92 protein-coding genes and 1 pseudogene are annotated in these 94,673 nt (G+C 72.7%); 44 read left to right on the top strand and 49 right to left on the bottom strand.

From position 1 onward, the window contains the following. Nucleotides 1–50 precede the first annotated feature (50 nt). Both K4S16_RS43445 and K4S16_RS43440 read right to left on the bottom strand, forming a co-directional pair. Complete coding sequence (locus tag K4S16_RS43445) at nt 51–944, bottom strand: alpha/beta fold hydrolase (RefSeq protein ID WP_235037448.1); 894 nt, start codon at nt 942–944, stop codon at nt 51–53. Between the two features lie 9 nt (nt 945–953). Further along, complete coding sequence (locus K4S16_RS43440) at nt 954–1,934, bottom strand: hypothetical protein (RefSeq protein ID WP_149264973.1); 981 nt, start codon at nt 1,932–1,934, stop codon at nt 954–956. 93 nt (nt 1,935–2,027) lie between these two features. On the opposite strand from K4S16_RS43440, the gene K4S16_RS43435 reads away from it, so the two are divergent. The 8 genes from K4S16_RS43435 to K4S16_RS43400 all read left to right on the top strand — a co-directional run bounded on the left by K4S16_RS43435 (nt 2,028) and on the right by K4S16_RS43400 (nt 13,448). Further along, nucleotides 2,028–4,064, top strand: a complete 2,037-nt coding sequence (locus K4S16_RS43435; RefSeq protein ID WP_235037447.1) for an AAA family ATPase — start codon at nt 2,028–2,030, stop codon at nt 4,062–4,064. 66 nt (nt 4,065–4,130) lie between these two features. Continuing rightward, nucleotides 4,131–5,447 carry an NAD(P)/FAD-dependent oxidoreductase gene (locus tag K4S16_RS43430; protein ID WP_149264971.1) on the top strand — a complete coding sequence of 439 codons (1,317 nt, stop codon included), beginning with the start codon at nt 4,131–4,133 and terminating at the stop codon, nt 5,445–5,447. Between the two features lie 9 nt (nt 5,448–5,456). Next, on the top strand, nt 5,457–5,825 hold the full coding sequence (locus tag K4S16_RS43425) for a DUF3054 domain-containing protein (protein WP_149264970.1): 369 nt from the start codon (nt 5,457–5,459) through the stop codon (nt 5,823–5,825). 134 nt (nt 5,826–5,959) lie between these two features. Continuing rightward, a complete protein-coding gene (locus K4S16_RS43420; protein WP_149264969.1) occupies nt 5,960–7,609 on the top strand; it encodes an AMP-binding protein in 1,650 nt (549 codons plus the stop codon). A gap of 105 nt (nt 7,610–7,714) precedes the next feature. After that, nucleotides 7,715–8,077: a hypothetical protein gene (locus K4S16_RS43415; protein WP_149264968.1), complete on the top strand. Its 363-nt coding sequence runs from the start codon at nt 7,715–7,717 to the stop codon at nt 8,075–8,077. A 140-nt stretch (nt 8,078–8,217) separates the two neighbouring features. Next, nucleotides 8,218–11,184: an AMP-binding protein gene (locus tag K4S16_RS43410; RefSeq protein ID WP_235037446.1), complete on the top strand. Its 2,967-nt coding sequence runs from the start codon at nt 8,218–8,220 to the stop codon at nt 11,182–11,184. Between the two features lie 99 nt (nt 11,185–11,283). Continuing rightward, nucleotides 11,284–12,636, top strand: a complete 1,353-nt coding sequence (locus tag K4S16_RS43405) for a cytochrome P450 (RefSeq protein WP_149264966.1) — start codon at nt 11,284–11,286, stop codon at nt 12,634–12,636. Nucleotides 12,637–12,638: 2 nt separating this feature from the next. Then, nucleotides 12,639–13,448 carry an SDR family oxidoreductase gene (locus K4S16_RS43400; RefSeq protein WP_149264965.1) on the top strand — a complete coding sequence of 270 codons (810 nt, stop codon included), beginning with the start codon at nt 12,639–12,641 and terminating at the stop codon, nt 13,446–13,448. Nucleotides 13,449–13,509: 61 nt separating this feature from the next. Here K4S16_RS43400 and K4S16_RS43395 read toward each other — a convergent pair whose 3' ends face one another. Beyond that, nucleotides 13,510–14,364 (bottom strand): oxygenase MpaB family protein, encoded by an 855-nt coding sequence (locus tag K4S16_RS43395; RefSeq protein ID WP_149264964.1) that lies wholly within the window; start codon nt 14,362–14,364, stop codon nt 13,510–13,512. A 104-nt stretch (nt 14,365–14,468) separates the two neighbouring features. Between K4S16_RS43395 and K4S16_RS43390 the strand changes: the two genes are divergently transcribed. Next, nucleotides 14,469–15,101 (top strand): TetR/AcrR family transcriptional regulator, encoded by a 633-nt coding sequence (locus K4S16_RS43390; protein WP_149264963.1) that lies wholly within the window; start codon nt 14,469–14,471, stop codon nt 15,099–15,101. Between the two features lie 70 nt (nt 15,102–15,171). Continuing rightward, nucleotides 15,172–16,656, top strand: coding sequence for a carboxylesterase/lipase family protein (locus tag K4S16_RS43385; RefSeq protein ID WP_149264962.1), 1,485 nt, complete (start codon nt 15,172–15,174; stop codon nt 16,654–16,656). On the opposite strand, the gene lhgO is transcribed toward K4S16_RS43385, so the two are convergent. The 3 genes from lhgO to hisN form a co-directional block, all read right to left on the bottom strand. After that, complete coding sequence (gene lhgO / locus K4S16_RS43380) at nt 16,653–17,843, bottom strand: L-2-hydroxyglutarate oxidase (protein ID WP_149264961.1); 1,191 nt, start codon at nt 17,841–17,843, stop codon at nt 16,653–16,655. The genes K4S16_RS43385 and lhgO overlap by 4 nt on opposite strands. Before the next feature lie 43 nt (nt 17,844–17,886). Further along, nucleotides 17,887–18,078, bottom strand: a complete 192-nt coding sequence (locus tag K4S16_RS43375; protein WP_141577897.1) for a hypothetical protein — start codon at nt 18,076–18,078, stop codon at nt 17,887–17,889. A gap of 147 nt (nt 18,079–18,225) precedes the next feature. After that, nucleotides 18,226–19,029, bottom strand: a complete 804-nt coding sequence (gene hisN, locus K4S16_RS43370) for a histidinol-phosphatase (RefSeq protein ID WP_149264960.1) — start codon at nt 19,027–19,029, stop codon at nt 18,226–18,228. Between the two features lie 135 nt (nt 19,030–19,164). On the opposite strand from hisN, the gene K4S16_RS43365 reads away from it, so the two are divergent. Then, complete coding sequence (locus K4S16_RS43365) at nt 19,165–19,998, top strand: hypothetical protein (RefSeq protein ID WP_149264959.1); 834 nt, start codon at nt 19,165–19,167, stop codon at nt 19,996–19,998. Nucleotides 19,999–20,003: 5 nt separating this feature from the next. Here the strand turns inward: K4S16_RS43365 and K4S16_RS43360 are convergent, their stop codons facing one another. The 6 genes from K4S16_RS43360 to K4S16_RS45375 form a co-directional block, all read right to left on the bottom strand. Beyond that, nucleotides 20,004–21,524 (bottom strand): FAD-binding oxidoreductase, encoded by a 1,521-nt coding sequence (locus K4S16_RS43360; RefSeq protein WP_149264958.1) that lies wholly within the window; start codon nt 21,522–21,524, stop codon nt 20,004–20,006. A gap of 57 nt (nt 21,525–21,581) precedes the next feature. Continuing rightward, nucleotides 21,582–22,589, bottom strand: a complete 1,008-nt coding sequence (gene rsgA, locus K4S16_RS43355) for a ribosome small subunit-dependent GTPase A (protein WP_149264979.1) — start codon at nt 22,587–22,589, stop codon at nt 21,582–21,584. A 17-nt stretch (nt 22,590–22,606) separates the two neighbouring features. After that, a complete protein-coding gene (gene aroA / locus K4S16_RS43350) occupies nt 22,607–23,878 on the bottom strand; it encodes a 3-phosphoshikimate 1-carboxyvinyltransferase (RefSeq protein ID WP_149264957.1) in 1,272 nt (423 codons plus the stop codon). Between the two features lie 95 nt (nt 23,879–23,973). Continuing rightward, complete coding sequence (locus K4S16_RS43345) at nt 23,974–24,696, bottom strand: zf-HC2 domain-containing protein (RefSeq protein WP_149264956.1); 723 nt, start codon at nt 24,694–24,696, stop codon at nt 23,974–23,976. After that, on the bottom strand, nt 24,693–25,181 hold the full coding sequence (locus tag K4S16_RS43340) for a sigma-70 family RNA polymerase sigma factor (RefSeq protein WP_235037449.1): 489 nt from the start codon (nt 25,179–25,181) through the stop codon (nt 24,693–24,695). Before K4S16_RS43340 ends, K4S16_RS43345 begins: the two co-directional genes overlap by 4 nt. 213 nt (nt 25,182–25,394) lie before the next feature. Next, on the bottom strand, nt 25,395–26,444 hold the full coding sequence (locus K4S16_RS45375; RefSeq protein WP_200842464.1) for a DoxX family membrane protein: 1,050 nt from the start codon (nt 26,442–26,444) through the stop codon (nt 25,395–25,397). A gap of 52 nt (nt 26,445–26,496) precedes the next feature. On the opposite strand from K4S16_RS45375, the gene K4S16_RS43330 reads away from it, so the two are divergent. Further along, a complete protein-coding gene (locus K4S16_RS43330) occupies nt 26,497–27,291 on the top strand; it encodes an SOS response-associated peptidase (RefSeq protein WP_200842463.1) in 795 nt (264 codons plus the stop codon). Between the two features lie 24 nt (nt 27,292–27,315). Here the strand turns inward: K4S16_RS43330 and K4S16_RS43325 are convergent, their stop codons facing one another. Further along, nucleotides 27,316–28,134 carry a methyltransferase domain-containing protein gene (locus K4S16_RS43325; RefSeq protein ID WP_308801028.1) on the bottom strand — a complete coding sequence of 273 codons (819 nt, stop codon included), beginning with the start codon at nt 28,132–28,134 and terminating at the stop codon, nt 27,316–27,318. A 362-nt stretch (nt 28,135–28,496) separates the two neighbouring features. Here K4S16_RS43325 and K4S16_RS43320 point away from each other — a divergent pair, with 362 nt between their 5' ends. From K4S16_RS43320 to K4S16_RS46280, 5 genes are all read left to right on the top strand, one after another. Beyond that, nucleotides 28,497–29,102 (top strand): sigma-70 family RNA polymerase sigma factor, encoded by a 606-nt coding sequence (locus K4S16_RS43320; RefSeq protein ID WP_141577890.1) that lies wholly within the window; start codon nt 28,497–28,499, stop codon nt 29,100–29,102. After that, the gene (gene rsrA, locus K4S16_RS43315; protein ID WP_149264954.1) at nt 29,099–29,395 is read left to right on the top strand and encodes a mycothiol system anti-sigma-R factor; all 297 of its coding nucleotides are present in this window, start codon (nt 29,099–29,101) and stop codon (nt 29,393–29,395) included. The genes K4S16_RS43320 and rsrA overlap by 4 nt, the downstream gene beginning before the upstream one ends. Before the next feature lie 19 nt (nt 29,396–29,414). Next, nucleotides 29,415–30,341: an NAD-dependent epimerase/dehydratase family protein gene (locus K4S16_RS43310; protein ID WP_149264953.1), complete on the top strand. Its 927-nt coding sequence runs from the start codon at nt 29,415–29,417 to the stop codon at nt 30,339–30,341. Between the two features lie 518 nt (nt 30,342–30,859). Beyond that, nucleotides 30,860–32,209 (top strand): HD-GYP domain-containing protein, encoded by a 1,350-nt coding sequence (locus K4S16_RS43305; protein WP_149264952.1) that lies wholly within the window; start codon nt 30,860–30,862, stop codon nt 32,207–32,209. A gap of 10 nt (nt 32,210–32,219) precedes the next feature. After that, on the top strand, nt 32,220–33,548 hold the full coding sequence (locus K4S16_RS46280) for an HD-GYP domain-containing protein (protein WP_149264951.1): 1,329 nt from the start codon (nt 32,220–32,222) through the stop codon (nt 33,546–33,548). Between the two features lie 32 nt (nt 33,549–33,580). Here K4S16_RS46280 and K4S16_RS46275 read toward each other — a convergent pair. Next, nucleotides 33,581–34,810: pseudogene (locus tag K4S16_RS46275) on the bottom strand (cytochrome c oxidase assembly protein); the annotation flags it as partial. Between the two features lie 652 nt (nt 34,811–35,462). Here K4S16_RS46275 and K4S16_RS43290 point away from each other — a divergent pair. Beyond that, complete coding sequence (locus tag K4S16_RS43290; RefSeq protein ID WP_149264949.1) at nt 35,463–36,866, top strand: SPFH domain-containing protein; 1,404 nt, start codon at nt 35,463–35,465, stop codon at nt 36,864–36,866. Here K4S16_RS43290 and K4S16_RS43285 read toward each other — a convergent pair. The 5 genes from K4S16_RS43285 to K4S16_RS43265 are packed head-to-tail and all read right to left on the bottom strand — an operon-like array spanning nt 36,835 to nt 40,741. Beyond that, nucleotides 36,835–38,052, bottom strand: coding sequence for a cytochrome P450 (locus tag K4S16_RS43285; protein ID WP_149264948.1), 1,218 nt, complete (start codon nt 38,050–38,052; stop codon nt 36,835–36,837). The genes K4S16_RS43290 and K4S16_RS43285 overlap by 32 nt on opposite strands. Next, complete coding sequence (locus K4S16_RS43280) at nt 38,049–38,645, bottom strand: ATP/GTP-binding protein (protein ID WP_149264947.1); 597 nt, start codon at nt 38,643–38,645, stop codon at nt 38,049–38,051. Before K4S16_RS43280 ends, K4S16_RS43285 begins: the two co-directional genes overlap by 4 nt. Beyond that, entirely contained in the window at nt 38,623–38,979 is a 357-nt protein-coding gene (locus K4S16_RS43275; RefSeq protein ID WP_149264946.1) for a DUF742 domain-containing protein, read from the bottom strand. Before K4S16_RS43275 ends, K4S16_RS43280 begins: the two co-directional genes overlap by 23 nt. After that, nucleotides 38,976–39,410, bottom strand: a complete 435-nt coding sequence (locus K4S16_RS43270; protein ID WP_235037444.1) for a roadblock/LC7 domain-containing protein — start codon at nt 39,408–39,410, stop codon at nt 38,976–38,978. Before K4S16_RS43270 ends, K4S16_RS43275 begins: the two co-directional genes overlap by 4 nt. Beyond that, the gene (locus K4S16_RS43265; RefSeq protein WP_149264945.1) at nt 39,407–40,741 is read right to left on the bottom strand and encodes an ATP-binding protein; all 1,335 of its coding nucleotides are present in this window, start codon (nt 40,739–40,741) and stop codon (nt 39,407–39,409) included. The genes K4S16_RS43270 and K4S16_RS43265 overlap by 4 nt, the downstream gene beginning before the upstream one ends. A gap of 290 nt (nt 40,742–41,031) precedes the next feature. Here K4S16_RS43265 and K4S16_RS43260 point away from each other — a divergent pair, with 290 nt between their 5' ends. Beyond that, the gene (locus K4S16_RS43260) at nt 41,032–41,886 is read left to right on the top strand and encodes a helix-turn-helix domain-containing protein (RefSeq protein WP_235037443.1); all 855 of its coding nucleotides are present in this window, start codon (nt 41,032–41,034) and stop codon (nt 41,884–41,886) included. Between the two features lie 13 nt (nt 41,887–41,899). Here the strand turns inward: K4S16_RS43260 and K4S16_RS43255 are convergent, their stop codons facing one another. After that, nucleotides 41,900–43,201, bottom strand: a complete 1,302-nt coding sequence (locus K4S16_RS43255; RefSeq protein WP_149264943.1) for a cell wall metabolism sensor histidine kinase WalK — start codon at nt 43,199–43,201, stop codon at nt 41,900–41,902. After that, a complete protein-coding gene (locus K4S16_RS43250; protein WP_149264942.1) occupies nt 43,198–43,854 on the bottom strand; it encodes a response regulator transcription factor in 657 nt (218 codons plus the stop codon). Before K4S16_RS43250 ends, K4S16_RS43255 begins: the two co-directional genes overlap by 4 nt. 148 nt (nt 43,855–44,002) lie before the next feature. Between K4S16_RS43250 and K4S16_RS43245 the strand changes: the two genes are divergently transcribed. From K4S16_RS43245 to K4S16_RS43225, 5 genes are all read left to right on the top strand, one after another. Beyond that, entirely contained in the window at nt 44,003–44,518 is a 516-nt protein-coding gene (locus K4S16_RS43245; RefSeq protein WP_149264941.1) for a hypothetical protein, read from the top strand. After that, entirely contained in the window at nt 44,518–45,645 is a 1,128-nt protein-coding gene (locus K4S16_RS43240) for a peptidoglycan-binding protein (RefSeq protein WP_149264940.1), read from the top strand. The genes K4S16_RS43245 and K4S16_RS43240 overlap by 1 nt, the downstream gene beginning before the upstream one ends. Next, nucleotides 45,642–46,352, top strand: coding sequence for an ABC transporter ATP-binding protein (locus K4S16_RS43235; protein WP_149264939.1), 711 nt, complete (start codon nt 45,642–45,644; stop codon nt 46,350–46,352). Before K4S16_RS43240 ends, K4S16_RS43235 begins: the two co-directional genes overlap by 4 nt. Further along, the gene (locus K4S16_RS43230; RefSeq protein WP_149264938.1) at nt 46,349–47,554 is read left to right on the top strand and encodes an ABC transporter permease; all 1,206 of its coding nucleotides are present in this window, start codon (nt 46,349–46,351) and stop codon (nt 47,552–47,554) included. Before K4S16_RS43235 ends, K4S16_RS43230 begins: the two co-directional genes overlap by 4 nt. A 62-nt stretch (nt 47,555–47,616) precedes the next feature. Next, nucleotides 47,617–48,192: an antibiotic biosynthesis monooxygenase gene (locus tag K4S16_RS43225; protein WP_149264937.1), complete on the top strand. Its 576-nt coding sequence runs from the start codon at nt 47,617–47,619 to the stop codon at nt 48,190–48,192. On the opposite strand, the gene K4S16_RS43220 is transcribed toward K4S16_RS43225, so the two are convergent. The 3 genes from K4S16_RS43220 to K4S16_RS43210 all read right to left on the bottom strand — a co-directional run bounded on the left by K4S16_RS43220 (nt 48,193) and on the right by K4S16_RS43210 (nt 51,759). After that, entirely contained in the window at nt 48,193–49,986 is a 1,794-nt protein-coding gene (locus tag K4S16_RS43220) for a choline/carnitine O-acyltransferase (RefSeq protein ID WP_149264936.1), read from the bottom strand. 86 nt (nt 49,987–50,072) lie between these two features. Then, the gene (locus tag K4S16_RS43215) at nt 50,073–50,882 is read right to left on the bottom strand and encodes a class I SAM-dependent methyltransferase (protein WP_149264935.1); all 810 of its coding nucleotides are present in this window, start codon (nt 50,880–50,882) and stop codon (nt 50,073–50,075) included. Between the two features lie 13 nt (nt 50,883–50,895). Next, entirely contained in the window at nt 50,896–51,759 is an 864-nt protein-coding gene (locus K4S16_RS43210; protein WP_149264934.1) for an arpA protein, read from the bottom strand. A gap of 296 nt (nt 51,760–52,055) precedes the next feature. Here K4S16_RS43210 and K4S16_RS43205 point away from each other — a divergent pair, with 296 nt between their 5' ends. Further along, the gene (locus K4S16_RS43205; protein ID WP_149264933.1) at nt 52,056–53,888 is read left to right on the top strand and encodes a serine/threonine-protein kinase; all 1,833 of its coding nucleotides are present in this window, start codon (nt 52,056–52,058) and stop codon (nt 53,886–53,888) included. Between the two features lie 150 nt (nt 53,889–54,038). Then, nucleotides 54,039–55,256, top strand: a complete 1,218-nt coding sequence (locus tag K4S16_RS43200) for a PP2C family protein-serine/threonine phosphatase (RefSeq protein WP_149264932.1) — start codon at nt 54,039–54,041, stop codon at nt 55,254–55,256. Here the strand turns inward: K4S16_RS43200 and K4S16_RS43195 are convergent. From K4S16_RS43195 to K4S16_RS43160, 8 genes are all read right to left on the bottom strand, one after another. Continuing rightward, on the bottom strand, nt 55,243–56,172 hold the full coding sequence (locus K4S16_RS43195; protein ID WP_149264931.1) for an alpha/beta hydrolase family protein: 930 nt from the start codon (nt 56,170–56,172) through the stop codon (nt 55,243–55,245). The two genes, K4S16_RS43200 and K4S16_RS43195, sit on opposite strands and share 14 nt — an antisense overlap. Before the next feature lie 283 nt (nt 56,173–56,455). Then, entirely contained in the window at nt 56,456–57,826 is a 1,371-nt protein-coding gene (locus K4S16_RS43190) for a hypothetical protein (protein WP_149264930.1), read from the bottom strand. Then, on the bottom strand, nt 57,823–58,062 hold the full coding sequence (locus tag K4S16_RS43185; RefSeq protein ID WP_149264929.1) for a hypothetical protein: 240 nt from the start codon (nt 58,060–58,062) through the stop codon (nt 57,823–57,825). Before K4S16_RS43185 ends, K4S16_RS43190 begins: the two co-directional genes overlap by 4 nt. A gap of 99 nt (nt 58,063–58,161) precedes the next feature. Continuing rightward, on the bottom strand, nt 58,162–58,434 hold the full coding sequence (locus K4S16_RS43180; RefSeq protein ID WP_149264928.1) for a hypothetical protein: 273 nt from the start codon (nt 58,432–58,434) through the stop codon (nt 58,162–58,164). Nucleotides 58,435–58,700: 266 nt separating this feature from the next. Next, a complete protein-coding gene (locus K4S16_RS43175; protein ID WP_149264927.1) occupies nt 58,701–58,988 on the bottom strand; it encodes a hypothetical protein in 288 nt (95 codons plus the stop codon). A 300-nt stretch (nt 58,989–59,288) separates the two neighbouring features. After that, the gene (locus tag K4S16_RS43170) at nt 59,289–59,567 is read right to left on the bottom strand and encodes a hypothetical protein (RefSeq protein WP_149264926.1); all 279 of its coding nucleotides are present in this window, start codon (nt 59,565–59,567) and stop codon (nt 59,289–59,291) included. 303 nt (nt 59,568–59,870) lie between these two features. Continuing rightward, nucleotides 59,871–60,149: a hypothetical protein gene (locus tag K4S16_RS43165; RefSeq protein ID WP_149264925.1), complete on the bottom strand. Its 279-nt coding sequence runs from the start codon at nt 60,147–60,149 to the stop codon at nt 59,871–59,873. A gap of 304 nt (nt 60,150–60,453) precedes the next feature. Then, on the bottom strand, nt 60,454–60,702 hold the full coding sequence (locus K4S16_RS43160) for a hypothetical protein (RefSeq protein ID WP_149264924.1): 249 nt from the start codon (nt 60,700–60,702) through the stop codon (nt 60,454–60,456). Between the two features lie 215 nt (nt 60,703–60,917). Between K4S16_RS43160 and K4S16_RS43155 the strand changes: the two genes are divergently transcribed. After that, the gene (locus K4S16_RS43155) at nt 60,918–61,454 is read left to right on the top strand and encodes a bacterioferritin (RefSeq protein WP_149264923.1); all 537 of its coding nucleotides are present in this window, start codon (nt 60,918–60,920) and stop codon (nt 61,452–61,454) included. Between the two features lies 1 nt (nt 61,455). After that, nucleotides 61,456–62,424: a TIGR03557 family F420-dependent LLM class oxidoreductase gene (locus tag K4S16_RS43150; RefSeq protein ID WP_149264922.1), complete on the top strand. Its 969-nt coding sequence runs from the start codon at nt 61,456–61,458 to the stop codon at nt 62,422–62,424. Between the two features lie 46 nt (nt 62,425–62,470). Here K4S16_RS43150 and K4S16_RS43145 read toward each other — a convergent pair whose 3' ends face one another. Beyond that, nucleotides 62,471–63,751, bottom strand: coding sequence for a M14 family metallopeptidase (locus K4S16_RS43145; protein WP_149264921.1), 1,281 nt, complete (start codon nt 63,749–63,751; stop codon nt 62,471–62,473). A 703-nt stretch (nt 63,752–64,454) separates the two neighbouring features. On the opposite strand from K4S16_RS43145, the gene K4S16_RS43140 reads away from it, so the two are divergent. After that, nucleotides 64,455–64,940 (top strand): hypothetical protein, encoded by a 486-nt coding sequence (locus K4S16_RS43140; RefSeq protein WP_149264920.1) that lies wholly within the window; start codon nt 64,455–64,457, stop codon nt 64,938–64,940. A gap of 100 nt (nt 64,941–65,040) precedes the next feature. Here K4S16_RS43140 and K4S16_RS43135 read toward each other — a convergent pair whose 3' ends face one another. Continuing rightward, on the bottom strand, nt 65,041–67,317 hold the full coding sequence (locus K4S16_RS43135) for a PA domain-containing protein (RefSeq protein ID WP_160161237.1): 2,277 nt from the start codon (nt 67,315–67,317) through the stop codon (nt 65,041–65,043). Nucleotides 67,318–67,445: 128 nt separating this feature from the next. On the opposite strand from K4S16_RS43135, the gene K4S16_RS43130 reads away from it, so the two are divergent. Beyond that, on the top strand, nt 67,446–68,384 hold the full coding sequence (locus K4S16_RS43130; RefSeq protein WP_149264918.1) for a helix-turn-helix domain-containing protein: 939 nt from the start codon (nt 67,446–67,448) through the stop codon (nt 68,382–68,384). A gap of 93 nt (nt 68,385–68,477) precedes the next feature. Here the strand turns inward: K4S16_RS43130 and K4S16_RS43125 are convergent, their stop codons facing one another. The 3 genes from K4S16_RS43125 to K4S16_RS43115 form a co-directional block, all read right to left on the bottom strand. Then, nucleotides 68,478–69,029 (bottom strand): hypothetical protein, encoded by a 552-nt coding sequence (locus tag K4S16_RS43125; protein WP_149264917.1) that lies wholly within the window; start codon nt 69,027–69,029, stop codon nt 68,478–68,480. Nucleotides 69,030–69,392: 363 nt separating this feature from the next. Next, complete coding sequence (locus K4S16_RS43120; RefSeq protein ID WP_149264916.1) at nt 69,393–69,716, bottom strand: DUF397 domain-containing protein; 324 nt, start codon at nt 69,714–69,716, stop codon at nt 69,393–69,395. Beyond that, complete coding sequence (locus K4S16_RS43115; RefSeq protein ID WP_268843313.1) at nt 69,713–70,510, bottom strand: helix-turn-helix transcriptional regulator; 798 nt, start codon at nt 70,508–70,510, stop codon at nt 69,713–69,715. The genes K4S16_RS43120 and K4S16_RS43115 overlap by 4 nt, the downstream gene beginning before the upstream one ends. Before the next feature lie 500 nt (nt 70,511–71,010). On the opposite strand from K4S16_RS43115, the gene K4S16_RS43110 reads away from it, so the two are divergent. The 6 genes from K4S16_RS43110 to K4S16_RS43085 all read left to right on the top strand — a co-directional run bounded on the left by K4S16_RS43110 (nt 71,011) and on the right by K4S16_RS43085 (nt 75,348). Then, a complete protein-coding gene (locus K4S16_RS43110; RefSeq protein WP_149264914.1) occupies nt 71,011–71,226 on the top strand; it encodes a hypothetical protein in 216 nt (71 codons plus the stop codon). Beyond that, a complete protein-coding gene (locus K4S16_RS43105; protein WP_149264913.1) occupies nt 71,223–71,423 on the top strand; it encodes a hypothetical protein in 201 nt (66 codons plus the stop codon). The genes K4S16_RS43110 and K4S16_RS43105 overlap by 4 nt, the downstream gene beginning before the upstream one ends. Before the next feature lie 338 nt (nt 71,424–71,761). Continuing rightward, nucleotides 71,762–73,018, top strand: coding sequence for an alpha/beta hydrolase family protein (locus tag K4S16_RS43100; protein ID WP_149264912.1), 1,257 nt, complete (start codon nt 71,762–71,764; stop codon nt 73,016–73,018). Nucleotides 73,019–73,049: 31 nt separating this feature from the next. Beyond that, nucleotides 73,050–73,607: a hypothetical protein gene (locus tag K4S16_RS43095; protein ID WP_200842462.1), complete on the top strand. Its 558-nt coding sequence runs from the start codon at nt 73,050–73,052 to the stop codon at nt 73,605–73,607. A 125-nt stretch (nt 73,608–73,732) separates the two neighbouring features. Further along, entirely contained in the window at nt 73,733–74,545 is an 813-nt protein-coding gene (locus K4S16_RS43090; protein ID WP_160161236.1) for a VOC family protein, read from the top strand. Further along, nucleotides 74,545–75,348 (top strand): VOC family protein, encoded by an 804-nt coding sequence (locus K4S16_RS43085; protein ID WP_149264910.1) that lies wholly within the window; start codon nt 74,545–74,547, stop codon nt 75,346–75,348. The genes K4S16_RS43090 and K4S16_RS43085 overlap by 1 nt, the downstream gene beginning before the upstream one ends. A gap of 27 nt (nt 75,349–75,375) precedes the next feature. Here the strand turns inward: K4S16_RS43085 and K4S16_RS43080 are convergent, their stop codons facing one another. After that, a complete protein-coding gene (locus K4S16_RS43080) occupies nt 75,376–76,065 on the bottom strand; it encodes a TetR/AcrR family transcriptional regulator (RefSeq protein ID WP_149264909.1) in 690 nt (229 codons plus the stop codon). Between the two features lie 197 nt (nt 76,066–76,262). Between K4S16_RS43080 and K4S16_RS43075 the strand changes: the two genes are divergently transcribed. Then, the gene (locus tag K4S16_RS43075; protein WP_160161235.1) at nt 76,263–77,324 is read left to right on the top strand and encodes an aromatic acid exporter family protein; all 1,062 of its coding nucleotides are present in this window, start codon (nt 76,263–76,265) and stop codon (nt 77,322–77,324) included. A gap of 96 nt (nt 77,325–77,420) precedes the next feature. Here K4S16_RS43075 and K4S16_RS43070 read toward each other — a convergent pair whose 3' ends face one another. Continuing rightward, nucleotides 77,421–78,179, bottom strand: coding sequence for a DUF1932 domain-containing protein (locus K4S16_RS43070; protein WP_149264907.1), 759 nt, complete (start codon nt 78,177–78,179; stop codon nt 77,421–77,423). Between the two features lie 224 nt (nt 78,180–78,403). Between K4S16_RS43070 and fusA the strand changes: the two genes are divergently transcribed. After that, nucleotides 78,404–80,455 carry an elongation factor G gene (gene fusA, locus K4S16_RS43065; protein WP_149264906.1) on the top strand — a complete coding sequence of 684 codons (2,052 nt, stop codon included), beginning with the start codon at nt 78,404–78,406 and terminating at the stop codon, nt 80,453–80,455. A gap of 46 nt (nt 80,456–80,501) precedes the next feature. On the opposite strand, the gene K4S16_RS43060 is transcribed toward fusA, so the two are convergent. Both K4S16_RS43060 and K4S16_RS43055 read right to left on the bottom strand, forming a co-directional pair. After that, the gene (locus K4S16_RS43060) at nt 80,502–80,936 is read right to left on the bottom strand and encodes a DoxX family protein (protein ID WP_200842461.1); all 435 of its coding nucleotides are present in this window, start codon (nt 80,934–80,936) and stop codon (nt 80,502–80,504) included. Beyond that, entirely contained in the window at nt 80,933–81,886 is a 954-nt protein-coding gene (locus K4S16_RS43055) for a hypothetical protein (RefSeq protein ID WP_149264905.1), read from the bottom strand. The genes K4S16_RS43060 and K4S16_RS43055 overlap by 4 nt, the downstream gene beginning before the upstream one ends. A 392-nt stretch (nt 81,887–82,278) precedes the next feature. Here K4S16_RS43055 and K4S16_RS43050 point away from each other — a divergent pair, with 392 nt between their 5' ends. Together K4S16_RS43050 and K4S16_RS43045 are read left to right on the top strand one after the other, a co-directional pair. Beyond that, entirely contained in the window at nt 82,279–83,640 is a 1,362-nt protein-coding gene (locus K4S16_RS43050) for an acetyl/propionyl/methylcrotonyl-CoA carboxylase subunit alpha (protein WP_149264904.1), read from the top strand. Nucleotides 83,641–83,673: 33 nt separating this feature from the next. Then, entirely contained in the window at nt 83,674–83,853 is a 180-nt protein-coding gene (locus K4S16_RS43045; protein WP_149264903.1) for a hypothetical protein, read from the top strand. Here K4S16_RS43045 and K4S16_RS43040 read toward each other — a convergent pair. Next, nucleotides 83,850–84,332 carry a GNAT family N-acetyltransferase gene (locus K4S16_RS43040; protein WP_149264902.1) on the bottom strand — a complete coding sequence of 161 codons (483 nt, stop codon included), beginning with the start codon at nt 84,330–84,332 and terminating at the stop codon, nt 83,850–83,852. The genes K4S16_RS43045 and K4S16_RS43040 overlap by 4 nt on opposite strands. Continuing rightward, nucleotides 84,329–85,081, bottom strand: a complete 753-nt coding sequence (locus tag K4S16_RS43035) for a hypothetical protein (RefSeq protein ID WP_149264901.1) — start codon at nt 85,079–85,081, stop codon at nt 84,329–84,331. Before K4S16_RS43035 ends, K4S16_RS43040 begins: the two co-directional genes overlap by 4 nt. Nucleotides 85,082–85,225: 144 nt before the next feature. On the opposite strand from K4S16_RS43035, the gene bioD reads away from it, so the two are divergent. Beyond that, nucleotides 85,226–85,957 (top strand): dethiobiotin synthase, encoded by a 732-nt coding sequence (gene bioD, locus K4S16_RS43030; protein ID WP_149264900.1) that lies wholly within the window; start codon nt 85,226–85,228, stop codon nt 85,955–85,957. Beyond that, the gene (bioB, locus tag K4S16_RS43025) at nt 85,954–86,949 is read left to right on the top strand and encodes a biotin synthase BioB (RefSeq protein WP_149264899.1); all 996 of its coding nucleotides are present in this window, start codon (nt 85,954–85,956) and stop codon (nt 86,947–86,949) included. Before bioD ends, bioB begins: the two co-directional genes overlap by 4 nt. A 16-nt stretch (nt 86,950–86,965) precedes the next feature. On the opposite strand, the gene K4S16_RS43020 is transcribed toward bioB, so the two are convergent. Continuing rightward, nucleotides 86,966–87,694: a GntR family transcriptional regulator gene (locus tag K4S16_RS43020; RefSeq protein WP_089314517.1), complete on the bottom strand. Its 729-nt coding sequence runs from the start codon at nt 87,692–87,694 to the stop codon at nt 86,966–86,968. A 111-nt stretch (nt 87,695–87,805) separates the two neighbouring features. Beyond that, nucleotides 87,806–88,978, bottom strand: a complete 1,173-nt coding sequence (locus K4S16_RS43015; protein WP_375708369.1) for an 8-amino-7-oxononanoate synthase — start codon at nt 88,976–88,978, stop codon at nt 87,806–87,808. 68 nt (nt 88,979–89,046) lie between these two features. Here K4S16_RS43015 and K4S16_RS43010 point away from each other — a divergent pair, with 68 nt between their 5' ends. After that, nucleotides 89,047–90,711, top strand: a complete 1,665-nt coding sequence (locus K4S16_RS43010) for a PAS domain-containing sensor histidine kinase (protein WP_149264897.1) — start codon at nt 89,047–89,049, stop codon at nt 90,709–90,711. Nucleotides 90,712–90,896: 185 nt separating this feature from the next. Here K4S16_RS43010 and K4S16_RS43005 read toward each other — a convergent pair whose 3' ends face one another. Together K4S16_RS43005 and K4S16_RS43000 are read right to left on the bottom strand one after the other, a co-directional pair. Further along, nucleotides 90,897–91,157, bottom strand: a complete 261-nt coding sequence (locus tag K4S16_RS43005; protein WP_149264896.1) for a WhiB family transcriptional regulator — start codon at nt 91,155–91,157, stop codon at nt 90,897–90,899. A gap of 289 nt (nt 91,158–91,446) precedes the next feature. Continuing rightward, nucleotides 91,447–92,388, bottom strand: a complete 942-nt coding sequence (locus K4S16_RS43000) for a diacylglycerol kinase family protein (RefSeq protein ID WP_149264895.1) — start codon at nt 92,386–92,388, stop codon at nt 91,447–91,449. Nucleotides 92,389–92,477: 89 nt separating this feature from the next. Between K4S16_RS43000 and K4S16_RS42995 the strand changes: the two genes are divergently transcribed. Further along, nucleotides 92,478–93,008, top strand: a complete 531-nt coding sequence (locus K4S16_RS42995) for a hypothetical protein (protein ID WP_200842460.1) — start codon at nt 92,478–92,480, stop codon at nt 93,006–93,008. A gap of 58 nt (nt 93,009–93,066) precedes the next feature. Here the strand turns inward: K4S16_RS42995 and K4S16_RS42990 are convergent, their stop codons facing one another. Both K4S16_RS42990 and K4S16_RS42985 read right to left on the bottom strand, forming a co-directional pair. Then, nucleotides 93,067–93,894, bottom strand: a complete 828-nt coding sequence (locus tag K4S16_RS42990; protein ID WP_200842459.1) for an RNA polymerase sigma factor SigF — start codon at nt 93,892–93,894, stop codon at nt 93,067–93,069. Beyond that, nucleotides 93,891–94,319 (bottom strand): anti-sigma factor, encoded by a 429-nt coding sequence (locus K4S16_RS42985; protein WP_149264894.1) that lies wholly within the window; start codon nt 94,317–94,319, stop codon nt 93,891–93,893. The genes K4S16_RS42990 and K4S16_RS42985 overlap by 4 nt, the downstream gene beginning before the upstream one ends. Nucleotides 94,320–94,673: the final 354 nt, after the last annotated feature.

The raw sequence follows: 94,673 nt of genomic DNA, 5'->3' as shown, positions 1-94,673 counted from the left end.
TCTTCGCTTCTCTTTGGGGGGTCGGCGGCTCCGCCCCTATCCCCCTCGGGTCAGTTCGGGGTGGACAGGACCTCGCGCAGCTTCTGCGCGAAGGCTTCCGGTTGGCCTGCCTGGCCGTACTCGCCGCCCAGGAAGCCGCCGTGGTGGCTTGGGAAGACGGTGGGCTTCTGGCCGAGCAGGTCGGCGGCCGCCACTGAGGTGCGGCCGGTGAAGGTGTCCCCTGTCTCCTCGCCCACCGCTATCACGATGCGTGTACGGGACGCGGTGAGCGCGGCGGCGTCGGGGCGGTAGCTGCTGACCGCCCATGACCGGTCGCTCAGGAGCGGGTCCTCCCGGGTGCCGTCGTCGTCGGTCGGCATCCCGAACGCGGCGGGGTCCGGTGCCGGTTGGGCGAAGTAGTCGTCGGTGTACTCGCCCCGCCACGAGGTCATCATGATGAAGGCCGCCATACCCGCGCCCGAGCCCTTGGCCTGGTAGACGTCCCGGACGTCGGCCCGGGCGCGTTCCGCGGCCTCGGCGTCGGGGAGCAGCGCCATGAGCGGCGGCTCGTGCGCCACCAGGGTGGCCACGTCGTCGGGGTACGCGGCCACCAGGGCCAGCGCGGTCACCGCGCCGCCGCTGCTGGCGAACAGCTCCACGGGACCGGCCCCGAGCGCCTCGATGAGCGCGTGGACGTCGCCGGCCTGGACCTCCGGTGACTGGTCCACCCGGCCGTCCTTGCGGGTGCTGCGGCCCAGGCCGCGCGGGTCGTAGGTGACCACGGTGCGGTCGGGGAAGTGCGACGCCAGCGTGCCGAAGCCCGCGGCGCCCATCGGCTGGCCGATCATGAGCAGCGGCGGGCGGCCGTCCGCGGGCGGCAGCGGTCCGCGGACGTCGTAGACGAGGTCGGTCTCGGGCGTCTCGAGCGTGTGGGCAGTAGCCATGCCCATGTCGACCTCCGCCACGTCGAGAACTCATCGGTCCAGCGACGGGTGCATCCACTCTGCGGTGGTGAGGGTCAGACGGTCCTCGTAAGGGAAGCGCTCGTCCTCGTCCTGGGGGAGTGCGCTTCGGACGAAGCAGCGGTGCAGGAGCAGTTCCCGGCGCTGGTCCAGCGGGTGCGCGGCGTCCGGGTGGTGCGGCGGGTCCTGCGGAGGGTCCTCGCCGATGTCGACCGTGCCGTCCCAGTTGAAGTGCAGGCCGTCCCCGTCGGCGTAGAAGCGGGGGAAGGCCGTGCGCCATTGCGAGTTCGAACCCCAGCCGTGCGACAGGTCATCGGTCGGGCGCGGCTCTCGGCGGAAGGTGAAGTACAGGGTCGAGGTCGTGGCCACCTCGGCGTCGATCAGGTGGCGTGGGGCGCGCACGCGGACGCCGGCGCGGCTGAACAGCAGGTCGCCGAACCAGAAGCCCGGCCACAGCACCTCCTCGACGGTCACCTGAGACGCGGTCCGGTCCTGCACCACGGCGAAGATCTCGTGGTGGAAGGGCGAGAACGCCCGGGCCTGGTCGAAGGGGGTCAGGCCGATCTCGGTGAAGAACTCCGTGTGCATGGTCAGGGCCGCCCGGTCCAGCCTGCGGGGGCCGTGCCGGCCGGGAGTGGCGGTCGTCCGCCACCCGCGCAGCTCCATCCTGTGGGCGGTGCTGCCCTCGATGACGGGGCGCCCCCCGGTGACGCCGAAACCCGGGGGCGGGTCCCCTTCTGGGCAGGAGAGCTCGATCAGGTAGTCGCTGATCCTGCTCAGCGCGTAGAGCTTCGTGAGCCGCCACAACTGCTCGTCCTCCACGGTGTACCCGCCGGCGGGGACCGGTTCCCGCCGGCGGAGCGGAGCCAGCTCGGCCAGATGGGCGGCCGCCGTGCGGCGCCGGTCCGCCAGGTGGCGGCGGGCCCCTTCGGTGTCGTCGTGGTCCAGCAGTTCCTCGTAGAGCCGGCGGAAGTAGCGCCAGTCGAGTTCCATCGCGCGATCATGGCAGGGCGTCCGGGGGGACCTCGGCCGGTGGGGTGCGGGTCTACCGTGGGGATGCGGTGGTCTTGGTTCCTGGAGGCTTCGGTGGCCGAGGGTGGGACGGTCGGGGACCGGTTGCGGCGGGCCCGGCGGCGGCGGTTCGTCGGGCGGAGCGGGGAGATCGAGCTGTTCCGCGGGGCGCTCGCGGACGGGGACTTCTCCGTGCTGTTCCTGCACGGGCCCGGAGGGGTCGGCAAGAGCGCGCTGCTCGGGGAGATGGCGGAGGCGGCGCGCCAGGCGGGGGTCGCGCCCGTGCTGGTCGACGCGCGGACGATCACACCTGAGGCCGGGGCCTTCCTGCGGGCCGTCGAGGCGCCGCGCGGGCGGTACGCGGTCCTGGTCGACACCTACGAGCTGCTCGCGCCCCTCGACGACTGGGTCCGGGAGCGGTTCGTGCCCGGGCTGGCCGCCGACACCGTCGTCGTCATCGCGGGCCGGGACGCGCCGTCGGCCCGGTGGATCGCCGACGCGGGATGGCACGAACTGCTCCGGGTCGTGTCGCTGCGCAACCTCAGCCCCGACGACGCGCGCGCCTACCTGGACGTCGAGGGCGTCCCCGCCGAGCTGCACGAGCGGATCCTGCGGTTGGCCCACGGGCATCCGCTGACCCTCTCGCTGCTCGTCGACATGATCCGGCGGCGGCGGGAGGTGCCGGGGGCGCTGAGCGGCGTGCCGGACGTCGTGCGCGCGCTGCTCGGGCGGCTGGTCGACGAGGTGCCCGGGCCCCGGCACCGGGAGGCGCTGCAGATCTGCGCGCACGCGCGGTTCACCACCGAGGAGCTGCTGCGCGCCATGGTGGGCGACGGCGCCGGGCCCCTGTTCGGATGGCTGCGGACCCTGTCGTTCGTCGAGGAGCGCGAGTTCGGGGTGTTCCCGCACGACGTCGTCCGCGACATCCTCGACGCCGACCTGCGCTGGCGCGACCCGGACGGGTACGCGGCGCTGCACCGGGCGCTGCGCGCCCACCTCGTCGAGCGGGCCCGCGCGGCGCGGGAGGACGAGCTCGTCCGGCACCGGGCCGTCGCGGACATCATGTTCCTCAGCCGCGACCACCCCGTCGTCAAGGGCTACTGGCGGCTCGGCGGGCTCGGGCGGCTGTCGGTCTCGGAACTCGGCCCCGGCGGCGCCGAGACCGTCCTCGCCATGACCCGCGAGCACCAGGGGCACGAGCAGGCCCGGTTCGCGGCGCGATGGATCGAGCGGCAGCCGGGCGCGTTCGGGATTTTTCGGGACGACGCGGGCGAGCCGTTCGGGTACGCGGCCTACCTGGCCTTGCACGAGGCCGACGAGGAGGACCTCCAGGCCGATCCGGGGACGAGGGCGATGTGGAGCCATGCGACGCGGCACGGCCCGCCGCGGCCCGGGGAGAGCGTGCTCGCCTGGCGGTTCTTCGTGGACACCGAGCGGGGACGGCGCCCCTCCCGGTCGGAGACCATGATCCGGCTCTGGCACGGCCAGGAGGTCATCACCCGCGGCGGCAAGGCCTGGGACCTCGTCACCGTGCCGTCGGACCGGGAGTACTGGGACCCGCTCCTGTCCTTCTTCGACTTCCACCACGCGCCGGACGCGTCCTACCGCGTGGGCGGGATGCTCTACGAGGTGTACGCGCACGACTGGCGGGTTCTCGGCGTCGACGACTGGCTGTCCCTCACCGCCGAGCGCGAGCTCGGCGCACCCGTCGCCGCGGCCACGGCCGCCGCGCCCGAGCTCGTCCTGTCGCAGCCCGAGTTCGCCGACGCCGTGCGCGCCGCGCTGCGCGACCTGCGCCGCCCCGACCGGCTCGCCGGGAACCCGCTCCTGCGGTCGCGGCTGGTCCGGTCGGCCGACGACCCCGGCGCGGCACTGCGGAGCCTGCTTGAAGAGACCGCCGAGGCGCTGCGGAACGATCCGCGCGAAGAGTCGCTGTACCGGGTCGTCGACCGCACGTTCCTGCGCCCGGCGGCCACCCAGGAGCGGGCCGCCGAGATGCTCGGGCTGCCGTTCAGCACCTACCGGCGATACCGCAACCGGGCCGTCGAACGGATCGCCGCGTCGCTGTGGGAGAAGGAGCTCTACGGAACCGGACACCACATGGACAGCTAGTGGCCTGGCAGGTGGACAGCGGGCCGCCGCATCGTCGCCTCATCGACCGACAACGGGAGGCACGAGATGCGAGGCATCGGAGAACACGCGGTGGTGCTCGGCGCCGGCATGGCGGGGCTGCTCGCAGCCCGGGCCCTGGCCGGGGCCTATGAGCGGGTCACCGTCGTCGAACGCGACCAGGGCCTGAACGGGCGATCCCGCAAAGGCGTCCCGCAGGGCCGGCACGCCCACATCCTGCTGCCGCGCGGGCAGCGGATCCTGGAGGAGCTCCTGCCCGGCGCCGAGGCGGCACTGATCGGCGGCGGCGCCGTCGTCGCCGACCCCGGCGTCGACCACCACTTCGCCCTCGGCGGCCACACGCTCGCCCGGCGGCCCGGCTCGGAACGGGCGATCCAGGCGAGCCGGCCGCTGCTGGAGGACGTCGTCCGCGAATGTGTCGGAGCCCTGCCCGGCGTCCGGTTCGCCGAAGGACGCGACGTCGTCGGGCTGCTCACGGCCGGGCCCGGCCGGATCACCGGCGTCCAGGTGGTGCCGCGGACGCCCGGCGCCGCTGCCGAGGAGGTCCGCGCCGACCTGGTCGTGGACGCGATGGGACGCGCCGGACGCACCCGGTACTGGCTGGAGCGGCTCGGGCACGGCCCGGTCCCGCAGGAGGAGGTCAGGATCGGGGTCGCCTACGCCACCCGGCCCGTCCGGCTGCCTTTGGACTCCGGTGTCGGCAAGGCCGTCGTCGTCGGCCCCCGGCCGGGCAGCCCGCGCGGCATGGCGATGGTCGCCGTCGAGGGCGACCGGTACCTGCTCACCGTCGCGGGCCTGGACGGTGCGAACCGTCCGCCCGCGGACGAGGAGGGCTTCCTCGCCTTCGTCCGGACGCTCGCGCCGCCGGAGGTGTTCGAGGCGATCCTCGCCGGTGAGGCGCTGGACGGGATCGCCTCGCACCGGTACCCGTCCGACCTGCGCAACCGCTACGAGCGGGCGCGGGGGCTGCCCGACGGCCTGCTCGTCACCGGGGACGCGCTGTGCAGCTTCAACCCGATCTACGCGCAGGGCATGACCGTGGCCTGCCTGGAGGCGCAGGTGCTGCGCCGCTGCCTGGCGGCGGGGCCGCGCGGGCTGACCAGGCGGTACTTCCGCGCCGTGGCCAAGGCGCTGAACGACCCGTGGCGGATGGCCGTCGCCGCCGACCTGTCCATGCCGGAGGTCGAAGGCCGGCGCGGCCCCGCGATCCGGGTCATGAACGCCTACGTGGACCGCGTCCAGGCCGCCGCCGCCCGCGACGCCGACGTCGCCGAGCAGTTCTTCCGCGTCGTCGGCCTGCTCGACCCGCCCCCGGCCCTGATGCGTCCCTCCATCGTGGCGCGGGTGCTGGGCGCGGGCGCCTAGCCTGGGGGCATGCGGAATTCCTTGGCCGGGCTGGTGGACGTCTGCTGCGTGCTCGTCTTCGTCGCGATCGGGCGGGCGTCGCACGACGAGGCCGCCGGTCTGGCCGGGTTCGCGTCCACCGCCTGGCCGTTCCTCGCGGGGCTCGGCGCCGGGTGGGGCGCCATGCGGGCGTGGCGCCGGCCCGAACGGGTCTGGCCGGTCGGTGCCGGGGTCTGGGTCTCGACCGTGGCCGTGGGGATGGCGCTCCGGGCGGTGGCGGGGCAGGGGACGGCCGTCGCGTTCGTGATCGTGGCCTCGGTGTTCCTCGGAGCGGCCCTGCTCGGGTGGCGGGCGGGCGCCCGGCTCGTCGCGGCCCGGAAGGTCTCCGCCGGCGTCTGAGGCGGCTTGTGGGACACAGCCAAATGACCGGTTGGTCTCTTTGCTGATCGAACCGGTTGACGGGGTCGCGCCGCCCTGGTGAAGTTACCCGCGAGTTATGTACGGGCGCGAGCCTTTCCTGTGAAGGGGACACGATGCCATCTGCGCTGCGCGACTGGCTGGACAAGCCGAACACCGGACGCGGCGTTCACCTGGCTGCCGACGACGGGGGCTGGGAGTTCCGCGACTACGGTGAGCTGGCGTCGGCCGCGCGACGCACCGCGGGAGCGATGATCGAGGAGGGCGTCCGGCCGGGCGACGTCGTGTGCCTCATCCTGCCGACGGACTTCACCTGCGTCGAGACGTACTTCGCGGTCTGGGCCGCGGGGGCCACGGTGTGCCTGATCACTCCGCCGCTGTTCCAGGACGGGGACGACTACGTCGCGCACGTGGCGGCGATCCTGCGGCAGGCGTCGCCGGCGCTGGTCGTCGCCTCCGACGGGCTGGCCGACTACGCGCGGCGGGCCATGGCCGAGGCCGGGGTGGACGGGGAGCCCTGGAAGCCGCGGCAGGCGGAGGAGGAGGCCGAGGTCCGGCCCGCGGGCGAGCTCGCCCTGCTCCAGTTCACCTCCGGGTCCAGCGGGTCGCCGCGCGGGGTCATGGTCACCTGGGACAACCTGGAGGCCAACGTCGACCTGATCACGCGGATGGCCGGGTACGAGGACGGCGACGTGACGGCCTCCTGGCTGCCGCTGTACCACGACATGGGGCTCATCGGCTGCTTCATCACGCCCATCGCGCGGCAGGGGATGCTGAAGCTGATGCGGCCCGACCACTTCATCCGCGACCCCGCACGGTGGCTCCGGTGCTTCGGGGAGGCGGCCCACACCGCGGCGCCGCCGTTCGCCTACGCCTACTGCGCGCGGCGGGTCAAGCCCGAGCAGCTGGAGGGGCTCGACGTGTCCGGGTGGAAGATGGCGCTGATCGGCGCCGAGCCCATCGACCCGCACACGCTCGAGGTGTTCGCACAGCTCATGGAGCCGTTCGGGTTCTCCCGGACGATGTTCAAGCCCGCCTACGGGATGGCCGAGACCACGCTGCTCGTCACCATGGACGACGCCCCGCGCAGCCCCCTGGCGGTCCGGCCCGACCCCGAGGCGCTGGCGTTCGGGGAGCCCGTCCGGATCCTGGACCAGCACGCGCTCGGGGCCGGGTCGCTCGGCGCCAAGGCCGGCTGGGTCGTCGGCTGCGGGACGCCCGAGGACGACGTGCCCGTCGCCATCGTCGACGACGAGGGGCGCGAGCTGGGGAGCGGGCTCCTGGGCGAGATCGTCGTGGGCGGCCCCTCGGCCTGCCCGGGGTACTACGCGGGGGCCGAGGCCAAGTCGACCCGGTTCATGGACGGCAAGGTCTACACCGGGGACGCCGGGTTCTTCCACGAGGGGCAGCTGTTCGTCCTCGGGCGGATGGGCGACAGCATCAAGGTGCGCGGGCGCTCGGTCTACGTCGAGGACCTCGAGTCCAAGGTCGCCGAGGTGAGCGGGCTCGGGAAGGGCCGCATCGTCGTGGTCGGCGTCCCCGGCGCCGGGCGCAAGGGGCTCGCGCTGTTCGCCGAGACGCAGGACGAGGCCTGGATCGGGGGGGTGCGCGAGATGCTGCGGCGGCGCATCGGGGACGACGTGGAGCTGACGATCGTCGTCGGCGCCGGGCTGATCCAGCGCACCTCCAGCGGCAAGCCCCGCCGCCGGTACATGTGGGAGAGGCTCCAGGGCGGCCACATGGAGGGCGCGCGGATCATCACCTGAGTACGCCCCCGGGCGTAGCGGCGAAGCCTCCCCCTGGACGACGACGCTGTGCACGGCCCTCTCTCACGATGGTGTCGCCCTTGACCCCGTGAGAGAGGAACCCTCATGTACGTCGCCTCGTCCGGCGCGAGAAGGTCGGCGGCCGTCGGCCTCGCGGTCGCGGCCGCCGCGATCCCCGTGCAGATCGCCGGCGGGATGGACTACCCGGCGGTCCCGCCCGGACTGATCATCCTGACCGTCGCCGCCGCGATCGCGCTGTTCGCCCGGCCGAGGTGGGCGCTCGCCGTCCCGGCCGTCGCCGCCGCCTTCCTCACCGTGGGCGCCACCGCCGCGCCGAACGCGCGCGACGCGCTGAGCGCGCCCGGGGAGACCGTGGCGTTCGCGGCGACCCTGCTCCAGGCCGCCGGGCTCGTGGTCGGCCTGGTGTGCTGCGTCGTGGCGCTCGCGCGGCGCGCCTCCGCCGCCTGATTGCTTAAGGTGGCGATAACAGGACAACATGTCGTTGACGCTCTGAAAGGTCGACGATGCCGGCTGTTGCCAAGACGCTCCTCCGTGCTATTCGAGGGGGGACTACCCCCCTCACCCCCCGCGTCGCTCCGCTCCTGAAGGTGGGATCTCGCCTGGGATCCACCGCCCAAAATGCCCTGGAAGTCGCGCGTTTCGGGGGTTTCGATACCGACGAGGACGCCTCGCCCTGCGAGGTGGTGACCGAGCAGCGCGTCTACCGGCTGCGGCACTACTTCCCCGAAGCGGGCGGCGGGCCGGTGATGCTGCTCGTCCCGCCCCTCATGATCACCGCGGAGGTGTACGACATCTCCTCGCGGGTCAGCGCCGTGCGGGTGCTGCGCGACCTCGGCGTCGACCCGTGGGTGGTGGACTTCGGGGCTCCCGAGCGGGAGCCGGGAGGGCTGGAGCGGACGGTCAGCGACCACGTCCTCGCGGTCAGCGACGCGGTGGACCGGATCCGCGAGATGACCGGGCGGGACGTCCACCTCGCCGGGTACTCGCAGGGCGGCATGTTCGTCTACCAGGCGGCCGCGTACCGGCGCAGCGAGGGCATCGAGTCCGTGGTGACGTTCGGGAGCCCCGCAGACACCAGCGTCGGGCTCCCGTTCGGGCTGCCGAGCTGGCTCGCGTCCGAAGGGGTCGAGCGGATACCGGACGCCCTGCTCGGCGGGTTCGCGGTGCCGGGGTGGGTCACGCGCATGGGGTTCCAGCTCCTCAGCCCGGTGAAGTCGGTGCGCTCGCGGGTCGACTTCATCATGCAGCTGCACGACCGGGAGCGGCTCGCGCCCCGGGAGCGGCAGCGCCGGTTCCTGGAGCGGGAGGGCTGGGTGTCGTGGCCCGGCCCCGCGCTGGCGGAGTTCATCCGCCAGTTCATCCAGCACAACCGCATGCTGACCGGCGGGTTCCTCATCGGCGACCGGCTCGTCACGCTCGCCGACATCACCTGCCCCGTCCTGACGTTCGTCGGGGAGGTCGACGAGATCGCCGCCCCGCCGATGGTGCGCGGGATCCGGCGGGCCGCGCCCCGCGCCCAGGTGTACGAGGCGTCCCTGCGCGCCGGGCACTTCGGGCTCGTCGTCGGCAGCCTCGCGATCGCGCGGACGTGGCCGGCCGTCGCCGCGTGGGCGCGGTGGCGGGAGGGCGAGGCGGAGCTGCCGGAGATCGTCGCGCCCGTCGCCGGGGACGAGGAGGCCGAGTCCGCCGGGCTGCCGGGAGGCCCCGCCGGGTACGGGCTCCAGCTCGCCATGGGCATCGGGGCGAGCGCCGCGCGGTCGGCGTACCGGACCGCGTCGCGGGCCGTGCACGGGACGCGGCAGATCGGCGGCGAGGCCGCGCAGAACCTGCCCCGGCTGGCGCGGCTGGAGCGCATCCAGTCCGACACCCGCATGTCCATGGGGCTGCTGCTGGACGAGCAGGCCCGCCGGATGCCCGGCGAGGTCTTCTTCCTGTACCAGGGGCGCGGGCACACCCACGACGCCGCCAAGCGCCGCATCGACGCCGTCGTCCGCGGCCTGATCCACATCGGGGTGCGGCGCGGCGACGCGGTCGGGGTCCTGATGGGCACCCGGCCGACGGCGCTCGCGCTCGTCGCCGCGCTCAACCGGCTCGGCGCCGTCGCGGTGCTGCTGCGGCCCGACGGCGACCCGGCCGCCGAGGCGCGGCTGGGCCAGGTCACGCGGGTCATCGCCGACCCCGAGCACGCCGCGGCCGCCGCGAAGCTGGACGTGCCCGGCTTCCTGCTGGGCGGCGCGGGACGCGGCGAGCGCGGCCCGCTCATGGACATGGAGGCGATCGACCCGGACGCGGTCGAGCCGCCCGGGTGGTACCGGCCCAACCCGGGCCGCGCCGGCGACCTCGCGTTCGTCGTCTTCCGCGGCGACGGCGACCGGTTGCGCGCCAGCCGCATCACCAACCGGCGCTGGGCCCTGTCGGCGTTCGGGACGGCGTCCTCCGCCTCGCTGTCCTCGTCCGACACCGTCTACAGCCTCACGCCGCTCCAGCACCCGTCCGCGCTGCTGATGAGCCTCGGGGGCGCCGTCGCCGGCGGGGCCCGGCTCGCGCTCGCGAGCGCCCGCACGGACGCCGGGTTCGACCCGAAGGCGTTCTGGGACGAGGCGCGCCGCTACGGCGTGACCGTCGCCTCCTACACCTGGATGTCGCTGCGCGACCTGGTGAACGCGCCGCCGGACCCGGCCGAGCGGCACCACGCCATCCGGCTGTTCATCGGGTCGGGCATGCCGCGCGGCCTGTGGCGGCGGATCGAGGAGCGGTTCGCACCCGCGCGGGTCCTGGAGTTCTACGCCTCCATCGAGGGCGAGTCGGTGCTGGTCAACCTGAGCGGCAAGAAGCCCGGGTCGCTCGGCCGGCCGCTGCCGGGCAGCGCCGAGGTGCGGCTCGCCCGCTACGACCTGGAGAGCGGGCGCCTCGCCGAGGGGCCGGACGGGTTCGCGATCGAGTGCGGGCCCGGCGAGATCGGCATGCTCCTCGCCCGGGTGCGGCTGTCGGCGATCGGGTCGGCGGCCCGCCCCGTCCGGGGCGTGTTCCGGCCCGAGGACGCCTGGACGATCACCGGGGACCTGTTCCGGCGGGACGCGGGCGGCGACTTCTGGCTCGTCGGGCGGGAGGCCGAGCTGATCCGCACCGTCGACGGCATCGTCCCGCCCGGCCCGATCCGGGACGCGCTCGGAGACCTGCCCTACGTCGACGCCGTGGCCGTCTACGGGATCCCGGTGGGGGAGACGGAGCTCGCCGCGGCGGCCGTGAGCCTGCGGTCCGCGCCGGCGGCCGCCCGGGGCGGCTCCGCGGAGAACGCCGTCAAGCCGGTGGACCTGTCGGAGGCGCTGCTGCGCGTGGAGCCGGGGCTGCGGCCCGCGATCGTGCGGATCGTGGACGAGATGCCGGTCACGGCGGGAAACCGGCTGTGGACGGTGCCGCTGCGCGACGAGGGCGTCCCGGCGGCGGGCGACGGGCGCGCCTTCTACCGGGACAAGGCGGGCGCGTACCGGCCGCTGACGGACGCGGCGCGGCGCCGGCTGCTCAAGGCGCCGCCCGCCCGCGAGGCCCGCTGACGCCCAAGTCACCGCGGATAAGTCTGGACTTACACCCGGCCGTTGCGTTAGAACAAAGCGACAGATTTCGCGTATTTGTTGCACGCGTCCGGAGGGGTCATGACGAGCGTTCTCGCGCCGCCGCCGCAGGGCAGCGACCTGAAACCGGTGCCCGGCGTCCCCGGCGTCCCCTACATCGGCAGCACGCTCGCGGTGATGCGCGACCCGATCGGGATGGCCCGCAAACGGTACGCCGAGTACGGCGCGGTCTCGTGGGGTTGGCTGCTCGGCCAGCGGATGGTCACCGTGCACGGCCCCGAGGCCGCCGAGGTCGTCCTCGTCAACCGGGACAAGGCGTTCGCGAACGGGCCCGCGTGGAGCTACTTCATCGGCCCGTTCTTCAACCGCGGCATCATGCTCCTGGACTTCGAGGAGCACCTGCACCACCGCCGCATCATGCAGCAGGCGTTCACCCGCCCCCGGCTGCACTCCTACATGGACGCGATGGCGCCCGGCATCGTCAAGGGCGTCGAGTCGTGGGAGCCGGGGCAGGGCTTCAAGGTCTACGACCACATCAAGAAGCTCACGCTCGACCTCGCGGTGGACGTCTTCATGGGCGTCGAACTGGACGACGCCGAGCGCGCGCGGGTCAACGGCGCGTTCATCGACGCCGTCCGGGCGGGGACGGCCTACGTCCGGTTCCCGGTCCCCGGGCTGCGCTGGCACAAGGGCCTGCGGGCCCGCAAGGTGCTGGAGGAGTTCTTCTACCGGCACCTGCCGGCCAAGCGGGAGGGCGGCGGCGGCGACCTGTTCGCGGCGCTCTGCCAGGCCGAGACCGACGACGGCGAGCGGTTCACCGACGAGGACGTCGTCAACCACATGATCTTCGCGCTGATGGCGGCGCACGACACCACCACCATCACGCTGACGACGATGGCCTACTACCTGGCCAAGCACCCCGAGTGGCAGGAGCGGCTGCGCGAGCAGTCGTTCGAGCTCGGCAAGGCGCAGCCCGGCTTCGACGACCTGGACGCCTTCACCGGCATCGACATGGTGATGAAGGAGTCGATGCGGCTGGTCACGCCCGTCCCGGCGCTGCCGCGCAAGGTCGTCAAGGACACCTCCGTCCTCGGCTTCCACGTCCCCGAGGGGACGACCGTCGTGGTGCCGATGCTCAGCAACCACCACATGGCCGAATGGTGGAGCGACCCCGACCGGTTCGACCCCGAGCGGTTCTCCCCGGAGCGCCGCGAGGACAAGGCCCACAAGTACGCGTGGGCGCCGTTCGGAGGCGGCGCGCACAAGTGCATCGGGCTCCACTTCGCGGGCATGCAGGTCAAGACGATCCTGCACCAGGTCCTCCAGCGGTACCGCTGGAGCGTACCCGCGCGGTACGAATGGCCCCTGGACACCACGTCCCTTCCCTCGCCCAAGGACGGCCTGCCCGTCCGCCTCGAACCACTGGAGCAGTGAACATGAGCAAGGTCGTCGCCATCACCGGGGCCGCGCGGGGGATCGGCCTCGCCACCGCCCGCGCCCTCAAGGCCAAGGGCGCCACCGTCGTCATCGGCGACATCGACGAGACCGCCGTCAAGGAGGCCGCCGAGTCGCTCGGCGTCACCGGACTCGTCGTGGACGTCACGTCCCGCGAGTCGTTCACCGCCTTCCTCGACAAGGCCGAGGAGGCCGCCGGGCCGCTCGACGTCGTCGTCAACAACGCGGGGATCATGCCGATCGGGCCCGTCACCGACGAGAGCGACGCCGACGCCCGCCGCTGCATCGACATCAACGTGCACGGCGTGATGCTCGGCACCAAGCTCGCCCTCGGCCGGATGCTGCCGCGCGGCGAGGGCCACATCATCAACATCGCCTCGCTCGCCGGCGTCATGTTCACCCCCGGCCTCGCGCTCTACAACGCCAGCAAGGCCGCCGTCGTCGGGTTCACCGAGGCGACCCGCCTGGAGGTGCGGGACCGCGGCGTGCACGTCAGCGCCGTCCTGCCCACCTTCACCAACACCGAGCTGACCGCCGGGACGCGCAGCCCGAAGGGGCAGAAGAACTGCGAGCCCGAGGACATCGCCGCGGCCGTCGTCGAGCTGATCGGCAAGCCGCGCCCGCAGGTCGCCGTGCCGAAGAAGCTCGGCACGCAGGTCCGGCTCGGCGCGCTGCTGCCCGAGCGGGTCCGGCAGGCGACCTCCCGGCGCCTCGGCCTGGACAAGATCTTCCTGGAGTACGACCCCGACGCCCGCAAGGCCTACGACTCGCGCATCCGCTCGAGCTCCTAGCTCCGTCGACTTGCGGCGTGTTGCCCTTATGCGAGCGCTGATAAGGGCAACTCGCCGCAAGTCAGCGCGCCTGGCGCGCCCTGCGGAACGCGCGGCGGGCCTGCGGCAGGTAGCGGACGGACTCGGGCAGCAGCGGCCACACCCGCCCCGCCGCGCGGACGGCCGCCGCGAACCGCCGGTGGCGGCGCTCGTCGGCGGTGCTCCACGGCAGGTCCAGCAGTTCGCGCATCCGCGGGTGCAGGCCGCCGACCGTGATGAACCGGGCGACCGCGTTCAGCGGCGGCGACACCGCCCGCCACACCGGCGCCGGCACCTTCGGCGGCCGGGGGAGCCCCTTCTTCACGTAGCCGACGCCGTACCGGGCCGTCTTGTGCGCGACGACCTCCTCGTCCAGCATCCGCTTCCAGTACGCCTGGAACGCCTCCCAGTCCTCCGGCATGGCCCGGTCGCTGACCCCGTACATCCGGAACCAGGTCTTGGACTCCTCGTAGATCCGGCGCTTCTCGTCCTCGCCGAGCGGCCGGATGAAGGTCTCGATGCCGTACAGCATGTTGTCGAGGAAGGTCGCGTGCGCCCAGTAGTAGGTCTCGGGATCGAGCGCGTGGTAGCGGGAGCCGTCCGGCATCGTGCCCTTGATGCCGCGGTGGTAGTCGCGGACCTTGCGGCCCGTCTCGGCCGACCGCTCCCCGCCGTACACGGTGTCGAGGATGGGGCCGGCGGACCGCTTCAGCCGCGCGAACGTCTCGGAGAAGAACACCGAGTGGTCGAGGACGCCCTGGCCGAGCGCGGGGAGCATGTTCTGCAGCACGGCCGCCCGCGGGCCGACGAGGAGCATCCGGGTGTCGCCGAAGTACCGCCAGGTCAGTGAGCCGGGCCCGAGGGGGGCCGGGGTCCGCGCGTCGGCCTCGTCCGTCATGTGCACCGCCGGGGGTCAGGACAGAAGTACAGATCGACGATTATTGTAACTGTGTTTCATCCCAGTGGCGGGGCCCGGGTGCCCCCGGCGGTTAGGGTGCGGGCATGACCACGGACGCGAGCATCAGGGAAGGGCTGCGGGCCCGGCTGGCGGCGCCGGACACCGGCGCCGACGATCTCGACACCCGCATCCTGGACGCCGCGCTCGCGGAGTTCGAGACCTACGGGCTGCGCCGGGTCAGCGTCGAGGACGTCGCCAAGCGGGCCGGGGTCGCGCGCACCACCATCTACCGGCGGTTCACCAACAAGGAGCAGCTGCTCCAGGCCGTGATCCTGCGCGAGTGCCGCCGCTTCCTCACCGCGATCTCGGAGGCCACCGAGGACCTCGCCTCCCCGGAGGACGCCGTCGTCGAGGGCTTCGTGGTCGGCCTGCGCAGCGCCCGCACGCACCCGCTGCTGGCGCGCGTCCTGCAGAGCGAGCCCGAGGCGTTCCTGCCGCAGCTCAGCATGAACGGCGGCGCGGTGATGCTCGCTGCCCGCGACATCCTCGCCGACCGGCTGCGCCGCGCCCGCCCCGGCGACGCCGAGGACCACGACACCGTGGCCGAGGTCCTGCTCAGGCTCGCGGTGTCGCTCCTCCTCGTACCGGGCGGCGGCCTCGCCCTCGACAGCGAAGACGCAATGCGCACGTTCGCCCGCGATTACCTAACGCGGATGCTTCACCCCGGTAGGGCCTGAGCGTTTCCCGACCGCGCCGTGTCCCGTACGCTCTGGCTGTCGAATTGCGTTCTAGAACCGGAGGCGCGGCATGGCGGATGTCGTACAGACGACCTACGGGAAGGTGCGGGGCACGGCACGGGACGGCGTCACCGCCTTCCTCGGCATCCCCTACGCGGCGCCGCCGTTCGGGCCGAACCGCTTCCAGGCGCCCCGCCCTCCGGAGCCGTGGGACGGCGTCCGCGACGCCTTCGAGTACGGGCCGACCGCGCCCAAGCCCGGCTACCCGAAGGTGTTCGCCTCGCTCCTGCCCGACCCCGAGATCCCGGGCGACGACTGCCTCAACCTGAACGTGTGGACTCCCCGCGTCCCGGACGGCTCCGGACCGGACGACGCGGGCCTCCCGGTGATGGTGTGGATCCACGGCGGCGCGTTCCGGAACGGGTCGGGCGCCGTGCCCGTCTACAGCGGCCACACCTTCGCCCGCGACGGCGTCGTCTGCGTGACGATCAACTACCGGCTCGGCGTCGAGGGCTTCGCGCACCTGCCAGGCGCCCCGCTCAACCGGGGGCTGCTCGACCAGATCGCCGCGCTGGAGTGGGTCCGCGACAACATCGCCGCGTTCGGCGGCGACCCGGCCCGGGTCACCGTGTTCGGCGAGTCGGCGGGCGCGATGAGCGTCACCACCCTGCTCTCCCTCGACCTCGGCCTCTTCCACCGCGCCATCGCGCAGAGCGGCGCGGGCAGCATCGCCCAGGACCCCGACGACGCCCTGCTCGTCGTCAAGGAGATGGCCGCCCGCCTCGGCGTCGAGCCCACCGCCGAGGGGTTCGCCGCCCTCGACCCGGTCGCGATCATCCCGGTGCAGAACGCCGTCGCCACCGAGGTCGCCGCGCTCCCCGACCCCGGGCGCTGGGGCGCCACCACCGCCGCGGGCGGCATGGCGCTGACGCCCGTCCTGGACGGCGAGCTGATCGCCCGGCGCCCCGAGGACGCCATCGCCGCCGGCGCCGGGCGGGACGTGGACCTGCTCATCGGCTACACCACCGAGGAGTTCCGGCTCTTCCTGATGCCGACGGGGATCGCCGCCGCCCTCACCGACGAGCTGGTCGGGGCCGTCACCGCGGGCATGGGCGTCCCGCCGGACCTGCCGGCCGCCTACCGCGCACACCACCCCGACATGGCGCCCGGCGAGCTGATGGCGGCGATCATCACCGACAGCCTGTTCCGCATCCCCGCGCACCGCGCCGCAGCCGGGCACACGGCGTCCGGCGGGCGCACCTGGATGTACGAGTTCGCGTGGCGGTCGCCCAACCAGGACCTCGGCGCCTGCCACGCCCTGGAGCTCGGCTTCGTGTTCGACAACCTCACCGCCGAGGGCCAGGGCCTGACCGGCCCGAACCCGCCGCAGGGGCTCGCCGACCGCATGCACCGCGCCTGGACCCGCTTCGCCGCCGAAGGCGACCCCGGCTGGCAGCCGTACGACCCGGAGGCCCGCCCCGTGATGGTCTTCGACGCCCCCGGCGACGAGATCGTCCCCGACCCCCACAGCCTTGATCGCAAGCTCTGGGACTAGAGCAGGTCTTTGACGACTTGTTCGGCTATGGCCAGGGAGGACGTCGCGGCGGGGGACGGGGCGTTGCGGATCGTCGTGATCGGGCCTAGGCGGCCGATGCGGAAGTCGTCGACGAGCGAGCCGTCGGGGTCCACCGCCTGCGCGCGGACCCCGGCGGGCGCCGGCACGACGTCCGCGGCCGTCAGCTCGGGGACGAAGCCGCGCGCCTCGGCGACGAACGCCCGCTTGACCGCCGACCCGTACAGCTCACGCGCGCCCGTCCGCCAGTGCCGCCGCGCCAGGCGGCGGAAGCCGGGCCAGCGGACGGTCTCCCACAGGTCCGCGGGGCGGACGTCGCGGCGCCGGTAGCCCTCCCTGGCGAGGGCCAGGACGGCGTTCGGGCCGATGTCCACGCCGCCGTCCACGCGCCGGGTGAAGTGCACGCCGAGGAACGGGTAGCGCGGGTCGGGCACGGGATAGATGAGGCCGCGGACCAGGTCCGTCCGGGACGGGACGAGCCGGTAGTACTCGCCGCGGAACGGGATGATCGCCGGAGCGGGGGCGTCGCCCGCCAGGCGCGCCACCCGGTCGGACTGGAGGCCCGCGCACACCACGAGCCGGTCGAAGGCCAGTTCCTCGTGCGGGGACGCGACCGTGACGCGGTCGCCCGACCGGCCGATCCGCACGGCCTCGAAGCCGAGCCTGACCTCGCCGCCGCCCTCCGCCACGTCCGCGGCGAACGCGCGGGCCACCGCCGGGAAGTCGACGATCGCCGTGGTAGGGGAGTGCAGCGCCGCCGTGCCCGCCGCGTGCGGCTCGACCTCCGCGATCTCGCCGCCCGCCAGCCGCCGCAGCCGGGGGACGCCGTTGGCCTTGGCCCGACGCTCGATCTCCTCCAGCGCGGCCAGTTCTGAGGCGTCGCGCGCGACCACGAGCTTGCCGCACTCCTCGTAGGGAAGGCCGCGGTCCGCGCAGTACTCCTTGAGCAGGCCGATGCCGCGCCTGCACAGGGTCGCCTTCAGCGATCCCGGCGCGTAGTAGAGGCCCGCGTGGGCGACGCCGCTGTTGTGGCCCGTCTGGTGGGCCGCGACACGGTCCTCCTTGTCCAGGACCGTCACCTCCAGCCCCGGACGCTCCAGCGTCAGCCGGCGCGCGATCGCCAGCCCGAGAATGCCCGCGCCGACGACGCCGACCCGTGTCTCCGCCACACCCGCACCCTAGTGGGAGCGGGTCCCGCCGCCTCCGGGCGCGTCAGCTCCCGAGGCGCTTGCGCCCCTGCGCCCGCACCCGCTTGCGCTGGGACGGGTCGAGCATCATGTACCCGACGAGCGGCGCGCCGAGGACGCCGAGGATGATCAGCGCGCTCAGCCACCACGGGAAGACGAACAGGGTCAGGAAGCCGACGACGACGCCGCCGATCACTAGCTTGGTCTGGGTCGACATCTGGTACCTCCGTTGACGGGCCGCCCTCATAGTTATGAACGGCCGTACGGCGACCGCTGTTCCACGATATGTCGCGAGTCCGGCGAAACGCCATGGTCAAGCGGCCCCGGTCCGGAGGCGCGGTCCGAAAAGGTGCCGGATGCCGCCTCAGATGCGCAGGGAGAGCTGGCCGCCGCCGAGGGTCCGCAGGACCTCGGCGTGCAGCTTGCCGTTCGTGCAGACGACGCTGCCGCCGTCGGGGCCCGGCACGCCGGACAGGTCGGTGAACATGCCGCCGGCCTCCTCCACGATGACCTGGAGCGCGGCGAGGTCCCAGAGCGACACCTCGGGCTCGGTGGAGATGTCGACGGCGCCCTCGGCGACCATCATGTGCGACCAGAAGTCGCCGAACGCCCGCGTCCGCCACACCGAGCGGGTCAGTTCGAGGAACCGGGGGAGCCGGTCCTGCTCCTCCCAGCCGCTGAGGCTGGAGAACGACAGCGAGGCGTCCGACAGCTCGCTCACCGACGAGACGCTCATGCGGGTGGCGCGGGTCAGGCTCCGGCCCGTCCAGGCGCCGCCGCCCCGGGCCGCCCACCAGCGGCGGTTCAGCGCGGGCGCCGACACCACCCCGACGACGATCTCGTCGTTCTCCATCAGCGCGATCAGGGTGGCCCACACCGGGACGCCGCGCACGAAGTTCTTCGTCGCGTCGATCGGGTCGATGATCCAGCAGCGGTTGCCGTATCCGGTCCTGCCGTACTCCTCGCCGAGGACCGCGTCCCGCGGGCGGGCCCGCTTCAGCGTGCCGCGGATCTGCTCCTCCACGCTGCGGTCGGCGTCGCTGACCGGCGTCAGGTCCGGCTTGGTCTCGATGTCGAGATCGAGCGCGCGGAAACGCCTGGTCGTGATGTCGTCGGCCCCGTCCGCCAGCACATGCGCGAGACGCAGGTCATCGGAATAGCCCGCCACGGCGTGCAACGCTACCCTGATCAACGCCTGTCCAGACACACCCACCCGGGCCCTTCCGGCGTTTCGGTCGGCCAGGTGCGGCGCGCCGGACGCGATACCCCGCATACCGGGACGGGTGGTGGCAGCATGGGGGCCATGGCGCACGATCTCCCCGAGTGGGTGGCCGAGCTGACCGACCCCCGCCGGGCGGAGACGCTCGACGAGCTCGCCGACCGCCTCGTCCCCCTGGCCGAGCACGTCATCGACGTCTCCCGCCGGCTGAACGCGCAGCTCGGCGAGCTGAACGATCCGTTCAAACGCGAGGCGCTGTACGAGCGGGTGGAAAGCCTCAAGGGCCGCGTGGGCGAATCCCTGGAGGAGGTCAACGCGGAGATCGCCGCGTCCGTCCGGCAGCGCGTCGAACGGATCCTGGCCGACTGGACGGACCGCGCGGGCGGCGGCGGCCCGGGGGAGCGGGAACTGCGGCGCCGGCTCGACCGCGAGATAGTCCCGGCGCTGACCCGGCAGCAGCAGGACGTCGCCGAGCGGGTCGCCGCGCGCACCTCCAAGGCCCTGGAGGAGGCGACGCAGCTGCTGCTCACGCGGATCGAGCAGCTCGCCGAGCCGGTCACCGACCTGGTCCACCACGTCCTCCCGCTGGCCCACGACGGGCTGGCGCTCGCCGGCCGGATCTCGACGCTGTCGGGCCGCGCCCGCACCGCGGGGCCGGGCCCGATCCCGGACGACCTGCGGGACGCCGGGACCGAGACGTCCCGGGCGTTCGACGAGGCCGTCGCGCGGCTGGAGCTGGAGTGGTCGGCGCTCGGCGCCCGGTCCGCGACCGTCCGGGCGGCGCTGCGGGGCGCGGAGGAGAGCGCGTTCAGCCAGGTGGTCGAGGCGATGAACCGGTGCGTGGAGGAGCTCGCGCTCTCGCACGTCCAGGCGTTGGACGCGGCCGAGGCCAAGGCGCGCACCCTCGTCGAGGGGTAGCGGGGTTAGACGGCCTGCGGGAAGCGGAACAGCCGCCCGGGATCGTGGGCGGCCTTCACCTTCCTGAGCCGGTCGAGGTTGGGGCCGTAGTAGGCGTGCGCCCAGTCCTTGAGGCCGGCGTCGATGTAGTTCACGTAGGCGGCGCCGCCCAGGTAGGGCTCCATCGCGCCGTGCGTGGCCGACAGCCAGGCGTCGTCGGGTGCGAGGTACTGGACGCAGAACAGGCCCTTCCGGTGCGGGAAGGCGGTGTCGCCCGGCCCTGTCCGCGCTATCGCGGCGCCCATCGCGTCCATGAGCACCGACCGGTTCTGCACGTCGTTGCCCTTGTCGAACCGGCTCAGCAGAGCGCGGATCGCCTCGTCCGGGAGCGGCCTGTAGGCGATGTGCGACTTCCCCGAGTACTCGGTGCGGGGAAAGGCGCCGCCGGGGCGCTGCCCGGGAAGTGCGCCCTCCCCGTGGCACTGCTCCACCGACTGCCCGGCGCAGCCGCCCATGAACTTCATCGCGTCCATGTAGGGACGGCTCTGGGCGGTGGACGAGGCGGGGTCCGCCCCGATCGCGGCCGTGAGCCGCTCCATGTGGCCGCTCGCGCCGTCGAGCGCGAGGCCGGCCACCTCGATGCTCGGCGTGCCCTCGTCGGGGCCGGTGTCGAGATGCAGGCTCGTCCAGACCTCGCCGGGCGCCGCCGGCGCCCAGCGCTGCCAGCCGCGGACCACGTCGGCCGCCTTGCGCCACGGCCAGCGCATGCTGAACGGCGCCACGTCGCCCACCTCGTGCGTCCGGAACGTGAACGACACCGCCACGCCGAAGTTGCCGCCGCCTCCGCCCCGGCACGCCCAGAAAAGGTCGGGGCTCTGCTGCGCGTCGCATGTCAGGACCCGTCCGTCCGCCGTGACGAGCTGGACCGCCTCCAGGACGTCGCACGACAGCCCGTACGCGCGGGACGTCACGCCCAACCCGCCGCCTAGCGTCAGCCCCGCCACCCCGACCGTGGGACACGTCCCGGACGGGACGCCCACGCCGTCGTCGGCGAGCTTGTCGTAGAGGTCGATCAGCCTGGTCCCGGCCCCGACCGTCGCGCGGTCGCCGTCGCGCTTCACGGCGTCCATGGGGGAGACGTCGATGACAAGGCCCGTGCCCGTCGACCAGCCCGCGTAGCTGTGCCCGCCGCATCGCACCGCGACCGGCATCCGCTTCACCGTGGCGAACGCCACGCACTCCGAGACGTCCTGCGGGGTCTCGCAGTAAGCGATGCCCGCCGGGCGGACGCGGTCGTAGCGCGGGATGTAGAGGCGCCTCGCCTCCTTGTAGGAGGAGTCGGACGGGCGGACCAGCCTGCCGTCCAGGCCGCGCTCCAGGGCGTTCCAGTCGGCGGGCCCGGTCGGCTTCGGCGACGTGGCCGGCTTAGGTGACGTGGGCGGACGCCTCGGCGGGGACGGCCGCTCCTCGGAACACCCGGCGAGGCCGAGCCCGCCGAGCCCGAGTCCGCCGAGGGCCGCCGCCTTGAGCATCGCTCGCCGCTCCATGCGCCCATTGTGGCGCTTCGCCCCGCCCGCGCGGGCCGGGATCCGCGGCGCCGCGGGCTATTCGGGCTCGCCCTCGCGGCTGGCGAGGAGGCGGCGCAGGGAGTCGAGGCGGGCCCGGCTGGCGTGGCCCTCCTCGACCCAGCCGTCGAGGCCGCAGTCGTCCTGGAGGTGGTCGCAGCGAGGCGGGCAGCGTTCGGCCGCGCCCTCGGCGAGGTCCTCGAACGCGCCGAGGACGTTCTCCGGGTCGACGTGCGCGAGGCCGAAGCTGCGCACGCCCGGGGTGTCGATGATCCAGCCGTCGCCGCCGGGCAGCTCCAGCGCGATCGCGGAGGAGGAGGTGTGGCGGCCCCGGCCGGTGACGGCGTTGACGTGGCTCACAGCGCGTTCGGCGTCCGGGACCAGCGCGTTCACCAGCGTCGACTTGCCGACGCCCGAGTGGCCGACGAGGACGCTGGTGCGGCCGGCGAGGTGGGCGCGCAGCTCGCCGATGTCGGCGCCGCGCCGGGTCACCACGTACGGGACGCCGAGCGGCGCGTACTCGGCGACCAGGCCCTCCGGGGAGGCGAGGTCGGCCTTGGTGAGGCAGAGCAGGGGGGCCATGCCGGCGTCGTAGGCGGCGACGAGCTGCCGGTCGATCATCCGGGGGCGCGGCTCGGGGTCGGCCAGCGCCGTCACGATGACGAGGCGGTCGGCGTTCGCGACGATGATCCGCTCGAACGGGTCGGTGTCGTCGGCGGTGCGGCGCAGCGCGGAGGTGCGCGGCTCCACCCGCACGATCCGGGCCAGCGTGTCCTGCGCGCCGGACACGTCGCCGACCAGCGCGACGCGGTCGCCCACCACGACGCCCTTGCGGCCGAGCTCGCGGGCCCGCATCGCGATGACGGGGCGCTCGTCGTCGGTGCCCGGGTCGACCAGGACCCGGTACCGGCCGCGGTCCACCGCGGTCACGAACCCGGGCGCGGCGTCCTCGTGCGCGGGACGGCGGCGGGTGCGCGGCCGCGACCCCCGGCGCCCGGGCCGCACCCGGACGTCGTCCTCGTCGTAGTCGCTCGTTCGTCGTGCCAGTGGTCCGGTCCCTGCTGTCAGGCGGGCGCCAGCATCGACGCCCACTGCCGAGTGAAGTTCGGAAGAGTCTTGCCCACGGTGTCTGGATTCTCCACTTCGATGCCGGGAACGGCCAATCCGAGCAGCGCCGCCGCCATCACCATCCGGTGGTCGTCGTAGGTGCGGAAGACGCCGCCGCGCAGCGGGCGCGGGCGGATCTCCAGCCCGTCGGGCAGCTCCCGGACGTCGCCGCCCAGCCCGTTGATCTCGGCGACCAGGGCGGCGAGCCGGTCGGTCTCGTGGCCGCGCAGGTGCGCGACGCCCGTCAGCCGGGACGGCGAGCCGGCCAGCGCGGCGAGGGCCGCGAGCACCGGCGTCAGCTCCCCGACCTCGTGCAGGTCGGCGTCGAGGCCGCCGAACCCGTCCCCGCCGCGCACGGTCAGGCCGTCCGGCCCGCGGGTCACCTCGGCGCCCATCGCGGCGAGCAGCCCGCGCAGCGCGTCGCCGGGCTGGGTGGTCTCCGCCGGCCAGCCGGGGATCGTCACGCGGCCCCCGGTGACCAGCGCCGCGCCGAGGAACTGCGCCGCGTTCGACAGGTCCGGCTCGATCACCCACTCGCCGCCGCGCAGCGGGCCGGGCGCGACGCGCCACACGTCGGGCCCCGTCTCGACCTCCGCGCCCGCCTGCCGCAGCATCTGGACGGTCATCGCCAGATGCGGCGCGGACGGCACCGGCGGCCCCTCGTGCCTGACCTCCACGCCCTTGTCGAACCGCGGCGCGGCCAGCAGCAGCCCCGACACCAGCTGGGAGGACGCCGAGGCGTCGATCACGACCTGGCCGCCGGGCACCGAGCCCGAGCCGCGGACGGTGAACGGGAGCGCGCCGCGGCCCCCGTCGTCGATCTCGGCGCCGAGCGCCCGCAGCGCCGTGATGATCGGGCCCATCGGGCGCTCGCGGGCGCGCGGGTCGCCGTCGACGGCCACCTCGCCCGACGCCAGGGCGGCGACCGGCGGCAGGAACCGCATCACGGTCCCGGCCAGCCCCACGTCGACGCGCGCCGGGCCCTCAAGGCGCCCCGGCAGCACCTGCCAGTCGGCGCCGTCCTCCCCGATGCCCGCGCCGAGGGCGCGCAGGGCGTCCGCCATGAGCTCGGTGTCGCGGCTGTGCAGGGGCCGGGTGATGCAGGCGGGCGCCTCCGCGAGCGCGGCCAGGATCAGCGCCCGGTTCGTCATCGACTTCGACCCGGGCAGCGGCACGGTGGCGTCCACCGGGGCATGGGCGACCGGGGCGGACCAGTGCGGAGAGGACATGCCCCAAGGTTATCGGGCCGGGAGCGGCGGACGCGGGACGATCGGACCGGGAGCGAGCCGAGCGGGAGCGGGCGGAGCGGGCGTAGCGGGCACGGTCAGAGCGGGATCGTCAGCAGCGTTCCGCCGTCGTCCAGCCGGACCTCGAAGTGGTCGATCTCCTGGCGGGTGAGCCCCGTCCCGCCCTGCATGACGAGGGGCTTGGGCTGGTCCGGGACGCCGTAGCCCTTGTCGGGGACGCGCCATCCCGCGACGACGGTGCGCTCGCCGTCCCGCGACACCGCCTCCAGGTGGCACTTCAGCGGGCCCCGGATGCCCTTCAGCTCCAGGCCGACCTGCGTCCCCCAGCCCTTGTCGACCAGCCCGACGGTGCCGGACGCGCCCGTGCTCGCGTTCGCGGCGTGGAACTTCTCGCCGCTGATGGCCTGCGTCGCGGGCGGCTTCGGAGCGGGGGCCTCGCCGTCCACGGCCGCGCCGATGCCGATGCCCGCGGCCAGCGCCGTGGCCGCGGCGGCCGTGCCGACGACGTAGGCGCCGCGCCGGAACCGCCGGTCGGACCGCCGCCGGCGCCGCACCATGTCGATCACCTCCGCCGGCGGTGCGGACGGCTCGCCGCCCCCTCCCGCCCGGCGGGGGCCGGGGATCGGCCCCGCCGCGGGCGCCAGCTCGGAGAGGGCGCCCACCGTCCCGGACAGCTCGCCCAGCTCGGCCTGGCACGACCCGCACCCTCGCAGATGCGCCTCGAACGCCCGCCGATCGCCGTCTTCGAGAAGGCCCAGCGCGTAAGCGCCGACATCGGTGTGCTCGACCTGGGAACTCATGACGTCACCCCCCTCTCCTCCAAGGACACGCGCAAGGCGCGCAGCGCGTAGTACACGCGGGACTTGACCGTCCCCACCGGGATGCCCAGGTACTCGGCGGCCTGGTTCACCGTCCGGTCGCGCAGCACCGTCTCGGTCAGCGCCTGCCGGTGCGCGGGGGAGAGCGACTCCAGCGCCTCGGTCACCACGACCCTGCGCAGCAGCGCGTCCATCTCGTCCGCCATGGGGAGGTTCTCCAGGGGCCCGTCGCCGACCTCCGGCGGCCGGACCTCGCGCATCCGCCGGTTGTCGATCACGATACGCCGGGAGACCGTGGCCAGCCACGGCATCAGCGAGGAGGTCCGGTCGTCGAGCCGGTCCGCGCTGCGCCATGCCCTGATCATGGTCTCCTGCACCACGTCCTCGGCCCACGGGCGGTCGCCGCCCGTCAGCCGCAAGACGAACGCGAGGAGGGGCCGATGGTACTCGCGGTACAGCTCGGCCACCATCTCCTCGTCGGCCGCGTCCTGCGCGGCCCGCGCCGCGCCGGGGCGGCGGAGCAGGCTCCGCAGGCCGCCGCTGTGGCGGCCGGTCGATCCGGGAACTGCCATGGCCGGGGCGTCTCCGTCGTGATGGAAGGGCGGTCCTCTGGCAGTACGGAACCGCCCCGGCCCGCGGTTCAACGTTCTTGAGAATCTTTTAAGGTTCTCTTCGGGAAGTCACCGCTTCACGGCGTGGAGGGCCTTGCCCGCCTGCGCGGCGGTCCCCGCCTTGACGGTCCGTCCGGCCTTGGCCGCCTTCGCCGCCTGCGCCGCGGTCCCGGCCTTGATGGTCCGGCCCGCCCGCGCGGCTTTGGACGGCTTCGGACGGCGCCCGAACTTGAACGCGTCGCCCGCCGCCTTGGCGACCTTCACCGCGATGCCGGCCTTGGCGCCCGTCTTCGCGGTCCTGAGCACGCCGCTCGTCCTGCCCGCCTTGACCGCGGCGCCCGTCCCGGCGGTCCTGAGCGCGCCGCCGGCCTTGCTCGCCGTGACCGCGGCGCCCGCTCCGGCGGTCTTGAGCACGGTGCCCGCCTTGCCGCCCGCCTTGGCGCCGGCCTTGCCGCCCGTCTTCGCGGTCTTGAGCACGCCGGTCGCCTTGCCGAGCCGGAACGCGCCGCCGGACCGGGCGCCCTTGGCGCTCCTCGACGCCTTGGCGGCCTGCCTGGCGGCCTTGCGCCCGCCCTCGGCGCGGGCCACGCGCACCTGCCGGGCCGCCTCCCGGCGCGCCTCCCGCAGCGTCACGGCGGCCTCGCGGCGCATCGCCCTGGCCTCCGCGCCGCTCTTGATCTGCGTCTCGCGGGCGATGCGGCGCAGCTCGGCCGTGCGGGGCGCGCGGCGCGGCTCGGTCGCCACCATGAGCAGCGCGCCGAACAGGCCGGCGTTCTTCAGCAGGTGGGAGCGTTCGTCGGCGCGGCGCTCGGGGTCGTCCTCGGTCCAGAAGCGGTGCTCGGTCGCCAGCGCGGGGATGAGCTGCGCCGCGAGCAGCAGCGTCGTGAGCCGCCGGAACCTCCCGGTCAGCAGCAGCGCGCCGGTGCCGACGCTGAGCGCGCCCTGCATGCGGACGAGGGTCTCGGGGTCCTTGGGCAGCCAGTCGATCCGGTCGGCGACCGGCTTGACGGCCGGGCCCACCCGCTCGGCGCGTTCGCGCGGATCACGGAGGGCCTCCATGCCGGTGATGATGTACGGCGCCGCCACGAACGGGCGGGCCATGGTCGTGAAGGGTCGCATGACCCGCTACATGCCCAGCGCGCCGCGCCTCAAGCGCGGCAGGATGGGACCCATGTGCGGACGCTACGCCACCACCCGCGCGCGTCAGGAGCTGCTGGACGAGTTCCAGGTGCAGCTCGACGCGGTCGACGGGGACATCCAGCCCGACTACAACGTCGCTCCCACCAAGCAGGTCCCGGTCGTGCTCGACCGGCGGCCGAAGGACGAGCCCGACGAGGCGCCGGCGGTGCGCCAGCTGCGGACCGTGCGGTGGGGCCTCGTGCCGTCCTGGGCGAAGGACCTGTCCATCGGGTCCCGCATGATCAACGCGCGGGTCGAGACGGTGCACGAGAAGCCGTCCTACCGCCGGGCGTTCGCCAGGCGCCGCTGCCTGCTCCCCGCCGACGGCTACTTCGAGTGGTACACGATCCAGGACCAGGGCGGCGCGGCCGATCCGGCCGAAGGCGAGAAGAAGGCCAAGAAGAAGGCGCAGAAGCAGCCGTACTTCATCCGTCCCAAGGACGGCGCCGTCATGGCGATGGCCGGCCTGTACGAGCTGTGGAAGTCGCCCGAGGACGAGTGGGTGTGGACCTGCACCGTCATCACCACGAACGCGCCGGACGACCTCGGCCGGATCCACGACCGGATGCCGATGATCGTCGAGCCGGACCGGTGGGACGCCTGGCTCGACCCCGCGCTCACCGACACCGAGCGGGTGCGCGGCCTCCTGGTGCCCGCCATGGCCGGGACAATGGACGCCTACCCGGTGTCAAAGGCCGTCAACAGCGTTCGGAACAACGGCCCGGAACTCATAGAGCCGGCGAATTCCGAGGATGGTTCCGGCGGCCATTCCGAGGGCCTGTTCTGACGCGTTGCCATATCGCGCGCCGCGCTACCGCCGCCGGGCGCTGGCCAGTAGGTGGATGCCGAGCGATTCGTCGGTCTGGCGCGCGTTGAGCTCGGTGCGGACGAGGCGTTCCAGCGCCCGCGGGGACTCGCCGAGGACGTGCTCGACCGTCGAGGGCGACAGCACCGTCCGGGGCCTGATCCACTCGACCTCCAGGCCCGCGTCGGCGAGCAGCTCGCGGAGCTGGTGCGAGGAGAACGAGCGGGTGATCGTCCCGTCCGGCCAGGGCACGAGGACGACCTCGGCGCTCGGGACGTCCGACAGGTGCGCCCAGTAGTTGCGCTCGGCCAGCAGCGCCATGCCGAGGGTGAGGGAGTCGACGCACAGCAGGACGCGGCCGCCGGGGCGCAGCACCCGGGCGATCTCGGCGATCGTGGCCTCGGTGGCGAGGTGCCGGGACAGCACGCGGTTCTCGGCGATCACGGAGTCCACGCAGGCGTCGGCGAGGTAGGACAGCGTGCCCGAGTCGGCGATCAGCGGGACCGTGCCCGCGACGGGGTGCCCGGCGGCGGACCGGGCCGGCGCCGGGCGGCCGGGCGCCGGCCGGCCGAAGCGTTCGGGGTCGCGTACCTCCAGCACCGTGTGGCCGGCCGCGGCCGCCTGGGCCGCGCTGTGTCCGTGGCCTCCCGAGATGTCCAGCACGCGGGACGGCCTGCGCGGCAGCCACCGGGTGAGCTGGGCGTCCGCCACCGCACCGTAGAACGTCCAGTACCGCGCAAGGGAGTCCCCTGACCCGTCACCGGAGGTGTCCCGCAGGCTGGCGATGGTGGGCTCGGAAGGTCGCGCCGAAGGCACCGAGTGCACCAATTGCTCCTGTTCTAGCCGTGTATGTCACATCTTTCCCCGTCCGGGGCCGGTCATCACCCTGAGTGAGGGACGGGGTCCGGCGACCCGGTTCCGGCGCGCCGCCCCCGGCCGGGAATCGGCGGGGGCGTTCCGGTGTTGCACCCTCTCACAGAGCCCTGGAAATCGGAGGTGCGAGCCGGATGACCACAGCCGTCGCCGATCAGCAGCGGAGGGCCGGAACGACCGGGCCCCGCGGCGACGCGCGGGCCCCCGCCCGCGTCGGCAGGCCTCGCGGACCGATATCGTCTGGAGGGTCGATATCGTCTGAGGGGTACGGCGCCGCCCGGCCGGTCAAGGCCACGGGCGCCAGAGCCGAGGGGGTGGGTCAGGTACCGGGCACCGCGGAGACCGTGGAGCAGCGCCAGGAGCGCTTCCAGCGCGACGTGCTCCCGTTCTTGGACCAGATGTATTCGGCCGCGTTGCGCATGACGCGCAACCCGGCCGACGCCGAGGACCTCGTCCAGGAGACGTTCGCCAAGGCGTTCGCGTCCTTCCACCAGTTCAAGGAGGGGACGAACCTCAAGGCCTGGCTCTACCGGATCCTGACCAACACGTTCATCAACTCCTACCGCAAGCGCCAGCGCCAGCCGCAGCAGGCCGCCACCGACGACATCGAGGACTGGCAGATCGCCCGTGCCGAGTCCCACACGTCGAGCGGGCTGAAGTCGGCCGAGGCCGAGGCGCTGGAGCACCTCCCCGACTCCGACGTCAAGCGGGCGCTGCAGGAGCTTCCGGAGGAGTTCCGCATCGCCGTCTACCTCGCCGACGTCGAAGGCTTCGCCTACAAGGAGATCGCCGAGATCATGGGCACGCCCATCGGCACGGTGATGTCCCGGTTGCACCGCGGCCGGCGCCAGTTGCGCGGCATGCTTGAGGACTACGCCGACGAGCGCGGGCTCACCCGCGCGAGCAGGGGGTCGACATGAGCTGCGGCAACCACCACGAGACGCCCTGCGACGAGGTGCTCGCCCGCGTCTACACCTACCTCGACGGCGAGCTCGACCAGGGCGGCTGCGGCGAGGTGCGCCAGCACCTCGACGAGTGCGGGCCGTGCCTGCGCGAGTACGGCCTCGAAGAGGCCGTCAAGAAGCTCGTGAACAAGTCGTGCGGGTGCGAGCAGGCGCCCACCGACCTGCGCGCCAAGGTGCTCGGCCGCATCGAGGAGATCTGCGGCGAGATCCAGGCGACCGGGGGCGCCGGCAAGCCGGAGAGCGCCTGAGCACCGGTATCTTGCCGGTGTGCTGACACTCGTCACCGGCGCGGCCGGATTCATCGGATCCCATCTCGTCGACAGGCTCCTCGCGGACGGCCACGAGGTCGTCGGCGTGGACGACAGGTCCTCGGGAGCGAACGTCCAGCCGGGCGTCGAGCTGTGGGAGATGGACGTCAGCGACCCGGCGCTCGCCGAGCGGGCGGCCGTCCGCCGCCCCGAGGTGGTCTTCCACCTGGCCGCGCAGGTCAGCGTCCGGCTCAGCGTGGCCGACCCGCTGGGCGACGCCCGCACCAACGTGGTCGGGACGGCCAACGTGCTGGAGGCCGCCCGGGCCGCGGGCTCGCGCAAGGTCGTGTTCACCTCCAGCTGCGCCGTCTACGGGGTGCCGGACGCGCTGCCCGTCCCGCCGGACGCCGAGCTGCGGCCCGCGTCCCCGTACGCGGCCTCGAAGGTCGCGGGCGAGGTGTACGCCGGGATGTACCGGCGGCTGCACGGGATCGACTTCACCACGCTGACGCTGGCGAACGTCTACGGGCCCCGGCAGACCCCGGAGGGCGAGGCGGGAGTCGTCTCGATCTTCACGGACGCGCTGCTGGCCGGCCGCCCGACCAAGGTCTTCGGCGACGGCGCCCAGACCCGCGACTACGTCTACGTGGGGGACGTGGTGGACGCGTTCGCCCGCGCAGGCGGGGAGGCGGGCGGCGGGCTGCGCCTCAACGTGGGCACCGGCGTGCAGACGACCGACCGGGACCTGCACTCGCTCGTCGCCGCGGCGGCGGGCGCGCCCGACGAGCCGGAGTTCGCGCCGCCCCGGCTGGGCGACCTGCCCGCCATGGCGATCGACCCGCGGCCGACCCGGGAGGCGCTCGGCTGGGAGCCGGGGACGGTGCTGCGCGAAGGGCTCGCGGAGACGGTCGCCTGGGCGCGGGACCGTAATCCGGTGCGCCCCTGATCGTCCCGGCCGCATAATCTCCCGGGGATTGGTTTGTTGACTTCGCCGATTTATGGGGTGCATTTGCCGATGCACGTGCATTCAGATTGTGCACCCGGCGTCGAGCAGTGATGATTGCAAATTCAACCAGGATAATTGATCACCTAAGGTGACGATTGGTTCACGCTTTGCTCACGTTTTCCTGCACGCCTGTGTGACCTGGGCGGTCCGCGTTAGGCTTAGCCCGAAATCAGCGACGGAGCGCGTGCACTCCGAGGAATTCGGGGTACGCGCTCACCCGGGAGGCCTGGACCGGTCCGGTCCCGGCGGCCGGCCGCGAGGCCGGCGGCCCGGTTCGGCTGGGGGGAGGCAAGGAGCCATGCTCAAGCGCGTGACACCGCACGGAGACGGGCGGGGCCCGAGCGTCCCGCCGCCGTGGTCGCTGATGATGACCAAGGGCGTGTCCTGGGTCTAGGTGCCGGCCGGCACGTGTGAGCCCGGTGGCGGCCCGCCATCTCGTCACTCCCCGAGGGGCGGCAATGCGTGGACTACCTCTCGCTGCCTGGGCGTACGTATGCGGTGTGGTCGCCCTTGCGGCGGGCCTCATCGCGACGTCGTCCTTCGCGGACCTCGACTGGTCGAAACTCGCCGTGCTGGCGCTGCTGTTCCTGGTCTGCGACTCGGCGCCCGCGCGGCTGAACATCAGGCGGGCCAGGGTCTCGCTGAGCTTCGCCGCGAGCCTGGCGTCGGTGGTGCTGCTCGGCCCGGTCGGCGCCGCGCTGCTCGGGCTCAGCGCGCTGGTCACCGGGCAGCGGTTCTTCGCCCCGGAGAAGCGCCTCTTCAACGGCGCGCAGTTCGCGCTCAGCGGGTACATCGCGGGGACGGTCTTCGACTTCCTCGACGGTGACCGCTTCCATCCGGAGCAGGCCCGCTGGGTGGAGAACGTCATCGGGCCCTTCCTCGCCGCGCTGGTCGCGTTCGTCCTGGTCAACCTCATGCTGATGGCCGGGGTGCTGCTCCTCAGCCGGCAGGCCGCGCCGCGCGAACTGCTGCGCGAGCTCGGCCAGGTCGCCGTCGGCTGCCTCGGCTACGGCATGGTCGGCCTGCTGATCGCCGGGCTGTGGCCGCGGGTCGGGCCGCTCGCCGCCGTCCTCGTCCTGCTCCCGCTGTTCATCGCCCGCTGGGCCATGGACCAGGCGTACGCGCAGCAGCAGGCGCACGCCGCGACGCTCGCCGCGCTGTGCCAGGCGGTCGAGACCAAGGACTTCTACACCCGCGGCCACTCCGAGCGCGTCTCCCGCGGCTCGGTGATGATCGCCCAGGAGATCGGGATGCGCGCCGAGCGGGTCGAGGCGATCCGGTACGCGGGGATGCTGCACGACGTCGGCAAGCTCGGCGTCCCGACCAAGGTGCTGCAGAAGTCCGGCTCGCTCACCGAGGAGGAGTTCGCCGCGATCCAGCTGCACCCGATGCGCGGATGGCAGATCGTCCGCGAGATCGGCTTCCTGGACGAGGCGCTCGCCGGCATCATGCACCACCACGAGAAGATGAACGGCCGCGGCTACCCGATGGGCCTCGCGGGCGACGAGATCCCCGAGTTCGCCCGGGTCATCTCCGTCGCGGACGCGTTCGACTCGATGACCTCGACCCGCTCCTACCGCGCCGCCCGCACCAAGGAGGAGGCCGTCGAGGAGCTGCGCCGCGGGATGGGCGACCACTTCGACCCCGCGATGGTGGAGGCGTTCCTGCGGGCGCTGGAGCGGGAGGGCTGGGAGCCGCCGCGGCCGGTCGTGCTGCCGGACGACGACGTCGTCGAGACCACCCAGCAGGACCACGACGACCCGAGCGCGCCGCTGCGCGTCGCCGGCGGCGACGAGGTGCGCCAGTGACGGGACGTCCATGAACGAGGAGATGCGCGCCCGCGACCGGGCCGCGTGGCAGACCATCGACTCCGGCCAGCTCCTGCTGATCGCCACCGCCGGGCTGTTCGTCATCGTCGCGGTCACCGAGGTCGCGGCGGTCGGGCTCCACCAGCCCGACATCGCGATCATCTTCGGCGTGCTGATCGCGCTGGGCGAGCTGTTCCGCATGGTGATGCCGGGCAACCGGGAGGTCGCGCCGATCGCCAGCGCGGGCGCGATGGGCTACGCGATGCTGGTCGGCGTCGGCCCGGAGGGCGCACCGCCGGGCGCGCGGCTCGGCATCGTGGCCGCCGACCACTCCGCGCTGCAGGTGGTGGCCGTCACCGCGGCCGGGATGCTGGTCGGCTCGCTGCCGCACATCGCGGTCGGCCGGCCGACGCAGCCCGACGCGATGGCGCGGCGGCTGTTCACCGTCGCGGTCGTCGCGCTGTGCTTCCGGCCGCTGATGCCCCTCAACCTGCCCTGGCAGCTGCTGCTGGCCGTCATGTGCTTCGTCGTGGTGCTGGCCTGCTTCACCGACATGCTGATCGCCGCGATGATCCGCGCGGAGGCCGTGCGGGCGCGGTTCGGCATCGCGCTGCGCGACGAGTTCGAGGCGAAGATGGCGCTGTGCGCCGCGACCAGCGCGACCGCCATGCTGATCGCGGTCGCGACGACCGCGATGGGCGAGGCCGCGCTGCTGATCTTCACGGTGCCGATCCTGGTGACGCAGTTCGCGTTCCGCCGCTACGCCGGGATCCGCGCCACCTACCTGCAGACCGTCCGGGCGCTGTCGCGCGTCACCGAGGTCGGCGGCTACGTGGAGGCGGGGCACTCGCGCCGGGTCTCCAAGCTCGCGGTGGCGATGGGGCGCGAGCTGGGGATGTCCGAGGCCGAGCTCCTCGAACTCGAGTACGCCGCCCTCATGCACGACATCGGGCAGCTGTCGCTGGGCGACCCGATCCCGGGCGGCGCGACGGTGCTGGCGTCCCCGGCCGAGCAGCGCCGCATCGCCGAGCTCGGCGCCGAGGTGATCAAGCAGACCGGTGTCCTGGACCGGGTCGCGCACATCGTCCAACTGTCGTCGCACCCCTACCGGACGGGGCGCGAGCCGTCCGGCGACGCCGGGGAGCGGCCGCTCCCGCCGCCGCTCGCCGGCCGCATCATCAAGGTCGCGAACGCCTACGACGACCTGGTCGGCGACTCCGGCGACCGCGACCGGGGCGCCGCCGTGCTGGAGCGGCTGCGGCTCGACTCCGCCTCCGAGTACGACCCGACGGTGGTCGAGGCGCTCAGCCGCGTCGTGGACCGGGTCCCCCGCCCCTGAAGTCCGTGCCCGCGAAGTCCGTGGGCCGCCGCGACGGCGAGCGTGACGGCGGCGGCCCCCGTCCACAGGAGCAGCGCGCCGAGGTGCTGGTCGTCCGGCGGTGACGCGCCCCAGCGGCGGCCGAGGTGCTCGTACCAGCCGCCGAGGACGGTCCCGTGCCGCATCAGGGCGATCCCGGCGATCGCGTGAAGCGGCAGGACGGCGAACGGCATCAGCGTCCCCGCCGTCCCGTGGAAGTACGCCAGCCCGACGCCCAGGAAGACGACCAGCGCCAGCGAGTGCAGGGCGTGGTTGGCGAGGGACGCCCCGAACAGCGGCGACAGGTAGAACACGTAGAGGCTGAGCAGGAGCAGCGCGGACGCGACGAGCGGGTCCCCGAGCACCCGGACGCCCCGGCTCGCGGCGGCGGCGGCGAGCAGCGGGCCGCCCTCGCCGCGCATCGCCTTCAGCGCCAGCCGCAGCGGCGCCCCGTACAGCAGCAGCACCGGCGCCACCAGACCGACGAGGACGTGCTGGACGGCAAGGACGCTGAACAGGACCATGCTGTACCGGGAGATCCCGCTGCAGGTGGCCAGCAGCACCACGAGCAGCCCGGCGGCCCAGGCCAGGGTCCGCCGCCACGGCCAGTCGCGCACCCGCGCGACCCCCGTCCCGTACAGGACGGCGCCGCCGGCGACGAGCACGAGGAACAGCGGGTCGATCCACCAGTCGAGCAGGAGGGGCCCGGCTCCGGCGGGACCGGGCAGCGGGTACCCGAGCCGCAGCGCGACGACGTCCAGCGTGCCCGGCGCGACCTCCGGCGGCGGCGTGCGCGAGAGCCCGGTGGCGAGCGCCATCGTCGCCGCCATCACGAGGACCTCGACGGCGCCGAGCCGCAGGAAGGGCCGCGCGCCCCGCCCGTCGCGCAGGGCGGGGAGGGTGGCGCGGCGGTGCCACCAGCCGATCGCGCCGAGGACGGCGAGCGCGGCGGCCTTCGCGACGACCAGCGCCCCGTACCGCGAGCCGAGGTGGACGCCGCCGAGCCGCACCCACGCGTTCACCGCGCCGCTGGCGCCGACGACGGCGAACGACACGAGCGCCAGCCCGCTGTACCGGTAGGCGACGCGGGGGAGCCGGTCGCCGACGGCCGGGGCGACGGTGACCAGGGCGACCAGCCCGCCGATCCACAGCGCGACGCCCAGGATGTGGGCGACGAGGCTGTAGACGGCGAGGGTGTGGTTCGCGCCGCTCGCGGCGTGCCCGGTGAACAGCGGCGGCAGCATCCCGGCGAGCGCGGCGGCCAGCGGGTACCCGGCCCCGTTCCCGGCGCGGTGCTCGCCTCCGGGGAGGCCCGCCGCGACCGACACGGCGACCGCGGCGGCGAGGACGAGGAGCAGCGCCCGTCCCTGCGGCAGTTCGACGAGGAACGTCCGCATCATGTCGCCGGTGACCCCGGTGACGCCCACCCCGAACAGGTCGAGGAGGGTGAACACGATCAGCGCGAGCGTGCACGCGGCCCAGGCCGTCGCGGCGAGCGACGCGGCGCGACGGCACCGGCGCGCGGCGGGCGTGCCGGGCACGAACACGGCCGCGACCAGCAGCCATCCGACCGTGAGGACGGCGGCGGCGTTGCCGCCCAGCCGCGCCGTCACCAGGCCGGTCTTCGTCAGCGCCCCCGCCTGGGAGAGCCCCGGCACCGCGGTCTCGCTGAACGCGCCGCCGAGCCGCACCACGAGCGCGAGGACGACCAGCGCGATCGCACCGGCCCCGATCGCGAGCATCGGCGCATCGGTCCCCGCCGCCCGCGTCTCCTCGTGTCTCGGCTCCCTTTTGCGCGTCGCCGTCGCCTCATGTGTCGCCACGCTCGCAAATACGCACGCATCCAAACAAAAGGTTCATTAATGTGGCGGCCACACGGAATTCCGGGGGAGCGAGATGAGCGCTTCAGGCCAGGGCAACAGCTATCTGGACAAGGTCGTCGCCGAGCAGGCGGTGCTGGAGGACGACCTGAAGGCGAGGCGCTCCCCGCCGCCGCCTCCGGGCGCGGTCGGCGCCGCCCCGGCGCCGGGACCGCTGGCCAAGCGCGACCGCGCCCTCGGCGCCGCGGGGCCCGCCGACCGCCCCGCCGCGGGGCCCGTGGACGTGCGGATCAGCGGGTTCTGGCGGTGGAAGAACGTGCTCGTCCCGCCGAACGCGTTCGTCGTGCACACCCGGCGCGGGCGCGCCGAGCCGCTGCACATCGGCCTCGGGGTGTCGTTCCGGTTCAACCCGGCCACCGACTCCTTCCTCGTGGTGCCGGGCGCGACGCAGACGATCCTGATCAACGCCTACTGCATCTGCCGGGAGCTGCAGGGCGTGCTCGTCCAGGGCTACGTGCAGTGGATCATCCAGGACTTCGGCACCGCCTACCGCAAGCTCGACTTCGGCGGCGACGACCCGATGCGGCTGGTGAACCTCCAGCTCCGCGAGCAGGCCGAGGCGGCGATCAAGGACAAGGTCGCCACGATGGGGGTGCGCGACGTCCTCAGCGACAAGCAGCCGATCATCGAGGAGCTGACGGCCCGGCTGCGCGCGGTCGCCGAGGGCGAGGACAACAGCGACCAGGGGCTCGGCCTGCGGATCGTCACGGTGCAGATCAAGGAGGCCGTGGTCAGCTCGTCCCGGCTCTGGGAGAACCTGCAGAAGCCCTACCGCGCCGAGCAGGCGCAGATCGCGCGGCTGGCCGAGCTGGAGGCCGAGGAGGCCGTCGCGCAGCGGGAGATGGCCGCCGCGCGGATCAAGGAGACGCAGCGGCTGGAGCACGAGCGCGAGCTCGCCGAGCTGCGCGCCCGCAACGAGTCGCAGCTGTTCGACACCGAGGCGGCCGAGAAGCTGCGCCGCACCCGGCGCGAGCACGACGACTCCCGCGAGGTCGCCGAGCTCCAGACCGAGACCACGCGGCACGCGCTGCGGATGGAGCGCGAGCGGCACGAGGAGGAGGCCGAGACGGGGCGGCTGCGCATCGAGCGCGACCACGAGCTGGCCCGGCTGCGCACCGAGGGCGAGCTGGCCCTCGCCGACATGCGCGCCAGGTCGCGGCACGAGCAGTCGCTGCTCGATCTGGAGCGCGACGCCGCGCGCGCCGCGCTGGAGAACGAGCGGACCCCCGCGGCCGTGCAGGCGCGGCTCATCGCCTCCCTGCCCGAGATCATGGCCAAGCTGCCCAAGCCGGACGAGCTGCGCACCGTCACCGTGAACGGCGCTGACCAGACCAGCGTGGCCGGCCTGATCACGCAGCTCGCCGCGGTCGTCGGCGCGCTGCGCTCCGCTACGGAAGGGCCTGGTCAGGCGGGAAGGTGACGGGGAGGGCGGTGAGGGCCCGGTGGAACGGGCCCGGCCGCCATTCCAGGTGCTCCGCGGGGACGGCCAGCTCCACGTCGGGGAGCCGGTCGAGGAGCGTCTCGATCGCGACGGACGCGATCAGCCGGGAGTGGCTCTTCGCCGGGCAGGTGTGCGGGCCTCCCGCGTAGGACAGGTGGGCGCGGTTGCCCTTGCGGTCGGCGGACGCCCGGGACGGGTCGGTGTTCGCGGCGGCGTAGCTGACCAGGACGGGCTGGTGGGCGGGCAGCCGGTACCCGTGGAAGTCGATGTCCTGGCGGGGGAAGGTGGTCCCGTAGTTGGCCATCGGCGGGTCGGTCCAGAGGATCTCGTCGAGCGCGTCCTCGACGGGCAGGGAGCCGCCGGACAGGTCGCCGCCGAACCGGTCGTCGGAGAGCAGCAGCAGGATGCCGTTGGCGATGAGGTTCTGCTCCGGCTCGGTGCCGGCCCCGACCAGCAGGATGAGCTGGTGGGCCATCTCCAGGTCGTCGAGCCCGGCGGGGTGGCTCATCATCCAGGACGTCACGTCCGCGCCCGGATGCGCGCGCTTGTGCGCCACCAGCTCGCCGGTCGCCTCCACGAGCAGCGCGTTGCCCTCCTCGGCGGAGACGGTGTCGAAGATGGCGCTCATGCCGCGCACGAGCTTGTCGCCGATGTCGCGGGGGCAGCCGAACATCGCGTTGAACACCAGCAGCGGCAGCGTGCGGGCGTACTGGCCGATGAGGTCGGCCTTGCCGTCGCCGGTGAACCGGTCGATGAGGCTGTCGGCGCTGCGCGCGGTGTTCTCGCGCAGCGACACCGGGTCGACCCGGTCCAGGCTTTCGACGATCACCGAGCGCAGCCGGGCGTGCACGCTTCCGTTGGTGAACAGCGCGTTGGGCCGCGACATCATCATCGGCAGCACCGGGCACTCGGGCCCGACCTCCTCCTCCCACACCTCGCTGCAGCGCGGGAACGTGGCGGGGTCGCGCAGGATCTCCAGCGCGGCGTCGTAGCCGAGGACGAGCGTCGCCGGCACGCCCGGCGACAGCTCGACGGGCGCGAAGTCGCCGTACGCGCGCATCCGGGCGTAGGCGCTCTGCGGGTCCTTGGCGAACTCCGGGCCGTACAGCGCGACGCGCTCGGGCCCGGTGTACGGCCCGCCCGGATACGACTGGTCGGTGGTCATGGCTTCTCCCCGTCCAGGGTGAGGAGGTGGTCGACGAGCGAGATGAGCGCCTCGGTGGACGAGGTGCGGTCGCGGGCGTCGCAGCTGACGAGCGGGGTCGCCGGCGCGAGGTCGAGGGCCTCGCGCACCTCGGCGTCGGGGAAGCGCGGCGCGCCCTCGAAGTGGTTGACGGCGACCGCGTACGGGAGGCCCTGCTTCTCCACGATGTCCATGACGGCGAAGGACTCCTGGAGGCGGGCGGTGTCGACCAGGATCAGCGCGCCGAGGGCGCCGCGCGCGAGGTCGTCCCACAGCCGGGTGAACCGCTGCTGCCCCGGCGCCCCGAACAGGTACAGGACGAGGTCGTCGCTGAGGGTTAGGCGCCCGAAGTCCATAGCGACGGTCGTGGTCGTCTTGTCGCGGATGCCGGCGAGGTCGTCCACCGCCGCTCCGGCCTGCGTCATCCGCTCCTCGGTGCGCAGCGGGCGGATCTCCGACAGCGTCCCGACGTAGGTGGTCTTGCCGACGGCGAAGTGCCCCACGACGAGGATCTTCACGGCGGTCCGGACGCTCTCGCGCAGATAGGGGGTGTCAGAGGCGAGCGCGGAGTCCATCGAGCACCTCCTGAAGGAGCCGGGCCTTGGACTGCTGGGCGGCGGGCGCGGCGGCCCGGGTGGTGAGGTGCCCGCTGTCGACGAGGTCGGACAGCAGCACCTTGGTGAGCCCGACGGGCAGGCTCAGATGGCCGGAGATCTCGACGACCGACAGCGCGCCGCCGCGGCACAGTTCGACGATGCGGGCCTTCTCCGGGGACAGGCCGGTGCGCGGCGGATCGCCGACCGCGGTCACGAGGGTGACGAGGTCGAACACGTTGCGGGTGGGGTGCGCCCGCCCGCCGGTGACGACGTGCGGGCGGACCAGGGCCCGCCTGCTGCGGCGCGGGGTCATGCGGGACGGCCCGCGCCCGGCCGCGGCGGGGTGGTCATCTCCTTGCCCAGCCGCTGGACGAGTTCCTGGAGCCGGAACGACACGGTCTCCATGTCGACGTGCTGCGTCGCGGACACCGCCAGGTACGCGCCGGGGCCGGCGGCGACGAGGAAGACGTACCCGTCGTCGAACTCGTTGACCGTCTGCCGCCAGGTCGTGCCCGCGTCCCCGCAGAACTCGGCGGTGCTGCGGGCGAGCGACTGGAGGCCCGCCATGCCGGCGGCCTGCCGCTCCGCCTCGTCCCTGCTGATCCGCGCGGAGTGCGCCATGAGCAGGCCGTCGGCCGACAGCAGGATCGCGTAGCGGGTCTCCGGCATCCGCAGCGCGTCGTCCAGCATCCAGCCGAGCCGGTTCGTACCGTCGTCCATCGCGCCGTTCCACCCCTCGTTCATGGCCGCAGGTCCTTGCTCTCGATGCCGGGGCCGTCCGCGTCGGACGGCGCCGCGGCGCGGCCGGACCGCGTGCCGCGCTGCCAGGCGCCGAGGCCCGCGGCGGTCTCCCGGGCCGGCCTGGCCGGCGGCTGCGCCCCCGCGTCCGGCGCGGCGGGCGGTTCTTGGTCTTCGGCGGTCGCGGCGGCCCCGGCGGGGCGCTCGGCGACCGCGACGCGGGTGCGCTTGGGCAGCCCGCCCGGGGTGGCGGGGACGCCGGCCGCGGCGGCGGGCGCGGGGCCCTCGCCGGCCGGACGGGACGCGGCGGACCGTTCGGGCGCCCGCTCGTCCGGGACGTCGGTGAGAAGCGCGCTCGGCACGAACACGACGGCCCGCACGCCGCCGTAGGGGGAGCGCGTGTCGACCGACACCCGGAACCCGTACCGGGCGGCGAGGACGCCCGCCACCGCGAACCCGACGCGGGGCGGGTCGCCGAGCCGGTGGATGTCGACCGACGCGTCGCCGGACAGCAGGTCGGCGGCGCGCTGGAGCTCCTCGGCGTCCATCGCGACCCCCGCGTCGTCGATCATGATGGCGACGCCGTTGTGCGTGGACTGGAAGTTGACCTCGACGGTGGTGTCGGGGCGCGAGTGCCGCGCCGCGTTGTCGAGCAGCTCGGCCAGGGTCAGCACGATGGGCTCCACGGCCCGGCTGGTCACCGCGGTGTTCACCGGCCCCTGGATGTTGACGCGCAGGTAGTCGCGGATGCGGGAGGTCGCGCCGCGCACCACGTCGCTCATCGACGACGCCGAGCGCTGCTGCCCCGGCCACGACCCGCACAGCACCGCGGTGGCCTGGGCGCGCCGCCCGAGCTGGGCGTTCATGTGGTCGACGCGGAGCAGGCCCTCCAGCACGTCGGGGTCGTCGTGGCGCTCCTGCATGTCGGAGATGGCGAGCTGCTGCTCGTTGGCGAGGCTCTGCACGGCGCGCATCATCGCCCGCAGCGTCGACTTCGCCGACAGGTCGGCCCGCTCCCGCACGCGCGCGGCGGACCCGGCGAACAGCTCGGTGACGGTCCGCAGCGCCTGCCCGAACGCGGGCGCCTCGCGGTCGAGGTCGTGCAGCGGGCCGGTGACGCGCACGCCGGGGTTGTGCAGGGACTCCATGAGCTCCGGCAGCCGGACGTCCGCGAGGTGCCGCAGCTCCTTCTCGCGCAGGTCGAGGCCGCGGGCCAGGACGGCGTTCTGCGCGCGGAGGCCGGCCGTCTCCTGCCGCTGGCGTACCAGCAGGACGGCGGCCGCGATGCCGGCGCCCGCCACGACGACGAGCGCCGCCGCCAAGAGGAATTGCTCCATCAGATCCTCGGTGCAGGGGTTTTCGGCGAGGCGGGTCCGGCCGCGTCCACGGCGGACCGCCTCATGGCTGGTGGGGGACGGCGCGGATACGCCGCGGTTTCGGCACCGTAGGACGGGTGCGCCGGGATGCGCTTGTGCTCGCGCGCAGAGAACTTGCCACCGGGCGCATCGCAAGATCACCCACAGTCTGAATCAGGTTACTTTCCGATGGATTCGCCTGATTCATTGGCGGCGGCCGTACTACGCTCGCCCGCGAACGATCTACGGCGGCGGGGGTGGAGGGGCCTGCGGTGGACGACGTGCTCGGCGGGCCGGCCAGGCAGAACGGCGCCCGGTTCCGGCTCGTCCTGTACCTGTCGGACCGCTCCGACTACGTCCGCACCCCGGGGCAGGCGCGCCGCGACCGCGGCTACCGGTTCCTGCTCCCCCTGCACGGCGAGATGCTCATGATGCAGGACGGCCGCGAGGCGCGGCTCCGGCCCGGCACCGGCGGCCTCATCGCGCCCGCGGCGCCGTTCCGGGTCGTCCAGCCGCGGCCGGCTCGCGCACTGGTCATGACGATCCCGGCCCGCGAGATGGACGGCCGGGTGAGCGCACCGCCCCGCCCGGTGACCGGCCTGGACCTGTCCGCCGGGCTCGGCCGCGTCGTCGCCGACATGGTGCGGGCCGTCGGGGAGGAGCGCCGCACCCTCACCGTGCGGCAGTTCGACGCCGCGTGCGAGCGGATCACCGAGTTGCTGTGCCTCCTGCTCGCGGGCGAGGAGCGCCCGCCCGCCCCCGGCCACCTCGCCGAGGTGGAGGCGGTCGTGCGCCGCTACGTCCGCGAGCACGCCACCGATCCGGGGCTCACCGGCGCCGCGATGGCGCAGGACCTCGGCTGGTCGCTGCGGCAGGTGCAGCTCGCGCTGCAGCGCGCCGGGACCACGCCCCGCGAGCTGATCCGCGAGGAGCGGCTCCGGCTGGTCCGCGACCGGCTGCGCAACCCCCACGACCGGCACGTCACCATCACCGACCTCGCGCACGCCACCGGGTTCTCCTCGGCCAGCGCGCTCAGCCACGCGTTCCGGCAGCGCTTCGGCGTCAGCCCGCGCGAGCTGCGCAGCCTCGGCGCCCGCGGGATGTCCGGCAACGGCGCGCCCCGGTGACGGGGGCGAGCGGCTAGGAGCGCACGGCGGATCTGGCGCGGCCGCCGCGCCCCGCCGGGAGGTCGCGCGGCGCTTGGGCGGGCGCGCCCGGCAGGACGTCGCCGTCCTCCGGGTCCGCGGACGGCAGGGCGACGGTGACGGTGAGGCCGCCGCCCGGCCGGGGCGCGGCGGTCACGGTTCCGTTGTGGGCCCGCACGATGGACTGGACGATCGACAGCCCGAGTCCCGCGCCCTTCGCGGTGACGAGGCGGTCGTTGTCGAGGCGGCGGAAGGGCTCGAAGAGGGCGGGGATCTCGTAGCGCGGGACGGCCGGGCCGGAGTTGGCGACCTCCAGGACGGCGCGGCCGTCCTCCGTCCGGCAGGACACCGAGACCCAGCCGGACTCGGTGTTGTGGCGCAGTCCGTTCTCCAGCAGGTTCTGCACGACGCGTTCGAGCAGGAGCGCGTCGCCCGCCGTCATGGCCTCGGAAGTCTCGGTCTCGACGGTGATGCCGGCGCCGTCCGCTTCGAGGGCCGTCTGGGCGCCGACGTGGGCGACGACGTCGGCCAGGTCGACCGGCGCCCGGCTGGTGATCTCGTTCTCCGAGCGGGCGAGCAGCAGCAGGCCGGTGATGAGGCGCTCGTGCCGCGAGTTGATCTGCAGGAGGGTCTCGCCGAGCTGCCGGACGTCCGGGGACGCCGACTCGCGGTGCATCGCCACCTCGACCAGCGCGCGGCCGAGGGTGAGCGGCGTGCGCAGCTCGTGGGAGGCGTTGGCGACGAAGCGGCGCTGGCCGTCGAAGGACCGGTCGAGGCGCTCGACCATCGTGTCGAAGGTGTCGGCGAGCTCCTTCACCTCGTCGCGGGGGCCCCGCAGGTCGATGCGCTCGTGCAGGCCGCGGTCGGCGGCGGGGGAGCCGGCGATGCGGCGGGCGGTCTCGGTGACGCGGTGCAGCGGGGACAGGACCTGGCCCGCGATGAGCCAGCCGAAGCCCGCCGCGGCGCCGCCGACGACGAGCAGCGCGATCGACCCCTGGGTGACCAGCGAGGTGACGGCGGCGTCGTGCAGCTCGTCGCGCTGCTTGCGCATCCAGTCGTCGGCGTCGGCCATCACCCGGGCCTCCGCCGGCGTCCTCGGCTCCGTGATCGCCTGCGTGGTCCCGGCCGGGGGCACGCCGCCGGGGCCGGGGTTCAGCCGCGTCGCGAGCACCTTCGTGCCGGACCGGGAGAGCTGCTGGTCGAACAGGGCGTAGGTCGCGCCGAGCAGCACCACGCCGGCGACCAGGAACAGGCCGCCGTAGGTGATGGTGAGCCGGGCGCGCAGCGACAGCCTCATGGGATCCGGTACCCCGCTCCCTTGACGGTCTCGACGACGGGCGGGTCGGCGAGCTTGCGGCGCAGCTTGAGGACGGTCAGGCGGACGGCGCCGGTGAACGGGTCGGCGTGCTCGTCCCACGCCTTCTCCAGGAGCTGCTCGGCGGACACGACGGCTCCCTCGGCGCGCAGCAGCTCGGTCAGGACGGCGAACTCCTTGCGCGCGAGGGGGACGTAGCGCCCGTCCCGGAACACCTCGCGGCGCGCCGGGTCGAGCGTGATGCCGGCGCGGTGCAGCCGCGGCGGCGCGGCCGGGCGGCAGCGGCGGCCGAGCGCATGGACGCGGGCGGCGAGCTCGGGGAACGCGAACGGCTTGGTCAGGTAGTCGTCGGCGCCGAGGCCGAGCCCGTCGACGCGGTCGGTGATCTCCGCGGCGGCGGTGAGCATCAGCACCCGCGCCGCGGTCTCGCCCCGGACGATCTCGCGGCACACCTCGTCGCCGTGGACGAGGGGCAGGTCGCGGTCCAGGACGACCACGTCGTAGTCGTTGACGGTGACGCGCTCCAGGGCCGCCGCGCCGTCGTAGGCGAGGTCGACGGCGTGCGCGTCGTCCCGCAGCCATTCGGCGATCGCGTCGGCCAGGAGCCGCTCATCCTCTGCCACCAGCACTCTCATGAGGCCTCCTCCGGAGCCGATGGTGCCGGAGGCCGTGTTTCGTTTCCGTTAGTGATCGCTTCTTCGGCGCGGAAACACGGGAGAAACGCGCCGCCGGGTTGCATCGCTCCTCGTCGGCCGGAACCGCTCCGGCCGCGGAGGAGGAGACATGGGACTGCGGATTCTGGCCGCGCTGCCGCTCGCGCTGGCGCTGGCGCTGACCGGGTGCGGCTCGGACGACAGGGGCGGCACCGTGGCCTCGGCCAACGGCGGCGCGAGCCAGGGCGGCGCGAAGCAGGGCGGCGGCGAGCAGCTCAGCCCGGAGGAGCGCGGCGTCAAGTTCGCCCAGTGCATGCGCGAGCACGGCGTCGACATGGAGGACCCGAAGCCCGGCGAGGGGGCCCGGGTCAAGGTCAAGGGCAACAAGGCCGTCGTGGACAAGGCCATGGAGGCGTGCCGGCAGTACAGCCCCATGGAGAACCGCACCGGCGCACCCGACCCGAAGATGCAGGAGGCGGCCCGCGAGTTCGCCGCGTGCATGCGCAAGAACGGCGTGGAGAACTTCCCGGACCCCGACCCGAACCAGCCCGGCATCCGGATCGACAAGAAGACGGTCGGCGACGACCCGGACCTGGAGACCGCGCAGCAGGCGTGCGAGAAGGTCCTGCAGGGCGGCAGGAAGTGATGGGGGAGACCACCGCGGAACGCGCGCCGGCCGCGCTGGAGGATCGCCGCGTCCGCCGTAGGCGGCGGCCGCGCTGGAGGATCGCCCTGGCCGTCGCCGCCGTGGTCGCGGCGGGCGGCGTCGCCACCGCGGCGGTGCTGCGCGCCGGCGGGGACGGGGGCGCCGAGCGGGCCGCGGACCTACCGCCCGGCACGGCGAAGGTGGCCAGGCAGACGCTGAGCGACACCCAGACCGAGGACGGGCAGCTCGGCTACGGCCCGACCATGACCGCGACGAGCCAGGCCAGGGGCACGATCACCTGGCTGCCCGACAGCGGCGACCAGATCACCCGGGGGCACCGGCTGTACGAGGTCGACGGCGACCCGGTCGTGCTGATGTACGGGTCCAAGCCGTCCTACCGGCCGCTGCGGATCGGGACCGAGGGCTCCGACGTGGAGCGGTTCGAGAAGAACCTCAGCGCGCTCGGCTACGACGGCTTCACCGTGGACGACGAGTACACCTCCGACACCGCCGAGGCCGTCCAGGAATGGCAGGACGACATCGGCGTGGCGGAGACCGGGGTCGTCGACGTCGGACGGGTCGCGTTCGCGGACGGGCCGGTCCGCGTCGAGGCCGTCGCGGCGCATCCGGGCGAGCCCGCCGCACCCGGCAAGAAGGTCCTCGACTACACCGGGACCACCCAGGCCGTCACGGTCGAACTGGACACCGCCGACCAGCGGCTCGCGAAGAAGGGCGCCCGCGTCGAGGTGACGCTGCCGGAGGGCCCGGCGGTCGCGGCGAAGATCGACGAGGTCACCACGGTGATCGAGCCGGGCGAGCAGGGGGAGGACCCGACGACGAAGGTGGAGGTCACGATCTGGCTCTCCTCCGCCAAGGCGAAGAAGGCCGCGGCCCGCTTCGCGCTCGCCTCGGCCGACGTCGAGTTCACCGCCGGGCAGCGCGAGAACGTCCTGACGGTGCCGGTGTCCGCGCTGGTCGCGCTGCGGGAGGGCGGCTTCGGCGTGGAGGTCGTCAAGGGCACCGCGTCGTCGTACGTCCCGGTGGAGACCGGCATGTTCGCCGACGGGAAGGTCGAGGTCTCCGGGCCGGGGATCACCGAGGGCACGCTCGTGGGGGTGCCGAAATGATCAGGCTGCGGGACGTGGTGAAGTCGTACCCGGGCGGCGTGCACGCCCTCGCCGGGGTGTCGCTGCACGTCGGCGCGGGCGAGCTGGTCGCGATCGTCGGCCCCTCCGGCTCGGGGAAGACGACCATGCTGAACATGCTCGGCACCCTGGACCGCCCCACCTCCGGCGAGATCCGCATCGACGGCCACGACGTGGGGCGGCTCCCGGACGCGAAGCTGTCGGCGCTGCGCGCGAGCCGCATCGGGTTCGTCTTCCAGCACTTCCACCTGGCGGCCGGGACCCGGGCGATCGACAACGTCGCGGACGGCCTGCTGTACTCCGGGCTGCGCCCGGCGGCGCGGCGGCGGCGGGCGGCGGCCGCACTGGAGCGGGTCGGGCTCGGCCACCGGCTGGAGCACGAGCCGCACGAGCTGTCCGGCGGCGAGCGGCAGCGCGTCGCGATCGCGCGGGCGGTCGCCGGGGAGCCCGCGCTGCTGCTCGCCGACGAGCCGACCGGCGCGCTCGACTCGGCGTCCGGCGAGGGCGTGATGGCGCTGCTGCGCGAGCTGCACGCCGCCGGCACCACCGTCGTGATCATCACGCACGACCGGGAGATCGCGGCGGGCCTGCCCCGCCGCGTCCGGATGCGCGACGGCCTCGTGGTGGAGGACTCGGCGGCGGACGGGCCGGTCTCCGAGGCCGCGCGTCTCACGGGGGCGGAGCGATGACGGCCGGGACGCTCCAGCCGGCCCGGATGTGGCCGGGCGACGTGCTCAGGGTCGGCGCGGTCGGCCTGCGGACCCGGCCGCTGCGGGCGTTCCTGTCCGCGCTCGGCATCGCGATCGGGATCGCCGCGATGGTCGCGGTCGTCGGGGTGTCCTCCTCCTCGCGCGCCGACCTCGACCGCGCCCTCGCCGCGCTCGGCACCAACCTGCTGACCGTCTCGCCCGGCAGCACCCTGACCGGCGACAAGGCCGAGCTGCCCCTGGAGTCGGAGGCCATGGTGGCCCGGATCGCCCCCGTCCGGGAGGTGTCGGCGACCGGCCTGGTGGACGGCGCGAAGGTCTACCGGACGGGCAAGATCCCCAAGACCGAGACGGGCGGGATCGCGGCCTACGCGGCCCGCACCGACCTGCGCGCCGCGACGGGGGCGAGGCTGCGCAGCGGCGTCTGGCTGAACACGGCGACCGGCCGCTTCCCCGCGACCGTCCTCGGGTCGACCGCCGCGCGGCGCCTCGGGATCGGGCACGCGGCCCCGGACGTCCAGGTGCTCATCGGCGGCCGCTGGTTCACCGTGATCGGCATTCTGGAGCCGGCGGCGCTGGCCCCCGAGCTGGACAGCGCCGCGCTGGTCGGCTGGGACGCGGCGCAGGCCCGGCTCGGCTTCGACGGGCACCCGACGACCATCTACACCCGGTCGGCGGAGGCGAGCGTCGAGGACGTCCGGGACGTGCTCGGCGCGACCGCGAACCCCGAGGCGCCGAACGAGGTGGAGGTGTCGCGGCCGTCGGACGCGCTGGCGGCGAAGAAGGCGGCGGGCGAGGCGTTCACCGGCCTGCTGCTCGGCCTCGGCGCGGTCGCGCTGCTCGTCGGCGGGGTGGGGGTGGCCAACACCATGGTCATCTCGGTGCTGGAGCGGCGGTCGGAGATCGGGCTGCGCCGCTCCCTCGGCGCGACCCGGGGCCAGATCCGCACGCAGTTCCTCGCCGAGTCGCTGCTGCTGTCGGCGCTCGGCGGCCTCGGCGGCGCGGTCGTCGGGGCGTCCGTCACCGCCGTCTACGCCGTGTCCCAGGGGTGGCCGGTCGTCATCCCCGCGTGGGCGGTGCTGGGCGGCGTCGCCGCGACCCTGCTCATCGGCGCGGTCGCCGGCCTGTACCCGGCGATCAGGGCGTCCCGCCTCAGCCCCACCGAGGCCCTCGCCACCACCTGATCCGTACCTACCTGATCCGCGCATAGGCGAATGGAACGGACAGGACGGGTGAGACAGGGGACATGGCCGCAACCGACACCGAGCCCGTCACGAGCGTGTTCACCTGGGACGTCAAACCCGGCCGGGAGCGCGACTTCGAGGAGTGGGCGGAGGGGCTCCACGAGGTCGCGACCCGGTTCCCCGGGCACCGGGGCGCGACCTGGCTGCGCGCGGAGGGGTCGCGGCACCGGTACTACACCGTGGTGAACTTCGCCGACCAGGAGCGGCTCGACCGCTGGCTGGCCTCGGACGAGCGCGCGGAGTGGATCGGGCGGGTGCGCGGGATCGCCGAGGAGCACCGCCAGGACACCACCGGGATGGAGACCTGGTTCAGCCTGCCCGGCGAGTCCGTCCCGCCGCCCTCCAAGCTCAAGATGATCGTGGTGACGTTCTGCGCGGTGTACCCGATCGCGCTGCTGCTCCAGGCCTTCGTCACGCCGCTGACGGAGGCCTGGCCGCTGCCGGTGCGGGCGCTGACGTTCCCGGTCCTGGTGATCCCGGTGCTCACCCTGTTCGTCATGCCCGCGCTCAGCCGGGCGTTCCGGCGCTGGCTCTACCCGGTCGGGCGGAGCCACCGGCCGGCCAAGCCCGGCCGCTGATCAGGCGAGCAGGTCCCGCAGCTCCCGGACGGCCTCGCGGAGCCGGTCGGCGAACCCCCGCATCGCGTCCGCGACCTGCCGCGGGGTGCTCAGGTAGAGGTTGAAGCGGTCCGGGAGCAGGACGTAGGCGACGCCGATGCACTGCTCGCTGGTCGAGCCGAACCCGAAGTAGCGGATGTTCACCGAGGGCGCGGAGCTGGTGCTCAGGTAGTCGTCCCGCATCACGAGCCAGCCGGGGGAGTCGAACAGCGGGAGCGGCTCGGTGACGCCCAGCTCGGCGCCGCGCCGCTTCTGGATGAGCTGGAGCTCCCAGAGGTGCTGCTCGGGCGCCTGCCCCGACTGGCACTCCTTCGCCCGGCGGACGTGGGCGTCGGCGGCGGCGCGGAACGCCTCCAGGCGGAGCGCGGACGTGGCCGAGGGGTCGTCCATGGCCTCGACGAAGCGGACCACCTCGGGGGTGACGACGCGCATGGCCTCGGTGCGGCCGTGCCGGTACTGGCGGGTGGCGATCGACTCGTAGGTGGCGCCGACGCGGCCCTTCGCGCGCTTGTGGGCGAGCTGGTAGGCCATCTGGACGAAGGCGTCCGGGGACATCTTCAGCTTCTTGACGTCGTCGGCGCCGAAGTCCTCGAACGAGACGGTCGTCGTGGCCGTCGCCGCCCCGTAGTCGGCGAACGCCGCCGCGGCGTCGCGGATGTCGGCCCGCAGGCCGTCGTCCAGGGCGAACTCGATCGTCTCCGTGACCGGCAGCCCCTGCGCTTGCGCGCCCGACCGCTGCGACAGCTTCTCCGGGGCCTCGCCCAGCACCGCGTCGACGAAGCTGAGGATCGTGGTGCCGTCCAGGCCGCAGTGCTCCACGTTGATGCCCGCGGTGCCGTCGCCGAACACGACGAAGGAGACGGCCTTGTCGAACCAGCGGTTCGCGCTGTCGCCGTGGAGCAGGTGGTCGCAGGCGTCGAGGTCGTCCTCAGGGGTGAAGTCCTCCAAGCACACGCAGAACAGGGCCGTCTCGATTTCGTCGAGCGCCTGGGCGTTGCCGAGGGCGAGCAGCGCCTCGCGGCTCGCCGCCCACTCGGCGCGGGCCTTGGTGGTGAGGTGCCCGGCGGACGGCTCCGGCGCCGCCTCCGCCTTCATGACGGCGGCGAGGCCCGCCCGCAGCTCGTCCAGCGTGTGGGGGGAGCCGTCCGGCCCCAGCACGTCCATCCGGACGATGTTCCCGCGGAAGAACACCACGATGTGGCGGGCGTCGGACGGGCCGGGCCACGCGTCGGTGTAGGGGGCGCGGACGGTGTCCTGCTCGGCGCCCGGGATGCGCGTCGTGGAGAACAGGAACCGGTTCTGCGCCATCGACAGCGGCCGGCCGCGCTGCACGACCGGCGGGATCTCCTCGCGGTCGAGCCGCAGCTTGTAGTCCAGCGCCCCGGCGATCAGCCCGGCCGCGCGCTCGGCCTGCCCCTCCGGCGACTCCTTGAACAGGAAGAAGAAGTTGGCGTTCAGCGCGATCCGGTCGCGGCGGCCGAGGTAGCGGTAGGGCCAGAACGTGTCCAGCCAGCTGTGCACGCCCTCCTGCGCGTCGTAGCGCTCCAGCGCCGCGTGCAGCGCGCGGCCCGGGCCGTCCGGGCGGGCGAAGGAGGCCAGCGCCGACTCCGTCCGGGCCAGCTCGTCCGCGGTCAGCAGCGGCCCGCACCACTCCAGGAACCGCTCGCAGGTCGCGTCGAGCGCGGGCAGCGGCACCCGCGGCAGGCGCTCCTCATTGCCGAAGGTGCGGGACGAGAGTTCTTCGCCGGCGTTCATCGGTCCTCTTGTTCCATGGTCGGTCAGTGCCCGGGGTGGTCACTGCGCGGGGTCGGTCATGTGGTGCGGTCAGTCGGGCGGTGCGGTCAGTCGCGCGGGCGGGAGACGTAGAGCTGCGCGTAGAACCAGCCGTCGGCCTCCAGGCCGCTCGGGTCGACCCCGGCCCGGGCGAGGCGGTCCAGGACGAGCGCCTGCTCCTGCGGCGTCGCGAACCGCCGCTGGCGGAAGAGGCCGTCGTGGCGGACGGTCGTGTACCCGGCGGCGTCGAGGGCCTCGGCGATCGGGTCGAACGGGAACATCCGCAGGATGAAGTGCGCCATCCACGGCTTGCGCCTCTCGTGCGCCTCGACGACGCGGGAGACGGTGCGCTCGGTGACGTATCCGAGGCAGCCCGTCGAGATGACCAGGTCCGTCCCGGCGAGCTGGGCGCGCTGCTCGGCGGTCGGGTCGCCGCTCTCCAGGTCCGCGTGGACGGCGCCGTCGAGGAATCCGGCCTCGAGGGCGTAGGAGAGGGCGTTCTCGGAGGCGTCCAGCCCGAGGAAGCGCGGCCGGTCCGCCGTCTCGCGGGAGCGGACCAGATCCCGGTCCCGGGCCAGCAGCGCGGCGCGGGTGAGCCCGGCGGCGTCGGAGCCGCCGTAGCGCTCGTACAGCTCGCCCATCGTGACGCCGTACTTCAGCAGGGCCGCGTTGATGCCGTAGGAGCAGCCGATGTCGAGGACGGTGGGGACCGGGACGCCGCGCGCCTCCCGGTACTCGGCGATGAGCCGCTGGAAGTGCGGTCCGGCCAGGTCGGGGATGGCGTAGTCGAGTCCGCGCAGCGTGCCGAAGTAGGCGCGGGGATCGGGGCTGGTGTAGATGTGGTCGAGCGAGATCTTCCCAGTGGTGTCCGTGCGCACGGGCGGGTGCCTCCTAGTCCAGCAGCCGGTCGACCCGGACGGCGCGCCCCTCCGCCGCCCGGTGCTCGGGCAGGACGCGGCCGAAGAGCTGCCTCGTGCGCGCGACGCTGCCGATGACCCCAGGGCGCTCGCTGTAGGCGAAGATCGCCGTGTGCCGCGCCGTGTCCCCCCGGACCTCGGCGACCCGGTGCAGCGAGTACCGTCCCTTGAACAGCTGCAGGTCGCCGGGGCGGAGCGTGAGGCGGCGGACGAGGTCGCCGCCGTGCCCGGTCAGCACGCGGCGCACGTCCCCGAAGTTCTCCGCCGCCGCCGACCTGATGTTGGGGCAGTACTCGAAGACGCCCCCGTCCTCGGGCTCCTGCGTCAGCATGCTGACCGTGAACTCGTTGGTGTCGAAGTGCCAGGGGTGCTCCATCCCCGGGTTGACGACGTTGAGGACCAGCCCCGACAGCGGGTCGGCCAGTTCGTGCACCCGCGGCAGCCCGAAGCAGCCCGCGACGAACCGCTGGAAGAGGCCGCTCGCGTAGAGCCGGTGGACGACGGAGCCGGCGGGGATGCGGTCGCGGGCGACGAACGCGTTGCCCCGCTCGACGGTGATGCGCCCCGGATGGTCATCCGGCAATGGCGTGCTCACGTCGATGTTGTAGGCGTTCACCGTTTCGACGTCGTAATGCGCGTGCGGGGCGATCGCCGCGCATTCCGCGTGCAGCGCGTCCCGCAATGCTGGGCGGATGAAGTCGGGCAGCACGCAGCAGCCCGTTTTCGCCAGCTCGTCCCTGGTGCGGGAGACGAGGGCGTCCCATCCGGCGCCGCCCGGTGCGGCCAGCGGATAGCGCTCCGTGTCGACGACCTCTGCGAGTGCCTCCGCTGCGCCCATGTAGATCCTTTCGCGGTCGGCGAACACCAACGGGTTCTAGCACACTCCCTCCGCGAATTCATGGCCGCGCATTTTTCTCGCACTTTGTCACCGAATGACAAGCCCGGCCCGTGACCTGTGCCTTGGACCGTTCCCGGGCGCGGGGCCGCTTCGCGGGCGGTGTGTCCCATCTCACCGGGGTCCCGGCGCGGCCCGGCGCCGGCCGTGGCGCCCGTGCGGACTTTCCGCGAACCTTTCCTCACGCGGTGGCGTCACCGTCATGGGAGACATGATCAGAAGAGCGGCGGGAGCGGCGAATGGACTGGCGGCTGACGGGGTTCACCGAGGACCGTGAACTCGGGCGCGGGGCGCAGGGGCGGGTCGTCCTCGCCCGCCACGCCGAGTCCGGCACCCCGGTGGCGATCAAGTACCTGGTCGGCGGGGACGCCGCCGCGATCGCCGGGCTCCGGGCCGAGGCGCAGATGCTCGGCCGCCTGACGAGCCCGTACGTCGCGCGCCTCTACCAGTTCGTGGAGGGCGAGCACGGCGCGGCGATCGTGATGGAGGCGGTGAACGGCGCGTCCCTGAAGGAGGTGCTGCGCGAGCACGGGGCGCTGGCCCCGGAGGCGGCGCTGCTCGTGCTGAAGGGCTCGCTGCTCGGGCTCGCGGCGGCGCACGCCGTCGGGGTCGTGCACCGCGACTACAAGCCGGCGAACGTCGTGGTGCGGCCCGACGGCCTGAGCAAGCTGGTGGACTTCGGCATCGCCGTGCTGTCCGGCGGCGGGTCGCTCGCGGGGACGCCGGTGTACATGGCGCCCGAGCAGTGGCGCGGCGATCCCGCCACCCCCGCCACCGACGTGTACTCCGCGACGTGCGTGTTCGTGGAGTGCGTCACCGGGCGGCGCCCCTTCACGGCGGCCGAGCGCGCGGCCCTGATGAACAAGCACCTCACCGAGCAGGTCGACGTGCGGGACGTGCCAGAGCCGCTGCGCCCGCTCGTCCTGCACGGGATGGCGAAGAACCCGGGGGAGCGGCCGCCGGGCGCGGCGGAGTTCGTGACGTGGCTGGAGAGCGTCGCCGTCGCCGCTTACGGGGGCGACTGGGAGCAGCGGGGCGTCCGGGCCCTGGCCGCCGCCGCGGTCGCCCTGGCCGCGCTGTTCCCGCTCGGCGCCCTCGCCGTCGCGCCCGGGGCGTCCGCCGCGGCCGGAGCGTCCGCCGCGGGAGCGGCGGGCACCGCGGGCACGGCCGGCGCGGGCGGCGGCGCGGGCGGCGCCGGGACCGCGGGCGCGGCCGTGAGCAAGGGCTTCCTCGCCACCGCCGCCGGCAAGGGCGCGCTGGCCGCCGCCGGGGCCGCCGTGGTCGCCGCGACGGCGGGCGGCGTCGTCTACGCGGTGCGGGACGAGAAGCCCCCGCCGACGCCCGCGCCCGCGCCCGCCGCCGTGGCGCTGGTCGCCGACAACCAGCGGCTCGCAAACCCGGCGATCGTGGTTCAGAACGCGCAGTACCCGAAGGTCACCGGCCTGAAGGACCCCGCGCTCCAACGCCGGGTCAACACCGAGCTCCGCGGGCCGCTGGACCGGCTCATCGCGGCGTCCAAGAAGCAGGCCGCCTCGATCGACTGCAAGGGCAAGCCCGTGAAGCTGGGCACCGAGACGAGGCTCGGGATGCGCGGTCCCCGCCTGGTCTCCGTCCGCTACTTCATGCTGTCGGACAACTGCCAGCAGGCGGACGGCTCCCCGGGCGGCGAGGTCGTCACCGTCGACCTGCGCACCGGCCGCCGGCTCACCGCCGCCGACGTCTTCCAGCCCTCGACGCTCACCGCCGACGGGGTACGGCGGCTCCAGGGGCTCGTCCGGCAGAAGCCGGGCTCCACGGAGCGCCGATGGGAGGACTGCAGCACCGCGGACGGCGCGTTCAAGGTCGCCGACTTCTCGCCGCAGACGCTTCCGGGCTCGACGAGCGGCGAGCCCGACCCGCCGGCCCTGAGCGCGTTCTTCACCCCCGCCGGGTTCGAGCTCTCCTACCTCCACGGCGGCAGCGACGGCTGCGGCAACCTCAACTTCGCCGCCCCCTACGCGAGCGTCCGCGGCCTGCTGAAGCCCGGGATCGCCGCGCTGCTGCCCGCGGGCCCCTCCCCGTCGAGGTCCTGAGCCGGACCGGGCGCCACCTGGCGACACTCGGGAGGAGAACGGGAGGGTAGGGTCTGGTAAAGGGGCGACGCGGTCCCGGAGAACGGTGGTCCGCCCGCGGGGCGGCGGAGTGCACCGTTCCGAACATCCGAGACGCAGGGCGGCGAACCGATGCTGACAGAGCTGCTGGCGGCCAGCCATCTGATGTCGATGGAGCAGCTGCCGGGCGCGGTGGCCCGGCACGCCGCCGACCACGGCCTCCACGACGCGCGCATCTACGTCGTGGACCTCCAGCAGACGGTGCTGCGCCTGCTCACCGGCAAGGGCCCGGACGCCGGACAGGACCCCGGGTCCGAGGCCCCGGAGCTGAGGGTCGACGGCACGGTCGCGGGCCGGGCCTTCCAGACAATGGAGCCGGCGGCCGGGCAGGGCCTCGACGACGGCCGCCGGCAGTACTGGGTGCCGATCCTGGACGGGGCCGAGCGGCTCGGCGTGCTGCGCGTGACCGTCCGCCGCGACGACGCCCGGGCCCACGAGGAGGCCGAGTCCCTGGCCGGTTTGGTCGCGCTGATCATCGTCAGCAAGGGGCCGTACAGCGACTCCTACTCCCGGCTGGTGCGGACCAGGGACATGACGGTGTCGGCGGAGATGCAGTGGCGGCTGCTGCCCCCGATGACCTTCGCCAACGACCAGGTCGTCATCGGCGCCGCGCTGGAGCCGGCCTACATGCTGGGCGGCGACACCTTCGACTACGCGCTCGCGGGCGACACCGTCCATCTCCTGATCTTCGACGCCATGGGCCACGACACCGCGGCCGGGCTGACCTCCAACCTCGCCGTCGCGGCCTGCCGCAACAGCCGCATGCAGGGGGCCGGGCTCGTCGAGGCGGGCGAGGCGATCGAGGCGGTGCTGCACGAGCAGGATCCGACCGGGCGGTTCGTCACGGGCGTGCTCGCCGAGCTCGACCTGCCGTCGGGCGTGCTGTCGTGGGTCTCGTACGGGCACCCTCCTCCCGTCGTCATCCGCGGATCGCGCTGGGTCACCACGCTGGAGTGCCCGCCCGGCGCCCCGCTCGGCACCGGCCTCGGCGTGCGCCCGGAGGTGTGCACCGAGCAGTTGGAACCGGGCGACAGGATCCTCTTCTACAGCGATGGGATCGTGGAGGCCCGCGACCCCGAGAAGCACGAATTCGGGCTCGACCGCTTCGTCGACTTCATCATCCGGCGAGAGGCCGACGGGCTGTCGGTCCCCGAGACGCTCCGGCGCCTCGTCCACAACATCCTGGAGCACCACGCGGGGCGCCTGGACGACGACGCCACCGTCCTGCTCCTCGAATGGCACGGGCCGCTCGGCGTGGAGGACGCCCCGGAGCGGCTCAAGAACGGCTGAGCCCGGAGCAGGGGGCGAGCCCCAGGGCGTCCATGAGCATCGGGTACGCCTCGTGCAGGTCGCGCTGCCAGTACGGCCAGTCGTGCTGCCCGTCGAAGAAGCGGGCGGTGACCGGGATGCCGAGGCCGTGCAGCCGGTCCACGAACGAGTGCGCGTGGTCGTTCGCGGCCGCCTCCACCGGATCGGTGAACGGCAGCCCGCCGAGGGAGCCGGCCTTGCCGTTGCCGCTCGCCACCCAGAGCCGGACACCGCGCAGCCGCCCCGCGAGGTCGGTCGGGTTGTGGGCGTGCCAGATCGCCGCCTGGTCGTCGGGGTCGCCCCACACCCGCCGCCAGTCGGTTCCGGGGCAGGCCAGGGCCGGTCCCCAGCCGGTCGTGTCGTCCCCGGGCTCGTGGCCGTAGAGGGTGTCCAGGTAGCCGCTGAACGCGGCCGCGGCCTCGAACAAGCCGGGGAACCGGGCCGCGTACAGCATGGCGCCGAGGCCGCCCATGGAATTGCCGGCGATCACGCGACGGGGGCCGGCGCGGTAGTCCCGTTCGAGAATCCCCCGAAGTTCGGTCATGTGGAACGTCTCCCAGCGCGGCGGGCCGCCCTTCCCGTAGTTCCACCAGTCGGAGTAATTGCCGCAGCGGCCGCCGTTCGGCATCACGACGATGACCCCGGTCCGGGCGGTGAGTTCCGCGACGTCGGTGTCGCGGGTCCAGGCGGTGTAGTCGTCGACCCCGCCGTGCAGCAGCCACAGTACGGGCCAGGTGCGCTCCGCGTGCCGCGACCAGCCGGGCGGGAGCAGGAGCCGCGCCTTCTGGCGGCCGTCCATGGCAGGGGAGGTGATGGTCAGGTCGAGAGTGCGGGGCGCGACGGCCGTCTCGGCGACGACCTCGGCGCGTTCCGGCGCGGCCGCGATGGACCGATCCATGAACACCAGGGGCAGGAGGAGGGCGAGGGCCCCCAGCCATGCGGCGGGGGCGGGGCGACGGAGCAACGCGGGGCCTTCCGGAAACGCCGGCCGCGGGTTGTGCCGGCCTTTGCAAAAGGAGAGATCTTTTGCGTGGAGCTTTTCTCTCCCGGGTCTCGAGGATTCCCGTGCCCCGGCTTCCCGAAGCGCAATGGGAAAAGCTTATAAAATGCATTCGCCTGGAAACGCGGAACGCGCCGGGCGCCACTCTGGCGGCGCCCGGCGCGTTCGCCGCCCGGGCCTCTCAGGTCCCGGACACGGTCTTGGCGACGGGCGCGTTCACGTACCGGACGAGCCACCGCACCAGCCCGCGCGCGAAGCCGTACAGGATGAACGCCAGACCGAACAGCGGCAGCACCAGCAGGACGATCTGCAGCCCCGAGGTGACCAGCGTGACCGGGTCGGCGCCGTCGGCGGCGGCGGACGCGAGCTTGCGCATCATCCCCCAGTCCTTGACCACCAGCGCGGGGATCTGGGTGCTGATCAGCCCGACCTGGACCGCCAGCGTGGGGATCACCGTCAGCACCCAGACCGTGACGAAGACCTGGGGCCAGCGCTTGAGGTCGTCGAGCCGGGGGTCGCGGCGCCGCAGCAGCGCCCGGCGCAGGATCGGCCCGATGTACCGGAACAGGTCGGGGATGCCGATGAGGTCCGACATGATGTAGTACCCGTCGAACCGCAGCGTCGGCAGCAGCTGCTGCACCATCTCCAGGTTGACGTAGACGACCGCGAGCAGCAGCGGCGCGAACCCCGTCTGCAGGTACACCAGCGTCAACCCGACGACGAAGATGCCGTTGAAGTAGACGCCGGCGAGGTCGGCGCGGAGCCGGCCCAGGCGGCCGAGGCGGTACGACTCGGTGATGTCGGTGTAGAAGGCGGGCCACACCACGTAGACGCCGCAGCCCATGGCGCCCGGGCGGACGCCGCCGTACCGGCACGCCGAGGCGTGCCCGACCTCGTGGAACGCGCACGAGGCGATCCCGAGCACCATCACCAGCAGGATGCTGACCGGGTTGAGGATCGCGAACGACAGGGCGTCGGCGATCGACCGGGACGTGAGCACGTAGACCTCGCCGGCCACGAACGCGCAGAGCATGAGCGCCATGGCCACGGGCCTGAAGAGCCAGGCGAACAGCCCGCCGACGAACCAGGTGACCGACTCGGGGAACACCGCGATCCTGAAGCGGAGCGCCAGGAACGGGTCGGCCCGGACGACCGGCGGCTCGGTGCCGTCGCTGTAGGTGGTGACGCCGAGCGGCGCGAGCTTCTGGTCGGCGAGGTAGACGACCTGCTCGCCGGTGAGCCGCGCGCCGGCCCGCTCGGAGACCGCCTCGGCGACCCGGCCGAGCGCCGTCTCGACGTCGGTCGTGCCGGCGAGGTCGCGGTGCCGGTGCAGCGCCTCGGCGACCAGGTACAGCAGCGGCGGCAGCCGGACGAGCTGCCCGTTCGGCAGCCGGACGAGCTGGGGCGTGTCGCGGTAGCCGGAGTTCTTGAACTCGCCGATGAGCTCGGCGCCGTCCGCGAGCGCGGGCAGGACGAGTGTCCCCGTCGAGCCCGCGTCGCCGGCCGCCTTGCCGCCCGCCGTGTCACCGCCCGTTGTCGCAGGGCCCTTCATTTGAAGTCTTTGTACAGGATGGGCACGCAGGTCTTCGCCGTGTGCTCGGGCTCGGCGAGCAGGCCGGTGCCGAGGAGGCCGGCCGTTCCGAGGTAGTGCTCGTGGCGGCAGGCCTCCGCCGTCTTGGTGCCGGATCGGCCGCCGACGGTCGACAGCAGGATCCGTTCCGGCAGGAGTTCGCCCGACAACCGGTCGAGGTCGGTGTAGCGGACGGTGGGCGGGTTCGTCTGAGGCATTGTTCTGGCTTTCGCGTCGATTCTGGAAGGGGGAAGGGCTGGCGTGGTGCATGCCAGCCCTTCCCGTGCGGGCGTGGCCCGCGTTCACGTTCGCTCGGCTCAGTGGCCCGAGGCCACGGCGGCGCTGGAGCAGACGAAGTGCGACTCGTTGTCCGCGGCGAGCAGCCCCGCAAGGCCCTCGTGGCTGGTCACGACGCTCTGGCACAGCGGCACGACGGCGGTGGAGCCCTCGCCGCCCCCGCCGTGGTTGAGGTTGAGGTTGCCGTTCTCGTTGCTGTTGCCGCCACCGGCGAGGAGGGTGGACAGCACGGCGCGCTCCGGCAGGACCTCGCCGGTGAGCCTGTCGAGGTCGCTGTAGCTGAAGGACTTCATGTGGTTCTTTCTCCTTGTCGCGCCCGAATCTCGAGGTAGAGACCGGATGTCCCTTCCCCACTCCAGATCGGAGCGAGGTGACTCTACGTATAGCATGCGTGACGATGCGTATCCAAGCTAGCTCTGACCGGCGGATTCGTCGTGTCGCGGCGGGCGAGGGGGTGGCTTGGGATTCCCTTTGTTCCAAGTTTTGAAAGGGAGGAAGGGCCGGCGTTGTACGCCGGCCCTTCTCATGCGGGCGTGGCCCGCTTTCACGCTCGCTCGGCTCAGCCGCGCGAGACCACCGCGGCGCTGGAGCAGACGAAGTGCGACTCGTTGTCCGCGCCGATGAGGCCCAGGAGGCCCTCGTGGCTGGTCACGACGCTCTGGCACAGCGGCACGACGGCGGTGAAGCCGTCGTGGCCGCCGTGGCCGCCGTGGTTGAAGTTGAAGTTGCCGTTCTCGTTGTGGCCGTGGCCGTGGCCGCCACCGGCGAGCAGGGTGGACAGCACGGCGCGCTCCGGCAGGACCTCGCCGGTGAGCTTGTCGAGATCGGTGTAGCTGAAGGACTTCATCTGGTTCTTTCTCCTTGTTGCGCCCGGCTCTCAAGGTGGAGACCGGATGTCCCTTCCTCGGCTCCGGTCGGAGTGAGGTGACTCCACGTATAGCACACGTGACAATCTGTATTCAAATGTGCGTTGACCAGTGGATTCGTCGCGCCGTGTCAGGAAGGCCGGGCGATTGGAGATGGACGGCGAAGGGCTCGCCCCCATCCTTTGTCACGGCTTTCACAGCAGTTTTGAAAAGGGAGAAGGGCCGGCGGTGGGCGCCGGCCCTTCTCGTGCGGGTGTGGCCCGCGTTCGCGTTCGCGCGGCTCAGTGGCCCGAGGCCACCGCGGCGCTGGCGCAGGCGAAGGAGGACTCGTTGTTCGCGGCGAGCAGCTCCGCGAGGCCCTCGTGGCTGGTCACGACGCTCTGGCACAGCGGCACGACGGCGGTGGTGCCGCCGTGGCCGCCGCCGAGGTTGAAGTTGGCGTTCTCGTTGCCGTTGCTGTTGCCGTGGCCGCCACCGGTGAGCAGGGTGGACAGCACGGCGCGCTCCGGCAGGACCTCGCCGGTGAGCTTGTCGAGCTCGGTGTAGCTGAAGGACTTCATCTGGTTGTTTCTCCTTGTTGCGCCCGGATCTCAAGGTGGAGACCGGATGTCCCTTCCTCATCCCCGGGTCGGAGAGAGGTGACTCTACGTATAGCACGTGTCGCGCAGAGTTCCCAAGGAGAGGCTGAACAGTGAATTCGTCGTGTCGGGGCGGGGCGGGCGCGGTGGCCATGGAATGACGACGGAGTCCGGCTCCGATTCTTTGCCATGGCTTTCACCGCGGTTTTTTGAAAAGGGAGAAGGGCCGGCGGTGGGCGCCGGCCCTTCTCGTGCGGGTGTGGCCCGCGTTCGCGTTCGCGCGGCTCAGTGGCCCGAGGCCACCGCGGCGCTGGCGCAGGCGAAGGACGACTCGTTGTCCGCGGCGACCAGGCCCAGGAGGCCCTCGTGGCTGGTGACGACGCTCTGGCACAGCGGCACGACCGCGGTGCTGCCGCCGTGGCCGCCGCCGAGGTTGAAGTTGGCGTTCTCGTTGCCGTTGCTGTTGCCGTGGCCGCCGCCGGTGAGCAGGGTGGACAGCACGGCGCGCTCCGGCAGGACCTCGCCGGTGAGCTTGTCGAGATCGGTGTAGCTGAAGGACTTCATCTGGTTCTTTCTCCTTGTTGCGCCCGGCTCTCAAGGTGGAGACCGGATGTCTCTTGCCCTCCGCCCCAGGTCGGAGCGATGTGTCTCTACGTATAGCATCAATGACTCACAGTATCCAAAGAGGGGTCGGTCGACGGATTCATCGTGTCGTGGCCGGGGTGGCCGGGTGGCCTTGGAATGACGACGGAGGCCCGGCACCGGTTCTTTGCCATGGCTTTCACTGGAGTTTTGGAAAAGAGAAAGGGCCGGCGTGGTGCGCCGACCCTTCTCGTGCGGGCGTGGTTCGCGTTCGCTTTTGCGCGGCTCAGTGGCCCGAGGCGACCACGGCGCTGGAGCAGACGAAGACCGGCCCGTTGTCCTGGAGCACCACGAGCGCCTCGTGGCTGGTGACGACGCTCTGGCACAGCGGAACGACCGCGGTGCTGCCGCCGTGGCCGCCGTGGCCGCCGTGGCCGTGGTGGCCGCCACTGGTGAGCAGGGTGGACAGCACGGCGCGCTCCGGCAGGACCTCGCCGGTGAGCCTGTCGAGGTCGGTGTAGCTGAAGGACTTCATCTGGGTTGCCTCTCCTTGTTGCGCCCGGCTCTCAAGGTGGAGACCGGATGTCTCTTGCCCCCCGCCCCAGGTCGGAGCGATATCGCTTTACGTGTATCACTGGTCACAAGGAGTGTCCAAGGTGCTCGCCAGTCGGCCGGGAGTCGTGCGTGGCGAGGCATGAGCGGCGCCTGCTGGGTAGGGGAGCCCACGTCCGCGCTGATCGGGAGGGGAACATGGCCGAGAGCAGTTTCAGCATCGACGTCGCGGCGATCCGCGAACGCGCCCGCGCCAAGATGGCCGACGGTCCGGTGACCGAGGGGTACGGCCGCAGCGCCGGGGAGGTCATCGGCGTCCTCAACGACGTCCTCGCCACCGAGATGGTCTGCTGGATGCGCTACGCGCAGCACGCGATCAGCGCGACGGGGATCGACCGGGCGCAGGTGTCGGCGGAGTTCAGCGAGCACGCCGACGAGGAGCGCGGGCACGCCATGCGCGCCGCGGAGCGCATCAGCCAGCTCGGCGGTCAGCCGGACTTCGACCCCAAGACCCTGGCCGAGCGCTCCCACACGACCTACGAGACGTTCGACGAGAACGACCTGAAGAGCATGCTCCAGGAGAACCTCGTCGCCGAGCGGATCGTCATCGAGTCCTACCAGGAGATCATCCGCTGGCTCGGCGACGGCGACGTGACCACCCGGAGGCTGATGGAGGACATCCTCGCCGAGGAAGAGGAACACGCCGACGACCTCACGGACCTGTTGGGGATGTGACATGGAATTCGGATACACGCTGCTCTGCGAGCAGACACCGGCCAAGCAGCTCGTCACCGACCTCGTGGAGGCCGAGGAGGCGGGCTTCGGCTACTCGGTCATCTCCGACCACTACTTCCCGTGGCTGGAGAGCCAGGGCCACTCCGCCTACGCCTGGTCGGTGCTCGGCGCGCTGGCCCAGGCCACCGACCGCATCCCGCTGATGACGTTCGTGACCTGCCCGATCATGCGCTACCACCCGGCCGTGGTGGCGCAGAAGGCCGCCACGATGGGCGTCCTGTCGGACGGCCGGTTCTCGCTCGGCCTCGGCGCGGGGGAGAACCTCAACGAGCACGTCGTCGGGCGCGGCTGGCCGTCGGTGGACGTGCGGCACGAGATGTTCGCCGAGGCCGTCGAGATCATCCGGGCGCTGTTCAGCGGCGACTACGTCAACTACCGGGGCCGGCACTTCAGCGTCGACTCCGCGAAGATCTACGACCTGCCCGACGAGCCCGTCCGGATCGGCATGGCGGCCTTCGGGCGGCGCGCGGGGCGGCTCGCCGCCGAGCACGCGGACCTGCTCATCTCCGACCAGCCCGTCCCGGAGGTCGTCGAGTTCTTCCACAAAGAGGGCGGCGCGGGCAAGCCCGTCTACGGGCAGATCCCGGTGGCCTTCGGGTCCGACTACGAGGAGTGCAAGGAGCGCGCCCACCGGACGTGGAAGTTCTCCGCGCCGGGGTGGAAGGTGATGGCGGAACTGCCGGGTCCGGTGAACTTCGAGGCCGCCACGAAGACCGTCCGCCCGGAGGACGTGGTCGAGTCCGTTCCCTGCGGCGACAACGTCGACGACTACGTGGAGGCCGTCCAGCAGTGGGCGGACGCGGGCTTCACCCACATCTCGTTCTGCCAGTCCGGGCCCGAGCACCAGAAGGACTTCCGGACGTGGGCGGAGGCAGACCTCCTGCCGGCCCTCCGCGAACGGTTCGGCTGACGCGCCGGCCCGGTCCGTTGCGGGCCGCACCGGACCGGCGCGGCCGTCACGAGGCGCAGTACTGGCCCTGCTTGCCGATCGCCCGGTACGGGCAGTCCGCGTAGTCGGTCAGCCGCAGCAGCGCCTCGCGGCTGCGCTGGACTTCGCCGGCGATGGCGGACGGCGCCGGGTAGAAGCTTCCGCCGCCCAGTTCGAACGTGAACGAGAAGATGCGCTGGTTGCCCCAGGTCCAGTCGTCCGTCGTGCCGTCGGTGATGTAGAGGTCACTCGACTGCTCGGGGGTGAAGCCGTTCGTCGAGGCCAGTTCCCGCCCGATGGTGCGGTGGGCGGCCTCCTCGTCGGCGGACATCGCCCCGGGGACGGTGTTGCTGTAGGTGTACCCGAACGGCCACAGCACGAGTTCCGCTTCCGAGTGGACGTCCAGGAACATCCCGATCTGCTGCTTGCCGCCCACGACCCGGCTCCGCACGAAGTCGGCGATGACCTTCGTCTCGGGGGCCGACTCCGCACCGGTGCCCCGGTAGGTCTCGCTGCCGCCGTTGCCGGACGACCCGCCGCAGCAGCCCCACTTGTAGGCGAAGTTGCGGTTCAGGTCCGTGCCCGTGGACGTCGGGTTGGGCTGGCGGTTCTTGCGCCACCACCGCCCCGGCTGGGTGTCGCTGGTCATGTCGTAGACCTGGCCGTCAGGGTTGACCATGGGCATGACGTAGATCTCGCGCGTGTTCACCAGGTTCGTGATCCGGCTGTTCGACCCGTAGCCGGTGGTGAGCTGCCCGATGTAGTCGAGCGCCTGCTCGGCGGTGAGGCGCTCCCGGGCGTGGATGTTGGCGATGATCAGCACTTCGGGCTCGTTCTCGTCGGTCGCCACGTTGTCGCTGATCTTCACGCCGACGATGTCGCGGCCCTGGTAGGACTTGCCGGCGACGAACTGGCGGGCGATCTGCGGGTGGGCGGCGACGACGGAGTCGACCTCCTGCCGCATCTCGGCGAACGTGTGGTACGAGGTCGCCGCCGTGCTCGGCGCCGCGCTCGGGTTCGCGGTCTGGACGGGAGCGGGCTTCACGGCGAAGCCGAGCCGCCGGATGGCCCGGACCTCCGAGGGGATGGCGCTGACCTCCACGGTGCCGGCCTTGATGTCGTTGATCGCCGCCCCGGTGCGGGCGACCTGGCTGCGCTGCTGGGCGGTCCGCGGACCGGTGACGACGTACTGCCCGGCGGTCTCGGAGCCCGGCGGGGACGCGGCGGCGGGCGCCGCGAGCCCGGCCAGGGCCAGGGCGAGCACCGACGGAGCGGTGAGCAGGGAACGGAGTCGGCGGGGTCTTCTCATGACGGGGTACCTGCCGTTCGGCTCTGCGCGCCCGCTCGCCGCGCCGCGAGGGTCTCCCGCGTACGCTCACGGACGCTGGGGGTCCCGTCACAATGGACCGGGAGCGCACGCCTGACAACGGCGGGCCGGGAGACCAGCCGGCCGTTCCCGGCGCCCGGAGCCCGGCGCGAAACTCCAGATCAGAGCTGCCGGGGCGGCGACGCGCGACCGGGTTTTCAATGACGATCAGAACGAATGTGAAATTTCACAACCGTCCCGAATTTCCCTCGTGCGCTCGGTGCCGCGCTGCGCTCTGTAACGGGTTCTCGCTGACTTTGGCCTCCCTCTCTCCGTCCCCCGCGGAAGGAAGTAGAGGAGCGGTCGGGCGAGGGAAGCCGCTGTCCAATATGTCTGCATCCTGCATGGATATGGACTTACGGACACGCGAAACACCATTTTATGAACCGGGTCATCTTCAGATAAGGACAGAGTGTCGTTCCGGGTGTTGACCACTCAACGACCCTTGTCTATGTTCTCTGTTAGAACGCGTTCTACTCCGGTCGGAGCCCGTGTCGAGGGTGACACGGCGGTTCCCCGGCCCGGTCCCTGATTCGCGGCGGCTTCCCCCACCGGCCATGGGCGGAGCCGCGCACGGGTCAGCGGACCTCCCACCCCACCCTTCGGGTGCAGGCGCGACGCCCGCAGTTCGAAATGAGGACCCCCCTTGTCTCGCACCACGAAGACCGCCGCGGTCGCCTCCGCCGCGGCCGCAGCCACCCTCGCCCTCGGCCTGACGGCCGCCCCCGCCCTGGCCGTGACGCCCGGGACGTTCACCGCCAACCTCAACGGCACCATGACGATCAACGCGGGGGTCTCGGCCACCTGCACCAGCTCGACGCTGAAGGGCAGCGTCGCCGCGGACGGCACCACCGCGTCCTACACCTCCGCCAGCGCCGGCGGCTGCGGCGTCACCGTCACCCCCGGAGCCCTGCCCTGGAGCGGCAGCTTCAGCGGCGGCGTCGCCAAGATCAACGGCTTCTCGATGAGCGCGGTCGGCTGCACCTACGGCGGGAACCTGACCGGCACCTACACGGGCACGAACTTCCCGCTCACCGTCACGTTCGCGAACCAGACCGTCAACAAGACGAGCGGCCTCTTCTGCCCCTCCTCGGCCACCGTCACCGCCAAGTACGACTACACCCAGCCGTGACCCGGTGGGGCGGGCCCCGGTCCTGACGTCAACTGAACCCGCCCCCCGCACCGTGACCCCGGCCCTCCCGCCGGGGTCACGGCGCTGGTCACACCGCCCGTCAGTGCAGCTCGTAGGCGCGGATCGTCTCCTGCGTGATCGTGTTGCCCCGGCCGTCCTCGGCCTTGACCCGCAGGGACACCATCCCTGTCCCGTGGAGGCCGGCGACGCCGTTCCGCAGCGGAACGTCCGTCCACGTGGCGCCGTCGTCGAACGACGTCTGGAGGGACAGGCGTCGCAGCGGCGCGGACGAGCCGTCCTGGTGCGCGACCGTCAGCCTCAGCGTCCTGGAGCGGGTCCTGTTCCGTGTGTCGAGCGCCGCGTCGTAACCCACCTGGAGCAGCGGAAGGACGGTGAGGTCGGCCGTTCGCGCGGAACGGAACGTCCATGACGTCCTGGCTTGCGTGGACGACCGGGCCCAAGGGGCGCCGTTGGCGAAGTCGAATTCGACGCGGTATTCGGCGTCCTCGGGGGTCGTCGCCAGTGTGCCGTTCGCCTTGTGGGCGGTCTGCGCGATCAGTTCGCCGTCCCGGTAGACGCGGAAATCGGTGGTGAAGCCGTTCGGGAAGGAACTGGAGTAGACGTCGGCGAAATTCCGCGCCGCGTCCGCCAGGCCGACGCGGAGCCGGATCAGGTCGCCGGCGCGGACGATCGGCGACTGCGCGCTGATGCCGCCGGTGAGCGGACCCTTGTTCCAGCTGTGCGCTTCACGCTGCCCCGCCCTGTACGAGGACCATTTCGTCTCACTGAGCACGACGTGCGGTGTCTCCGGGCCGGGGAAGGCGTTGTTGTAAGGCTGCTCCGGAGTGATTGCCATTGCGGACCATCGCGTATCCGGATCGGCTGAGACGTACTCCACGCGCGTTCGCGGAGTGCCGGTCACCGGGTAGGCGTAGGCGAGAGCGAAGTCCTCCCACGGGCGCTTGCTGTAGCGCGCGGCGGTCATGGCGCCGCCGCCGTGGTAGGCGCTGTCGATCCGCGCCAGCCCACTCGTGCGAGCGACGTAGTCCAGGTTCTTGGAGATCCGTCCTTGCTCCGGGAACACCAGGTCGTACTGGTAGGGGCTGTCCGCGATGCCCTTGGCCGCGACCGTCGCCCGCTCCCGCAGGAGGGCCCGTCCTTCCTCATGGGACAGGCGGATGGTGGGGACCTTCAGCAGCCTCCCGTAGTCGCCCGGGTCGTCGTTCACGCCGGGCGTGTCGTTGTAGACCGCGACCATGCGCGCTCCCGCCTTCGCGGCCCTTTCGACCTGCTCGGCGACGGGCACGCCGTCCCTGCGCTGGACGAGGGCGAGCCGGCCGCGCAGGTCGGCGCCGGGCCTGTCCCCGTCCCCGACGGGCATGCGGGCGCTGCCGTCGAGCCGCGGGAACTGGTCGGAGGTGTCGCTGAAGTAGGCCGCCGGATAGTACTGGGGATGCAGCACCCGGCTCCCCGCCCGCATCGTGATCGCGGGCGCCTCCAGCCGCCACCGCGTGTAGGCCTCGAACGTCCCGGTGCGGACCCGCTCGGTCGGCTGGAGGAACACCCGCTCCTCCAGCATCGAGCCGTCGCCCAGGTAGACGCCCTCGTCCACGGCCGGCCCGTTCGCGGTGCCGCGCGTCCACATCAGGTGGCTCACCGCCCCCGGGCCGGGCGCGGTGGCGTGCTCGGGCGTGCGGACCGTCACCTCCCGCGCCTTGCGCGCGTCCAGGACGATCTCGGTGTCCCCGGTGATCTCGATCTCCGGGTGGCCGACGAGGCTGTAGTTGAGCGGCTTGCCGGCGTCGGTGCTCGGCGCCCACGACGGCATCGTCTTCACGACGCCCAGGACGGAGTACGTCCCCGGCGCCAGCCGGATGCAGTTCGAGTCGTTCCAGCGCTCGTCGGTGCAGGGCGCCTCCGGGTCTCCGGGCAGCGGACGGTGCGCGTTGCCGAGCGAGGCGTCCTTCACGTTCAGGAAGCCGACCGTCCCGGGGCCGGGCCGCCCGTCCCGCGCGATGCTCTTCACCCGGACGGTCACCAGATCGCCGGACGCCTTCGCCTTCGGCTTCGGCGCGGCGGGCCGCCGCTCGTGCAGCGCCGTCACGTTGTACCGTTCCGGGTCGTCGCCGAGCCGGTCGTCCGGGACGACGTACAGATCGCCTCCGCTGTGCCGGACGGAGAACGCCGGGGCACGTCCCGGCGCGGGCGTGACGGTCGTGCCGCCCCCCGCTACGTGCACCGTGTCACCGGTGGGCAGCGTGACGTCGAATGCTCCGGCCTCCGCCCGCAACGCGGACGCGGGTCCGGAGTCCGCCGCCGCGGGCGTCGCGAACACCAGCGCGCCGAGGCCCAGGGCCGCCGCGGTCCTCAACCACATGGCCATCCCTCCCAAGAATTGGATCTTGATTGTGAGGTCGGCCGCCTGGAACGATCCAGTGCAGGCGCTGGCGGCTTCCGTCATGGCGGGAACCCGTCAAACGGGCCAGGAACCCGTAGGTTTAGGACGTGTCCGATTTGCCACTCCTGGAGGGACTCGGGGTGAGCGCCGCCGAGGAGGCGGCGTACCGAGCCCTGCTGCGGGAGGGCCCGTCGACCCTCGCCGACCTCGCGGCGCGCCACGGCGCGTCCGTCGCGGCCCTGCGCCGCCTCCTGCCGCGCCTCGAGGACCTCGGGCTCGTCACCCGCCTGGCCGGGCGCCCGCTCCGCCTCCTCGCCACCCCGCCCCATGTCGCGGTCGAGGCCCTCGTCGCAAGCCGCCAGGAGGAGATCGCCCGCAGCCGCGCCGCCATCGGCCCCCTCCTGGCCGAGGCCGCCCCGCACCCGGAGGAGCTCGTCGAGGTCGTCAGCGGCCGGGCCGCCGTGGCCCGCCGCTACCTGCAACTCCTGAACGGCGCCCGCGACGAGCTGCTCGTCCTCGTCCAGCCGCCGTTCGCGACCGACGCCGCCGTCTCGAGCGACGAGCAGGAGCGCACCATGCGCCGCGGCATCACGGTGCGCGGCATCTACGGGCCCGAGGCGCTCGACGAGCCCCACGCCCTGGACTACGTCCGCCGCGCCGTCGCGTCCGGCGAGCAGGCCCGCCTCGGCGCCGTCCCCATCAAGCTCGCCGTGGCCGACCGCCGCACCGCCATGCTGCCGCTCACCTCCGAGCACGCCAGCTCGGTCGACAGCTCCCTGATCGTCCACCCGTCCGCCCTGCTGGACGCCCTGGTCTCCCTCTTCGAGGCCCTGTGGCGCTCCGCCCTCCCGCTCCCCGGCGCGGACGCCCCGGATGACGCCGTCCTCGCCCTCCTCGCCGCGGGCCTCACCGACGAGGCCATCGCCCGCCGCCTCTCCATCAGCACCCGCACCGTCCAGCGCCGCGTCCGCGACCTCTGCGACCGCCTCGGCGCCCGCACCCGCTTCCAGGCCGGCGCCCTCTACACCCACCACCTGGACCGCTGACAGAAAAAAGGCCTCCGGCGGCCGGGGTGCGCTCACCCCGGCCGCCGGAAGCTTCATGCGCCCCTAGTGGGACCGTGCTGCGGTGGGCTCGGCTCAGCCGCCGGCCTGCCAGCGGTAGCGGCCGTTGTAGTAGCCGCGGATGTTGACGTACGGCTTGTAGGTCTTGCCGTTGCCCGTGTAGTAGAACGCGCCCTGAGCGTAGGACGTCGCGTAACTCCAGTTGCCGGCGTGGGTGGCCTTCGCCCGAACCCAGCCGCGCCACCTCCACTTGGTCTTGTTGTAGGTGTAGGCCTTGAAGTTGGCCCGGTAGGAGTTGACGTGGCGGCCGTCCCAGCACCAGGTGAGTCGGTTGGTCACCGCGATGATCCAGCGGCCGTTGGACGCCTTCCGGCCGCGGGTGCGCTGGTAGTACCCGCAGCGCTGGGCCGCCTGGATGGAGGCGGTCTCCTTGGCGGTCATCGGCTTGCCCGCGGCCCGGGCCTCGGCGATGAGGTCCTTCTTGGACAGCGCGCCCTGGCTGGTCGTGGTCACCTCCTTGCCCAGCTTGTCGGACGGCTTGGTCTGCGCCTGCGCGGCCGGGCCGACGGCCAGGAACCCGGCGGCCAGGGCGCCGGAGAGGACGGTCACGGTTGCGACACGCCGCATGTAAATCCTCCATGCCTCGAAATGGGGGGAGCACGCGAGACACCGCACGCAGCAAGGGACTGCCGGTGCCTTCGCGCCTTTCTCGGCTTTTGTGATGCGCGTGGCGACGGATCGGTTCCGAGCCGATCCGAACCGTTTCGGAAGTTCCCCCGCCGACACCCCGGCGCCGACGGCACGGCGACCCGCTCACGTCGCGACAGCCCAGTTGGAAGGCATGTCGACCGGTCACCGCTCGTGGCGACCTGACCACAATCGGACGAACGCGCCAACCACCCGAACTTCGACGCTCCGCCGTGCAAGTGCCGACAGACAAACGAGCCCCCGGCACGGTAGGCGCCGAGGGCTCGTGGTGAGGCGGGGGCGTCAGGCCAGGTCGTGCTCGCTGCTCTTGACCGCCCGGGTGAACGCGGCCCAGGCGGCGACGCTGAACGTCAACTTCGGCCCCTCCGGATCCTTGGAGTCCCGCACCCCGACCACAGGCGACAGGTCCGCCACCTCAACGCACTCGCCGCCTTGGTGGTCGCTGTAGCTGCTCTTATGCCAGAAGCCGGCCACCTCGATGCAGTCGCCGCCCTCGTGCCCACTGTGGCTGCTCTTGCGCCAAAGGCTGGCTACCTCAACGCACTCGCCACCCTCATGAGCGCTACGGCTGCTCTTGCGCCACTGGACGGATGTTTCGTCGCTCATAGGCCCTCCAGCACTGTGGATATCAAGGCTCGCGACTCCTCTAGTGGAAGAGCGTAAGCCTTCAGTAACTCGTACCGTACGACATAGCTCGTCACCCGAGTGGGGTTCTCGAAAAGCATCCCCTCACCTGCTGACTCGGTGTAAGCGATATTCGTGCCATCGTTGAAGCCGAGGATGGTGAAGCTTCCCGCGAGTCCAGCATGATAGCCCGCGCTCAAGGGAACGATATTAATCATGACATTGGGGCGGTGGCTGCATTCCAGGAGATAGGCGAACTGGTCTCGCGTTATTTCTCGATTTCCGATCTCCCGGCGCAGCACGCTCTCATCGAGAGTGAGCCAGATCCGGGGCGGGTTCTCTCTGGCTACGATCTTCTGTCGTTCCAGTCGTTTGCAGATCAGGTCCTCTGCTATGACCTGGTCGACATCGCGAAACACTGAGCGAGCGTAGCCCTCGGTCTGAAATAGGCCGCTAAGCAGGAGCGCGTTGTAGATGCGAATCGAGTCGGCTCTCTGCTCGCGCTCGCTGTACTCGGCGAACCCCGCAGGGAGTACGGGCTCGATCTCGATGTCAATGGCAAGCTTCCACAATCGGTGGTAAAGCCCGCCCGTCTCGAAGTATGTGTCGAGGTCGTGAGCGCTCTGCTCGGAGACCTTGCGGCCGCTCTCCATGGTGCTGATCCACTGCGGGGTGCACCCGAGCGCATCCGCTAGCTGCTTGCCTGTCAGCCTCGCCTGCTCGCGCATGCGACGGAGCTCGTTGCCGAAGAAGATGCGGGCTCGATTGCCGCTCACGGGAAGCCTCCGGAGGGTTAATTGGGGGTGAGGTTGAGTTGATCTCAGTTGGAGTTGAGCGGGGGTGCTGCGGGGTCACTACCGCACTTTTACCTGCCCTGTGAGTCTGGTCGCAAGTGTTTTCGACGCGAAAACGGGCGGGGAGGTTTCGAGATGTCCAGCTCGTCGGAATCGAATGGCTTTGCGGCCGGGCTAATACCCTTAATGTCTGATTGGTGTCCCGAATTCTCGCGGGACGGACTGGTCGCGCGGCGGCATGCCGAGCTGACCCCCTACCAGCTCCTGAACGGATGCATAGGGGAGGTCCAAGCGCGGGACGAGGGTGAACTGTGGTTGCTCTGCGACGCCCAGACGCGCCTATTGGAGCGAATCGCGCTCGCGGAGTTGCTGCGGGGGCGACCGTGAACGTTCCAGAGCACGAGTCACCGGCCGTCGAGTCGTACGTGCGTCTGCAAGTCCTGGGGATGCATCTCAGAGCGCACGGGTTCACGGTCCATTACGTGGCCGGAGGTCTGGTCGTCCGCAACATGACGTCCACCGGGCGAGGCGGCTGCGGAGCCAGGGGAGCGTCCGGCGACACGATCACCTGCCGGACGCGCGCCGAGGACGAGGGCCGCTACTGGTACTTCACGTCCTGGCGGCAGCCCATCGCCGAGTGCGAGCGCATCACCGACGCCCTGGTGTTCATCAAGGGCTACCTGGGAGCCCCGGGATGAGGCGCGCCGACGACCGGGCCCGGCGGAACGAGACGGCCGCCTACCTCGCCGCGCTGAGACGCGAGTTCCCGGCGTTCGGCATCGTCGCCGACCCGGAGCGGCCCATCTGGATGGCGGTGAGGGGCGACGACCTGTTCATCCGGGCCACCGACGGCCACGTCCTCCGCCAGCGGCTCCTGGAGATAGCAGGCCGATGAGCCCCCGGCGCCGCCTTGGTGCCGTCCGGCCCGGCGCTGCGCGTCCATTTTTCGGAACTGCACTGCAAGGTGTACTGGACGCGAAATATCCTCTGCGAGGAGACGCACATCACGTGGAGTCGCGTGGAGGTCGAACCGTACCGGGTTCCGGGCTTCGGCTTACGGCGCGCTCAGGCCATCTGGCCTGGGAAGTCGGGCGGGGTCCGTAGCGCAGCGTCACGGATCATCTCGCCTTTATTGCATTCGCTGCCAATACTTGCGGCTGTGACGGCGGGGACAGTAGTTTCGTCGGGCGAGCGGAGCGTCGGGCCGGGCGTGGCCCGAGCGGCTGGGGAGTCATGAAGAAGCGTACCGACAGGAAGATCGCCATCGCGGGCACCGCGGCGGCGGCCGTACTGCTGCCCACCGTCATGGTCGGCCTCGCGCAGGCCGGCGTGGGGGTTCCGAAGAGCAGGTCGGAGGCCAGCGGGAACTCCAAGCCGATCCCCTCGTTCGGCCCCCCGACGCAGCCCGCGGTCACCGACGGGACGACGAGCGCGTCCCCGAAGAAGTCGCCGGGCACGTCGAAGCTGCCGAGCATCCCGCTGAACAGCAACCCGTTCGGTACCGGCGGGACGTCGCCGAGCCCCAACGACCCCGACAGCAACAGCGGCAACCACGGCAAGAAGCCGCAGATGCCGTCCGGTGCCGCGTCGGGCAAGTACGCCAAGGCGCCCGACGGGGCCGCCATCACGCGCGTGACGAAGATCAACTCGCGGATCTTCGACGTCTCGATCGCCTCCCCGGCGCTGGGCGCCGAGGTGAAGACCCGCGTCATGGTCCCGAAGGGCTGGAAGGCCGGCGCCACCAAGACGTGGCCGGTCGTGTACGCCTACCACGGCGGCAACAACAACTACACGTCCTGGACCAAGGACTCCAACATCGAGCAGATCATCGGTCCGTACGACGCGATGGTCGTGATGCCCGAGGGCGGCTGGAACGGGTCCTACACCAACTGGTACAACGGCGGGAAGGGCGGCATCCCCGAGTGGGAGACGTTCCACATCGGCGAGGTCATCCCGCTGATGGAGCGCAACTTCCACGCCGGGTCGATGCGCGCCGCGATCGGCCTGTCGTCCGGCGGGCAGGGCGCCATCACCTACGCCGAGCGGCACCGCATTTTCAAGTACGCCGCCTCCTACAGCGGCGCCCTCAACATCACCGCGCCCGGCATGCCGGTCATCCTGACGTCCATGAACCGCGACGCGGGCACCGCCATCTGGGGCGACCCGATCACCGCGCGGGCGAACTGGCGGGCGCACGACGCGACCGTCATGGTGTCCAAGCTGAAGGGCATCGGCGTCTACGTGTCGTCCGGCAACGGGCAGCCCGGCCCCTACGACAACCCCGACACGCCGCCCCACGACGCGGGGCGGATCGGCGAGCAGCTCGCCGGCACGATGAACGACAACTTCGTCGCCGCCGCGCAGAAGGCGGGCGTGCCGGTCACCTCCCACCTGTACGGGCCCGGCATGCACAACTGGAAGTACTGGCGCGTCGAGCTGTCCCGCAGCTGGCCGACCATCGCCAAGTCCATCGGCGCCCGCAAGTCCTGACCGCCCGCCCGGCGGTCCCGGGAGCCGCGCCGTGAAGGGGTTCGCCCGGCGGGAGTTCCAGCTCGTCCTGCTGCGCCGGATGGCCGACTACCAGCCGGGCCTGGTCGAGGACGCGATGCGCTCGCTCGGCGCGTCCCGCACCGAGATGCGCGAGGTCAACGCCAGATGGCAGCGCATCCTGCGGTCCCGGACGTTCCCGCGCGGCCGCCGCCGCTACGAAGCCGTCCTCGGCCCGCCCGCCGCCGTCGAGGAGCGCCCGATCGGCGACGTCGCCTGCGAGGTGGCGTGGTGGCCGCCGCTCGCCCTGTGGCCCGGCCTGCGCTTCGAGATCATGATGGGCCCGGACGGCACCGTCATACAGGAGTGGCTCGTCCGGGACGACGGCGTCCCCGTCCCGCCGCTGGAGACCCTCGACGACCTCGTCCCCTGGTCCTGCGTCGTCGGCGACGTGGACGAGCGCTTCGGCGCGGTCGCGCACCAGGACGGCGAGGTCCCGAGCCGCTGGCACGCGACGCTCGCGCGCCCGGACGGCACCGCCTACGTGGCGCACTTCGTGTGGGGGCTGCTCCAGACCGTCGAGAGCATCTGAAGCCGTTCCGAGCGTCGGGCGATTCGCGAACATTGTGGCGACTTGAACCTTTTTGTCCCTGGGGATTGCCCATCCGTCCCTAGCGTGGGGGACATGCGTGCTTCGAAGGGATTGCTATGCCTGAGGTGACCGCATACGCCCCCGGATTCCCCACTTGGGCCGAGCTGGCCACCCCGGACGTCCGCGAGTCCGAGCGGTTCTACAGGGAGCTGTTCGGCTGGTACCTCTACACCCTGACCGGTTCCCTCGCCGACTACCAGATCTTCACCCTCGGCGACGTCCAGGGTCCGGAGGTCGCCGGGATGCACCAGCTCGCCGACGACACGATGGCCCCGGAGTGGACGTGCTATTTCCGGACCGACGACATCCAGGCCACTCTCGACACCGTGCGCGCCATGGGCGGGCGCGAGCTGAGCGAGCCCACCGACATGGCCAACCTCGGGCGGATGGCCCACTGCGCCGACCCCGAGGGCGCCGACTTCGCCCTGTGGACCCCGTACGACTTCGAGGGCGCGGGCGTCAGGGACGAGCCGTCCGCGATGTGCTGGACGGAGCTGGCGAGCCGCGACATCGAGGGCGCCCGCCGCTTCTACGGGGAGGTCTTCGGCTGGAAGGCCGTCGACCGCTCCTACTACGCGCCCGAGTACACCAACTGGAAGGTCGGCGACTGGTCCGTGGCGGGCATGGTGCCGCTGGAGGAGTGGTGGCCGGCCGACTTCGACCCCCACTGGATCCCCTACTTCTGGGTCTCCGACTGCGACGCCACCGCCGCGCGGGCGGCCGAGCTGGGGGCGGTCGTCCACGTGCCGCCGATCGACATCAAGCCCGGGCGCTTCGCCGTCATGACCGACCCGTGCGGGGCGCGCCTGGCCGTCCTCACCCCGGTGGCCGGCTCGCGCAGCGAGCCGTACGGGTCGGGCGATGCTGAGGTGATCTGATGCCCGAGACGAACGGGATCGCCCCCGGCTCCCCGTCGTGGGCCGAGCTCGCGAGCCCGAACCCGGAGGTGTCCAGGCGGTTCTACCGGGGGCTGTTCGGCTGGTACTCCTACACGCTGACCACCGACATCGGCGACTACGAGATCTTCACCCTGGGCGACGTGCAGGGCCCCGAGACCGCCGGTATGCAGACGCTCCTGGACGAGTCCGAGCGCGGGTCGTGGACGTGCTACTTCCGCAGCGACGACATCGAGGCCACCGTCGCCGCCGTGCGCGACGCGGGGGGCCTGGAGGTCGTGGAGCCCACCCAGGTCGCCGATCTCGGACGGATGGCCGTGTGCTCCGACCCCGAGGGCGCCGACTTCGCCCTATGGACCCCCCACAACCTCAAGGGGGCGGGGGTCGTGGACGAGCCGTCCGCGATGTGCTGGATGGAGCTGGCCTGCCACGACCCCGAGGGCGCGCAACGCTTCTACGGGGAGGTCTTCGGCTGGAGGCCCGTCGAGCGCGACTTCTACGACTCTCCCTACACGCAGTGGAAGGTCGGCGATTCGTCGGTGGCGGGCATGGTCTCGATCGACGAGCAGTGGCCGCCCGACCGCCCCGCGCGCTGGATCCCGTACTTCTGCGTCTCCGACTGCGACGCGTCCGCGGCCAGGGCCGCCGGACTGGGCGCCCGCGTCCACATCCCGCCGACCGACATCAAGGTCGGCCGCTTCGCCATCCTCAGCGACCCGACCGGCGCCTGCGTGGCCCTCTTCGCCCCCACGGTGGACTTCCAGTTCGAGCGCCTGCGCCCCTGACGGCCGCTTGCGCCTGACGGCGGGCGGTCAGGGGCCGAGGGGCTCGGGACCGAGGGAGCCGGGCGCGGGCAGGGCTTCGCCGGAGTGGAGGCGGCCGAGAAGCATCAGGACGAGTTCGTCGATGACCTCGTCGAGGGTGGCGTCGACCCAGCCGGCGCTCCAGTCGTGCAGGAGGCCGTTGATGCTGCCGATGAAGGCGGTCGCGGCGATCCGGTAGTCCCGGTCGGCGATCTCGCCGCGCTCGGCGGCGGCGGCCGCCTCGGCGCAGATGAAGTCGACCCAGCGGGCGCGGCGGGTCAGCCGCTGCCGGTCCATCCGGGGGCTGACCCCGATGATCTCGACGAACGCGATCCGGATGCGGGCCCGGTCGCCGGTGATGGCGGCGGCGTAGGCGCGGAACAGGTGGGCCGTGCGCTCGGCGAGCCGGAGCCCCTCCACGGACGGCAGCGCGGCGACCACGTCCCGCTCGGCCGCGTCGTTGACCTCCAGGTGCAGTTCGGCGAGGAGGTCCTCCAGCGTGCTGAACTCCTCGTAGAACTGGCGCGTGGACAGCCCGGCCGCCTCGCTGAGCGCCGCCACCGTTGTGCCGCGGTAGCCGGGGCCGCGGCCGAACATCTCCAGCCCGGCGTCGAGGAACCGGCGGCGCCGCTCCGCGCGCCGCTCGGCCGCCGTCCGGCCGCCGTACCTGCCGGTCGGTGTCGCGCGCCTGCCCGCCACGTGGCTCCCTCCGTCCGTTCGGACCGCATTTTCCCGCAATCCAGTCTTGTGTCACACATCACCCCCCGGTCGTCCCACTCACCGGGACGGCCGGGGTCGGCGGCGCCCCCGCCGTGCCGTCCACCTCGGCGGTGATTCGAAGCGCGGATGGCGGGAACCGCGACCCGATGCGATTTGGAGGGATTCGAGGGCACCTGATGCCCTTCGCGGGGCGCCGGTACTGGAGCGAGCGGGCGAAGCTGACCCTCAAGGCCGTCCTCGCGGCGGTCGTGGCGTGGGTGATCGCCAAGTACGGGATCGGCCAGTCGCAACCGTACTTCGCGCCCCTGGCCGCGCTGCTCGGGGTGTACCCGACGGTCGTACGGTCCGTGCGGGAGAGCCTGGCGTACGGGAGCGGGTTCGTGATCGGCGCGGCGCTCGCGATCCCCGTCGGGCTGCTCGTCGGCCCGAACATCGCGGGCATCGCCGCCGTCCTCGTCCTCGCCATGATGGCGTCGGGATGGCGGCGGCTGGGCGAGCAGTCGTCACAGGTCCCGTTCACGGCGCTGTTCGTGCTGCTCCTGGGCGGGCACGAGGTCGTCTCCTACACGCTGCCGCGCCTCGCCGACGTGGCGACCGGGCTCGTGGTGGGCCTCGGCATGAACGCGGTGGTCTTCCCGCCGCTGTACCTGCGCCGCGGCGAGTACGCGGTCCGCGAGCTGCGGGAGGCCCTCGCGGACGCCCTCGGGACGCTCGCCGACGAGGTCGTCGAGCCCGCCGAGTGGCGCTCGCTGTGGGAGGAGCGCGAGTCGCGGCTGGCGAACGTCCAGGAGCAGGCGCGGTACGCGGTGGACCAGGGCGCGGCGAGCCTGCGCGCCAACCCGCGCGCGAAGCTGCTCGGCTACCGGGTGCGCTGGCGCGACGTTCCCGGGCAGTGGGCGGCGCCGCAGCTCATGACGACGCTCGACCACGCGACCGCCTACACCCGGTCGATCGCCGCGACGCTGCGCCGGCTGGGGGACGCCGACGACGAGCTGGTCCCCGGCTCGAAGTTCCGGCGCCTGTACGCGGAGGCGCTCCGCACGCTCGGCGACCTCGTCTGGGAGCTCCCCGAGATGCCGGACGACGCGGTGCTCGCGGAGGCCGACGACAAGCTGCGCGAGCTGGAGCGGCCCTACCTCGGCTCGCGGACCGACGCCCCCGGCCTCTGGGACCCGCAGAAGGAGCTGCTGCGGCTCAGCCGCCTGCTGCTCGACGACCTCCGCGCCCGCCGCCCCTAGTTTCCGCCGCCCCCAGCACCCGGCGCCCCTGGGACCCGGCGCCCCTGGGACCCGGCGCCCGCGCCCTCCCGGCGACGCGCCGGACCCGCGCGCCGGTCACCCGGACAGGCGCCGCAGCAGGTCGCGGCTCGCGGTGGCCATCGCCGGCGGGACGTCCAGCTCGTCCAGCATGGCCGCGGCGGCCTCCATCTCGGCGGCGCGGCGGGCGGCGTGCCGGTACGTCCCGGAGACGAGCCGGTCCACGGTGTGCTCGCCCGCCGCCGCGAGCTCCGCGACGATGTTCGCGCGCAGCCAGTCCTCGCAGCCCGCCGCCCGCGCGGCCTCCAGAGCCTCCACCACCGACCCGGCCAGCCCCTTGAAGAACACGCTGCGCAGCAGCTTGCGCCCGGCCGCGGCACCCGCCTCCGCGTCCATCACCTCGATTCCGGCGCCGAGCGGGGTGAGGACGGCGGCCACGTCCCCGGCGCCCTCCGCGCAGGCCAGCATCGGCGTGCGCAGCCCGCGGCCCGGCACCGGCGCCATGATCGCCACGTCGGCGAACCGGACGCCGCCGCGCCGCGCGAGCGCGTCCAGCTCCCGCTTCAGGCCGGGCGACCCGGTGTTCAGGTCGGCCCACACGGCGTTCCGCGCGGCGCCGATCCCCGCCTTGAGGGCGGGGACCGCGTCATGCGCGCTGTTGACGCTCAGCACGAGACCGGCCCCGGCGGCGGCGTCGGCCTCGCTCCCGGCCTGGACGATCCCGCCGGACGCCGGGACGGCCGGGTCGTAGCCGCGCACCACCGCCCCCGCCGCCACGAGGTCCCGCGCGATCGCGCCGCCCGCCTCACCGAGCCCGAGTACGGCGATCACCGTCATGCGCCCACCTCCGCGTCCGGGAGCCGAGCGGGTCCCGTAAGCCGCCACCCTAGTTGGTGCGGAAATTGGCGACAATCTCGGATCGTCCCTGGTCGACTCGGCGGCCGCGCCCCCCGCCGGAAAACCCTTCGCGCCCGCGCTCCCGCGGCGGTTACGGTCGGCAGGCCGCGCGGCACGATCTTGTCCGGCGGCGGTCGTCATCAGAGAGGACAGGAGGATTCCCGATGACAATCACAGCCCTTGCTCTCACCAAGGTCCGCAACATCGGGATCATGGCGCACATCGACGCCGGCAAGACGACGACCGCCGAGCGGATCCTCTTCTACACCGGTGTGTCGCACCGGATCGGCGAGGTGCACGACGGCAACACCGCGCTGGACTTCACCAAACAGGAGCGCGACCGGGGCATCACCATCACCTCCGCGGCGACGACCTGCCGCTGGACCGTCGAGGACGCCGCGGGCGGCACCGGCGGCGAGCACACGATCAATCTGATCGACACGCCGGGCCACGTCGACTTCACGATCGAGGTCGAACGCTGCCTGCGGGTGCTCGACGGCGCCGTGGCCGTGTTCGACGGCGTCGCGGGCGTCGAGTCCCAGTCGGAGACGGTGTGGCGCCAGGCTGACCGCTACGGCGTGCCGCGGATCTGCTTCGTCAACAAGCTCGACCGCACCGGCGCCGACTTCGCGCGCTGCGTGGACATGATCCGCGAGCGGCTCGGCGCCGTCCCGCTGGTCGTGCAGTTGCCGATCGGCGCCGAGGCCGGGTTCGCGGGCGTCGTCGACCTCGTCTCCGGGCGGGCGCACGTCTGGCCGGAGGGCCGGCACGCCGTCGTGGACGTCCCGTCCGGCATGGCCGAGGACGTCCGGCGATGGCGCGGCAGGCTCGTCGAGACGGTCGCCGAGCGCGACGAGGAGGTCATGGAGCTGTACGTGGGCGGTACGGAGCCGTCGCCGGAGCAGCTGCACGCGGCGATCCGCCGTCTCACGGTCGCCTTCGAGGCCACCCCGGTGCTGTGCGGCAGCGCGTTCCGGAACAAGGGCGTCGAGCCCCTCCTGGACGCGGTGGTGCGGTACCTGCCGTCGCCGCTCGACGTCGCGCCGCCGGAGATCGGGGACGCGCTGGCGGAGACCCCGCTCTCCGCGATCGCGTTCAAGATCATGACTGACCGGTATCTGGGCCCGCTCACCTTCGTCCGGATCTACACCGGGCGGCTGGCGGCGGGCGCGAGCGTGCTCAACAGCGTGAAGGAGCGCAAGGAGCGGATCGGCAGGATCTACCGCATGCACGCCGACACGCGCGAGGAGATCGCGTCGGCGGGCGCGGGCGACATCGTCGCGGTGATGGGGCTGAAGCAGACCACCACCGGCGAGACGCTCTGCGACGACGCGCGCCCGGTGGTCCTGGAGTCCATGGACTTCCCGGCCCCGGTCATCGAGGTCGCGATCGAGCCGCGGTCCAAGGCCGACCGGGAGAAGCTGAGCGCCGCCATCCACCGGCTCTCGGAGGAGGACCCGTCGTTCCAGGTCCACGACGAGGAGGGGCAGACCGTCATCGGCGGCATGGGCGAACTCCACCTGGAGATCCTCATCGACCGCATGAAGGAGGAGTTCCACGTCGACGCGGGCGTCGGCAGGCCGCGCGTGGCCTACCGCGAGACGATCCGCACGGCGGTGGAGCGGGTCGACCTCACCCACCGCAAGCAGACGGGAGGCAAGGGCCAGTACGCGAAGGTGCAGATCTCCGTCGAGCCCATCGAGGACGGGTACGAGTTCGTCAACCGGGTCACCGGCGGGCGGATCCCGAAGGAGTTCATCTCGTCGGTGGACGCGGGCTGCCAGGAGGCGATGAGCTCCGGCGTCCTAGCCGGGTACGAGCTGACGGGCGTGCGGGTCACGCTGCTGGACGGCGACTACCATCCCGTCGACTCGTCCGAGCTCGCCTTCAAGATCGCCGGTTCGCTGGCGTTCGGGGAGGCGGTGCGGCGCGCGTCCCCGGTGCTGCTCGAACCGGTGATGACCGTGGAGGTCACCGCCCCCGAGGAGCACCTCGGCGCGGTGATCGGCGACCTCAACGCCCGTCGCGGCCGGATCGAGGGGACGGGGGAGCGCGCCGGCGCCCGGATCGTGCAGGCCCTCGTCCCGCTGTCGGAGATGTTCGGCTACGTCGGGGATCTGCGCGGCATGACGTCGGGCCGCGGCGTGTTCACCATGCGGTTCGCCTCCTACGCGGAGGTCCCCGCCGCGGTCGCCCGGACCCTGGTCTCGGGCTGACGTGAAGGGGGCCCGGCTCTCGCCGGGCCCCCTTTCCCGCGCGGTTTCAGGGGCGGGACGGGACCGCCGCCGGTTCGCGGCGGCGGTTCGCCAGCACCGCGTCCAGCGCCCAGGCGCCCGGCCCGAGCACCGCGATCAGCAGGAACGCCCAGCAGAACATCGCCGCGCTCTCGCCGCCGTTGCGCAGCGGCAGCAGCGCGTGCGGCTGGTGGACGGTGAAGTACGCGTAAGCCATCGAACCGGACGCGAGGACGGCCGCGGGCCGGGTGAGAAGCCCGGCCAGGACCAGCGCGCCGCAGACGAGCTGGATGAGCGCGGCCCACCAGCCCGGCCAGGCGGCGAACTCGACCGCGTGGCCGCTGCCCCGGTTGCCGCCGAGCACCCCGAACAGCGACGCCGCGCCGTGGCACAGGAACAGCAGGCCCACGACGGCGCGGAACAGCGCGAGCACGGGTTCGGCCAGTCGGTCCACGGGGATCATCCTTCGGTCACCCAGCCGTGCATGATCCCCATGACGTCCGAGAAGCCCTCGTCGGACGCCTTGTAGGACGCGGTGATCTTCAAGGTGTCGCCGAAGTTGATCCGGCCGATGGGCGAGCCGCTGCACGACGGCATGTTCGACACCTCGGTCATGCCGTGGTGGTCGATGAACTCCGGCGTGCCGCCCTCCTCCGCCTCGCTGCGGCAGAACAGGCGCCCGGTCGTGACGTCCTCGGTCTGCACGGCGACACCGCCGTGGTGCAGGTGCCCGCGGATGTGGACGAGGTCGCCCGACACGGTGGAGCGCCACGTCCTGGACTTCTCGCTCTGCTGCCCGGCCGGGACGTCCCAGGTGGAGTCGAGGCAGCCGCCCGCGTCCAGCCACAGCGGGATCACCGGCCTGATGTGCGAGCCGAGCACCGGCTGGTAGGTGAAGGTGAACTGGACGTAGACGGTCTTCTCCTCGTGCGCGTGGTTCATCAGGTCGGCGAGGAGCGTCCAGCGGTCGAGCGGGGCCATCCGGAACCCGTAGCCGGCGGGGAAGACGCTCTCCATCCGCTCGTTGCCGGACGCGAGGACGCGCCGCGACCCGCCGCAGACGGTGTCCCACGCCGCCGAATTGAAGATGACCGCGTGGTGCAGCATCGGCCCGGTGTTGATGTTGGCGTTGCTTCCGTCGGCGTAGACGAGATTCGGCTTGAACCCCGTGACGAAGCAGCTCTCGCACGGTTTCGCCACGTCCACGGCGATCTGGTTCGGCAGTTCGCCGTGCTCGCCGTTCGCCGCTTTGGGAATGGTGTAGGGGCCGTACCGGAGGGTGACGGTCTGGGCCTGCGCGACCGGCTCGGCCGGCGCGGCCTGCGCGGTGGCGGGCTGCATTGTGGCGGGCAGCACGGCGCCGGCGAGCAGCGCGAACGCGCCGAGAAGCGCGAGCAGCGTTCTTCGGGACAAGGGGGTCCTCCTTGGGGAGCCGCGCCGGGCGGGAACTCCGGCGCACTTTTCTGCATGCGGCGGCCGACCGGTGAGGAAAGGGATTCCGCGTCCTTGCGGGAAAGGCCGTCCGCGACGCCCACACAGTGAACTCCGCCACAGGTGAAGTCAATTGTGCCGGGACACAACCGCGACGGCCGGCGTGATGAGCTGTGATTTCGCCGGGCGGCCGGAATGGAGACCGGCGATTTCGCCGATACCCTTGCCGACCCTTCCGCCGAGGCGCGCCGCGCGGGTGTGGAACCCGCGAACCCGGGCATGTGGGCCGACGCCCGCACGCGGGGCCCCCGGCCCCACTAGTCTCAGCCGGGGCGGGGTGCCGGGCCCCGCCGTCCATGAGGAGGAGTACGCAGGTGTTCGAGTCGGTGCTCGTGGCGAACCGCGGCGAGATCGCAGGCCGGATCGTGCACACCGCCCGCGCGATGGGGCTCAAGGCCATCGCGGTGTACTCCGCGGCCGACGAGGGGCTGCCCTTCGTCGCCGAGGCGGACGAGGCCGTCCTGATCGGGCCCGCCGAGCCGTCCGGCAGCTACCTGAACGCCGCCGCGATCCTGGAGGCCGCGCACCGGACGAACGCGCAGGCCGTCCACCCCGGCTACGGGTTCCTCTCCGCCAGCCCCGCGTTCGCCCGGCGGGTCGCCGAGCGCGGCCTGGTCTGGGTCGGCCCCCCGCCGCTCGCCATCGCCCGGACGGGCGACAAGATCAACGCCCGGAACCTGATGAAGGAGGCGGGCGTCCCCGTCGCGCCGGGGGTCTGGGAGCCGGTCCCGGACGCGGCCACGGCGGTCGAGGAGGCCGAGCGCATCGGCTACCCGGTCATGGTGAAGCCCGCCGCGGGCGGCGGCGGCATCGGCCTGGCGGCGGCCTACGACGAGGCGTCGCTGCGCAAGGCCTACGAGGAGGCCCGCGCCGCCGCCGAGCGGCTCTTCGGCCGGGGCGACATCCTGCTGGAGCGGTACGTGGAGGGCGCCCGGCACGTCGAGGTGCAGATCCTCGGCCTCGCCGACGGCACCGTGGTGGCGCTGGGCGAGCGCGACTGCTCCGTCCAGCGCCGCTACCAGAAGGTCGTGGAGGAGTCCCCGTCCCCCGCCGTCGGCCCGGCGCTGCGCGAGCGGATGCTGGCCGCCGCCGTCCGCGCGGGCGAGGCCGTGGACTACCGGGGCGCGGGCACCGTCGAGTTCCTGGTCGACCCCGCCGCGCAGGCCTTCCACTTCCTGGAGATGGACCCCCGCCTCCAGGTCGAGCACCCGCTGACCGAGATGGTCACCGGCATCGACCTCGTCGAGCAGCAGTTCCTCATCGCCGCCGGGGAGCCGGCCTCGTTCGGCGCCACATCGTTCAGCGGCGCCTCCCCGCGCGGCCACGCCATCGAGTTCGGCGTCCACGCGGAGGACCCGCACCGCTTCCTGTCCGGCACCGGCAAGATCACGGTGTGGGAGGAGCCCGTCGGGGACGGCATCCGCATCGACGCCGGGTACGCCGAGGGCACCACGGTCACCCGCCACTACGACCCGCTGCTGGCCAAGCTGTGCGTCCACGGCGACGACCGCCGCCACGCGCTGGCCCGCGCCCGCGCCGCCCTCGACGCGCTCCGCATCGAGGGCCCGCCGACGAACCTGCCCTTCCTGCGCGAGGTGCTCGACCGCCCCGAGTTCGCGGACGGCACCTACGACACCGGGCTCGTGGTGCGCATGCGCCGCCCGCAGGCCCCCTGAGCACCGCCCCGGCGCCCGTCGTAGAGTGACGCCGTGTACTGCGACCGCTGCGGCGAGCCCGCCGAGGGCGACCACGCCACCTGCCGGACCGCCCGCCGGATGGAACCGCCCCGCTACTGCGCCCACTGCCGCCGCCGCCTGATCGTCCAGGTGACCCCGACGGGCTGGACGGCCCGCTGCTCCCAGCACGGCCCCCTCGCCCCCGCCTCCTAGAACGCCAGGGCGTAGGTGAGGAGTTCGAGGCCGGGGACCGGGGTCCAGTCGCGGTCTGGAGTGCGGACGAAGCCCATTTTCTCGTACATGCGCTGGGCGGACCCCATGTTGCGCTGCGTCGACAGGCGCAGGCCCGCCAGACCGGCCGTGCGGGCGCGCTCGACGCAGGCGCGCACCATGGCGCGGCCCGCGCCCTTGCCCCGGGCCTTCTCTAGGACGGCGAGCATGCGGATCTCGGCCTCGTCCGGTCCGGCCAGCTCCGCGTAGGGGCTGTCGGGCGGGCAGTAGGCGACGGCCCCGGCGATCTCCCCGGCGTCCTCTGCCACGAGCAGTACGGCTCTCGCCGCGCGGTCGGCGGCGTTCCGCAGCTTCGGAACGTACGTGGAGGACGGGCTGACCAGGCCGCCGCGCACGTAGACCTCCACGGTCAGCTCGCCGACGAGGTCGTACTCGTCCGGGCGCGCCGTGCGCACGATCACTTGACGTCCTGGCAGGAGGACTCGTCGGGGAGAAGGGGGCGCAGGCGGACGGAGTAGGTCTGGCCGCCGCTGCGCCACGCGGTGTCCGGGGCCATGGCCGGGACCTTACCGGTAGGGGCCTCGGTGCAGACCGCCCCGGCCACCTGGACGCCCTTGCCCAGCGGTTCCAGCGGCCACGTCTTGACGGCGCCTCCCGCCGGGGGCCCGGCGAGGACGGCGGTCTTCTCCGGTTTGTAGGGCTTTGGCGCCCCAGCCAGGTCGGACGCGGGCCAGGCGGCGGGGTCGAGCCGCTTCAGGAACCGCGCCTCCGGGCCCGCCTGCGACTCGGGCTGGACGATCCGGGTCGTCGCGCCGTCCATCGTGACGACGACCGTGATCGCGTCCGCGACGTTGCCGGCGCCGACGGTGTGCGAGCGGCCGAGACCGGCGGCGCGGGCCTCGTCGAGGAGGCGCCGCAGCGCGTCGGGCTTCAGGCGGTACTCGGTCGGCACGCCCTGGGCCGGGGCCACCGCGACGCCCGTGGAGTAGAGGGAGAAGTCGGGGAGGCTTCCAGGGCCGCCAAGACCGGCGATGCCGCCGGTCTTGCGCCAGCGCAGGACGAGCCTCTCGCCTGCGGGGGTGTCGCCCGCGGGGGACGATGAGGTGGAGGGTGCGGGGGAGGACGGCGAGGGCCCGGTGGTGCCGGAGTCGTCGCCGCAGGCGGCCAGCGCGGTGCAGGCGGTCAGGGCCGCGCAGGCGAGTGCCGGCACCCGGCGGGAGCGTGTGTACGGACCGGCCATGACGGTTGGACGCTCGGCGGCCCGCCCCGGTTCCGTCCGATACAAGAACTTCCGCCGGAAGTCTGTGGGGTCCGGCCACGGGCCGGATCCGCGCCTTCGCTAGTGTGCCGAACTGTGAGTGTGCTCGTTGTGACCGGGACCTGCACGGGCGTGGGGAAGACCGTCGTCACCGCGGCGCTGGCGGCGCTCGCCGCCGCGCGCGGCGCGTCGGTCGCCGTCGTCAAGCCCGGCCAGACCGGCGTCGGCGGCGGGGAGCCCGGCGACCTCGCCGAGGTCCGCAGGCTCGCCGGGATCGACGACGTGCACGAGTGCGCGCGGTTCCCCGACCCGCTGTCCCCGGCCGCGGCGGCCCGCCGCGCCGGGATGCCGCCCGTACGGATGCCGGACGTCGCCGAGTGCGTCCGGGAGCTGGCGGCCGACCGGCGGCTGGTGCTGGTCGAGGGGGCGGGCGGCCTGCTCGTCCGCTACGACGACGAGGGCTCCACGATCGCCGACCTCGCGCGCTGGCTCGGCGCCGCAGTCGTGGTGGTCGCCCGGCCGGACCTCGGCACGCTCAACCACACGGCGCTCACCCTGGAGGCGATGGCGCACCGCGGGGTGCAGCTCGCCGGGGTGGTGATCGGCGCGTGGCCGGACGAGCCCGACCTCGCCATGCGCAGCAACATCCGCGACCTGGAGACCATCGCGGCCCGCCCGCTGTCGGGGGCCCTGCCCGCCGGCGCCGGCGCCCTGGACCCGGCGGAGTTCCTCGTGGCCGCGCACCGCGGCCTGGCCCCCACGTTCGGCGGCGCGTTCGACGCCGCCGCCTTCCGCGCCGCCTACGGCCTCGACAAGGAGAACACGTGACGGACATCCTCGACATCGCGCGCCGCCAGGTACTGGACGAGGGCCGAGGCCTGTCGGAGCAGCAGGTCCTGGAGGTGCTGAACCTGCCGGACGACCGGCTGCAGGACCTCCTCGCGCTCGCCCACGACGTCCGGATGCGGTGGTGCGGGCCGGAGGTCGAGGTGGAGGGGATCGTCTCGCTGAAGACCGGCGGCTGCCCGGAGGACTGCCACTTCTGCTCGCAGTCCGGCAAGTTCGAGTCGCCCGTCCGGTCGGTGTGGCTGAACATCCCCGAGCTGGTCGAGGCGGCGAAGGAGACCGCCGGGACGGGCGCCACCGAGTTCTGCATCGTGGCCGCCGTGCGCGGCCCGGACGAGCGGCTGATGTCGCAGGTCCGCGAGGGCGTCAAGGCCATCAACGACGCCGTCGAGATCAACATCGCGTGCTCGCTCGGCATGCTCACCCAGGAGCAGGTGGACGAACTGGCCGCGATGGGCGTCCACCGCTACAACCACAACCTGGAGACGGCCCGCTCCCACTTCCCGAACGTGGTCACCACGCACTCGTGGGAGGAGCGCTGGGACACCCTCCGCATGGTCAAGGACGCCGGCATGGAGGTCTGCTGCGGCGGCATCGTCGGCATGGGGGAGAGCGTCGAGCAGCGCGCCGAGTTCGCCGGGCAGCTCGCGGAGCTGGAGCCCGACGAGGTCCCGCTGAACTTCCTCGCGCCGCGCCCCGGCACCCCGTTCGCCGACTACCCGCTGGTCGAGGGCACCGAGGCGCTGAAGACGATCGCCGCGTTCCGGCTCGCCCTGCCCCGCACCATCCTGCGCTACGCCGGGGGCCGCGAGCTCACCCTCGGCGACCTCGGCACCCGTGAGGGCATGCTCGGCGGCATCAACGCCGTCATCGTCGGCAACTACCTCACCACGCTGGGCCGTCCGGCGCAGCAGGACCTGGACCTGCTCACCGAGCTCCAGATGCCGATCAAGGCCCTCGGCAAGACGCTCTGACGCGCCGCGCGGCGGGTCAGCGGCTCAGGCGGGTGATGAACTTGTACCGGTCGCCCCGGTACAGGGACTGCGCCCACTCGACCGGCTGGCCCGTCGTGTCGAACGCGTGCCGGGAGAGCAGCAGCATCGGGAGGCCGACGTCCACCCCCAGGAGCTGGGCGTCGTGCGGGGTCGCGAGGACGGTCTCGATCGTCTCCTCCGCCTCGGTCAGGTGGACGTCGTAGGCGGTGGCGAGCGTCTCGTACAGGGAGTGGTGGCGGGGCAGCTCGCGGCGCAGGCCGGGGAACCGGCGGGCCGGGAGGTGGGAGGTGTCGATCGACATCGGCTCGCCGTCGGCCAGCCGGAGGCGGTGGATCCGCAGCACCCGGCCGCCCGGGCGGATGCACAGGAGGGTGGCGAGGCGCTCGTCGGCGCTGACGTAGCCGGCCTCCAGGATGCGGGTCTCGGGGCGCAGCCCGTGGTGCCGCATGTCCTCGGTGTAGCTGACGAGCTGGAGCTCCTGGGCGACCTTCGGCTTGGCGACGAAGGTGCCCTTGCCCTGGATGCGCTGGAGGCGCCCCTCGACGACGAGTTCGGCGAGGGCCTGCCGCACGGTGGTGCGGGACGTCTCGTACTTCTCGGCGAGGGTCCGCTCGGGCGGCAGCGGGCTGCCCGCCGGAAGCGACTGGATCAGCTCGACCAGCAGCTCCTTGAGCTTGTAGTACTTCGGGATCCGGGGCGCCTGGTTGGGGTGGCGCTTACCGATGTCGCCGAGCGAGACCCGGTCGAAGCCGTGCTCGAACCCGCCCCCGTGCCGGGGCCCGCCCCTGACCTCCGTCACGGCATCTCCTCACGTTCATCACCGGTTTCCCCGATGTTATGGGTGAAGACTACGGCCGGTAGAGGATGCCGTTTCCGCCAGGGCCGCCCGCAATCGTGTGAGGTCGGACTCGTCCAGCGTGGCGCGTGCGGTGAGGCGCAGGCACGCGCGCCCCTTCGGGACCGACGGCGGACGGAAGCAGCCGACGCGGAGGCCGTGCTCAGCGCAGATCTCGGCGGCCCGCAGCGCGGCCCGCGGCTCGCCCAGGAACACCGGGACCACGGCGGCCGCGGGCTCGGCCGTTTCCAGGCCGGAACCGGCCGCCAGGTTTGAGATCGCGACGGCCCGTTCGCGGGCTCGGCCCGGCAGCCCGGGGTCGGACGCGAGCACGTCCAGCGCGGCGAGGGCGGCGCCCACGGCCGGCGGGTTCAGGCCGGTGTCGAAGATGAACGACCGCCCGGTGTCCACCAGGGCGTCGATCACCTCCGGGGCGCCGAGGACCGCCCCGCCCTGCGACGCCAGGGACTTCGACAGCGTGAGGGTGAGGACGACGTCCGGTTCGCCCGCGAGGTCGGCGGCGTGCGCGGCGCCCCGGCCCCCGTCGCCGACGACGCCGAGCGCGTGCGCCTCGTCGATCACCAGCAGCGCGCCGTGCGCCCGGACGGCGGCGTGCAGCGCGCCCAGCGGCGCCAGGTCGCCGTCCACGGAGAACACCGCGTCCGTGACGACGAGGGCGTGGTCCTCCTCGCGCTCGGCGAGGGCCTGCTCGACCGCGGCGGCGTCCCGGTGCGGGACGATCACGACGCGGGACCGCGACAGCCGGCACGCGTCCACGATCGAGGCGTGGTTGACCTGGTCGGACACCACGAGCGTGTCGGGCCCGGCGAGCGCGGTGACGGCGCCGAGGTTGGCGAGGAAGCCGGAGGAGAACACCAGGCCGGCGGCGCTGCCGGTGAACGCGGCGAGCCGCCGGTCCAGCTCGGCGTGCAGCTCCGTCGTCCCGGTGACCAGGCGCGAGCCGGTGGAGCCGGTGCCCCACTCGCGCGCCGCGGCGACGGCGCCCTCGACGAGCCGCGGGTCGCCGGACAGCCCGAGGTAGTCGTTGGAGGCCAGGTCGGTGAGCCCGTCCCGGCGGGGGCGCAGCGTCCGGCGCAGCCCGGCGGCGGCGCGCCGCCCGGCCGCGTCCCGGAGCCGCGCGAGAGGGTCTCGTCCTGCGGTCATGCCGGGCATCCTGCCAGGTGGCCCCGGAGGCGGGACCACCTGCCCCGACACCGAAAACCATCGGCGATGATGGTGGTGTGCCTACCTTGACCGATCTGGTCCGCGACCACACCGACCTCACCGACACCGATCTGGAGTGGCTCCACGCACTGGTCTCGGACTGGCAGCTGCTGGCCGACCTTTCGTTCGCGGACCTGCTGCTGTGGGTGCCGCTGCGGTCGGCGGACGCGCTGCCCGCCGACGGGCCGTCCCGCGCGGGCCGGGGCAGGGCGGGCGCGCTCGACACCGGCGCGGCCGTCCCCGGCTGGGTCGCGATCGCGCAGATGCGGCCGACGACGGGCCCGACCGCCTACCCCGAGGACCTGGTCGGCAAGGTCGTCCGGACCGGTCGGCGCGGGCTGATCGACGTGGCGTGGCGGGAGCGCCGGATCGTCCGCGAGGGCGACCCGGAGTGGGGCAGCGGCATCCCCGTCCGGGAGGAGTCGATCCCGGTGCGCCGCGGCGCCAAGATCCTCGGGGTGATCCAGCGCAGCACGAACCTGAGCTCGGCGCGCACCCCGTCCCGGCTGGAGCTGACCTACCTGCAGAGCGCCAGCGACCTCGCCACGATGATCTCCGAGGGCCGGTTCCCGGTACCGGGCGAGGAGCCGAACATGGTCCGCTCGCCGCGCGTCGGCGACGGCCTCATGCGGCTGGACCGCTCCGGCAAGGTCACCTACGCCAGCCCGAACGCCCAGTCGGCGTACCGGCGGCTCGGCTATCCCACCGACCTGGTCGGCGAGGCGCTCGGGCAGATCACCGCGGACCTGTGCGACACCGGCGAGCCGATGGAGGAGGCGCTGAGCGTCGTGCTGTCCGGCCGCGCGCCCCGCGAGGTCGAGGTCGAGTCGCGCGGGTCGATCATGCAGCTGCGGACCATCCCGCTCGTCGTCGGCGGGACCCGGATCGGCGCGATCGTGCTGTGCCGGGACGTGACCGAGCTGCGCTGGCGCGACCGCGAGCTGATGACCAAGGACGCCACCATCCGGGAGATCCACCACCGGGTGAAGAACAACCTGCAGACGGTCGCGGCGCTGCTGCGGCTCCAGGCGCGGCGGCTGCGGATCCCGGAGGGCCGGGCCGCGCTGGACGAGGCCGTCCGGCGCGTCGGATCGATCGCGATCGTGCACGAGACGCTGTCGCACACCCCCGACGAGCTGATCGACTTCGACGACATCGCCGACCGGGTCATCACGATGGCGGGGGAGGTGTCCACCCCGGAGACGAAGGTCACGCCCAAGCGGACCGGCAGCTTCGGCGTCCTGCCCGCCGAGGTCGCGACGCCGCTGGCGATGGCGCTCACCGAACTGCTGCAGAACGCCCTGGAGCACGGCCTGGCGAACCGGTTCGGAACCCTGGAGGTCGTCGCGCACCGCTACGGAGAGGGCGAGGTCTCCCGCGATCCGGGCGGCGTCTCCGTCTGGGGCGAGTGGACCGCTCCCGGCGCGAACGAGCCCCGGACCCCGGGAGGCGAGGCCGAGCCCCCGTCCGGCCGCCGCCTGGTCACGGTCGTCGCGGACGACGGCGTCGGCCTGCCCCCCGACTTCGACATGGAGAGCAGCGACAGCCTCGGCCTCCAGATCGTCCGCACCCTCATCGTCGGCGAACTGGGCGGCCACCTGGACTTCCGCCCAAGAGAAGGCGGAGGCACCGAGGTGGTAGTAGACATCCCCCTAGACCACCACCGCCCGAGCCGCCCCTGATCACGGCCGTTGACTCTGGTCCGTGCGCACTGCGAGCAGCCGGCGCCTCAGCCGTCAAAAACCTGAAGGTGTGCGATCGCGTGCGAAGCCAGTTTCGAGCGAAGCAAGAAACTGATCGCGCAGCGAGCCGCTAGGCGAGCCGGAGCGATGCCAGCGATCGCAGCAGTGCCCGCAAGGAAGGCGCTCTAGCGCCTGACGCTAAGGGCGCTGCGATTAACACGCGCCCTGCGGCGCAGCGCGCGGCGCTCGTCTTCGCCCATGCCGCCCCAGACGCCCGACTCCTGGCCGGACTCCAGGGCCCAGCGCAGGCAGGCGTCGCTGACGTCGCAGCGGCGGCACACCTGCTTGGCCTCCTCGATCTGCAGGATCGCGGGGCCGGTGTTGCCGATGGGGAAGAAGAGCTCGGGGTCCACGTCACGGCAGGCTGCGCGGTGGCGCCAGTCCATGCGGTCCACTCCTTCGTCGGGTGGTGGAGTAACTCCACGTTTGTGAACGGGTTCACATGTTGCGGACGCCCGGGGTGGCGATGGCCAGATCCAGGGTCGTTGTTCGGCGGCGCCGCGAGCAGGTGACCAGCGGCGTTGGGGTCCCTGTCAGCAGGCGCACTTTGAGCGTTTCAGGCGGGTGCGGGCAGACGCAAGACCTTTGAGAAAGGATTCTCAAAGTATGGGTGTCGCATGTGTCACACCCATCGGTCGGGCGTGTTACGCGGCTCTCACGGCGGGGCCGCCCGCCTCAAATCACGATGCGTATCGCTTTCGGGACGGAGCGGAACGTGACCGTCCGGTGTTCGCCGAGGTAGTCGCCGTCCAGCTGGAACGCCACGGGCCGGTCCGCGCGCAGTGTGACCTCGGCCTCATCGTGCAGGTTCAGCACGTGCCGCCCCTGAATGGGATGCGAGCGCGTGGTCAGCATCTGGGCCAGCGCCCCCAGCGTCGGGCCGAGTTCCAGGGAACGCATCCCGAACACGTCCAGGCCGCGCGCGAAGTTCGCCTTCGGACTCGGATTCATCGGCAGCCTCCCCATGAAAGTCCACGGGGACGTATTGGAGATGAACGCCAGGAACAGCCCCGATTTCGGTGGCCGTCCGGGCCGTTCCAAAGTGAGCGCCGGACGGCGCCGATCTGTGCCGGAGAAGAAATGCCGTATCGCGGTCCGCGCGTACAGCGACGGGTCGGCCCGGAAGCCGGCCGCGCGCCGCCGCTCCACCTCCCGGACGACCTCCGCGTCCAGCCCCACCCCGGCGCAGAACGTGAAGTAGCGCTCGGGGGCGCCGGGATGGCTCGCCGCGCCGAGCCCCACCGTCCGGTGCCGGCCCGCCCGCAGCGCTTCCAGGACGGCGCGCGTCGCGCCGATCGGGTCGTTCGGCAGGCCCAGCGCGCGGGCGAAGACGTTCGCGCTCCCGCACGGGAGCACCGCGAGCGCCGGAAGGTCGGGCGACGGCCCCTCCGCGAGCACGCCGTTGACGGCCTCGTTCACCGTGCCGTCCCCGCCCAGGGCGATCACGACGTCGTAGCCCTCGACCGCCGCCTGCCGGGCCAGCTCGGTCGCGTGGCCGCGGTGGCCCGTCTCGGCCAGGACGAGGTCGAGGTCTCCGGTGAAGGCCCGCATGAGGATGCCGCGGGCCCGCCGGGAGGTGGAGGTCGCCTTGGGGTTGGCGATGAGCATGGCGCGCACGGCGTCAGGGTATCGATCGTTCCGGACCCGTTCGCCCGCGGTTTCCCCTGAGGACGAGCCGCGGCACCGGGCGAGTAGTGTTTCGGGATGTGACCAAGCGTCCCTTCACCGTGCAGGCCGCCGCCGCCCTCGAGGCCGTGGAGGGCGCCGCCGCCGTCGGGTTCGGCGTCTTCACCGGAGTAGAGACCGCCACCGGCGCCGCCGTCGACCCGGCCAGCGGGATCGGAGTCACCGTCCTCGCCCTCGCCGGCGGCCTCGGCATGCTCGGCTGCGCCCGCGGGCTGCTGCGCGCCGCCCAGTGGAGCCGCGCCCCCTCGGTGCTGACCCAGCTGTTCGCCCTGCCGGTCGCGTGGTCGCTGTGGCAGAGCGACCAGCCCGCGATCGCGATCCCGCTCGGCGTGGTCGCGGTCCTCGCGCTGATCGCCGTCCTGAGCCCGCCGACCACCGCCTGGCTGATCGAAGACCACGACGAGGACGGCGACGACGGCGACGAGGAGCCGCGGGAGGACGCCGAACCCGCGAAGACGGGCGGCGCCCCGCCGAGCACGGAGCCGCGCTCCCTCGGACAGCGCCTCAAAGACCGCCTCAACGAGCAGCCCACCAAGAACACCAAGAGCTGACCGGACGCCGAAAGGGCCCTGAGGAACCGTCCTCGGGGCCCTTTCGGCTCATCACGCGCTACTCGTCGGCCGTCAGGCCCTCGCGGAGCTGTGCGAGGGTCCGGGCCAGCAGCCGGGACACGTGCATCTGGGAGATCCCCAGCTCGGCGGCGATCTGCGACTGCGTCATGTTGCCGAAGAAGCGCAGCAGCAGGATCTTCTTCTCCCGCGCCGGGAGCTTCTCCAGCAGCGGCTTGAGGGACTCGCGGTACTCCACGCCCTCCAGCGACTCGTCCACCATGCCGAGCGAGTCGGCCACCGCGGGGGCGTCCTCGTCGCCGGAGTCGGGGGCGTCGAGGGACACCGTGGAGTAGGCGTTCGCCGACTCCAGGCCCTCCAGCACCTCCTCCTCGCTCATCTGCAGGTGCGCGGCCAGCTCGCTGACGGTCGGGGCCCGGCCCTCCCGCTGCGCGAGATCGCTGATCGCCTTCGTCAGCGACAGCTTCAGCTCCTGGAGCCGCCGCGGCACCCGCACCGCCCAGCCCTTGTCGCGGAAGTGCCGCTTGATCTCACCGACGATCGTCGGCGTGGCATAGGTGGAGAACTCCACCCCGCGTTCCAGGTCGAACCGGTCGATCGACTTGATCAACCCGATCGTGGCGACCTGGATCAGGTCGTCCAGCCACTCGCCGCGGTTGCGGAAGCGCCGGGCGAGATACTCCACCAGCGGCAGATGCAGCTCCACGAGCTGGTCGCGGATGCGCTGGCGCTCCGGGTCGCCCTCCGGCAGCTCGGCGAGACGCTCGAACAGCGCGCGCGCCCGGGCCCGGTCGGGTACGGCGCTCTCCGTCCGCTCGGTCGCCGCACCGGCGACCGCGGTCTGCTCCGTCGTCGTCTTCTCCGTCACGGCGCCCCCGCCGCACCGCGCCGCTTCTGCAGCGTCACGATGACCCGGTCGTCGGCGCCCACCCGGGCGTCCACCTCGCCCGCCAGGGACGACAGGACCGTCCAGGCGAACGTGTCGCGGCTCGGCTCCTCGCCGTCCACCGTCAGGACCGAAACGGAGATGCGCATGGCGTCTCCCGTCAGCTCGAACTCGCACGTCAGGTCGGTGCCGGGCACGGCCTGGGCGAGCAGCATCGCGCACGCCTCGTCAACGGCGATGCGCAGGTCTTCTATCTCGTCCAGCGTGAAGTCCAACCTGGCCGCCAGACCCGCGGTGGCGGTCCGCAGCACGGACAGGTAGGCACTCGCGGCAGGCAGCTTCACCGTGACCACGTCACGGACGGACAACTTCGTACTGGTCGGCATTGCAGCGGTTTCCTCGGTCACGTCACTCCCTCGCAGGATGGTCCCGCTGACATCGAAACTACCGCCTGTGAGCCGTGCTGCGAGACTTCGGCGCGCTGTGTTTATTTGCGTTGCGTTGGGCTGGGGCGCCTGGGGCGCCCCAGCCCAACGCAACGCGTGCGATCGCTGGCATCGCTCCGTCTCGCCTTGCGGCTCGCTGCGCGATCAGTTTCTTGCTTCGCTCGAAACTGCCTTCGGACGCGATCGCGGTGCTTGAGCCCGGCGCGTGGTTGCTGTGGTGGCGGGTGATGTGTGCGGAGCGGGGGGTGCGGTCGGTGCGTTGGTGCGGGGGTCTACCGCGGCTTGTGGGGGGTTGCTCTGGCGCTCCGAGTCGCC

Source organism: Actinomadura sp. K4S16 (assembly GCF_008327685.1).
Classification (GTDB): Bacteria; Actinomycetota; Actinomycetes; order Streptosporangiales; family Streptosporangiaceae; genus Spirillospora.
This window is presented reverse-complemented; position numbering and strand designations above follow the sequence as displayed.

Bases quoted from the DNA above. Each gene is read 5' to 3' on its own strand.
- K4S16_RS43235 (WP_149264939.1), top strand. From the start codon at position 45,642: ATGATCAGGCTGCGGGACGTGGTGAAGTCGTACCCGGGCGGCGTGCAC.
- K4S16_RS43305 (WP_149264952.1), top strand. From the start codon at position 30,860: ATGCGTGGACTACCTCTCGCTGCCTGGGCGTACGTATGCGGTGTGGTC.
- K4S16_RS43390 (WP_149264963.1), top strand. From the start codon at position 14,469: ATGACCACGGACGCGAGCATCAGGGAAGGGCTGCGGGCCCGGCTGGCG.
- K4S16_RS43165 (WP_149264925.1), bottom strand. From the start codon at position 60,149: ATGAAGTCCTTCAGCTACACCGATCTCGACAAGCTCACCGGCGAGGTC.
- K4S16_RS43385 (WP_149264962.1), top strand. From the start codon at position 15,172: ATGGCGGATGTCGTACAGACGACCTACGGGAAGGTGCGGGGCACGGCA.
- K4S16_RS43225 (WP_149264937.1), top strand. From the start codon at position 47,617: ATGGCCGCAACCGACACCGAGCCCGTCACGAGCGTGTTCACCTGGGAC.
- K4S16_RS43175 (WP_149264927.1), bottom strand. From the start codon at position 58,988: ATGAAGTCCTTCAGCTACACCGATCTCGACAAGCTCACCGGCGAGGTC.
- K4S16_RS43180 (WP_149264928.1), bottom strand. From the start codon at position 58,434: ATGAAGTCCTTCAGCTACAGCGACCTCGACAGGCTCACCGGCGAGGTC.
- K4S16_RS43210 (WP_149264934.1), bottom strand. From the start codon at position 51,759: ATGGGCGCAGCGGAGGCACTCGCAGAGGTCGTCGACACGGAGCGCTAT.
- K4S16_RS43070 (WP_149264907.1), bottom strand. From the start codon at position 78,179: ATGACGGTGATCGCCGTACTCGGGCTCGGTGAGGCGGGCGGCGCGATC.
- K4S16_RS43125 (WP_149264917.1), bottom strand. From the start codon at position 69,029: ATGCGGCGTGTCGCAACCGTGACCGTCCTCTCCGGCGCCCTGGCCGCC.
- K4S16_RS43205 (WP_149264933.1), top strand. From the start codon at position 52,056: ATGGACTGGCGGCTGACGGGGTTCACCGAGGACCGTGAACTCGGGCGC.
- K4S16_RS46280 (WP_149264951.1), top strand. From the start codon at position 32,220: ATGAACGAGGAGATGCGCGCCCGCGACCGGGCCGCGTGGCAGACCATC.
- K4S16_RS43345 (WP_149264956.1), bottom strand. From the start codon at position 24,696: ATGAGTTCCCAGGTCGAGCACACCGATGTCGGCGCTTACGCGCTGGGC.
- K4S16_RS43265 (WP_149264945.1), bottom strand. From the start codon at position 40,741: ATGGAGCAATTCCTCTTGGCGGCGGCGCTCGTCGTCGTGGCGGGCGCC.
- K4S16_RS43440 (WP_149264973.1), bottom strand. From the start codon at position 1,934: ATGGAACTCGACTGGCGCTACTTCCGCCGGCTCTACGAGGAACTGCTG.
- K4S16_RS43285 (WP_149264948.1), bottom strand. From the start codon at position 38,052: ATGACCACCGACCAGTCGTATCCGGGCGGGCCGTACACCGGGCCCGAG.
- K4S16_RS43240 (WP_149264940.1), top strand. From the start codon at position 44,518: ATGGGGGAGACCACCGCGGAACGCGCGCCGGCCGCGCTGGAGGATCGC.
- K4S16_RS43425 (WP_149264970.1), top strand. From the start codon at position 5,457: ATGCGGAATTCCTTGGCCGGGCTGGTGGACGTCTGCTGCGTGCTCGTC.
- K4S16_RS43250 (WP_149264942.1), bottom strand. From the start codon at position 43,854: ATGAGAGTGCTGGTGGCAGAGGATGAGCGGCTCCTGGCCGACGCGATC.
- K4S16_RS43255 (WP_149264943.1), bottom strand. From the start codon at position 43,201: ATGAGGCTGTCGCTGCGCGCCCGGCTCACCATCACCTACGGCGGCCTG.
- K4S16_RS43170 (WP_149264926.1), bottom strand. From the start codon at position 59,567: ATGAAGTCCTTCAGCTACACCGAGCTCGACAAGCTCACCGGCGAGGTC.
- K4S16_RS43155 (WP_149264923.1), top strand. From the start codon at position 60,918: ATGGCCGAGAGCAGTTTCAGCATCGACGTCGCGGCGATCCGCGAACGC.
- K4S16_RS43230 (WP_149264938.1), top strand. From the start codon at position 46,349: ATGACGGCCGGGACGCTCCAGCCGGCCCGGATGTGGCCGGGCGACGTG.
- K4S16_RS43365 (WP_149264959.1), top strand. From the start codon at position 19,165: ATGGCGCACGATCTCCCCGAGTGGGTGGCCGAGCTGACCGACCCCCGC.
- K4S16_RS43195 (WP_149264931.1), bottom strand. From the start codon at position 56,172: ATGGATCGGTCCATCGCGGCCGCGCCGGAACGCGCCGAGGTCGTCGCC.
- K4S16_RS43290 (WP_149264949.1), top strand. From the start codon at position 35,463: ATGAGCGCTTCAGGCCAGGGCAACAGCTATCTGGACAAGGTCGTCGCC.
- K4S16_RS45375 (WP_200842464.1), bottom strand. From the start codon at position 26,444: ATGCGACCCTTCACGACCATGGCCCGCCCGTTCGTGGCGGCGCCGTAC.
- K4S16_RS43330 (WP_200842463.1), top strand. From the start codon at position 26,497: ATGTGCGGACGCTACGCCACCACCCGCGCGCGTCAGGAGCTGCTGGAC.
- K4S16_RS43415 (WP_149264968.1), top strand. From the start codon at position 7,715: ATGTACGTCGCCTCGTCCGGCGCGAGAAGGTCGGCGGCCGTCGGCCTC.
- K4S16_RS43015 (WP_375708369.1), bottom strand. From the start codon at position 88,978: ATGCCCGGCATGACCGCAGGACGAGACCCTCTCGCGCGGCTCCGGGAC.
- K4S16_RS43160 (WP_149264924.1), bottom strand. From the start codon at position 60,702: ATGAAGTCCTTCAGCTACACCGACCTCGACAGGCTCACCGGCGAGGTC.
- K4S16_RS43145 (WP_149264921.1), bottom strand. From the start codon at position 63,751: ATGAGAAGACCCCGCCGACTCCGTTCCCTGCTCACCGCTCCGTCGGTG.
- K4S16_RS43430 (WP_149264971.1), top strand. From the start codon at position 4,131: ATGCGAGGCATCGGAGAACACGCGGTGGTGCTCGGCGCCGGCATGGCG.
- K4S16_RS43220 (WP_149264936.1), bottom strand. From the start codon at position 49,986: ATGAACGCCGGCGAAGAACTCTCGTCCCGCACCTTCGGCAATGAGGAG.
- K4S16_RS43150 (WP_149264922.1), top strand. From the start codon at position 61,456: ATGGAATTCGGATACACGCTGCTCTGCGAGCAGACACCGGCCAAGCAG.
- K4S16_RS43190 (WP_149264930.1), bottom strand. From the start codon at position 57,826: ATGAAGGGCCCTGCGACAACGGGCGGTGACACGGCGGGCGGCAAGGCG.
- K4S16_RS43405 (WP_149264966.1), top strand. From the start codon at position 11,284: ATGACGAGCGTTCTCGCGCCGCCGCCGCAGGGCAGCGACCTGAAACCG.
- K4S16_RS43280 (WP_149264947.1), bottom strand. From the start codon at position 38,645: ATGGACTCCGCGCTCGCCTCTGACACCCCCTATCTGCGCGAGAGCGTC.
- rsrA (WP_149264954.1), top strand. From the start codon at position 29,099: ATGAGCTGCGGCAACCACCACGAGACGCCCTGCGACGAGGTGCTCGCC.
- K4S16_RS43400 (WP_149264965.1), top strand. From the start codon at position 12,639: ATGAGCAAGGTCGTCGCCATCACCGGGGCCGCGCGGGGGATCGGCCTC.
- K4S16_RS43005 (WP_149264896.1), bottom strand. From the start codon at position 91,157: ATGGACTGGCGCCACCGCGCAGCCTGCCGTGACGTGGACCCCGAGCTC.
- K4S16_RS43120 (WP_149264916.1), bottom strand. From the start codon at position 69,716: ATGAGCGACGAAACATCCGTCCAGTGGCGCAAGAGCAGCCGTAGCGCT.
- K4S16_RS43395 (WP_149264964.1), bottom strand. From the start codon at position 14,364: ATGACGGACGAGGCCGACGCGCGGACCCCGGCCCCCCTCGGGCCCGGC.
- fusA (WP_149264906.1), top strand. From the start codon at position 78,404: ATGACAATCACAGCCCTTGCTCTCACCAAGGTCCGCAACATCGGGATC.
- K4S16_RS43275 (WP_149264946.1), bottom strand. From the start codon at position 38,979: ATGACCCCGCGCCGCAGCAGGCGGGCCCTGGTCCGCCCGCACGTCGTC.
- K4S16_RS43360 (WP_149264958.1), bottom strand. From the start codon at position 21,524: ATGGAGCGGCGAGCGATGCTCAAGGCGGCGGCCCTCGGCGGACTCGGG.
- K4S16_RS43075 (WP_160161235.1), top strand. From the start codon at position 76,263: ATGCCCTTCGCGGGGCGCCGGTACTGGAGCGAGCGGGCGAAGCTGACC.
- K4S16_RS43085 (WP_149264910.1), top strand. From the start codon at position 74,545: ATGCCCGAGACGAACGGGATCGCCCCCGGCTCCCCGTCGTGGGCCGAG.
- K4S16_RS43105 (WP_149264913.1), top strand. From the start codon at position 71,223: ATGAGGCGCGCCGACGACCGGGCCCGGCGGAACGAGACGGCCGCCTAC.
- K4S16_RS43420 (WP_149264969.1), top strand. From the start codon at position 5,960: ATGCCATCTGCGCTGCGCGACTGGCTGGACAAGCCGAACACCGGACGC.
- aroA (WP_149264957.1), bottom strand. From the start codon at position 23,878: ATGTCCTCTCCGCACTGGTCCGCCCCGGTCGCCCATGCCCCGGTGGAC.
- K4S16_RS43100 (WP_149264912.1), top strand. From the start codon at position 71,762: ATGAAGAAGCGTACCGACAGGAAGATCGCCATCGCGGGCACCGCGGCG.
- K4S16_RS43245 (WP_149264941.1), top strand. From the start codon at position 44,003: ATGGGACTGCGGATTCTGGCCGCGCTGCCGCTCGCGCTGGCGCTGGCG.
- K4S16_RS43060 (WP_200842461.1), bottom strand. From the start codon at position 80,936: ATGATCCCCGTGGACCGACTGGCCGAACCCGTGCTCGCGCTGTTCCGC.
- K4S16_RS43135 (WP_160161237.1), bottom strand. From the start codon at position 67,317: ATGTGGTTGAGGACCGCGGCGGCCCTGGGCCTCGGCGCGCTGGTGTTC.
- K4S16_RS43270 (WP_235037444.1), bottom strand. From the start codon at position 39,410: ATGAACGAGGGGTGGAACGGCGCGATGGACGACGGTACGAACCGGCTC.
- K4S16_RS43185 (WP_149264929.1), bottom strand. From the start codon at position 58,062: ATGCCTCAGACGAACCCGCCCACCGTCCGCTACACCGACCTCGACCGG.
- K4S16_RS43200 (WP_149264932.1), top strand. From the start codon at position 54,039: ATGCTGACAGAGCTGCTGGCGGCCAGCCATCTGATGTCGATGGAGCAG.
- K4S16_RS43375 (WP_141577897.1), bottom strand. From the start codon at position 18,078: ATGTCGACCCAGACCAAGCTAGTGATCGGCGGCGTCGTCGTCGGCTTC.